This is a genomic window from Tenacibaculum pacificus, from assembly GCF_027941775.1.
Lineage (GTDB): Bacteria > Bacteroidota > Bacteroidia > Flavobacteriales > Flavobacteriaceae > Polaribacter > Polaribacter pacificus_A.
In genome coordinates, this window is the sequence record NZ_CP115917.1 from 2,657,058 (window position 1) to 2,772,400 (window position 115,343).

The window sequence follows — 115,343 nt, forward strand, 5'->3', positions numbered from 1 at the left end:
TATATAAAAAATTCGGATTAGATAAAAATGCCATTTACTTATTAATCGGACTTGCTTTAACTTTTGTTACGTTAACAATTCCAATTCAGTTTGAAGGTAATATTATTACACTTTTCTGGGCTTTGGAAGCTGTTTTATTATTTTGGCTATCTCAAAAATCAAAAATAGATACCTTTAAAATTGGTGCTTTTATAATACAAGTTTTAACACTTATCAGTTTATTTTTAGATTGGGAAAAATACAGCTTTACAAAAGATTTAACTATCATTTTAAATCCGTTATTTATTGCTGGTTTAGTGGTTAGTTGTTCGCTATTTTTAACGTATTGGTTATTAAAAAAAGAGAAAGAATTCGTTATAAAACACTTTTCTATAAATATTAATTCTTATCGAAATATACTTTTGATTATCACTATTTTAATAACCTATTTTACAGGTATTTTAGAAGTAAATTATCAAGCTTATCAATTTTTAAAGAACACTTTTTCTGCGTTATCTTTTCCTCTAACATATCATTTTATATTTATTACGACCATATTATATATCGCATCAATATTAAAAAATAAAAATATTTCAAAAGGAATTTTAGTTGTAGGTATTATTTCAACAGTACTTTATATTGTTGATTTTTACCGATTACCAAAAAGCGAATTAATTGAAAACTTCTTAGAAAACACCAATACAAATTATGCTTTTTACTTTCATTATATCATTTTAAGTTGTTTAATTTATTTTGGATATCAACTATATAAGACATCCGATTTATTATTTAAGATAAAACCAAAACAACGTAAATGGTTGCCTTGGATATTTACTTTTGCCATTGTATATATTTTAAGTAATGAAATAATGATACATGGTTTACATCTTTCAAATTCTGTTGATACAGTAGCTTTATCTGAAAAATTCTCTGAATCAGAAAATGATTTTTACGCTAAGAGTAATTTTGTACACAGCCAAATATCAGCGACAAAAACACAAATTATTAAAATAGGATATCCAATACTTTGGGGAGTTTTTTCTTTTATCTTTTTAATTATTGGGATAAAAAAACAATGGAAAAACTTACGAGTAATTGCACTTTCTTTACTCGGAATTACCATTTTGAAACTTTTTATTTACGATATTAAAAACGTTTCGGAAACAGGAAAAATTATTGCTTTTATATTATTAGGAGTTTTAATTTTGATAATTTCTTTTGTGTATCAAAAATTAAAAAAATTGGTTGTTGATGAAACTACCGAAAATAAAAATACAGATGATGAAATATAGTTTATTAATTACCTTTTTTGTTTCTCTTACTACTTTTGCTCAAAATTATACAGGTAGTATTAATTCGATAAATGAAAGCGGTTTACATAAAATAATGTTACCGATAAAAGTTAGAGCTGTTAGCAACGAAAATTACAATTTTTTAAGAATTAAAGATTCATTAAAAAATGATGTTCCGTATGTTTTAATTTATAATAATGATAAAAAATTCTCAACCTTTCAGGAACTTAAAATAGCATCAAAAAATGTTATTAAAGATTCTGTAACGTCAATTGTAATAGAAAATAAATCCGCAGAAAAAACAGCTAGTATTACACTTAAAATTGCCAATACAAAAATCAGAAAAAGCTATAATGTCTACGGAAGTGATAATGGTTCTGAATGGTTTGGATTAATTTCTAATCGTATTTTATCGCCTAAAAACTCACCTAAAAAAACAGCTTCAGGAAGAATATTTTTAGAACAAACTATTAATTTTCCTTTAAATACGTATCCATTTTTACGCATTAATTTTAATGATAAAAACTCATTGCCCATAAATATTTTGGAAGCTGGAATCTATAAAAGTGAAATTTTTACTCAAAATGCTATCGAAATAAATCAACACAAACAAGAATCTATTTCTACCGAAAAAAAGAAAAAGGTTACACAACTTAAATTTACGGCTGAAAATTCACATAATATCAATAGTATTTCTTTTAAAATTGATTCCGATTTTTTTCTAAGAAACGCTAAAATTCTTGTAAAAAGAGAACGAAAAATTAAAAAACGTGTAGAAACCTACACAGAAACTATCGCTTCTTTTCAGTTAAATTCTAAAAATAAAAACTCATTTACCTTTAATAATTTAAATGAAAAAGAGTTTATTATCGAGATTCAAAATAAAGATAATCCTGCTTTAGCAATAGAAAATATTCAGTTATTTCAGAAGCCAATTTATTTAATTGCTAATTTAAAGAAAGCAAATAATTACAAAATAATAGTTGATTCTACGTTAACAAAACCCTCATACGATTTAGGAAATTTCATTTCATCGACAACAAAAAATATTTCAGAAACAAGTATTACATCATTTTCTAAAAACAAAAGTAAAACCGTATTTCCTAAAAACATACCTTTTTGGCAAACCACTATTTTTATGTGGATTTGTATTGTATTAAGTGGTGGTTTTATTATTTATTTTGCTTTTTCTTTGATAAAAGATATTAGTAATCAAGAAAAAAAACAATCTTAAAAGTTTAATTATCATTTAAAAAAGCGACCATTTTATCAGGAAAATCAGTAAAACCACCATCAATATTAGCTTCAAAAAATAATACTTGCATCATTTCTTCAAAAGAAGAAAATTCGTCTAAACTATCGGCTCTAAAAGTGTATGGATGCACTTTTAAGCCGAGCTGATGCGCCTGTGAAACTAAGTTTGTAAAAGTAAATTTATCGGCTATTTTTTCGGCTAAAATTTGCTTATACCAAGGTCCTATTCCATCAGCATAAGTTGCAAAATGTTTTAGTTGTTTTGTTTCTTCTTCAAATTCTATTAGCTGAACCAAAAACAAATCGGATTTTAATTCTTTTCGAATTCTTTCTAATTCCTTGGCATCAAAACATTGAAAAACACAAGCATCTTTTTTAGTTTTGTAACCATAATCAGAAAGAATATTTAAAGTTATTTTAGCTATATCTTTTCCATTTTTATGATGAAAATCAGGATTTTTTATCTCTGGATAAATTCCAATATTTTTGTTTGTACTATAATTTAAACCTTGAATAAGTTCAATTTCTTGATGTAAAGAATGAAGTTTAAAATTTCCTTTTCCTTTAGGAAATCGCTTTGGATAAAATTGTTTTTGTGTTTTGGTATCAAACCGTTCGGTTACTTGTAATTGCTGTAATTCATCAAAAGTAAAATCGATTACATAATACCGATTATCGGCTCTTTTTTTATCAGTAAAAATAGTAGCAACATTGGTAACATCATCTAAATAAATATCATGAATAACAATTGGAATATTATCTTTACTTAGCACCAAATCTTGTTCAATATAATCAGGATTCATAGCATATGCCATTGCTTTTGATTCCATCGTATGTTCGGGTAAATATCCTGATGCTCCACGATGTGCAATTACTATTTTAGATGATTTCATCTGATAAATATAAAAAAAACAACTGAAAAATGGTTATAAAAATTATCTTTATACCTTAATTAAAAAAAATATGGAAAACTCATTTAACAACAAAATACTCGTTGCTCAAGCATCTAAAACAGATAGAGTAGCTTTTTACAAAAAAACATATGCACACGTTGGTTTAGGTGTATTATTATTCGTTTTTTTTGAATATTTATTATTACAAAATGCAACCATCGTTGAATTTGCGTTATCAATGACGCAAGGTTATAAATGGTTATTATTATTAGGTGGTTTTATGCTGATTACCAATTATGCAGAAAGTACCGCATTAAAAACATCTGATAAAAACTTACAATATTTAGCCTATTCAGGATATGTATTTGCCGAAGCTTTTATTTTTATTCCGCTTATTTATATGGCAATTTCATACACTAATAATTTTGAAATTATTAAGCAAGCAGGAATTGTAACTTTAGGATTATTTGCAGGAATTTCGTCTATTGTATTTATCACAAAAAAAGATTTTTCGTTTATAAAAGCAGGATTAAGTGTTGGCTTTTTTATTGCAATCGCCTTAATTATTGCGGGTACTTTATTCGGATTTAATCTTGGTTTATGGTTTTCTGTGGGAATGTGTGTATTAGCTGCTGGTTCTATTTTATATCAGACTTCTAACTTGGTAAACAAATTTTCTACGGATGATTATATACCTGCTGCATTAGGTTTATTTGCTTCGCTGATGCTTTTATTTTGGTATGTTTTACAAATTTTTATGTCAAGAGATTAAAAGGATTATAAAAATAATTTGAAGCAATTTCCCGCTTTCCGCACTCGCTTTTTTTTGAAAAAAAATCAAAAAAAGAGCTCAAACAAATGCTTCAATCGGGGCTAGAAATTTTTACACGATTTTATATCTAAAAAATATATAATAACAAAAACCTCACAGATTTTTAAATTCTGTGAGGTTTTTTAATATATAAAACTCAATTATCTATAAAGATATTTTTAACTTAACATCATTTTAGCTCTTTTTACTGATGCTACTAAAATGTCGATTTCTTCTTTTGTATTATAAAAAGCAAACGAAGCTCTAACAGTACCAGGAATACAGAAAAAATTCATAATCGGTTGTGCACAATGATGTCCTGTACGAACTGCTACGCCTAATTTATCTAAAATCGAACCAATATCATACGGATGAATTCCTTCAATATTAAAAGAAATTACAGCCGCTTTATTAGTTGTTCCATAAATTTTTAAGCCTTCAATTTTTTCTAATTCTTGTGTTCCGTAGGCTAATAATTCATTTTCTTGATTCGCTATATTATCAAAACCAACAGCATTCATATAATCTATGGCAGCTCCAAAAGCAATTCCTCCACAAATATTTGGCGTTCCTGCTTCAAATTTATGAGGTAAACCTGCATAAGTTGTTTTTTCGAAAGTTACAGTTTCAATCATTTCACCACCTCCTTGATATGGTGGTAATAAATTTAATAATTCCTCTTTTCCATATAATAAACCAACACCTGTTGGTCCACACATTTTATGCGCCGATGCTACATAAAAATCAGCATCTAAAGCTTGAACATCAGGTTTTATATGTGGTGTTGCTTGCGCTCCATCAATTAAAACATACGCTCCAAATTTATGAGCTGCATCGATAATTTCTTTAATCGGATTTATAGTTCCTAAAGCATTTGAAACATGATTACAAAATACCAATTTAGTATTCGAATTTAATAATTCATGATACACATCCATTTTTAACGCACCATTTTCATCCATCGGAATTACCTTTAAAACAGCGCCTGTTTTTTCACAAAGCATCTGCCAAGGAACAATATTTGAATGATGTTCTAATGATGAAACAATTACTTCATCTCCTTCTTTTAAAATAGCCGAAAATCCTGAAGCAACAATATTAATACTGTGCGTTGTACCTGCTGTTAAAATAATTTCATACGAATGTTTTGCATTAAAGTGTTTTTGAACTTTAAGACGAGCTTCTTCGTATTTATCAGTAGCTTCTTGACTTAAAGTGTGTACTCCTCTATGAATGTTTGCATTGTAATTAGAATAATAATCTACAATAGCATCAATAACTACTTGCGGAGTTTGTGAGGTTGCTCCATTATCAAAATATACTAATTTTTTTCCGTGTACCTGTCGGTTAAGAATAGGGAAATCAGCTCTAATTTTATCTACTATAAACATAAAAAAAATATTTATAGCAAAGGTAGGCGTTGCATTTTAAATATAAACATCAAACAATTAAATTCTTACATTTGTTAAAAACTGTTTTTATATGAAAAATTTGAAAAGAGTACTATTAATTGTTATTGCAATACTTATTATTCTTGTTTATTTTAATTATCCGAAGTTAAATATATTAGCTGGTTATTCTGCTAAAAATACAGCTTCATCGGTTTTTTTAGCCGATAGAAGTTTAGCTTTCACTGATGAAAATGACAATAATTTTTCGCCTATAAATTTAACTTCTGATGAAATAAATTCCGAAGAAAAATCGGCTACAGGTTCAGTCTTTGGATTATTAGAAAGGAAAGCTATTTACAGAGAAGGTTTAGGTGCTGTTTTAATTAATGATGATTATGATACTACTAAAAAAACACCCATTCCAAAGCGTAGCAAACCTGATAATACAACTCCTTTTCCGTATGGAAATGCTAATCAAAAAGATACTATTTTTTCAAATGTTGATTACAAAAAACTAAATGAAGTTATTAATACTTTATTTAACCCTAAAAACAAAACTCGTTCGGTTGTTGTTATTTATAATGATAAAATTATTGCCGAAAAATATGCCAACGGATTTGATAAAAACTCAAAACAATTAGGTTGGTCGATGACCAAAAGTATTGCTAGTACTATTGTTGGAATTTTACAATGTAAAGGAAAAATAAACGTAGCTGATACCAATTTATTTGATGAATGGAAAAATGATAAACGTAAAAATATTACGCTTCATAATTTATTACAAATGAATTCTGGTTTAGAATGGGTTGAAGATTACAATACAATATCAGATGTTAGTAAAATGTTGTTTTTAGAAAATGACATGACTAAAACACAGTTAAATAAATCTTTAGTAGCTAAACCGAACCAAACATGGAATTATTCTTCAGGAACAACTAATTTAATATCGGGGCTTATTCGTACTAAATTTAACACGCATCAAGAATATTTAGATTATTGGTACAGTGCTTTAATTGATAAAATTGGCATGAACTCTATGTTAATAGAAACTGATATGAGTGGAAATTTTGTAGGTTCTTCATATGGATGGGCAACAGCAAGAGACTGGGCTAAACTAGGACTTTTATATCTACATAATGGCGAATGGAACGGGCAACATCTTTTTGATAAAGATTGGGTAGATTATGCTACAACACCTACTCCAACTTCTAATAAACAGTATGGCGCACAACTATGGTTAAATGCGGGTAATAAATATCCTGATGTACCAAAAAATATGTATTCTTTTAATGGATATAAAGGTCAGAATGTATTTATTTTGCCAAACCAAAATTTGGTAGTAGTTCGTACTGGTTTAACTAAAAATGCCGATGTGAATATGCTATTAAAAGGAATTATAACTTCAATTAAAAACTAAACAATGAACCCTTATTATTACGTATTATCTGTAAACGGATTTTTATTTTTATTTAGTATTATATTTTATTTTTTTCCACCTAAAAAGATAAATCCTATTTATGGATATCGTACCAATAAAACCATAAAAAACAATACTATTTGGCAATTTGCAAATAGCTTTTTTACAAAACAGTTTTTAATTTATTCAAGTATTTCATTTGTTGCAACATTAGTATTAGCTTCTATCAGTAAAAATTTAAGCTGGCAACCAATGGCGATTATGTTATTATCTTTAGCTGTATCTGTAATTAAAACAGAACAAGAAATCAGCAAAAATTTTGATGATGATGGAAATAAATTAAAATAAAAAACTTTAATCAATTAAACATAAAACGTCCTTCTTAATATATTTAAGAAGGACGTTTTTATATTTTGATAACTAAACGAATTACTTTGTATATTCTTCTTTTAACAAGGTAATATCATCAATAATTTTTTGCATATTTTCTTTTTTAGTTCCATCATAAGAACCTCTTATTTGTCCTTTTTTATCAATTAAAACAAAATTTTCGGTATGAACCCAATCATTTTCTCCGCCATCACCTTCATCTAAAACAGCAAAATAATGCTTACGTGCTAGGTTGTAAATATGTTTTTTATCACCAGTTGTTACATTCCATTTTCCATCGATAACACCTTTTGCATCTGCATATTTTCTTAATTGAGGAACGCTATCCATAACAGGAGTTACCGAATGCGATAAAAACATAATATCATCATCATTTTTATAATGCGCTTGTAATTCGTTCATATTATATGCCATAATCAAACAAATTGTTTGACAACGAGTAAAAAAGAAATCGGCTATATAAATTTTATCTTTATAATTGGCATTCGTAATGGTTTCGCCATTTTGATTTATCAATTTAAAATCACCTATTTTATGATTTCTTGATTTTGAACGTACCGATATATCGACCAATCGAGGATTAATATCCGCAGGATTATAAACAGGTAATTTATCATCTACTTTTACTAAATGATAAAAAACAGGAACACCAACTGCACAAAAAACAAGTAAAAAAATTAAAGTACTTTTTGATTTTTTAAAGAATTTTAAATCCATTTTTATTAAATTTCAGCTAAAATACAGCTAAAAAGAAGTTTTTAATATCTTATCGAAAAAAAAAATGTTAAAACAAATCTTCATATATAAATCAAACTTTTACAGCTGTATTGAAAAACGTACATTTGTTCGATTTTAAATTTAGAAATACACCTTTATGGAAATTTTAATAAAAGCAGTACAATTTATTTTGAGTTTATCGCTCTTAATTGTTTTACATGAATTAGGACATTTTATTCCTGCCAAAATATTTAAAACTAAAGTTGAAAAATTTTACTTATTTTTCGATTATAAGTTTTCTATCTTCAAAAAGAAAATTGGCGATACAGTGTACGGTATTGGGTGGATTCCGTTAGGAGGATATGTAAAAATAGCTGGAATGATTGACGAAAGTATGGATACCGAGCAAATGAGCAAACCTGCACAACCTTGGGAATTTCGTTCTAAACCAGCATGGCAACGTTTAATTATTATGTTAGGTGGAGTTTTTGTAAACTTTGTATTAGGTATTGTTATCTACATTTGTTTGATGTATGCTTATGGCGAAAAATTTGTTCCAAACGATAGTTTAAAAGATGGTGTTTGGGTACAAGACCAATTAGGTAAAGATTTAGGTTTACAAACTGGTGATAAAGTTCTTTCTGTTGATGGACAAGAAATCAGAAAATTCAGAGAACTTACAGGTGCTTTTATCAATGGAAATAACTACGCTATTGAAAGAAACGGAACTGTTATAAACAAAGAAATCCCTACAAATTTTATTGAAAAACTAGTCGATAGAGATAAAAATTCTGGTAGCTTTATTGGTGTTAGAATTCCTTTTGTTATTGCTAAAATAGCCGAAGATTCACCAAATATTAATAGTAATTTAAAGCCGAAAGATATTGTTACTGCTATAAATGGCGTTTCAATAACTTATTTTGATGAAGCTAAAATTGAGCTAGATAAATTAAAAGGACAAGAAGTTAACTTAACTATTAAAAGAGGTATTGAAAATGTAACTGTTCCTGTTAAAATTACTGAAAAAGGTAAATTAGGTGTTGCATTAGGGCAATTATCTTTAAAAGATTTAGAAAAATTAGGGTATTATAAATTAGCTGAAAAAACATATTCAATTGGTGAAGCGATTCCTGCTGGAACAGTAAAAGCGTGGTCGACGGTAACTAATTATGTTAAACAATTAAAAAAGGTTTTCAATCCTAGTACAGGAGCTTACAAAGGTTTAGGAGGTTTTATTTCTATCGGAAGTGTTTTTCCTGCCGAATTTAGCTGGGAAGCTTTTTGGAACATTACAGCATTTTTATCAATCATGTTAGGAGTTATGAATTTATTGCCAATTCCTGCTTTAGATGGAGGTCATGTAGTTTTCACTTTATGGGAAATGATTACAGGTAAAAAACCAGGTGATAAATTTTTAGAATATGCACAAATAGCTGGTTTTGTTTTATTGGTAACGCTATTATTATTTGCCAATGGTAACGATATTTTCAGAACGTTTTTTAAGTAAAAAACTATTCAATAATTTAAAAAAGGGATTCGTTTTAACGAGTCCTTTTTTTTGTTTCAACTATATTTTAAGAAGGTTTTAAGAATGTATAAAAATGATTAGAAGCAATTTCCCGCTTTCCGCACTCGCTCTTTTTTTGAAGAAAAAAAAGGAGCTCAAACAATTGCTTCAATCGGGGCTAGGCATTTGTATTAAATAATTTTTAATAGTACTAAAAAAGGAATAATAGTATCTTTTTAAACAAAAAAAGCATCGTAAAATGTACGATGCTTTTTATTATTTTATAGTAAAGTTAACTATTTATTTAACTTCTCTAAAGCTTTTTTTTCTAATTGTGCTTGATACTCTTCTATAACAGGTTTTAAAGTACTATCAGGTATTTCAGCAACTTTTATGTATAATAAACCATCAACAGCATTATTAAATTTAGGATCTACATTAAAAGCGACTAAACGTCCATTTTGTTTTACATACTTTTTAATAAGTACAGGCATACGCAATGCCCCAGGTTCAATTTCATCGATAATTTTATCGAATTTTTGCATATCTGCTTTGGTAGCATCAAATACAAAATCTTTATCGGCATCTTTTAGTTTTACTTTAAATTCTTGCTTCGGATAAATATATTGCGCCACATAAGGGTCGTAGTAATGAGATTTCATAAACTCAATCATTAACGACTTAGAAAATGCTGAAAATTTATTACTAATACTCACTCCTCCTAATAAATATTTATATTCAGGATAACGTAATGTAACGTGTACAATTCCTTTCCAAAGTAAAAATAAAGGCATTGGTTTTTGTTGATAACTTTTAGCTACAAAAGCCCTACCCAACTCCATAGAGTTTTCCATCATATTATATAACTCTGGCTCTATTCTAAATAAAGTATGAATATAAAAACCATTTATTCCGTACTTTTTAAAAATATCTTTACCTAACCCCATTCTATAAGCACCTACTAATTCTTTAGCAACGCTGTCCCATAAAAAAAGATGGTGATAATACTTATCAAACTTATCTAAATCAATGGCTTTATTTGTTCCTTCACCAATATCTCTAAAAGTAATTTCACGTAATCGACCTATTTCATGTAAAACATTTGGTATTTCTTTTGCGTTTGCAAAAAACACTTCGTAATTTTTACTTTCTAATAATCGGCTTCCTTTATCTCTTAAAGCATCTACTTCTTTAACAAATAAATCAGGAGATCTTTGAGCTGTAATATCTTTAACTTTTTTAGGTATTTTTAAATTTTGAGGTGATAATATTTTAGAAGATTCCTTTTCAAAAGGATTCGCCAACATATATGTTTTCTTTCTAATAAATTTATAAAAAGAAGGAATGTCTTTATATTCTTCTTGGTCTTTTACCGAAATAGGTTTTCCTATTCGTACTTTTATAACCTTATTTTTTTGAGAAATAGCCTCTGATGGTAATTTTGCTGTTCGTAAAGTATCACTAATTTTAGATAATAAATAAAATAAGCGACTATTTCGAGCGTGAAAATAAATAGGTATTACAGGAACTTTTGCTTTTTTAATCAAGCGTATAGCTCCATCTTCCCAAGGTTTATCAACCATTAATTTTCCATCACGATAGGTCGAAACTTCACCTGCGGGAAAAATACCTAATGGTTTCCCTTCACGTAAATGCAATAATGAATTTTTAATTCCTGCAATGCTCGATTTTGCATCCTTTCTATTTTCAAAAGGATTTACAGGCATTATATACGGTTGTAAAGGTTCAATTTTATGCAATAAAAAATTCCCTATAATCTTATAATCGGTTCTTTTTTCAATTAATATTTTCAATAATAAAACACCGTCTATTCCGCCTAAAGGATGATTAGATATTGTTATAAAAGGACCATCTTTTGGTATTCTTTTTAAATCTTCTTCTGGTATTTCATAGGCAACTTTACAATCAGCTAAAACACCATTTAAAAACTCTAAATCACTCTTATCTTTATTTTTATCATAAATTTTGTTTATCGCAGAAATGCGTAAAACCTTCATTAACATCCAACCCGTAAAAGTTCCTACAATTCCTAATTTATCTAATCCGATAACTTTAGCAATTTCTTTTGATGTAACTATTCCCATAAGTTTAAATTTGGCACAAATGCAAATATAAGCGAATTTTTACGGGTTTTACATTTTTTATTGTATAACCAACTGTGCTGTTTCTGTGTTTATTTGACTAATTATAGCTGTTCCTTTTTCACGTATTTTATTGACTGCCTGTTGGTCAAAATGACGAATTGTATAAAGAGTAACTTCTTTGTATGATTTTATCTTAAAATTAACTTTTAACTCATCATAAAAAGTATCAAATAAATCATATTTATCATCAACACACACCGAAAAACTAATCGCTGAATTTTGAATTAAATTTACTTTTAATTTATATTTATCTAATTTTTCAAAAATATCACTAATATTACTTTCAACCATAAAAGAAAAATCTTTTGCTGAAACTGATATTAAAATCTGATTTTTCTTTACAATAAAACAAGGTACTTCAGGATTTATTTTTGATCCTTTTCCCACGCAAGTTCCTTTATTTGATAGATTATCAAAAGAACGTACAAATAACGGAATATTTTTTTGTTCTAATGGCTGAATTGTTTTTGGATGAATTACAGATGCTCCGTAAAAAGCCATTTCTATCGCTTCAGTATATGATATTTCATGTAATAATTGAGTATCTGAAAATACACGAGGGTCAGCATTTAAAACTCCATCAACATCTTTCCAAATTGTAACACTTTCTGCATTTAAGCAATACGCAAAAATACCTGCTGTATAATCAGAACCTTCTCTACCAAGTGTAGTTGTTTCAGTACCTGAACTTCCTAAAAAACCTTGAGTAATGTTTAACGTGTTTTTAACAACATTAGTGTTTATTTGAATTGCTGTTTCTTCCCAATTAATTTGTGCATCTCTATAACTACTATCTGTTTTTATACAGTTTCTAACATCTAACCAATTATTTTCTACACCTGTTTCTGCTAAATAAGCACTTACAATAGTTGTTGATAATAATTCACCAAAACCAACTATTTGATCATAAACATAGTTATAATTATCTGATTTATTTTGAGCCATAAAGCCAGTTAACTCACCTAATAAATGATTAACTTTAGTGTGAATATTCGCATCTGATTTAAATAAATCAGCAATTATATTTTTATGAAAATCTTCAATAAATTTTAAAGATTCTTTTAAACTTTGTTCGTCTTTAAAATAAGCGGCAACTAATGCTTCAAAAGCATTGGTCATTTTTCCCATTGCTGAGATTACTACTAAAACATTTTCTGTACCTTCACGTTGTAATACACTTGCTACATTTCTTACTCCTGCGGCATCTTTTACTGATGCACCACCAAACTTAAATATTCTCATTACAAAACTGTGTTAAGTTGTCTTCGTTCATATGACATACTCTCCATTGATTATAAACAGTTGCTCCTGTTTTTTTATAAAAATCAACGGCATTTTTATTCCAATCTAATACTTCCCAAGCAACTCTTTTAAAGTTGTTTTTTTGCGCATATTTCATCACTGAGCCGTATAGTTTTTTACCTGCACCAATACCTCTTTTGGTTTCAGTAACCATCAAATCTTCTAAATGAATTGTTTTTCCTTTCCAAGTAGAATAACGTTCATAAAAAAGTACCATTCCTATAATTGTTCCATCTAATTCTTCAGCTACAAAGGTTTTAAACTTCGGATTATCAGCAAAACCATCTGTAATTAAAGTTTCAAGTGTAATTTTAACAGCATCTGGTTCTTTTTCAAAAATAGCTAATTCAACAATTAAATTAAATATTGATGATGCATCTTTTTTAATTCCTTCTCTAATTATAAAACTCATTGCTTCAATTTTATACAAAGATATATGTTAATACATCTTGCTAAAAAACAAATAGAAAATTAAAACACATCGTTTCTATTTGTTGAAAATTTTAAAATGTAAAATCTTTGTAAAACCGTAAAAAAGTTGGCATCTTTGTGCGCAACACAAAAATTTGACATGAACAACAAGCATATGACTCTTGGTGAGTTTATTATTGGTTATCAAAAAGACTTTAAATACTCTACAGGTGAGTTATCTCGTTTAATCAACTCTATTCGTTTAGCTGCTAAAGTGGTTAATCATGAAATTAGGAAAGCTGGTTTAGTAGATATTACAGGTGCTTCTGGTGACATCAACGTACAAGGAGAAACTCAACAAAAATTAGATATTTTAGCAAATGATCTTTTTAAACAAACACTTATTAATCGTGAAATAGTTTGCGGTATTGCAAGTGAAGAAGAAGATGATTTTGTAATTGTTGAAGGTAAAAACAAAACAAACGAAAATAAATATGTTTTATTGATGGATCCTTTAGATGGGTCATCAAACATTGATGTAAACGTATCTGTAGGAACTATTTTTTCAATTTACAGACGAATTTCTCCAGTAGGAACTCCTGTAACAAAAGAAGATTTCTTACAAAAAGGAAGTGAACAAGTAGCCGCTGGTTATGTTGCTTACGGAACTTCAACAATGTTAGTATTTACTACTGGTAACGGTGTAAATGGTTTTACATTAAACCCTGCAATTGGTACTTTTTACTTATCGCACCCTAACATGCAATATCCTGAAGTTGGTAAAATTTATTCGGTAAGCGAAGGTTATTTTACCTATTTTCAAGAAGGAATGAAACGCTTTTTAGTACATTGTAAAGACCTTAATAAAGCTGATAACAGACCTTATACAGCTCGTTATGTTGGTTCATTAGTCACTGATTTTCATAGAAATATGATTAAAGGAGGTGTTTATATTTATCCATCAACAACAATTACGCCTAACGGAAAATTACGTTTATTATATGAATGTAACCCAATGGCTTTTATTTGTGAACAAGCAGGTGGTAAAGCATCAGACGGATTTACAAGAATTATGGATATCAACCCATCAGAATTACATCAACGTGTGCCTTTTTTCTGCGGAAGTAAACAAATGGTAACAAAAGCAGAAGAATTTATGACTGAATTTTCTGCGGATGAAAAACCAGTATATTAAAGAATAACAATTATTTATACCTAAATAAATTTAGAATAAGGCAAACAGTTGTTTGCCTTATTTTTTTGGGTTAAATTTACATTAGTAAAAACAAAAAATTAACCTATTTAAAAAACAAATAATTATGGCTTTTCAATTACCAGAATTAGGATATGCTTACGATGCATTAGAACCAAATATCGATGCAAGAACTATGGAGATTCACCATAGTAAACACCATAACGGATATACATCTAAATTAAATGCAGCTATTGCTGGTACTGATTTAGAAGGAAAATCTATCGAAGATATTCTTGCTAATTTAGGCATGAGCAATGGAGCTGTTCGTAATAATGGTGGTGGTTTTTTTAATCACTCTTTATTTTGGACAGTAATGAAACCTGAAGATAGAGGTTATTTATCTGGAGAATTAAAAGATGCTATTGAAGCTAAATTTGGTTCAAAAGAAGCTTTTATTGAAGCTTTTTCTAAGGCTGCTGCAACTCAATTTGGTTCAGGATGGGCTTGGTTATGTGTTAAAAAAGGTGGTGAAATCGAAGTTTGTTCTACTCCAAACCAAGACAACCCATTAATGCCTGGTGTTGCTTGTGAAGGAACTCCAATTTTAGGTTTAGATGTTTGGGAACATGCATATTACTTAAACTACCAAAACCGTCGTCCTGATTATATTGATGCTTTCTTTAAAGTAATCAACTGGAACGAAGTAGAAAGAAGATTTGCTGAAGCTAAATAATCTTTAAGCAACTTTTTTTAAAATATAAAACTCCAAAGTATTTATTTACTTTGGAGTTTTTTTATAATTTAAACCAACTTAACTAAAGCTAAAATAATACCTAAATGAATTCCTTCATGTAAATTATTAAAAGCTATTGCCGATTCTATAGAATCTATTGTAAAACCTGTACTTGTTTCATAAGTTGTATATTCAGTAAAAATACCTGCTTCAAAATCTTCTTGTAACGTATCAGGTAATCCTATAAATAACTCCTTTACCTCTTCTAAATCTTCTTCTGAAAATGCATCCGTAGGAAATGTTCCTTTTCTGTAATTTTCAATTAATTCATCAGAAACTAAACAATTTAATCCTGATAATTTATACTGTAATAACTGTTGAGTTACTACTAAATGAGCAAGATTCCATGCGATATTGTTTTTAAATCCTTCAGGCGTTTTATGTAATTGTTCTATTGATAAACCATCAATTTTACGTAAAACTATTTCTCTTGATCTTTTTAAAATTTCAAATTGTTTATTCATTATTCTACCTATTTTAGCGTTTATCAAAGATAATTATTAAACCATGAAGAAAGTATATTTTTTACAAACTTGTGATACTTGCAAACGTATTTTAAAAGAAGTTAATATTGATGGATTTGAAAAGCAAGAGATAAAAACAAATAACATCACTGTAAGCCAATTAGAAGAAATGAGAGAATTAACTGATAGTTATGAAAGCTTATTTAATAAACGTGCAAGGCTATATAAAGAAAGAGATTTAAAAAATAAAGAAATTACCGAAGCTGAATATCGTGAATATATTTTAGAAGAATATACTTTTTTAAAGCGTCCTGTTTTTATTGTTGATGATAAAATATTTATAGGAAATAGTAAAAAAGTAATTGAAACTTTAAAAGAAGAATTAAATTAATAAAACTAAAAAAAGCTTCAAAATCTTAACGATTATGAAGCTTTTTTGTTGGCCTACAAGGACTCGAACCTTGAATGTCGGTACCAAAAACCGGTGTGTTACCAATTACACCATAGGCCAATTAATAAGTTTTGTAAATATAAAAACAATTTTTATATTTTAGTAATTTTATAAACCTACTTAAACATTTAAAAATACTAAGTTGGCCTACAAGGACTCGAACCTTGAATGTCGGTACCAAAAACCGGTGTGTTACCAATTACACCATAGGCCAATTACTTATTGCGGGTGCAAATATAACACAAAGTTTTATATCTACAAACATTTTTTATTTTTTTTATTTTAACATCTTTTTATGTACATACCTAGTAAGTCAAATTCCTTAAAATTATATTTTTGTTTTTAGTAAAAAATCAACAGTTATTAATACTTTCGTACTTATACTATATAAAACACTATGAACGATTTTAATTATAAAAAATGGAACACCCTTTTAGGCTGGGTTTCATTTGCCGTGGCACTAATTACTTATACATTAACACTAGAGCCAACGGTTAGTTCGTGGGATTGTGGCGAATATATATCTACAGCCGTAAATTTAGAAGTTGGGCATCCACCAGGTGCGCCTTTATTTCAAATGTTAGGTGCTTTTTTCGCAATGTTTAGTAATGATCCTAGTCAATGGGCTAAAATGGTGAATTTCATGTCTGGTTTAGCCAGTGCTTTTACTATTTTATTTATGTTTTGGACAATTACCAATTTGGCTAAAAAAATGGCTATCAAAAATGGAAAGTTTAGTAAAAATGAAGCCATCGCTGTTTTAGGAAGTGGATTAGTTGGTGCATTAGCCTATACCTTTTCTGATAGTTTTTGGTTTAGTGCCGTAGAAGGTGAAGTATATGCAATGTCGTCATTTTTAATGGCGTTATTATTTTGGTTAGGGCTACGCTGGGAAGATGAAATAAATACCCCAAGAGGGCACAAATGGTTAGTAATAATAAGTTTTGTAGTTGGGCTTTCGTTTGGAGTTCATATTTTATCGCTCTTAGTTATTCCTTCAATTGTGATGTTATATTTCTTCAAAACCTATAAAAACATCACCTTAAAAACAACCGCATTTGCTACTTTAATTTCCATACTTGTTTTAGCTTTTGTTTTTAAATTCTTGTTTCCGTTTACGCTTAAATTCTTTAGTATTTCAGAATTATTTTTTATCAACGAAATAGGCTTACCATATAACACAGGAACTATTATTGCTGGTATTGTTTTAATCGGGTTATTTATCTTCGGATTAAGTTATACTCGCAAAAAAAACTTAGTAATGGCAAACACTTTAGTCTTGTCAGTACTATTTATTATGATTGGTTTTTCATCTTGGTTGATGCTTCCTATTCGTGCAAATGCTGATACTGTTATTAACGAAAATAATCCATCAAGTGCTCGTGAATTATTAGCTTATTACAACCGTGAACAATATGGTGATGCTAATGTTTTTTATGACAATTATTATTCAGTTGCACATGATAGAACACAGGATACTGATCAACCTTTTAAGGATGATAAACCGAAATACGAAAAGAAAAACGGAAAATATATTATTGTAAATAAATACAAAAATATAGTTCCTAATTATTCGAGTAAACATAAAGGATTTATTCCTCGTATGGTAAATCCTGCTTCAGAACAACACTATAAACGAATTGCAGGAATTCCTGCTCGAAGTAAAAGAAGACCTACGTTTTTAGAGAACATGAAATTAATGATTGATTATCAATTTGGATACATGTATGGTCGTTATTTTATGTGGAATTTCGTTGGAAGACAAAACGATACTCAAGGACATTTAGATATTGAAAATGGAAACTGGTTAAGTGGTATCGATTTTATTGATGAAATCCGTTTAGGCTCTCAACAACATTTACCTGATGATATCAAAAATAATAAAGGACGTAATAAATACTTTTTCTTGCCTTTAATTTTAGGGTTAATCGGATTAATTTATCAATCTAAAAAAGATAAAAATAATTTATATACCCTTGCCCTATTCTTCGCTTTTACTGGTTTTGCAATTATATTCTATACAAATCCAAAGCCTTTTGAACCTCGTGAACGTGATTATGCCGTAGTAGGTTCGTTTTATGTATTTGCAATTTGGATAGGTTTTGGTGTTTTTGCTTTGTATGATTATTTAAAAAATTATGCCAATAAAAGAACCGTTGCCATTGGAGTTTCGGCAGTTTCATTATTGGCTGTTCCAGTATTAATGGGAGTTCAAAATTGGGATGACCGTGATAGAGGAGATCGTTATATTTCACAATTAAATGCACAAACGTATTTAGAAAGTTGTGATCAGAATGCTATTATTTTTACAATTGGAGATAACGACACTTTTCCGCTTTGGTACATGCAACAAGTTGAAGGCGTTCGTAGAGATATTAAAATTGTAAATACGAGTCTTTTTCAAACTGCTTGGTACATCGATCAAATGAAAAAGAAAACCTACGAAGCTGAACCTATTCCATCAAAATTAACTCACGACCAATATAAATATGGAACGTTAGATATTGCGTATCATATTCCGCATCCAAGATTTAAGGATTCTATTATTTCTATAAATAACTTTATGCGATGGATTGAAAGTGATAATGATGGAACTTATTATATTGATGAAGAAAATGATGTAAGAGAAAAATTTTATCCTACAAACAAAATTCGAATTCCTGTAAATAAAGAAAATGTTTTAAAAACAGGATTAGTTGCACAAAAAGATGCCGATAAAATTTTGGATTATATCGATATTACTGTTGATGAACAAGGTTTGACTAAAAACCGTATTTTAATGCTCGATATTTTAAATAATTTCGAATGGAAACGTCCTATTTATTTTACTGGTGGGGCAAATGCCGATGAAGAATATATTTGGTTAAAAGATTATTTACAATTAGACGGAATGTCATACAAATTTGTTCCTATTAAAACATCAAACAAAGGAAAATCAATGTTTGATATGGGGCGTGTCGATACTAAAAAGATGTACGATAACATTAAAAAATGGGATTGGAAAACCATCAATAATGGAAAAATTTATTTAGATGAACAAAGCAAACGTAACGCTATTTCTATCAGAAATAATTTAATGCGTTTATCCGAAGAATATTTAAAAGAAGGAGATTCTGTAAAAGCCAAAGATGTTTTAGATTTATCGCTATATAAATTACCGATTAAACAATTTGAACATTACAGTATTTCTTTAGGATATCCTGAATTATATTACCGCATGGGCGACATTGAAAAAGCACGTGAAACTGTTGAAACTTTAATAGATGTTTTTCAGCAAAAACTTAAATATTACAGTACTTTTAAAGATAATGATATCGATTTAATTATTGATAATTTAGAAACAAACTTGTATATGTATCAAACCATTATTCAGCAAATTACAAAATATGATGATGATATGGAATACGGTAAAAAAGCATTTAACGATTATATAAATCATGCTAGTTTGTTTAAACATTTAATGGCAGATGAGCCAGCACAACAAAAACCAAACGAAGAGTTAGATACAATTAAGCCTTAGGTTTTATGAATTTCTATCCTATAAAAATGCCAGCGATACTTCGAAAATTATTTTCAAAGTATTACTGGCATTTTATTGTTGATAAAAAAGAAATTTATTTAACTTTTGATGATGGACCAATTCCTAAAGTTACCGAATTTGTATTAGATGAATTAAAAAAATATAATGCCAAAGCTACTTTTTTTTGTATTGGAGATAACATCAAAAAAAATCCTGATATTTTCTGTCGGATAATAAAAGAAGGTCATTCGATAGGGAATCACACAAATAATCACTTAAACGGATGGAAAACTGATACAAAATCCTACGTAGATAATGTACTAGTTTGTGAAAACATCATTTCTGAAATAAGCGAAAAAACAGATGTCATAAAAAACTCAAAATTATTTAGACCACCCTACGGAAAAATAAAAGCATCACAAGGAAAACAGCTTTTAAAAAGAGGCTATAAAATTATTATGTGGAGTATACTTTCTGGTGATTTTGATAAGTCAATCACAAAAGAAAAATGCCTAAGTAACGTTGTTAAAAACACAAAAAGAGGCGATATAATTGTTTTTCATGATAGTATTAAGGCACGCCATAATTTACAATATGCGCTTCCTAAGTTTCTAGAAATATTCACAAAAAAAGGATACAAATTTAAGGCAATAATTTAAATGTATTTTTGAACCAAACCAATTAAAGTATTTGCATCTTGCTCACCTGTTTGACGCCATTGTATTTCTCCATTTTTATAAATTATAAAAGTAGGATTACCTTTAACCCTTAGAGCCGCTGCAAGCGTTTCATTTTTTCTGATATCAATTTTAATTACTTTTGCTTTATCTCCTAAAGCAGCCGCAACATCTCTGAGTATTTCTAAATTAGAATTTAAAACATTTAAATCAGTGTAAAAATTAATTAAAATAGGCTTATTATTACTTATAATCTCTCCAAATTTTGCCATATAGTATAGTTTTTAAACAAAAATTACTCTAAAAATACTATTTCTTAAACAATCTTCAAACACATAAATCAATAAAAAACAGAAAGTTAACCTTTTATTAACTCAATTACTGTTATTTCTGGCCAAATACCTACTCTACCAGGAAAAGCATGATAACCAAAACCTCTGTTTACATTAATATATCGTCCAAATTCTTTATACAAACCTGCCCACTGTTTATATACATATTGTGACGGACTCCATTTAATCCACCCAGGAATTTCAATTCCAAATTGTAAACCGTGAGTATGACCGCTTAATGTCAATTGATAATTAAAAGCATCTTTTTTTATCTTACTTTCCCAATGACTTGGGTCATGACTCATTAATATTTTAAAATCTGTTTGGTTAATTCCTTTGGATGCTTTGTTTAAATCACCTGCTTTATTAAAGCCTCTTCCCCAATTTTCAACACCGACTAATGCTATTTTTTGCCCATCTTTTTCTATATATCGATGTTCATTTAATAACAATTCAAAACCTATTTTAGGATGTAATTCTTTTATCGCTTTAAAATTAGCTTTTTTATCTGCTGGATTTTTCCATTTAGAATAATCTCCATAATCATGATTTCCTAATATTGAATATTTACCAACAGGAGCTTCTAATTTTTTAAATACATCAATCCAATCATCCATTTCATGGGCAAAATTATTGACTAAATCACCTGTAAATAAAATCATATCAGATTTTTGTTCGTTAATTAAATCGACAGCATAGCTTATTTTTTCTTTATTAGTAAAACTTCCCGCATGTATATCGGTAATTTGTGTGATTGTAAAACCGTCAAAAGCTTCGGGTAAATCTTTAAATGATAATTGATATTTTAGTACTTTATAATTATACTTTCCTTTAAAAATTCCATATAATAAACCCGCCAAAGGAATCGATGCCATTGCCAAAGCTACTTTTGCAATAAAAGCTCTTCGCCCTGCTAAAGGTTTTGTTTCTTTTGATGATAAATATGAAATTCCTTTTTGAATCCATCGAAAAACATCTTCGCCAAACAATACTAATAACATAAATAACTTAGGAAGTAAAACGACCAAAAGCATTCCTACTGCCCATTGAAAATCTTTTGTTTGTCCCGAAGTTCTATCCGAAGTAAGTATCACATAAAAAAAATTAACATACGCCAAAACTCCAATAAACAACCATCCATAGCGAATAAACTTATTTTTAGTGATTGTTTTTATCGCTTGAAAAGCATAAACCTCAAACACAATAACAACTAATGATATAATGATAATAGATGCAAAAAAACGAGACATAAAGCTATATTTAAAAGTAACACAAAGATAGGTTGAATATTAAAAATCAATTTTCAACATCTTGTTAAAGTTTTGTAACTTTACCCGCTAATTAACAAAGGTATTTTAATGCCTTATTTTTTTCATATTTATTTACGATTCAAACGTACTTCAACAAGTTTAACACATACTTAATGGCAGATCAAAAACGACTTTTTTTACTAGATGCTTTCGCATTAATTTTTAGAGGATATTACGCTTTTATTAAAAATCCAAGAATTAACTCGAAAGGAATGGATGTTTCCGCTATTTTGGGTTTTACAAACTCGATGTTAGATGTTATAAAACGTGAACGTCCAGACCATTTAGCTGTATGTTTTGATCGTGGTGGTTCTGTTGCTAGAAAAGACGCTTTTCCTGAATATAAAGCAAACAGACAAGAAACTCCTGAAGCAATAAGAATTGCAATTCCATATATAGAAGCAATGTTAGAAGCTATGAATATTCCTGTAATTGTAAAAACAGGATATGAAGCTGATGATATTATTGGAACGCTTGCCAAAAAAGCAGAAAAAGAAGGCTATCAAACTTTTATGGTAACACCTGATAAGGATTTTGCACAATTGGTTTCTGAAAATATTTTTATGTATCGCCCTCGTTTTGGTGGTGGATATGAAACTTGGGGAGTTGCCGAAGTTCAAGAAAAATTTGGCGTAGAACGTCCTGAACAAGTTATCGATTATTTAGGAATGATGGGAGATTCTGTTGATAATATCCCTGGTTTACCTGGTGTTGGAGAAAAAACAGCAAAAAAATTTTTAGCACAATATGGTTCTATGGAAAATCTGTTAGCAAACACAGCAGATTTAAAAGGGAAAATGAAAGAAAAAATAGAAGCAAATGCTGAATTAGGTCTTTTATCAAAAGAACTTGCTACTATTATGTTGGATGTTCCTGTTGATTTTCATGAAGAAGATTTTGAAATGTGTCAGCCTAACATTCAAGCAACTGCCGATATTTTTAATGAATTAGAATTTAAACGTTTATCAGATACTTTTGTTAGAATATTTAAAGCTGCTGTTCCTGTAAAAGCAGGTGAAAAAACATCCGAAGAAAATACCGAAAATAAAGAAGAAACAACAGCTAAAGCAATTTCTGCTACAGATTCAGCTGGACAATTTGATTTGTTTGCAGCTCCAGGAACTGGAACTGTTAGTAAAGAAGCAGTTATTTCAGGGTTTAAAACTATCGAAAATACGCCTCATTTTTATCAACATATAAATTCTCCGATAGCAAGAAAATTATTATTATCAAAATTAATGCAACAAACGGCTGTTTGTTTTGATACAGAAACTACAGGTTTAAAAGCTTTAGAAGTTGAATTAATCGGGATTTCTTTTTCTTGGGAAATAGGAAAAGGATATTATATTTATTTCCCTGAAAATCAAGAAGAAACAACCGCTATTTTAGAAGAATTTAGTCCGTTTTTTGAAGCATCAACAATTGAAAAAATTGGACATAATTTAAAATACGATATCAAAGTTTTATCAAATTATAAAATTACTGTTAAAGGAAAATTATTTGATACCATGATTGCGCATTATTTAATTAATCCTGATATGCGTCATGGAATGGATATTTTAGCCGAAACATATTTAAATTATCAGCCTGTTCCAATTACTGAATTAATCGGAAAAAAAGGGAAAAATCAACTTTCTATGCGAACTGTTGAAATTGCCAAACAAACCGAATATGCCGTTGAAGATGCAGATATTACCTTGCAATTAAAAGAACATTTTACAAAAGAGTTAGAAAGTGGAAATGTAACCAAGTTATTTAATGAAATTGAAACACCTTTAGTTTCGGTTTTAACGGCTATGGAAATTGAAGGTATCAACTTAAATGTGCCATTTTTAAAAGAGCTTTCTGTTGATTTAACTAGCGATATTGAACGTTTAGAAAAAAACATTTATGAGCAAGCTGGCGAAGAATTTAATATCGGTTCACCAAAACAATTAGGAATTGTATTGTTTGAAAATATGAAATTGGTTGAAAAACCGAAAAAGACTAAAACAGGTCAATATTCTACTGCTGAAGATGTGCTTTCGTTTTTAGCAAAAGAACATCAAATTATTAGAGATATTCAAGAATATCGTCAATATAAAAAACTAAAAAGTACCTATGTTGATGCCTTGCCAAATGAAGTAAATACAAAAACAGGACGTATTCATACATCTTATGCACAGGCAGTTGCTGCAACAGGAAGATTGAGTTCGAACAATCCAAACTTACAAAATATTCCGATTCGTACAAAAAGAGGTCAGGAAATTCGAAAATCTTTTATCCCAAGAAATGAAAATTATGTGTTATTGGCTGCGGATTATTCTCAAATTGAATTGAGAATAATTGCTTCATTAAGCCAAGAAGAAACCATGATTGAAGCCTTTAAAAATGGCGAAGATATTCATGCTTCTACGGCTTCAAAAGTATTTAATGTTCCTTTGGAAGAAGTAACTCGTGAGCAACGTAGCAATGCAAAAACGGTCAATTTTGGTATTGTTTATGGAGTTTCTGCCTTCGGATTGAGCAATCAAACGGATTTATCTCGTAAAGAAGCAAAAGCATTGATTGATACCTATTACGAGACGTATCCTAAGTTAAAAAAATATATGGCTGAACAAGTAGACTTTGCCCGTGATAACGGTTATGTTGAAACCGTTTTAAACAGACGTAGGTATTTAAAAGATATTAATTCTAGAAACGGAATTGTTCGTAGTGCAGCTGAAAGAAATGCTGTAAATGCACCGATTCAAGGAAGTGCAGCCGATATTATAAAACTAGCAATGATTAATATTTATAATCGACTTGAGAAAGAAAATTTTAAATCGAAAATGCTATTGCAAGTACATGATGAATTAGTTTTTGACGCTCATAAAGACGAATTAGAAATTATCAAACCAATTATTAAACAAGAAATGGAAAATGCCTTTAAAATGGAAGTTCCATTAGATGTAGAAATAGGAATTGGCGAAAATTGGTTACAAGCACATTAATTAAGAAAAAAATGGAATTAGATTATATAGATAATGTAAATGGTTTTGATGAAAATGTTGTGCGTTTGTACAATTTCAACAAAGAGGAAGCAAGTAAATTTAGTACATTAATTAAAGAAACAATTATTGAGAAAAAACAACGATTAGATTTATCCGAAGTTGATTTTATAGAAGCTAGAAATTGTAATTTAATTTTTGGTTTATTTAAATCGGATGAAGGAATTTTAACAAAAGACAACCAAACTTTTTTTTGTGTACTTACTTTAGATGGTTTTCAAAATATGTTGAAATTAATAGAACCTTATTGCCATAAAGAAACTAGAAGTTATCAGTATTTATATGATATTGATAATCCAACAGAATTATTGTTTTGCCCAACGGCTACTAGGTATGACGAATAAAAATCATAAAAAAAATGATTGCTAACTTAATAAATTAGCAATCATTTTTTTATCTAAAAGAATTTATTTAGATTTATTACTTAATAATAAATACTTCATTCATTTCCCAATTAGCTCTTAATTTAAATTCTTTTTCAAAGTAAATAACTTTTTCAGGTTGCTGTTTTGATAAGAAATTACCTGTATCCCAAATATTATTATTATTTCTATCAATAATAGCTCTAACCGTATATTTTTTAGGTTCTAATAAATCGAAAGTTACTTTTTTTGATGAAGAAACATATTTAGTCTTTACAACTTCGCCTTTATCTAAAAGTTGAATAATTGTAGAATACTTTGTTTGTTTTTTTACATCTAAAATAATACTTCCATAATCTTCAGTTGTAAGAGTTTTAAATTGATAACTTAAAGTATCGTTGGTAGTTTCATATAAATCAATTATTCCCTTAGGTAAAATATCTAATTTATAATTCATTTTAGGTGTTTTTTTGAACAAAACAGCTAACTTATTTATACTTTGTTTTGCTAGTTTAAAAGGAACAGCAACAGTATCTTTATCGACTAAAGAGAATTTAGAAGCATCAATTTTTATAATCGGATTGTGAGTATCTAAAAATAAGGTATCATTTAAATGTAAAACCCTGCTTACTTTCGATGAAATTGCAAAAGAATCTATTTTCTTTTTACGCAAACGAACAGTAACAGTATCTATGATTTTTTTATTACTGATGATAAAGTTTAAAGAATCTTGTTCAATTGGTGTAAACCAATAATTAAGTGTGTCTTTTTCTTTTTCGTATTGCGAAAATGATTTAAAAGAAGCAGGAACTTTTGATAATAATTCAATTTTCATATTTCCTCGTTCTCCTTCATATCCGAATTGAATTTTTCCTTTAACAACTTCTTTTCCTCTTTTAAATTTATAAGGTTGTAGTTCTTTAAAAATACGTATCGGATTAAAAACTAGAGTATCTTTTGGTAATGAAATAGTATCTTTATAAAAACCTAATTCATCTGTTCTGCTATTAAAAGTATAATCGCTTGAAGCTTCTTTTAAAGCTAATAAAAGGTATTTTCCTGCTCGTAAATTCGTAAATTCAAAATTAGTAGAATCTAAGGTACTTGTAACGTAATTTGGTTTTTTCTTATAGATAATTGAATCGGTATAAGAACTATCTAATTGATACAATAAAACGCTTATGTTTTTTAATTTTTCTTTTGAAAAAGCTGGAACTACAAATCCTTTTAATTTTAAAGAATCAATATAATTCCCTGTAGAAAAAACATATTTAAAGCTCTCTAATTTATTATTTTCGTTATTATCTTGAACCGAATTACCAAAATTAAAAGTATAGGTTATATTTGTTTTTAGGGTATCTAAAATTTCAATATTGATGTATTTAGTAGGCCTTCCTTGAGGCGTTATAATTGGTGCAAATTTTAACGGTGGAGAAACAACTAACTGTTTTGTTAAATCTTTTAAAACAATATACTCATCAAATTCAATTTTGATGTTTTTTTTATCAAAATGAATAGTTTTATAAGGTGGTTTTGCAGTCATCATAATTGGTGCATTTTCATCTTTAGGACCACCTTCTGGTCTTCCTTTTCTTGCACAACTTATAATGATTACAGATACTAAAGCGACTAAAAATAATAACTTATTTTTCACAAATTGATTGTTTAAATAGAATTTCAAAAGTAGTAAATTAACACCTAATAAAATTATTCTTTTTTAGCGTAAGACATTGTAGCAATACTAATGGTTATGTTTTTTGTTTTTGATAATTCTTCACAACACGATACTAGAGTTGCACCTGTAGTTATTACGTCATCAATTAATAAAACACGCTTGCTCTCAAAAAGCTCAAGATCAATTAATTTAAAACTATTTTTAATATCTAAAAACCTTTCGAAACGTTGTTTTTTGGTTTGTGTATTAGCACTTTTTAATTTGATTAAAACATCAGGTTTATATTCAATATTTAAAATAACACTTAATCTTTCTCCAAATTTTGTAAGCTGATTATAGCCTCTTTTTTTTAATTTAGATTGATGCAATGGTACTGAAATTATATAATCTACTGTTTTAAAAATAGCTGACTCTTTTAATTTTTCTCCAAACCAATTTGCTAGAAATATTCCTATTTCAGGTTGGTTTTTATATTTTAACTCATAAATTATTTTTTGAGTAATATTTCCTTTTTTATAATAAAGGAAAGAGCGTACATTTTCTATTAAAACCTGACCATAAAAAACAGATAACAACTCATTATTTATATACTCATTACTAGTTATAATAGGCAAATTATTACTACAAGTAATACATAAATATTCTTCATTTTGTAATAAAACTATAGAACAATGAATACATAAATTAGGATAAAATAAATAGAATATATCTTTTAAATAGTGCATCTTTACGAACGATATTTTAGTAGAAATATACAGAAAAAACATATTATTATTTTGAGCAAAAAATTTAATTTCTTTAAAGAAGCTGTAAAAAATTACAAAACATCAGGAACTATAGTACCTAGTTCTAAATATTTAGCAAAAAAAATGCTTAGAAATATTAATTTTTCAAAAGCAGAAGTTATTATTGAGTTAGGTCCTGGAAATGGCGCAATAACACATTGTATCTTAGATAAACTTAAATCAAATACCATTTTAATTTGTTTTGAAATTAATGATGCTTTTTATGAAGAATTAAAAAAGATAAAACATCCACAATTAATTGTTTTAAAAGCTTCTGCCGAAGAAATGGTTACTGAAATTGAAAAATTAGGTTATACCAAAGTAAATCATATTATTTCTAGCTTACCGCTAACTATTATTCCTAAAGAAATATCTCATCGTATTTTACTAGAAAGTTATCAAACTTTAAACAATGATGGGTTATTTATTCAATATCAATATAGCTTAACCTACTATAAAAAGTTAAAAGAAGTTTTTGGTAGTAATATTGAACTAAGCTTTGAATCTCTTAATTTTCCACCTGCATTTATTTATAACTGCATAAAAAATAGTACATTAGACCTAAATAAACCAAAATGATCAGTATAAACTTAAAATGATTAATACAAAATTAAAAAATAACGGTTTTATTACCTTTTTACTTGTATTAATAATTCTAATAGGGGTATTATCCTATCAAAATGCTAATGAATACTCTGAATTAAAGGATACTTTTAATTTAGAAAAAAAGGAATTAGTCTCTGAATTAAATAGTGTATTAAAAAAATATGAGAATACACTTTACGTAAAAGATGATATTTCTTTAAAGTTAAGAGGCAAACTTCACGAAATAATAAAGTTAAAAGACACTATTAATAACTTAAAAACGACTGATTATAATTTATTTCGGTTTTACAGAAAACGAATTTCTGTTTTAATTGAACAAAACAATATTCTTTTTTCATATATTGACTCTTTAAACTCGAAAAACAATCAATTATCAATAAAAAATGATAGTGTAACAGAGGTTTTAGTGTTAAAGGAAAATCAAAATCTAAAATTAAAATACAGAAACCGATCTTTATATGAACAAAAAAAGGTTTTAAAAGAAAAAATTGCGATTGCTAAAGTTATGCAGATTTCATCTGTAAAAGTAAAAGCAATGAAGAAAAAAACAAGTGGTAAATACAGATCTACATCGAAAGCTAAAAAAACAAGTGCTTTTAAAGTAGCATTCAATTTACTAGGAAATAAAATTAGTACTCCAGGTTTAAAAACTATTTATATTCAAATAGTTCATAATAAAAATATAATTATTCCTGTAAAAAAAGTGAAATTAAAAAACAAAGAAGAAATACTTTGTAATGATATATTAACAGCTAATTATAACAAAAAATTATTATCTATTGTTTCACTTATCTATGTAAATAATGATAATATAAATAAAGGTTCTTACCTAATTAATATTTTTATTGATGGTGTTTTTGTAAAAAACACAAGTATTAATCTTAAATAAAAAATAACATAAAACAACACATAATATAAGCACTACTAACCTACTTAACTTACCTACTTAATTATGAATCAACAACAAAAAAAAAGCTCACTGATTGTTCTACTACTAATACTAACGCTATTTTTAACACTATATTCATTTCAAAAATCCAATCAATACAGTAATCTTCAAGAAATTTTTGAACAAGAAAAAACTGATTTAGAAAAAGAATTGGATGAAATGATTAAAGATTACACCGATGTTGTTCTTCGAAAAAAACGTATTTCCAAAAGATTACAAGTTGAACTTAGTAAAATGAATGTTCTTAGAGATTCAATTAAAAATTTAAAAATAGATAATTATAGTTTAATAAGAATATACAGAAAAAAAATTAGCAGTTTAGAACGTCAAAACAAAAAGTTATTTATTAGAGTTGATTCATTAAGTACTGCAAATGAAGTCTTAGCACAAGAGAACGTTATTACAAATAACATTTTACAACAAAAAGAAAACATAAACAGTTCTTTAAATAATAAAAATAAAAAACTAGAAGAAAAACAGAAAACCCTTGAAACTAAAATAGCTATTGGTAGTCTTATAAAAACAAGCAATCTTAATGTAGTTGCTATGAAAGAACGTAGCAGTGGAAAACTAACTTCAACATCAAGATCTAGCAGAACAGATGCTTTTAGAATAAACTTTGACTTATTAAAAAATTTAATTACTGATGCTGGAGAAAAAGCTGTCTATATTCAAATTAGAGATGATAATAATAATGTTATTGCTCCAAAAGGAATTACTAATTTAAAAGATGGGGCTAAAATTCAATATACTGACTCTATTGAAGTCAATTATAATAATGATAAATTAAGTCTTGTATCACTTATTTTAGTTAACAGAGAAGATATCAATAAAGGAAAATATACTATAAGTGCCTTTATTGATGGTATTTATTCAGGAGCAACTACGCTTCAATTAAGATAAAAAACATTTTAAAAATTTATAAATAAAATGAAAAAAAGTAATTCATTTAATTATTCACTTTTTCGTTTTAGAATAGTATTAGTTTAAATCCTTATTTTATTTTTGCAATATGGCAAAACAAGAAGATCACTTTAAAAAAGTAATATCACACGCAAAAGAATATGGTTATGTATTTCAATCTTCTGAAATTTATGACGGTTTAAGTGCGGTTTACGACTATGCTCAAAACGGAGTTGAGTTAAAGAAAAACATTAGAGATTATTGGTGGAAAGCAATGGTGCAAATGCACGAAAATATTGTAGGTATCGATGCTGCAATTTTAATGCATCCAAGTACTTGGAAAGCTTCAGGACATGTAGATGCTTTTACCGATCCTTTAATCGATAATAAAGATTCTAAAAAACGATATAGAGCAGATGTTTTAGTAGAAGATTATTGTGCTAAAATTGAAACTAAAATTGAAAAAGAAGTTAAAAAAGCCGAAAAACGCTTTGGAGAAACTTTTAATAAAGCCGAATTTGTAGCTACAAATGGACGTGTTTTAGGGTATCAAGAAAAAATTAATACCATTTTATCTCGTTTAGGAAAATCTTTAGAAAATGAAGATTTAGCAGATGTAAAATTATTAATTGAAGAATTAGAAATTGCTGATCCTTTAACAGGTTCTAAAAATTGGACGGATGTTAAACAATTTAACTTGATGTTTGGTACTAAATTAGGTGCTTCTGCAGAGTCTGCAATGGATTTATATTTACGTCCTGAAACTGCCCAAGGTATTTTTGTAAACTTTTTAAATGTACAAAAAACAGGGAGAATGAAAATTCCTTTTGGAATTGCTCAAACTGGTAAAGCGTTTCGTAACGAAATTGTTGCTCGTCAATTTATTTTTAGAATGCGTGAATTTGAACAAATGGAATTACAATTTTTTGTAAAACCAGGAACTCAAAAAGAATGGTACAATAAATGGAAAGAAACCCGTTTAAACTGGCATTTATCATTAGGTATGGGCGCTGAAAACTATCGTTTTCACGATCATGAAAAATTAGCTCATTATGCTGATGCTGCCGCTGATATTGAGTTTAAATTTCCTTTCGGATTTAAAGAATTAGAAGGAATTCATTCTCGTACAGATTTCGATTTAAAAGCACACGAAGAGTTTTCAGGAAAGAAATTACAATATTTTGATCATGAAGAAAACAAAAATTATACACCTTGTGTAGTAGAAACATCAATCGGATTAGATAGAATGTTTTTAGCTGTTTTTTCAAATTCTTTACAAGAAGAAGCTTTAGAAAACGGAACTTCAAGAACTGTTTTAAAACTACCTGCTATTTTAGCACCAGTAAAAGCTGCTATTTTACCATTAGTTAAAAAAGATGGTTTACCAGAAGTTGCTCGTAAAATTATGGAAGATTTAAAGTGGGACTTTAACGTAGCTTATGATGAAAAAGATGCTGTAGGTCGTCGTTACCGTCGTCAGGATGCAAATGGTACACCATTTTGTATTACTGTTGATCATGATACTTTAAATGATAATGCTGTTACAATTCGTCATAGAGATACAATGGAACAAAAACGTGTTCCTATTTCTGAATTAAGAGATATTATAAAACAAGAAGTAGATGTAAAAAATTGGTTACAGAAAATGTAATTACTTAACAATATTTAAATAATAAAAATCCTACCAGTATTTACTATGGTAGGATTTTTTACTTTTGTACTATTAAAATAAAAATAATGAAAACTGCATTAAAAATATTATTTATCATCTTTTTACTATGGATGCTTACAGGAGCTTATCTTTTAAATACTGAGCATCCTAATGGAAAAATTGTAATGGGATTTGGTGTTTTATACATGTCTTTTGTATTAATGCCTACATTTATTTATTATCGATATAGAGATAACAAGTATAAAAAATACATTATTAATGATAACAAAATAAAAGAGTGGATTGATAATAGTAAAGAATAAAAAAAAGCTTCATTAGTAAAATGAAGCCTTTTTTTAACATATAAATATTGTGTTGTTATTTTACTAAAGTAGGAGCATAATTTGTAGGATAATCATCTGCTTTAGCTAAACCATTCATAGCTTTTGAAAAGTTAGAACCGTAAGTTTCATCAATCGATTTTAACATTTCATTTGCCATTAAAGCATAACCTCTACTTGTTAAATGAACTCCATCTAAACTAACTAAACCACCTGTTACTAAACTTGTAGTCATATAATAATTATCAAATTGTAAACCAGTAGTAGCAGCTTTTTGTAAAATACCATTAAAATCGACTAAAGCATAGCCATTTGTATCGGCTACTGATTTTAATTTTATATTAAATGCATCTACAGCAGTTTTAATTTCAGTTTGCTCTTGTGGTGTTAACACCCATTTATCTTCTAATGGTATTTGAGTACCATAACCTTTAGGAATTAAAGACGATAATGGTAATACAAATAAATCATCAGCTGTAGCTTGTCTATATTTAGGTAAAGCTGCAAATGCTGGATTAATAGCTCCTAAATCGGTTAAAGATTCATCGATAACTACCATTGCATTTCCTTTACCAACTGTAAAGTTAATTGTTCTTTTTAATACTTCTTCTTCAGTAAATAACCCTGTAGTTTTTAAGGCTGCAAGAGCTGCTTGAATACCTCCGTTATAAGCTGCATAACCTTGATTTAAAGCATCTGCTGTTGCTTCATCTAAAGGAACTGGATTATAAGGTACTGTTGTAAAATGTGGTAAAGAAGTAATATATGGTAAATTAGCTACAACTCCTTTAGCTCCTGTTGCCTTTAATGCTTCTTCTACTTTTCCTAAAGCGAAATCAAATGTTGCAAGTGGCGTAATTGGATCTGTTCCATCTCCACCAGATGTTGCATATCCTAAAACATCATTTCCTCCAAATTCTGATAAAGTAAAAAATGTTGGTTTTTTTGATACTGCCTCTCCTATTAATGTAGATTCAGTTGAACTCATTCTTACAAAATATGGATTTGCTGTCATTGGGTCTGTCATTAAACCAGCAACATTTCCATAATCTGGGGCAATAAAATGAAAACTTTTAGCTCCAGGAATACCAAAATTATTAAAACTAGCACCTGTTGCAGGTACGCCAATTATAGTTGTAGGTATTTCTTGTAAAGGTGTTGGTCCTGAACCATTAAAATAGAATCTTGGATTCAATTTAACAACTCCTCCACTTACCATACCTCCAATATTATCATTCATTAAAGGTTGATTAAAATCACCTCCACCAATCATAGCAAATTTAGAAGCTAAAGTATTAGGAAAAGAATTTACTTGACCTTCTTTAAACAAAGCACCATCAGCATAACCAGCTGTAAATGAAGCTCCAATCGATACATATTTAGAGAAATCTACACTACCAGCTTTTAAAGCTATTGTATTTTGAGTATTTCCATTAATTTCAGGTAATGTATTATCTACATCACAGGCTACAAAACCTAAAAATAGTGCAGATAAAAATGTATATTTTAATGTATTTTTCATTTTTATTTTTTTTTAGTTATTGATTGTCCAAGATAAATAATACTGAGAACCAATGCTTCCAACACCTGGAGCACTTAAATATTCTTTTCCTGATAAATTAGATCCTCCTAATTTAAATACAGATTTAATTGAAGGAACAGCATAATTAACTTGTGCGTCAAAAACAGTTCTTTCTTCAATCATTCCTTCTAAGAAAGTCGATTGCCAAAGATATTCTGTTTGCCAACGAGCACTTACATTAAATCCGAAATTTTTAAACACATTTGGATTACCAAACTGTGCTTTTACTTTATGTTCTGGTGTATTAAAACCTGCTTCAAAATCAGGGTCAGATGCTTGATCAAAATCAAATTTAGACCATGTATAATTTAAACCTACATTATATCCTTTTAAAATTTTAGTACTTAATCCTAAACCAACTCCGTAAGAATCTACATCTGTTGAAGAGTTTGTTTTTACACTAAAAGTTTTTATTAAATCTCTACTTGTTAAATTAGTTACGTTTACTGGAGTAGTCGGGTCAATAAAAACAACAACATCTTTACTTGAGATAAAATTAGTGTACATATTATAATATGTACTAAAATCAACAGTTAATTTATTTTCTCCTAAAGGAAGTGCCGAGCGATATCCAACTTCAAAAGACTTTACTTGTTCTGGTTTTACCAATGCTGTTTTAACTAAAGTCGGATTTCCATTTCTGATTGAACTTGCAGAATATCCTCTTGTAAATACATCATTACCTGTTAAAGTAAATGTTTGTGTTGGTGTTTTTACTTCTTTAGAAAAACGATTCGCATTATCTGAGGCTGTACCTAAAATATACCCTGCACCTGTTTCTAAACCGATGTATTGATCTTGTGTTGTTGGATTACGAAAACCTGTTTGAAAAGAGGCTCTAAAATTATGATTTTTAGTTTCTCCTGCGGCATAAGCTAAAGATAATCTTGGTGTAAAATTACCATCAAAATTATCAGATTTATCATAACGGATAGACCCTGTAAACTTTAAACGATCATCCATCATTTTCTTTTGAAGCTGTGCATAAACACCGTATTCACCATATTTAATTGGTGCGTTAGCATCAGTATAAATTGTTCCGAAAGAATTTAATTTATATTGTCTGTAAGAACCTCCTACTTGTACTTCAGCCCAATCGATATAATCACGTAAGTTTAAATTAGCATCTGAATGATAATAACTTGTATTATCTCTAAATTTAGATCCTTCTAATAAATCAGGATCAGTAGTTACTTCATTAAATAATTTTGTGAATTTAGGTGTTCCTGGTACAGCTCTACCTCTGTCAGCATAAATTCTAGCTGCTGCATGATTTGAAGCTGAAACATTAGGTACTGCACCTAAATAAGCATTTGCATATTGTCCAAACCAATCTGCATTTGATTTCCATTTGCTATTTATATTAATTCCTGCAAAACGAGTATCATAAGAATCCCCAGCATTTTCACTTGCATAATATCCTCTTACAAAGAAATTTTTTCCTCTAACCTCTAGTTTATGTTGTTCCATAAAAAAGTTTGCTAAATTATAACGATTCTGTCCTTGATAAATAGTATTACCAGAACCATATTTAGAATTCCAAATAATTTCAACTCTATCATTACCTAACGGACGGTAATGTATCGCACCATTAAATTTAACACTTTTTGCTTCGTTAGACATTAATTCTTGGTCTGTATAACCTGTTCTACTAACATTTCCTATTGCTCCTCCTAAATTAACAGAAACTTCATCTCCATAAGTATTTACTCCATCATAATTAGGATCATCAGCATGACTCATTCCAGGAATGTAAGTTCCTCCAATACCTGTTGTATTTCGATAATCGGTAGCATGCCATTCTTCTCCTTTTAAGTAAGAAAAACTAACTTTAGCGGCAAATTTATCATCAAAAACATGTGCCATTCTAATGGTTGCATCAGAATAAGAATTGGTTCCTGCAGCATCTTGACTTGTAAAACCACTTTTTAAACCAACACTAATTCCCTGATCTTCAAAAGGACTTTTACTACGCATTAACATAATACCATTAAATGCATTTGCTCCATATAAAGCTGATGCTGCTCCTGGTAAAATTTCAACGCTTTTTACATCTATTTCAGACATCCCTAATAAGTTTCCAATAGCAAAGTTTAAGGCTGGTGATGCATTATCCATTCCGTCAACTAACTGAACAAAACGTTCGTTTCCAAAACTTGCAAAACCACGTGTATTTACTGTTTTAAAAGTTAAACCACCCGAATTAATATCTACTCCTTTTAAGTTTTCTAATCCTTCATAATACGATGCAGAAGCGGTGTTTTTAATCGCTCTTGAATCAAAACGTTCAATTGTTACGGGAGATTCCATAACACGCTCTGGAGTTCGTGATGCTGAAACTACAACTTCATCTAAAGAAGTCGCATTTTCAGTTAAACTAACTTCAATGATTTGATTATTTTTTGTTATTTCAACATTTTTTGAATGATATCCTACAGAAGAAATCTGTATTGTAAAAGGAGGAGTGTCTGTAACTTTCATTATAAATTTTCCGTCAAAGTCAGTCGCTGTACCTACTGCTTTTCTTAAAACCTTAATGTTTGCTCCTGGTATTACACCACCAAGAGATGCATCATTAACGCTACCTGTTATGGTTGTCTGAGCAACCATCGTTGCAGTACCAAATAGTACAAATGCAATAAGTAATAGTTTTTTCATCATAATCTATAAATATTTTATTAACTGTATTGCAAAATACACTTTTTTTTTGTCTGCTGTAAGTTTATTTTTTGTTTTTATTTTAAATAACATCTAATTACAATACTATTGTACCTCGTTTTATTTCATCAAAATAAAGTTTTTTAACAAACATTATTTAACATCTTTTACAAATTGTATTTTTGCTGAAATTTTTTTTATATTGAAAGTTATTAACTCTATTTTTAATTTTAAACCGACTCAACAAACAATAGTTACTATTGGTACTTTTGATGGTGTACACATTGGACATCAGAAAATTATTAAAGAGTTAATTGATCAAGCAAAAACAGCGAATAAAAAATCAGTTTTATTAACTTTTTTTCCACATCCTAGAATGGTGTTGCTAAAAGATGTGTCTATAAAACTGATAAATACAATAGATGAACGTGCTGCATATCTTGAAAAATTAGGTTTAGATTATTTAATAATCCATCCTTTTAGCAAAGAATTTTCAAAATTAACTGCCTTAGATTTTGTACGTACAATTTTAGTAAATCAATTTAATACTTCTAAATTAATTATTGGTTACGATCATCATTTTGGTAAAAATAGAGAAGGAAATATTAAACAATTAACAGAATATTCTCATTTATATGATTTTACTGTTGAAGAAATTCCTGCTCAAGATATTGATGAAGTTTCAGTAAGTTCTACAAAAATTAGAAAAGCGCTTGATATCGGACATTTAAAAACTGCAAATGATTATTTAGGTTATAATTTTTCGTTAACAGGAACTGTTGTTCATGGAAAAAAATTAGGTGGAAAAATTGGCTTTCCTACCGCTAATATTGAAATTAATGAAGATTATAAATTGATTCCTAAAACAGGTGTTTATGTTGTAAAATCGGTTATTGATAACAATACTGTTTTTGGAATGATGAATATTGGTAACAGACCAACTATCAACGGAAAAGAACAAAGTATTGAAACGCATTTCTTTGATTTTAACACCAATTTATACGATAAAAAAATCACCATACAATTACTGTATTTTTTAAGAGATGAACAAAAATTTAATTCAATAGATAAATTAGTTATCCAACTTAAAAAAGATAAAGAAAACACAGTAAATTATCTAGAAAACAACAACTAATCAATAAAATATTGCTGTCTTAATTCTTTTTGATAAAAAATAAATTGTTAAAATCTTATTTAAGAACCTACACATCGTTGTTTAAGTGTACTGCTTCTTATATCTTAGCAGTTCTTAAAAAAATTTAAAAGATGTTACAGGTTCAGTTTATTAGAGACAACAAACAAACTGTTTTAGATGGATTAGCAAAACGTAATTTTGCCAATGCTGAAGCAATTATTGAAGAAGTATTAACTGCTGATGAAACTCGTAGAGCTACGCAAGTTTCTTTAGATAATATATTAGCTGAATCTAACAAAATATCCAAAGAAATTGGAGGTTTTTTTAAATCAGGTGAAATTCAAAAAGCCAACTTATTAAAAGAAAAAACAGGACAATTAAAAGAAGATTCAAAGCAATTTACAGAAGCTTTTAATACTGTTTCTGATAAATTACAAGAATTATTATATCAAATTCCTAATATTCCTCACGCTTCTGTAAAAGCAGGAAAAAGTGAAGAAGATAATGAGAAAATTTTTAGCGAAGGAATTATTCCTGATTTAGGCGAAAACGCTTTACCTCACTGGGAATTAGCTAAAAAATATGATATTATCGATTTTGAATTAGGAACAAAAATTACTGGTGCTGGTTTTCCTGTTTATAAAGGAAAAGGTGCTCGTTTACAACGTGCTTTAATCAATTATTTTTTAGATAAAAACACAGATGCAGGTTACAAAGAGGTTCAAGTTCCTCATTTGGTTAACGAAGCTTCAGGAATTGCAACAGGGCAATTACCAGATAAAGAAGGACAAATGTATCATTCAACAATCGATGATTTATATTTAATTCCAACTGGTGAAGTGCCAATTACAAATATCCACAGAAATGATTTACTAAAAGAAACCGATTTACCAATTAAATATACAGGTTATACGCCTTGTTTCCGTAGAGAAGCTGGTAGTTATGGCGCACACGTTCGTGGATTAAATCGTTTACATCAGTTTGATAAAGTAGAAATTGTTCGTATCGAACATCCTGATAATTCGTACCATGTTTTAAGCGAAATGGTTGAACATATTAAAGATATTTTACGCGATTTAAAATTACCGTATCGTATTTTACGTTTATGCGGTGGCGATACTGGTTTTACATCGGCTTTAACTTTCGATTTCGAATTATATTCAACTGCTCAAGAGCGTTGGTTAGAAATTAGTTCGGCTTCAAATTTTGAAACTTATCAAGCAAATCGTTTGAAATTACGTTTTAAAAATAAAGACGGAAAAAGTCAATTAGTGCATACTTTAAACGGAAGTTCTTTAGCTTTACCTAGAGTTTTAGCTGGTATTTTAGAGAATTATCAAACTGCTGACGGAATTAAAATTCCTGATGCGTTAGTTCCTTATTGTGGTTTTGATATGATTGATTAATCATTAAAAAATATACTTTTATAAAATAATAAACCCCAAGTTTCTTTGTTGAAAACTTGGGGTTTTTAAGTGCTTTTATTTTATAATATTTTTTTGAAGCAATTTCCCGCTTTCCGCACTCGCTTTTTTTATTTTTTCGAAAAGAAAAATAAAAAAGAGCTCAAACAATTGCTTCAATCGGGGCTAGGCATTTGTACTATTTTGAAAGTTTTATACAAAAAAATAGTAAATTTTCAAACACAAATCATAATTACAACAATTTTGTTCTGTATTTTTGATTGATGAAAAAAGCCGTTATTCTATTTAATTTACTGATTTTTAGTTTATTTTGTTACGCTCAACAAAATGAATATATTGTAGCTGAAAATTATTTCAGAAATAATGAATATGAAAAAGCTATCCAATTTTATAAAAAATTACACGATAAAAGTCCTTACAATACTACTTATTTAAAAAGATTAGTAACCTGTTATCAAGAAACTAATCAGTTTTTGGTTGCTGATGCTCTTTTATCAAAAGAAATCAAAAAAAAACCAACTTTAGTATTTTTAAATATCATCAAAGGATATAATTTTGAACGCCAACAAAAAGATATTGAAGCAAATAAACAGTATCAAATTGCGCTGAAATCACTAGATAAAAAAGGAAACTACGGAAGCAATATCGCACGACTTTTTAAAGATTATAATAAATTAGATTTTGCAATTGAAGCCTACGAAAAAACAATGGCTAATAATCCGAAAGCAAATTACGGATTTCAATTAGCACAAATTCATGGTGAAAAAGGTGATTTCTCTAAAATGTTTACGTCTTATGTTAGTTTAGTTGATAAAAATGAAAAACATCTAAACAACGTAAAACGCTACACAAGTAAATATATTACAGATAATCCTGAAAATGAAAACAACATTTTATTCAAAAAAGCATTGTTACGAAAATCAGTAAGCAATCCTAAAAACATTTGGAATGATTTACTTGCTTGGCTATTTGTAAAACAAAAACAGTATCAAAAAGCACTTATTCAAGAAAAAGCATTGTTAGCCAGAAACCCTGATCATTTAAGTAAAATAAATCAATTAGGTAAAATTGCATTAGAAAATAATGACTATGAAACTGCCAAAGAATGTTTCGATTTAATCATTGAAAAAACAAATTACCCTACAGATAAAATTAATGCTATTAATAATAATTTAAAAATAGCTATCAAAACAAAACAACCAGATGTTTCTGAAAAATTTGAAGCTATTTTTGAAGAATATGGCATCAATAAAAACACTTTTGAAATTCAAGTAGCTTATGCAAATTATCTAACTTTTACAGAAAACAATCCTGAAAAAGCAGTTAAAATTTTAGAAAAAGCTATGACTTTTTCTAATTCGAAATTTAAAAAAGCAGAAGTTAAATTACAACTTGGTGAAGTTTTAGTTTATACGGGTAACTTTAATAAAGCTTTAATCTACTTTTCACAAGTACAAAATCAGTTTAAAAATCATTTTTTAGGACAAGAAGCACGTTTTAAAGTAGCGCAAACATCTTATTTTAAAAATGATTTTAAATGGGCAAAAGCACAATTAAAAATTCTAAAAGGTTCAGCAACACAATTAATTGCCAATGATGCGGCAAATTTATTTTTAACAATTTCAGATAATGAACCTAAAGACAGTATTTCTACAGGTTTAAAAGAATATGCAAAAGCCGATTTATTAGCTTTTCAAAATAAAGATAAAGAAGCTATTACGTTTTTGAAAACTGTAATAATAAAATATAAAGGACAACCTATTGAAGATGAAGCTTTGTTTAAACAAGCGAGTCTTTTTATCAAACAGCAAAAATATGAGGATGCTATTTTAAATTACAACAAAATAGTTACTTTGGATAAAAAAGGAATTTATGTGGATGATGTTTATTATCAAATGGCAGAATTATATAACACGAAATTAAATAACCCTGAAAAGGCGAAAGAATACTATCAAAAGATTATTTTTGACCACGCTTCTAGCATCTATTTAATTGATGCTCGTAAGAAGTTTAGACAACTAAGAGGAGACCAATTATAATTAAGAAAAATAGATATGTATATATATAATGTTACAATAAATATTGACGAAAGCGTACACCAAGAATGGCTAGTTTGGATTAAAGATCATATTCCTAATGTTTTGGCTACAGGTAATTTTTTAAGTGCAAAATTAACCGCTGTTTTAGTTGAAGAAGAAATGGGAGGAGCAACTTATTCTGTTCAATATACCGCTAAAACACGTGAAGATTTAGATGCATATTATGACAATCATGCTGATGAACTTCGTGCAGCTAGTTTTAAGAAATTTGGCGATAAAATGTTAGCTTTTCGTACCGAATTAAAAGTTATTAATGAATTTTTTCCTACAGTAATAAATAACTAAAATACTGTAATCTGATTTATGAAATATAAGCTATCTTTTTAAAGCTTATTTCTAACCCTTTTTTATCTTAATTAATAACATGACTGTAAGAGCAAAAAAACATTTAGGACAACATTTTTTAACCGATGAAGATATCGCTAAAAAAATAGCCGATGCATTAATTGGAAAAGGCTACGATAATGTATTAGAAATTGGTCCTGGAATGGGCGTTTTAACTAAATATTTATTAGAAAGAGAAACTAAAACTACCGTAATGGAAATCGATTATGATTCTGTTGCCTATTTAAAAGATACTTTTCCGTTAGAACATATTAAATTAGATACTACTGCCAAAAAATTTGAAATAATCGAAGGTGATTTTTTAAAGAAAAATTTAAAAGATTTTTTTAAAGAAAAACAAGTAGCTATTATTGGTAATTTTCCGTATAATATTTCTACACAAATTGTTTTTAAAGCTATTGAATATAGAGATTTTGTTCCTGAATTTGCAGGAATGTTTCAAAAAGAAGTAGCTAAAAGAATCGCTGAAAAAGAGGGAAGTAAAGTCTATGGAATTATGTCGGTGTTAACACAAGCTTTCTACGATGTAGAATACTTATTTACCGTACCTCCTACTGTTTTTAATCCGCCACCAAAAGTAGATTCTGGTGTTATCAGATTAACCAGAAAAGAAGATTATAGCTTACCTGTTGATGAAAAATTATTTTTTAGAGTAGTAAAAACAGCTTTTAATCAACGAAGAAAAATGTTACGTTCTAGTTTAAAATCATTCAATATTTCTGATGCTTTAAAAGAGGATCCTATATTTACAATGCGTCCCGAACAATTATCAGTACAACGATTTATAGAATTGACCGATAAAATAGCAAAAGATGGCATTTGAAATTACCCAAGACCTTCTTAGTAACGTAGCGCAGTATATTGAAAGTAAAAATAACGCTGCTCTTAATCAACTTTTTAAAGAAATTCACCATGCTGATATTGCTGAAATATTAGACGAATTACCCTTTGAAGAAGCTGTTTATATTATCCGTTTATTAGATAGTGAAACAACATCAGAAGTACTGATGGATGTTGATGATGATGTTCGTGAAAAAATACTAGAACAATTAACCGCTAAAGAAATTGCGGAAGAAATTGATGAACTTGATACCGATGATGCTGCCGATGTAATTTCCGAACTTTCTGATAAAAGGAAAAAAGCGGTAATGCAAGAAATTGAAGACGAAGAACATGCAAAAGAAATTGTAGAGTTATTACGTTATTCTGAAAATTCTGCAGGTGGTTTAATGGCTAAAGAGCTTGTTAAGGTTAATGAAAACTGGACAATTTCTCGCTGTGAAAAAGAAATGCGAGTTCAAGCAGAAGAAGTTACTCGTGTACACTCAATATATGTAATTGATGATAGTGGTAAGTTAAAAGGTCGTTTATCTTTAAAAGACTTATTAATGGCTTCTACAAAGGCTACTATTGCCGAAGTGTACATACCAAAAGTAGATTTTGTAAACGTTACAGATGAAGCAGAAGATGTTGCCAATATCATGCGAAAATATGATTTAGAAGCAATACCTGTTGTTGATGAATTAGGCGTTTTAGTTGGTAGAATTACCATTGATGATATTGTTGATGTAATTAAAGAAGAAGCTGATAAAGATTATCAATTAGCCGCAGGTATTACACAAGATGTAGAAGCTGATGATACTATTTGGGAATTAACACGAGCACGTTTACCTTGGCTTTTCTTAGGATTACTTGGTGGGGTTGGTGCTGCAAGTATTATGGGATTTTTTGAAGATGCAATGGTTGACAATGCCATTTTATTTATGTTTACACCTTTAATAGCGGCAATGGCTGGTAATGTTGGAGTACAATCTTCAGCAATTATAGTGCAAGGTTTAGCGAATGATGATGTAAAAGGAAGTATTGGTAATAGACTATTAAAAGAAATTTCTTTAGCAATGGTAAATGGATTAGCATTGGCTATTTTACTTTTCTTTTTTATCTTTATTACAGAACAAGATATAAAAGTAGCAACGGCTATTTCTATATCTCTTTTTGTGGTGATAATTGTAGCGGGTTTAATAGGAACTTTTATTCCTTTATTTTTAGATAAAAGAGGTATTGATCCTGCAATTGCTACAGGACCATTTATTACCACTAGTAATGATATTTTTGGAATCCTTATTTACTTTGGAATCGCTAAAATGATTATTGGTTTTTAATTGTTTTTTCTGGCGTAATTTTATCTAATAAGTTATCAATTTCATCTTTAGGGATAAAACTTTTTAACATAATTAGCGTTCCGAAAATAATCAATAAAACACCCATTCCTTTTTTTATTCGATAAATAACTAAAGGCGTTAGTTTACTTTTTAATTGTTTTGCTAATAATATTTTACCTAAATCTGTTAGAGCATAGCCAAAAAGTATGGTAGTAAAATACCAGAATATAGCAGTCGGATCCATATTTAATGTGGGTCCTACAACTATAACAACACCTAGCCAAGTCGCCAAAACACCAACATTTATAAAATTTAACGCAAAACCTTTTAACATTAGTTTTCCGTAATTATTAGTTGCTGAAATTTGAACTTCAGTAATTTCTCCTTCTTTTTTATTGCTTTTATCAAAAAAAGTGATAAAACCATATATAATCAAAATAAGCCCACCAACCAGAAATAAACGAGGGTCATCTTTAATTTTTTCTAATAAACTTCTACTTCCAAAATAAGCAATTAGCATAAAAGTAATATCACCTAAAATAACGCCTATATCAAAAGAAATTGCAGCACGAGCACCTTTTAATATACTTGTTTTAATAAGCATAAAAAAAACAGGTCCTATCATAAAAGACATGATAAAACCTATTATAAAAGCATTTTTAAAATTATAAAAATCCATTTTTTATATATCGTTTTCTCTAAACATCATCAAAATCGATAACTACTTTTGGTGTACAAGGATGTGCCACACAGGTTAAAATAAACCCATCTTCTAATTCATCATCAGATAAAATAGAATTTTTAGACATTACAGCTTTTCCTTCAGTAACTTTTGCAATACAACTACTACAAACTCCTCCTTGACAAGAATAAGGAGCATCTAATTTATTACGTAAAGAAGCTGCTAAAATGGTATCTGTTTTTTCCATTGAAAAAGTACTTTCTTCATCATCTAATAAAATAGTGATTTCTGATTTTCCATCAGGATAAGTTACAGGAATTTCGGTTGCTGATGCACTTGCTGTAAATAACTCAAAATGGATTGTTTCTTTATCAAATCCGCTTTCTTGTAAAGTTTCTGACACCAAATTAATCATTTCTTCAGGACCACAAATATAAGTTGCATCAAAAGAAATATCTTTATGAATATCTTTTACAAAATGATTCACATTATTTTTATCTATTCTACCTAATTTACTATCGTTTCTAACTTCTTTACTAAATATATAGTGCAAGTTAAATTGTGATGGATATGCTTCAGATAAAGCATTTAATTCATCATAAAAAATAGTGGTTTCAGCTTTTTTATTACCAAAAACTAACGTAAAAGTTGATGATGCTTCAGTATCTAAAACCGTTTTTATCATTGATAAAACAGGTGTAATTCCACTTCCTGCGGCAAATGCGATATAATTTTTATCCGCTTTTGGCTCAAGAATAAACTTTCCTTCTGGTTCTGAAACTTCTAAAGTTGTATTTTCTTTTAATTTAGTCGTTGCATAGGTTGAAAATATTCCTTTTTCAACAGCTTTAACAGCTACTTTTATTTGGTTACTTTTTGGTGAAGCACATATAGAATAAGCTCTTCGAACTTCTTGACCATTTAAAGTTGCTTTAATAGTAATATATTGTCCTGCGATAAAAGTATATGCTTCTTTTAATTCAGCAGGAACGGTAAATAATATAGAAACAGCATCTGCAGTTTCTTTTATTATCTTTTCAATATTTAATTTATGAAATGTAGACATCTATTCAGTTTAGATCTACAAAAATAAGCAATACTAAGCAAATCATTTGTTAGAGTTTGTATAAAATGATAACCCTAATTTTAAATATCATAAAATCAGGGATTATTTATGTGTTTACATATTATAAATTAAAACAGGTATAACACTATTTAAAAACGATAAAATAACTTAGTATAAAACAGTATAAACATCCGTTTCTTTTTCTTTTATTTTATTTATTGCATCATCGGCATATGATATTGCTGATGCCTGTATTGATAAATTACTATTTATTGAAAAATTAGTGTTGTTTAACTTTAATTGTAAAGCTATAATTTGACGAAGTAACTCTTCGGTTGTAGGAACTTCACAACCAACTGCATTTGCGAAACTTTTAAAAAACAATAACGCATAAAATGATTCTGTTATTCGCCTATCTTTTCCTGAAATAGTTACTTGCTTTCCTTTGTAAATATTTCCTAACATTTCGGTAATACTATTGTTAGGTTTGATACTTATTACACGATTCGATAACCAATCTTTTAAAGATTGAAGATTATCCATTTCTAATCGTTCAGCAACCATTATTTGTTCATTAAAAACCTTTTGAAATAATTGAGAATACGTTTCACTTAAAACGTAAATTTCTTTTGTTATCGCTTTTCCTTTTGAATTAATAAGATCTTGAGAATTATCGCAAATAGCCGCTGCGTTTATTGATAAAATTGGAGAACTTAAAGCTGTTTTAAGCGTATTTCCTCCATCAATAAAAGTAAAATTATCTTCTCTAAATTTAAAGTGCTTATTAAGAAAAGATATTAAATATTTTCGAGTTTCTAAATCATCATAAGCCAAAGGTATTCTCGATTTAAAATCTAATAAATTTACAATAATACCATCGTCTGTAACTTTACTTGTTGCAAAAACAGGCGAATATCCGACCAAACCGACCTTTATATTTTCCTGACCAACTAACCAATTAGCACCTAAATTTCCAGGAATCATTAAAATTGGCGTATTCTTTTTTTGATGATTGATTTTTCAGTTTCACTAAATTGATACATCGTTGAATTTTGAGGAAAACGACAACAATTAAGTATTAAATCAGCTTTTTCTGCAATTTCTTCTAATGATGAAGTAATTTGTATTTTAAGAGGTGTTTTTTTAGGAAAAGAAGTATTATCGGCACTATTAATTATTACTATTTTATCTTTTTTTATAAGCTCTTTATATGCTTCACTTTTTCTATTTTTATGTTTAAAACCGATAACATTTAAACCTGCCTCTTGAAGAATATAAGAGATAGAAGTTCCAATTGTTCCCATTCCTATAATTCCAATAGTCTTTATCTCTGTCATTTTTTAACTAAAGATAAGTATTTCATGTATTTAAATAATAATTACTAATTAAAATTGTTACTCTTTTTTTAAATTACCTTACTAAATACAAGCTTCTTTAATTTTTATTTATTTAGTTTTTTTTAAAAAATATTATTTTTATTGAGTCTAAATAATGCCTATATTTGCACTTAACTTTACAAGTTAGTACCCCACACTATGAAAAATTTATTAATATTAACTTTTTTTTATCGATAAACATATTAGCACAAAAAGTATGTAAATCTCCAAATGAAATTGAAGAAGACTTAAATACTATTAGCATAAGTAAATGTGATATTAAAGAATCTGAAAAAAAGAAAAGTAAAAAATCAAGACAAATTAATGTTGCAGTATCATCAACTAGGAGAAGTTTAAAAAAAAGACAAATATCTAAGAGAACAGGAGCTGGTATTGCTGAAATTAAAACAACCTCTCAAAATACAACTCAAAAATTAGTTCTTGAAAAAGAACCTACTTCAAAAACTAATATCGCAGAAATTAATACTAAATTATCTAAAAAAGAATATAACAATGCTGCTAAATTTAGTAATGTTGATGATATTCCGCTATTCAATTCTTGTAAGAATGTAGAAAAAACAAGACGCTCTTATTGTTTTAATAAAAACATGATAAATTATATTTCTGAACATTTTAAATATCCAAAAAAAACCATTAATTCACCAACAAAAGGAGGTATTTGGGTAAGTTTTGTTATTGATAAAAATGGTGAAGTAAAAAATATTAAAACACTAGTGCATAAATATGGTGATTTATTGAATAAAGAAGCTATTAGAATTGTTTCTAAATTACCTCAATTTATTCCTGCAAAAAAAGATGGAAAACGTATTGCTGTAAAATATGGTTTTCCTATTTCATTAACTTTAGATTAATAATTAAGGTTTAAAAATTCATTTAATTTTCTCAACTAATTGAAACAACGTACGTTAAAAAAAATATTGTTATTTTTTTTTGTAATTTCTAGTATTGCTTTATCTGCACAAATTACTTTAAAAGGAAAAGTTTATGATGAATACTTAGACCCTTTTCCTAATGCAATTATTAATTCACTACAAAGTACTGCAACTACAACTTCAAATATTAATGGTAATTTTACCTTAACTTTAAAGAAAAAACTTCCTTATATCCTCTTAATATCAGCTAAAGGTTACAGAAAAGAAATACTTAAAATTACAGATTTAAAGGAAGAATTAAACATTATTTTAAAAGAAATAAAATAGTTGTTTTAATATTAAAACAACTATTTTTTTCCATCAACAACAATAACAATTTCGCCTTTTGCGGGTTTTGCTGTATAATATGATAACACTTCTTTTACTGTTCCTCTTTTGGTTTCTTCGAATAATTTAGTCAATTCTCTAGAAACTGATATTTGTCTGTCTTCGCCAAAATATTCGCCAAAATGAGCTAATGTTTTTAATAATTTATGAGGACTTTCATAAAAAATCATGGTTCTATTTTCTTCGGATAAAAGTGTTAGACGGGTTTGTCTTCCTTTTTTAACAGGTAAAAATCCTTCGAAAACAAATTTATCATTTGGTAAACCAGAATTTACTAAAGCAGGCACAAAAGCAGTTGCACCAGGCAAACATTCTACATCAATATTTTGTTGGACACAGGCTCTGGTCAATAAAAAACCTGGATCAGAAATTGCTGGAGTTCCAGCATCAGAAATTAAAGCACAAGTTTCACCATTTTTTAATCGATTTAAAACACCATCAACAGATTTGTGTTCGTTATGCATATGATGACTATACATTTGTGTTCCAATTTCAAAATGTTTTAACAATTTTCCACTAGTACGTGTGTCTTCTGCCAAAATAAAATCGACTTCTTTTAAAATTCTAAGTGCTCTTAGCGTAATATCTTCTAAATTCCCGATTGGGGTTGGTACCAAATACAATTTGCTCATACAGCAAAGCTACAACAAAGTTTTTAGTACATTTGCGCTATGCCAAAAAAGCTGTTAAAAAATATTAATTTTCCTTCGGATATAAGGAAATTATCTGCTGATGAATTGCCTTTATTAGCAAAAGAACTACGCGAATTTATTATTGATATTATTGCCACAAAAGAAGGTCATTTAGGCGCAAGTTTAGGCGTTATTGAACTTACTATTGCATTGCATTATTTATTCGATACACCAACCGACCAATTAGTTTGGGATGTTGGACATCAAGCCTACGGACATAAAATTTTAACAGGAAGAAAAGATGTTTTTCATACTAACCGACAATTAGGCGGTATTTCAGGTTTCCCTAAACGAAGCGAAAGTAATTACGATACTTTTGGCGTTGGGCATTCATCAACTTCTATTTCTGCGGCTTTAGGAATGGCAATTGCCTCTAAAATACAAGGAAGTGATAAACATCATATTGCTATTATTGGCGATGCTTCTATTGCTAGCGGAATGGCTTTTGAAGCTTTAAATCATGCAGGCGATACAGATGCTAATTTATTGGTGATTTTAAATGATAATGCCATTGGAATTGACCCTTCGGTGGGAGCTTTAAAAGATTATTTAACACGCATAAAATCGACAAGGTCGGATATTGAGCAACATAATATTTTTGAGGCCTTAAATTTTGAATATTCAGGACCAATTGATGGTCATAATTTTGAAGAAATTTTATCAGAATTAGACCGTTTAAAAGAAATAAAAGGTCCTAAATTTTTACACGTAATTACCACCAAAGGAAAAGGATTACGACAAGCAGAACAAGACCAAGTAAAATATCATGCTCCAGGTAAATTTGATAAAATTTCAGGCGATGTATTGCCTAAAGAAAAAAGTAAGTTCACAAAGTTTCAAGATCTTTTTGGAAAAACTATTATTGAACTTGCACATCAAAATAAAAAAATTGTTGGTATTACGCCCGCTATGCTTTCTGGAAGTTCTTTAAACGATATGTTAGCCGAATTTCCTGAACGTACTTTTGATGTCGGTATTGCCGAACAACATGCCGTTACTTTGGCAGCAGGAATGGCAACTCAAGGAATTATTCCATTTTGTAATATTTATTCTACTTTTTTACAGCGTTCTTACGATCAAATAATTCATGATGTTGCTTTGCAAAATTTACCCGTTATTTTTTGTTTAGACAGAGCTGGTTTGGTTGGACAAGATGGTGCAACACATCACGGGGTTTTTGATTTAGCGTATTTACGCTTAATTCCAAATATGATAATTTTTGCACCTCGCAACGAAATCGAACTTCGAAATATCATGTTTACGGCACAATTAGGTTTAAAAAATCCTATTGCAATTCGTTATCCAAGAGGTACAGGTAAGTTAGAAAAATGGCAACTTCCTTTTGAAGAAATTCAAATAGGAAAAGGTGTTTGTTTAAAGGAAGGAAATAAAGTAGCAATATTATCCGTAGGAACAATAGCAAATAATGTTTTTGAAGCCATAAATCAACTAGAAAATAGCAACAGTGTAGCTCATTATGATATGCGATTTGTAAAACCTTTAGATAAAAAATTATTAGATACTATTTTTAATTCTTTTGATATTCTAATCACCATAGAAGACGGAACTGTAAGGGGTGGATTTGGTTCTGCTATTTTAGAATATGCATCTGAAAAAAATTATAAAGGAACTATTGATATTTTAGGTATTCCTGATAAATTTATAGACCACGGAACAGTTGAAGAATTACAAATTTTATTAAATATTGATATAAAAAGTATTCAAGAAAAAATTGAAAAATTACTCTTATAAAAACTAAAAAAGCAAATCCGTCAATCTGAATTTATTTCAGATTCGCATCCTGATTTCCCACAGTTCTCTTATTCATGCGATGCTGAAATAAATTTAGCATGACAGTAGTTTCTAAAAACTAAAAAAGCGAATCCAAATGGATTCGCTTTTTTTATATAAATTTAGTTGATAACAACTATAATTTTTTAGTTATTTAATGCTTCTGCACCACCAACAATCTCTAAAATTTCGTTAGTAATAGCTGCCTGACGTGCTTTGTTATACGTTAATAATAACTCATCACGTAATTCAGTAGCATTATCAGTAGCCTTGTGCATTGCAGTCATACGAGCTCCGTGTTCTGATGCAAATGAATCACGAATTGCTTTGTATAATTGTGTTTTTAATGACTTAGGAATCAATTCTAAAACAATCTCTTCTTTAGAAGGTTCAAAAACATAATCTAATGTTACAGTTTCATCACTTTCTATTGGCTCAATTGGTAAAAATTGCTCTAATTGAGGAATTTGAGTTGCTGCATTTTTAAATTGATTATAAACAAGCTGTATCTTTTGATAAGAACCAGCTACATATAAATCCATTATTTTTTGTGCAACTTCTGCAACGTTATCGTACGTTAAATCATCAAAAATATCATTTCTATTTTCAATAATATTGTGTTGTTTTGATAAAATATCGTCTCCTTTTTTACCTATCGTTAACAAATCAACAGCAACATCACTGTAATTTTCATCAATAGCTTTTATTGTTCTTTTAACAATAGAAGAGTTAAAACCACCACACAAACCTCTGTTTGAAGTAATTACAACTAGTAATACATTTTTCACTTCTTTTTGAGTTGAATATACGCCACTAGCATCACTATCTAAAGTAGCGCTTAAGCTTTGTAATAATTCAGTAAGCTTAGATGAATACGGGCGCATTGCCGTAATTGCATCTTGAGCTTTTTTTAACTTTGCAGCCGATACCATTTTTAATGGCAGAGGTAATCTGCATTGTTGATTTAATAGAAGTAATTCTGTTACGTATTTCTTTTAAGTTCGCCATACGAATAGTGCTGTTGAGTGTTAAATATAAAGTATTGAGACGCGAATCTCAATACTTTATATTAAAGTCTTTTATTAAGCTGAAAATTTAGCTGAAATTTCTTTTGCAGCTGCTGTTAAAGTATCAATTACTTCATCAGTTAATTTACCTGCTTTTAAAGTATTTAAAGTATCTCTATGCTTTGCATTTAAATACTGAATATAATCTCTTTCAAATTCCTTTACTTTATTTACCGGTACATCTTTTAACAAGTTTTTAGAACCTGCATAAATGATTGAAATTTGGTCTTCTACAGTATAAGGATCGTTTTGTGCTTGCTTTAAGATTTCAACATTACGTTGTCCTTTAGAAATCACATTTAAAGTTGCTGCATCTAAATCAGAACCAAACTTAGCGAATGCTTCTAATTCACGATATTGTGCTTGATCTAATTTTAAAGTACCAGATACTTTTTTCATCGCTTTAATCTGAGCGTTACCACCAACACGAGATACAGAAATACCTACGTTAATTGCTGGACGAACACCAGAGTTAAATAAATCTCCATCTAAGAAAATTTGTCCATCAGTAATCGAAATTACGTTTGTTGGAATATATGCTGATACATCTCCTGCTTGTGTTTCAATAATCGGTAATGCAGTTAAAGAACCTCCACCTTTTACAACTCCTCTTAAAGAATCTGGTAAATCGTTCATTTCACTAGCAATTTTATCATCATTGATAACCTTTGCAGCACGTTCTAATAATCTTGAGTGTAAGTAAAATACATCCCCTGGATATGCCTCACGTCCCGGAGGTCTTCTTAATAATAAAGAAATCTCACGGTATGCAACTGCTTGTTTAGATAAATCATCATAAACAATTAAAGCTGGTCTACCAGTATCTCTAAAGTATTCTCCAATTGCAGCTCCTGCAAATGGTGCATATACTTGCATTGCTGCAGGATCAGATGCATTTGCTGCTACAATTGTAGTATAAGCTAAAGCTCCTTTTTCTTCTAAAACATTGGCAATAGCAGCTACAGTAGATGCTTTTTGACCAATAGCAACATATATACAATATACTGGGTTACCAGCATCGTAAAATTCTTTTTGATTTAAAATTGTATCAATAGCAACTGTAGATTTACCAGTTTGACGGTCTCCAATAATTAACTCACGTTGACCACGTCCTACAGGAATCATAGCATCAATAGATTTGATACCAGTTTGCATTGGTTCAGTTACAGGCTCACGATAAATAACCCCAGGAGCTCTACGCTCTAAAGGCATTTCGTAAGTTTTACCTTCAATAGGTCCTTTACCATCAATTGGCTGACCTAATGTATTTACAACACGTCCTACAATACCTTCTCCAGCTCTTAAAGAAGCAATTCTTTCTGTACGTTTAACAACAGAACCTTCTCTTACTGATGTAGAAGCACCTAATAATACAACACCTGCATTATCTTCTTCTAAGTTTAATACGATACCTTCTAATCCGTTATCGAATTCTACTAATTCACCATATTGTACATTAGACAAACCATAAACACGAGCAATACCATCACCTACTTGTAATACGGTACCAACTTCATTTAATGAAGCTTTAGACTCGAAGTTTGTTAATTGTTCCTTTAAAATTGCTGAAACTTCAGCTGGTTTAATTCCTGCCATCTTATTTCTTTGGATGTATAATTAAATTTGTGGAATGTTATGACTATTGTCAAATTCTCTTCTTAACTCTTTGAATTGATTAGAAATACTTGCATCATACTGCACATCTCCAACACGTAAAATAAATCCTCCTAAAATATTCGGATTTACTATATTTTCTATACTTGCGCTATTTCCTGTTAAAGAAACAATTTTCGCTTGTATTTTATCTTCTAACTCTTTTGTTAAAACTACTGCTGTGGTAACTTTAGCAACCTGTACACCTTTATAGGCATCGTAAATAATAGAATATTGCTTTGCAATAGCTTCTAACATTATCATACGTTTATTCTCTTCTAATAAGTTGAATAAATTTGTTATGATAGCATCTACTTTATCTCCAAAAAGTGCAACTAAAACCGTTTTTTTATCATTGGCTTTAACTACAGGGCTTTTAAGCATTCTGTTTAAATCGCTACTTTCGGCAATAGTACTTGCGATTAACTTCATGTTATCGTTAACTAAAGAATCTTTATTAGTTTCTTTAGCAAGATTTAATATTGCTTTTGCGTAACGTAATGCTGGTCTAGATCCTTTCATCGATTGATTAGTTTAAAGTAATCTCTTCTAACATTCCTTCAACTAGCTTTAAATGATCTGCTGGTGAAGTTAACTCTTTTTTCACTAACTGCTGAGCAATATCTAAAGATAAATCAGTTACTGTTTTCTTTAATTCAGAAATAGCAGCTTGTTGTTCTTGCTTTATTGTTGCTTTAGCATTTTCTATCATGCTAGAAGTTTGTGCTTGTGCTTCTTCTTTTGCTTCTGCTACAATATTTTCTTTAATATCACGAGCTTCTTGCATCATTGCATCTCTTTCGGCACGTGCTTCTTTAAATAACCTATCGTTATCAGCTTGTAAATTTTGCATTTCTTTACGAGCATTTTCAGCTTGATCTAATGCATTTTGGATACCTTCTTCTCTGTCATTTAATGCAGATAAGATTGGCTTCCAAGCAAACTTTACCATTAAAAAGATTAATATTAATAAGATAAAAGCCTGCATGACAAATAATCCTATTGAAAAATCATTAAAAATTCCCATACTAATTTATTTTGTATTTTTTTATTGTTTAATAAAACACATCTGCAACCAACCGTTGCAGATAGTGTTTCTTTTTAATTTCTGGAAGATTATCCTAAAAGTAAAGCACCGAATGCTAAACCTTCTAATAATGCTCCAATAATAATCATTGCTGTTTGGATTTTTCCAGCAGCTTCAGGTTGACGTGCGATAGCTTCCATTGCGCTACTACCGATTTTCCCTAATCCTAATCCTGCTCCGATTACGATTAAACCTGCTCCTATTAAAGTAAGACCTGTCATAATAATTGATTTATATTAAATTAAACAAAAAATTTCATTTTACTAATGGTGATCGTGTTCTTCTACAGCCATACCAATAAACAATGAAGATAACATTGTAAAAATATAGGCTTGTAAGAAGGCTACTAACACTTCGATTAACGTTAAAAACAACGTTAAAAATACAGATACACCTGTTGCACCTGCTGTTCCAAACTTCGCTTTTAATATAATCATTAAAGCGGCAATACCCATTACTACTGAGTGACCTGCAGTAATATTGGCAAATAAACGCACAAATAAAGAAAAAGGCTTCGTTAAAATCCCTAAAAATTCGATAGGTGCTAAAATAAATTTCATAGCTACAGGTACTCCTGGCATCCAAAAAATATGTTTCCAATAATCTTTATTTGCTGAAAACTGTACTATAAAAAAGGTAAAAAGAGCTAAACAAACTGTTACAGCTAATTGTCCTGTAATGTTAAATCCTAATGGAGTTAAACCTAATAAGTTTGAAACCCATATAAAAAAGAAAACAGTTAATAAGAACCCCATAAATTTACGGTAATGCTTTTCACCAATATTTGGTCTTGCTATTTCATCTCTAACATATAATACTAAAGGCTCTAAAACTCTTGCAAAACCTGTTGGTATTGCTCCTTTTTTGTATCCTTTAGCTAAAGATCTAAATCCGAAAATCATTAATAAACCTACTAAAAGCATCCCTACAACACTTTTTGTTATAGAAAAATCTAATGCTTTATGAGCATTTGTAGCACGGTGAGCTTCATCAAAAGAAACAGCAGTTTCTCCTTCGTTTAACTCATATATTTTACTGTGTATTTTAGTTAACTGTACTCCATCTGCTGGAACAACTACGTGACCATCATCATTATGATGAAAAGCTGAAGACATAAAAGTTCTTAATCCTTTACTTGTCCAAACAATTATAGGTAAAGGAACACCTACGTGTTTTCTTTCGTTTTTATCATTTGTGTATGAAAACAAAGTAAAATCATGTGAATCTGCTAAGTGATGTTTCTTATAAGCTTCAATTTCTGCCTTTGTGTTTACACGGCCACCATCATCTTGTAAAGTAGTATCTCCATTTTCAGCTGAAACTGAAAATGATGTAAAAACTAATGCAAGTATTGTTAAAAACTTGATAGATTTTTTTGCTATCATCATATCTTAAATTTGAATAAAGGTTTAAGGTCTGTAAATTTCCGTGCAAAGGTACATATTTAATTAAAACTACAAACCGTTTTTAAACTTAGTTTTGTTACAAATTTAACCTAGTGTTAAAACTACGTTTAAAAAAGCAAACTACTTAGTGTTTAATAACTTAAAAACACCTGCTGCTTCTGTTATCAAAAATATAAATAACGGAATAACTAACGAAACCTTTTCTGGCTTAGTAAGCTGTACATCTGTAAACACATCTGCTTGAAAGATTAATACAAAAAAACCTATTTTTAAAAGCATAGAAGCTAAGTACCCATATCCTGCTTCATTTGGCATTTGACTTACTAGAAGTTCTAATAAAACGTAAACAATACATGTACTTATTACATGAAATAAATATACTGATAGTAATGAGTATGATATACTATCTCCTAGCATATTTAAAATATAATTATGAGAAATATAACTCACTGCAAATAATACAAGAACAGTGATAATAAAATATAAAATACGTTTAATCATTTTTACTTAGATAATTTTGAAACTTGTAATATTACAGAAAACATAGCCCCAAAAACAGCGACCAATGTGCAAATTTTAGTATATAATTGATTTTCATTTACATACTGAGTATCTAGCCATTCACCGAGTTTGTTACCCAAATAAATAGTTAATCCCATTTGAAAAGCAATACTTGTAAACCGAATATATTTACTAAGCGGTTTTTTCTTTTTGTTTTTGTCCATTATTTAATTCTTTTACCGCACCTTTCATTGCACAAGTTGCATTAAATGATGCTCCTGGCTCTACCGAAAGCTTACCCGTAATAACATCTCCATTAATATTAGCAGCTGCTTTTACAGTTAATGTATTTGAAACAACTAAATCTCCTGAAAACTTACCTTCAATATCTGCATTTGCACATTCTACTTTTCCTTTAATAAAACCTGCCGCACCAATAATAACTCTTCCATTGGTTTTTATAGTTCCTTCTAAAGTTCCATCAATTCTAAAGTCTCCTTCTGAAATAATATCACCCTTTATTTGAGTGTTTGTACCTATAACATTTCTTTCTGAAACTTTAGCTTCGCTTGTTTTTTTACTTTCTTTACTAAACATACTAACAATATTTTTTTTATTTTATTCTATCTAATATTTCTTTTGCTTTAACACCTTCAGCTTTATTCGCATAACGAATGGCCACAAATTCTAATGCTTTCCTATAAGTTTCTTTATCTTTATACTTTCCTAAAGACAATGCTTTTAAAAGTACAAGTTTAGGTGTTAATTCAGATTCTTTAATTGTTGATAGAAAAACATCAATATCTTTTACAACAGCTTCGTATTTTTGTTCTTTATATAGATAGTATATTTCTTTGTACTTATCTAAAACAGCATCTTCTTTTTTATTTTCTGTTAATTTTCTAGTCGGATTTCTTATGATTTCCGCAAATGTTGTTTCAGAATACTTAGTTAAAATTACACTTTTGTATTCATTCGCTTTAGCCATATCGTTTATTTCACTATATATTTGATATAAATGATAACTTATCGGTAGTTCTAATGTATTATTTTGTTGTTCTTTTTGTAATCGTTCTAAATTTTTAATAGCAAGATTACTATTTTTAAACTGCTCTTTATAAATTAACCCTAACTGATATAAAGCATCATTACGATCTTCTTTTAATGTTGTAATTATTTTTTCATCCGTAGGGATTTCGTCTAAATAAGTCGATAATTCGTAACGTAAATTAACTACAGGTTCGGTTGAGTCTTCATCAACCTCTTCAATTATTGTTGTTGATTTATCTGATAATCGCCAATTATCTTCTAACGGACGCATACCCCATGTATTCTGAAAAGCTTCTTTTCCAAAACCTAAAGCTTGCGAATTATAAAAATACCATTTCCCTTTATTACTACCATTATTAATAGCTTTTCCAGTTCCAAAAGAGCTACCAAAATTTTGTGCATTTAATAATAGTTGTTTTTTCTCTTCATCTTCTTTTTTAATTTTTTCGATATAAGTTTCAAAAAAAGAAGTTCTCTCAGTCGCTGTCATAGCAACTAACTTAAGAATACTGTCATTATTTTTAACAAGACTTTCGTATTTTCTTAAAGTTGTTAATCCTTTATTTTTTCTTCGGATTCTTCTAATTCTTTTTCTTGAGTAAATTCTTTAGAAGTAACAGTTAAAACACTATCGTAATAAGAACCAGCTAGCACATATTTTTCTTTATCAAAAGCAATATTTCCTAAACGTTCATAGGCATATGTTTTTTGATAATCATTGTTATGCTTAGCGTTTAATGATTTTTTAAAATACTCAATCGCATTATCTGTTTTGTTTCGTCCTATTTCTAAAACTCCTGCCTGATAATAAAGTGCATTCAAAAACTTACGATTATCAGAATTTCTGATTAGTTTTTTCAACTTTGCTAAAACAACAATCGATGCAGAATCATTTTCTGTATTTTTTGCCATTTCGACACTTGCACGAATACGATATTTATAAGGTGCTTTTTTAGTATTTGCTAACTTATTGAATACAACACGAGCAGAATCTCTGTAATTTAATTCGCTATAAATTTGCCCTAAAACAAACATATTACGTCCAGATTGCTCTTTATTTTTAAATATTTTTGATGCTGCTGTTAAATGCTGAATTACTTTTTGAATGGTATCTGTTTTTTGATACGCCATTGCCATAGCAGTATGTGCTTGTTCTCTTACTCCATCAGGAAGTTCGGCTTCATTTTCTTCAACTTCTAATAAAAATTTTAGCGATTCTATGGCTAATTTTTCATTATCTAAACGAATATTTGTTTTAGCACGCCAAACTTTTGTTTCATTTATCAAACTAGCGTTTGGATAATTTGCGATAATATAATTAAAAGCTTCAATTGCAGGAATAAAACGTTGAGTATAGTATCTTGATTTCCCTAATAATAAATAAGCGTCATCAATTTGACGATTTTTTTCATATCCGTTTATATTCATTGAATGCTTCTGAATCGCTTTTACGGCTTTTTCTTCGGCTCTATCAAACATTGTTAAAACTTCAACCTCTTCTTCTTCGTTTTCATCAAAACCAGAACCTAGTTGTAAAACAGGTGCTGAAATTTGATTTTCATCAAAAGTAATAGGTTCTATTTCTAAACGTTTCCAAAAATTATCTTTATGCTTACTTTCAACATCTTCTAATCCTTTCAAATAAGCTTGTTCACCGTTAAAAAGTATGTTATATTTTGTAGTAAGTGCGTGAAAGTTTCGATTTAAAAACGCATCTTTTTTCACACTACAAGAGTATATTGTAGCTAAAATCAGATTAAAAACTAAAAATTTCGATAGTTTATTCATATAGTTACGCTTTTACTGTACAACAAGTATATTCATAATTTTATTGTACGTAAAAGCGTAAAAATAGCAATAAAAAGATAACTTTCAGTTACCTTATTAAATTTATACACCATCAAATAATTATTTCACGTTAAAAGCTCATATAATTATAAGTATAATTTTTTATCAGAAAAAACATAAGAAAAATAATTTGAAGCAATTTCCCGCTTTCCGCACTCGCTTCTGGCTAAAAAAAGCCAAAGAGCTCAAACAAATGCTTCAATCGGGGCTAGGCATTTTTACTCTAATTTTAACTATTAGATATAGTTGTTTATCTATTTTTAAAATCAAAAAAAGCATCAATTTAAAATTGATGCTTTTTGAATATTATTATTTAAACTATAATTATTTTATTTTCATTGATTTTGCGATTGCTTCTAATTCAAACAAAAAATCACGTTTATTTACAGAAGGTGCATAAGTGAATCCTTCAAAAATAACCAAACGATTATTTTTCTTATCAATTATAGTATAATTAACAAATGGTCCTGCCATAAAATCATTTTTAACTTCCCATTTCCCACGAGTTTCATATGCTTTTTTACCATCAATTATAGCATCAAAAGTAAAAGGTGTGTATGCTTGTTCGGTAATCATATACATACCTTCTTTACTTCCTGGTATGTGTTTTTTACCAATAGTATCACGTACTGCTGTAATATTATCAGCAACTGTATTTTCATCAACTAAAGGAATCGTATAAATTAAAACATTATTCGTACCATCTCCTCGAGCAATACCGCTTCTTAAATGCTGACGAAACCAGATAAAATCTCCAGAATCTTCTACCAATCTGAATCGCTTAGGAATATCAATAGTTAATCCAATATTTTTAATTGTTTTAAATCCTGTTTCATCGATACGTTCTTTTTTAAAGATTCGCTGTGTAAACCTAACATCCTCATCTTTAAATAATTGAATAATCTCTTTACCTCTTTTATCTAACATATTTAAAATACCAGCTTCGTTCTTAGCCGTAGCATGTACTATAATTTGAGGTTGTGCATATCTATCTTTTTCAACAGTAATACTTTCTTTAGCTCCTTTTTTGATAATTAAAACAGCTTTTCCATGTCGCATAAAACTACTAAAACCACTAGGATCTATTTGGCTAACCGACAATAATGTTTCTGGCTGTGGCAATCCTACTTGATGCTCACCAAACACGGTACGTATTTGATTACCTATTTTACCTTGCCAATCTTCTCCTTTTACAACCACCATTATTTTATTGGTGTTACCGTTAGATGTTGGTAAAATGTAGCCTTCATTACCTGTTTTGCATGATATCATTAAAAACATCAAAAAAAGCAAGCCTATTATTTTTTTCATAATTTGTAGTTTTTATAACTTTTAAAAATATGTTATATAGTAAGTTTTAGAATGATTTTTTTTTTAAAATACTAGCCTTTAAAAATTTTAAGTTTCATTCCTAATTTTAGTTTTTTTACACTCCAAATATTGTTCCACTTTTTAATTTGGTCAATAGAAACAGATGGGAATTTTTTTGATATTGTCCATAATGAATCTCCACTTTTAACAACATATATCTTATGTGGTCCTTTTGGAAGTTTATGTTTTTTTCTTGATACTTTTTTTTGAGCAACTAATTTCTTCGGATAAATAACTAAAGATTGTCCTATTTTCAAACGATGATTTCGTATTCCGTTCCAACGCTTAATTTGGCTTACTTTTACCCCAAATTTATTTGCTATTTTCCCTAAATAATCACCATTTTGTACTTTGTAGCGTGTACGTTTATCTGTCTCAAAATACTTGGTTAATGGCTTTTCTCTTTTTCCATCTTCTTCATTTGCTAGCACATAAATATCTTCTTCTTTATCTAAAAAGTCAATCATGTTTTTTCGAGGCAAACGAACTGCATAATTTTTATCTTTTACATAAGGAATCACATCTAATTTATACGATGGATTTAAAAACGATAATAAATCTGTATCAATATTTGTTTTTGCTGAAATCTGATCAAAAGTAACCGTTCTTTTTACTTGAATTGTATCTGTTTCAAAATGATAAATATTTGGTGGTTCAGGATAAATATTATGTGCATCAGCATATTCAAAAATATACATGGTTGCATAAAATGCAGGAACATAACTTGCTGTTTCACGAGGCAAATACGGACGAATATTCCAATAATTTCGATAACCTCCAGAACGTTTTATTGCTTTTGAAACATTTCCAGGTCCTGAATTATAAGCTGCCAAGGCTAAATCCCAATCGCCAAAAATTTTATGTAAATGACTTAAATATTTACACGCTGCAATTGTTGCTTTTACTGGGTTTTGACGTTCATCAACATATGAATTTACTTTTAAATCAAACTCAACTCCTGTTCCATACATAAATTGCCATAAACCTGTTGCGCCTACTCTAGAACGAGCCGCAGGGCGTAAAGCAGATTCTACAATCGCTAAATATTTCATTTCTAACGGAACATCAAACTGATCTAAATACTGTTCAAACATCGGAAAATAATATTGTGCCTTTGCCATTAAAGCAGGATAATATTTTGTTCGATATTTTAAATAACTATTAATTACTTTTTCTAAAGATGGATTGTAAGCTAAATGAAATGGTGTTTTTAAATTCAAATCATTCAAGCGTGTTTTTAATAAATCCGTAGAAAGCATTAATGTTGTATTACCAATAATATCTTTATCATCAATTACATATTGAATACTATCAAATGATGATGCATTGAATTTTTTCTGAATCAATAAACTATCTACTTTTCTCAAATCTGCATCTGAAAAACAAGCATAAATCTTTTTTATTTTGATAGTATCTTTTACTATAGAATCTGTTGCTATAAAACTAGAATCAATCGCAATTGCTGTATTTTCTACAGGAACAAAAACACTATCAACAGGTTCTTGTGCAAAGATTGATACCGTAAAAAAAAGTAGTATTAGTAAATTTTTCATGTTTGATTTATAAGTTTAATTCAACAACAATCGGGCAATGGTCAGAATGTTTTGCTTCTGGTAAAATGTAAGCTCTTGATATTTTATCTTTCAAAGGTTCAGCAACCATTGCATAATCTAAACGCCAACCTTTATTGTTTGCTCTCGAATTTGCTCGATAACTCCACCAAGAATATTCTTGTTTTTCAGGATTTAAAAATCGAAAACTATCTGTAAATCCCGTTTTTATAAACTCACTAAACCAAGTTCTTTCTTCAGGTAAAAACCCAGAAACACCTTTCATTTTCGGATTATGAATATCGATAGCTTCACGACAAATATTATAATCGCCACAAATAACTAAATTTGGAATTTCTTGTTTTAAATTATTGATGTATTCTTGAAATTCATCCATATAATTTAATTTAAAATTCAAGCGTTCAGAATTTGTTCCTGACGGAAGATATAAACTCATTACAGAAACTTCATCAAAATCTACACGCAAATTTCTTCCTTCAAAATCCATGCTTTCAATTCCTGTTCCATATTCAATATGATTTGGTTTTTCTTTACAAAAAATTGCGACAGATGAATAGCCTTTTTTTTGTGCTGAAAACCAATAATGATACGGATATCCTGCATTTTCAAAATCCGTTACATCTAACTGTTCTTTATGAGCTTTGGTTTCTTGAATACAAATTACATCAGGATTTTCAGCTTGTAACCAGTCGATAAATCCTTTTTTTAAAGCGGCTCTAATTCCGTTTACGTTGTATGATATTATTTTCATTAATCTAAAAATATAGGGTTTTTAAGAAAAATCCATGTTAATTGTTTTCTGTCTCCCGTTGGTGTTTGAATTATTTTTTTTCTTGGTGATAAAACATAAGCTAAAGCAATTGCGACACCTATTCTTATCCAAGATTCTTGAACAAGAAATACTTTATCTAGCATAAAAATAAAAAACACTATTAATAATGGATAAATAGCTAAATAAAACTTTTTAAAATACTTCATATTAAATATCCATTTCAGGAATTTCTCCTTCTACTATTAAAGTTGCTTCGGTGGCATTTTTTATTTCATCAACAGAAACACCAGGAGCTCTTTCTAATAAATAAAATGCGTTATTTTTCACTTCTAATACCGCTAAATTTGTAACTACTTTTGTTACACAACCAACGCCAGTTAAAGGCAAAGAACATTTTTTTAATATTTTAGAAGCACCACGTTTATTAGTGTGCATCATTGCTACAATAATATTTTCTGCCGATGCTACTAAATCCATTGCTCCGCCCATTCCTTTTACCATTTTTCCAGGAATTTTCCAATTGGCAATATCTCCATTTTGAGCAACTTCCATTGCTCCTAAAACAGTTAATTGCACGTGTTTTCCACGGATCATAGCAAAACTTGTAGCTGAATCAAAAATAGATCCACCATCTAAAACTGTAACAGTTTGTTTTCCTGCGTTTATTAAATCAGCATCTTCAGTTCCTTCGATAGGAAATCCGCCCATTCCTAGTAATCCGTTTTCCGATTGAAATTCAACTTCAATTCCTTTAGGAATATAATTAGCTACTAACGTAGGAATTCCTATTCCTAAATTAACATACCATTTATCTTGTAATTCTTTTGCTATTCGCTGTGCTATTTGTTCTTTTGATAAAGCCATTTTTTACAGTTTAGGAGTTACAGTTCGTTGTTCAATTCTTTTTTCATATTTTTCTCCTTGAAAAATACGCTGTACAAAAATACCTGGAATATGTATTTGATTTGGGTCAAGTGTTCCTGCAGGAACTAACTCTTCAACCTCAGCAATAGTTATGGTTGCTGCACCACACATATTCGGATTAAAATTACGAGCAGTTCCTTTAAAAATTAAATTACCTGCTGTATCTCCTTTCCATGCTTTTACAAAGGCAAAATCTGCTTTAAAAGCAGATTCTAACACGTACATTTTGCCATCAAATTCACGAGTTTCTTTTCCTTCTGCAACTTCCGTTCCATAACCTGCAGGAGTATAAAATGCAGGAAAACCTGCTTGTGCTGCTCTACATTTTTCGGCTAAAGTTCCTTGAGGCGTTAATTCTACTTCTAACTCACCAGAAAGCATTTGACGTTCAAATTCATCATTTTCTCCTACATACGAAGAAATCATTTTTTTAATTTGTTTATTTTGAAGTAATAAACCTAAGCCAAAATTATCTACACCTGCATTATTAGAAATACATGTTACCTCTCTAACATTTAATTTCACTAATTGGGCAATAGCATTTTCTGGTATTCCACACAAACCGAAACCTCCTAACATAAAAGTCATTCCGCTTTTTACACCAACAAGTGCATCTTCTACGCTATTTACTTTTTTATTTATCATATTAGTTATTTGTTATCTGTTAAAAAAACTCTTAGTTTATTCTCTAAAAAATATTTTAATTAAAAATCAGTATCTCCGTCTTCTTTTTTATCATCATCACCATCATCGCTATTTTTTACTTCATTACAATTAATAGTAATTGTTAATTCCTCTGATGGTTTTTCAAAATCTTGTTTACTTATATTTAATGTTTTATCAGCATAACATTTTTGCATAAATAATCCCCAAGTAGGTAATGACATTGTTGCTCCTTGACCTAAAGCTATTCCTTTAAAATGGGTTGCTCTATCTTCACCACCTGTCCAAACACCTGTTGCTAAATTAGGAACAACTCCCATAAACCAACCATCAGATTGATTTTGAGTAGTTCCTGTTTTTCCTGCTATTGGATTCGTAAATTTATAAGGAAAACCTGTTGTAGCATCTTTTCTTCTAGTCCAGCCAGAGCGTAATCGTGCACCTGAACCCGATTGTGTAACTCCTTTTAATAAATCTAATACCACATAAGCTGATTCTTCACTTAAAACTTCTTTTGTTTTAGGTACAAAATCTTCTAAAACAGTTCCATTTTTATCTTCAATCCTAGTAATCATCATTGGACTAACACGTAATCCTTTATTTGCAAAAGTTGAATATGCACTTACCATTTCTATTAATGATAAATCAACTGCGCCTAAAGCAATAGATGGATTTGGGTCAATTTCTGATTTTATTCCTGCTGATTCAGCTAAACGTGCCACGTTTACAGGTGATACTTTATCTATCAATCGAGCTGTTATTACGTTTACAGAACGTGCTAAAGCCTCTTTTAATGTTAATTCACCACCATATTTATTGCTCGCATTTTCAGGTGTCCAATCTTTTGGCATTCCATATTTTTCCTTTGGAATCGTGTATAAAATATTAGGTAATTTATCACAAGGCGACATTTTTAATTGATTAATCGCTGTTGCATATACAAAAGGTTTAAAGGTAGAACCTACTTGACGTTTTTGTTGTTCTACTGCGTCATATTTAAAATATTTATGACTGATACCTCCTACCCAAGCTTTAATATGTCCCGTTTGAGGTTCAATAGAAACCAAACCAGAACGTAAAAAATGCTTATAATAACGAATAGAATCATAAGGAGTCATAACTGTATCACGATCGCCTTTCCATGAAAACACACGCATATCTGTATCAGTATTAAAAGATTTTTCAATTTCTTTTTCACTTTTTCCTGCTGCTTTCATTCGTTTATAACGTGTTGAGCTTCGTTTTCCTCTTTTTAAAATATTTAAAACTTGAGATTTTTCTAAATCATAAAAAGGCGCATTTTTATTTTTCTTTTGTTCTTTAAAGAAAAATGATTGCAAATTAGCCACGTGTTCACTACTTGCTTCCTCTGCATATCTTTGCATACGAGAATCAATAGTAACATGTATTTTTAAGCCATCTTTATAAATATTATAAAACTCTCCGTTTTCTTTTGGATTTTCTTTTGCCCATTTTTTTAAACGTTGTTTTAAATTTTCTCTAAAATAAGTTGCCAATCCATCACTATGACTTTCTGGTGTAAAATTTATTTTTAAAGGTAATTTTTGTAACGAATCTTTTTCTTTCTCTGTAATAATATCATTTTTTGCCATTTGAGCAAAAACAACATTCCTACGCTGTAAAGATTTCTTTTTAGAACGCTCTCTATGCGGATTATACTGTCTAGGGTTTTTTAACATTGCAACTAAAATAGCAGCTTCTTGTATATCTAATTCCTTTGGTTCTTTACCAAAATAAATACGTGTTGCCGAACGAATACCTGTAGCGTTAAAAAGAAATCCTTGCGTATTTAAATACATCGTTGCAATTTCTGCTTTGGTATATTGACGCTCAAGTTTTATAGCAACTACCCATTCTTTCAATTTTTGAGAAAGACGCTTAAATATATTACTAGATCCACCTTTATTAAAAAGGTTTTTAGCTAATTGCTGAGTAATTGTACTTGCACCTCCTTTTCTACCTAAATTTGAAACAGCTCTTGCTGTACCATAAAAATCAATACCTGAATGTTCGTAAAAACGTTCATCTTCAGTAGCTACTAAAGCTTTTATTAAAACCTCAGGTAAATCTTTATATTCAATAGGTGTTCTATTTGCTTTCACATAATATTTCCCTAATGTTTTTCCATCTGAAGAAATAACTTCTGTAGCTAAATCACTTTTAGGATTTTCTAATTCTTCAAAAGAAGGTAATTCACCAAAAGTACCTAAAGAAGCTAATAAAAATAATAGTCCTACAAAAAGGAATCCACTTAATAATATACCCCAAAAACATTTGATATATCCACTAAAATTAGTTGTTTTATGCTCTGTCATTATTATCTTTTTTCAATTCTAAATCCAACTTGAGATATTCCTTCAAGTTCTTTAATTCCTTCAATTTTACCATTTTTTCTCATAGCTTGTGTAACCTTAAAAGTGTATGTTCCTGTGTTTGGAAATAATATATTTTCTTTATAAAAAAGTTTATTTTCTTTGATGCCCGAAATTCCTTTACCTAAAAACTTACCTGTTACATCTGCCATATCATACTCTAAAGTATCAATAACTATCTGCCCATCAGGAAACCGTAATTGTGTTATCAAAAATAAATTACTATATGCATAGTCTTCATTATTTCTAAGATTTATAAAAAGATTTTTCTTGTTTATCGAATCATTCACATCAAAAATAAATGTAACTGCGTTATTTTTATTCCACGAACCTTCTGGTAACGTAATATACGCATCATAAACACTCTTTGAATCACAAGATATGATTGCAAAGACAGCTAAAAAAAATATAACTATATTATTCCTTTTCATTTTTTGTATCGTTATTTTTAGTAGGCTCTTTTGATGTTTCAGGACTTTTTATTTTAGAGGATACTTTTGACATAGGTTTTCTAGTATCCACAGTTTTTTCATCAATATTATTTTTTACAGCTCTTTTTTCGGGAGTTCTTTGAGGTCTTCGTTTTGGTTGACCTTCTACTGACTGATTTCCCTCTTTTTTATTAGCAGGTGCTCTTTGAGGTCTTCTTTTAGGTTGACCTTCTACTGGCTGATTTCCTTCTCTTTTATTAACAGGTGCTCTTTGAGGTCTTCTTTTAGGTTGACCTTCTATTGGCTGATTTCCTTCTCTTTTATTAGCAGGTGCTCTTTGAGGTCTTTTATTTGGCTGTGTTTTAACAATTGAATTACCTTCTCTTTTATTAGTAGGTGCTCTTTGAGGTCTTTTATTTGGCTGTGTTTTAACAATTGAATTACCTTCTCTTTTATTATCAGGTGCTCTTTGAGGTCTTTTATTTGGCTGTGTTTTAACAATTGAATTACCTTCTCTTTTATTATCAGGTGCTCTTTGAGGTCTTTTATTTGGCTGTGTTTTAACAATTGAATTACCTTCTCTTTTATTAGCAGATGCTCTTTGAGGTCTTTTGTTTGGTTGTATTTTTACTGGTAAATTACCTCCTTTTTTTGCTACTGATTTTCTTGATTTTGACCTCGAATTATTACGAGATTTCTTAGGTGTATCAAAACGGGTTAAACTATCTTGACCTACTACATTTTCAAAATCAACAATTGGCTGTACAGTTATCTCTAACTCATACTCATCTAAAGGTAAAGCAAGTTCATTATTTTGATTCAAAATAATAATTTCTTGTACTTGTTCTAACGATAATCTAAACCACTTAAAACTTTCTTCTTTATAAGTATACCAAACTATTTTTTTAAAAATATCCATCTTTACAAAAACAGCATCTCCTTTTTCAGTTTTAAGTATTTTATCTTGCTTCGGGAAACTTTTTAAAGCATCTAAATACGTATCTAATTCAAAATTTAAACAACATTTTAATTTACCACATTGTCCTGCTAATTTTAGCGGATTTAACGATAATTGTTGATATCTTGCTGCTGCAGTATTTACTTTTCTAAAGTCTGTTAACCAAGTAGAGCAACATAATTCTCTACCACAAGAACCAACACCTCCTAAACGAGCTGCTTCTTGACGCATACCAACTTGTTTCATTTCTACACGTATAGAAAAAGTTCCTGCTAAATCTCTAATTAACTGACGAAAATCTACACGTTCATCGGCTGTATAATAAAAAGTAGCTTTTGTACCATCTCCTTGATATTCTACATCAGAAAGTTTCATTTTCAGCTCTAAACGACTAATTATTTCTCGTCCTTTTCGCTGTGTTTCTTGCTCTCTATCTCTGGCTGTATGCCAAATATCAATATCTTTTTGCGATGCTTTTCTGTATATTTTTTTTACATCTTCACTATCTGCAGTAATTTTACGTTTTTTCATTTGAACTTTTACAAGTTCTCCTGCTAATGCTACAATACCGATATCATGTCCAGATGATCCTTCAACTGCCACAACATCTCCCATCGAAATGGTTAATTTTTCGGTATTTTTAAAAAAATGTTTACGTCCGTTTTTAAATCGAACTTCATAAATATTAAATGATGCTTCGCCTGTTGGCAAAGTCATATTCGATAACCAATCAAAAACAGCCAATTTATTTCCGCTTCCACAAGTACCACTGGCACAATTTCCATTACTCTTACATCCTCCAGGAACTCCGTCTTTACTAGTTGAACAACTGTTACAACTCATATAATTATATATTTTAGAAGCATTTTTTAAATCTGATTTAACCCAGTATCAAAAAACGCTTTTTTATGATTAATCTTCAGTTAGATAAAATTTATTATCATAACTTTCCTTAATCAGTAAAGATACGTATTCTCACGAAAATGGAAAATTGATTTTTTGCATAAAAAATATAATAAATAATTATGAACAACTAATTATTTTAATATTCCATTTAAAAAAAGTATTCAAGTAATTTATTCAAAGATTTCTAAAATAAAAAAACCTCAGTCTTCGAATGAAAACTGAGGTTTTATTTTTTAAATAAATGATTATAAAAAGTAATTATATACAATACGCCTATTTATTTGCATTTGCCCAATTATCTCTTAATCCAACTGTTTTATTGAATACTAAATTCTCTGAAGTTGAATCATCATCAACATTAAAATATCCTAAACGTTGAAACTGAAATTGCTCTCCAATTTTAGCAGTTTGTAAACTTGGTTCTACAAAAGCAGTAATTTTTTCTAATGAGTTAGGATTTACAAATTCCATAAAATCTTTGTCTTTATGAGAATCTGGAGCTTCATCAGAAAATAATCTATCGTAAACTCTAACCTCAGCTTTTACCGCATGTTTTACAGAAACCCAGTGTAAAGTACCTTTTACTTTACGCTTACTTTCTTCAGTATTACTACCCGATTTTGTTAACGGATCATACATACAGTGAATTACTGTAATTTCTCCATTTTCATCTTTCTCACAACTTGTTGCTGTTATAAAATAAGCATTTTTTAAACGAACTTCTTTTCCTAATTTTAATCGGAAGAATTTTTTATTAGCTTCTTCTCTAAAATCTTCTCTTTCGATATAAATTTCTCTTGAAAAAGGAACAATTCTTGTACCAGAATTTTCATCCTCAGGATTATTTTCTGCAATAAGAATTTCTTCTCTATCTTCAGGATAATTATCAATAATTACTTTTACAGGATCTAAAACTCCCATAACTCTATTGGCTTTTTTGTTTAAATCCTCACGAATTTTAAACTCTAATAAAGAAACATCAATTACATTTTCTCTTTTAGAAACTCCAACAGTTTCAATAAAATTACGGATTGAAGCAGGTGTATATCCACGTCTTCTTAATCCAGAAATTGTTGGCATTCTAGGGTCATCCCATCCGTTTACAATTCCATTTTCTACCAATGTTAATAACTTACGCTTACTCATAATAGTGTAGCTTAAGTTTAAACGAGAAAACTCACGTTGTTTTGGTGCATTTGGAAATTCTGATTTACTATATTCGTAAACATTGTCACGAAACCAGTTATATAATTCTCTGTGAGGTTTAAATTCTAAAGAACATAATGAGTGTGATATTTGCTCTAAATAATCACTTTCTCCATGTGTCCAATCGTACATTGGATAAATAACCCAATCATTACCTGTACGGTGATGTGCTTTCTTTAAAATACGATACATTAATGGGTCACGCAATAACATATTTGGCGATTCCATATCAATTTTTGCACGTAAAACATGTGTTCCTTCTTCAAACTCACCAGCTTTCATTCTACTGAATAAATCTAAATTTTCATCAACAGTTCTATTTCTAAAAGGACTGTTAGTTCCTACTTGCGTTGGCGTTCCTTTTTGAACACGCATTTCTTCAGAAGATTGACTATCAATATACGCTTTTCCGTCTTTTATTAATAAAACAGCCCAATCGTATAATTGCTGAAAATAATCAGATGAGTATAATTCATTTTCCCATTGATACCCTAACCAAGTAACATCTTTTTTAATAGCATCTACATATTCTTGCTCTTCTTTAGCAGGATTTGTATCATCAAAACGCAAGTTTACAGGAGCATTATATTTCTGTCCTAAACCGAAACTAATTCCGATAGCTTTTGTATGTCCGATATGTAAATACCCATTAGGTTCTGGAGGAAAACGAAAACGTAAGCTTTCTTTTGGCATTCCGTTTGCTAAATCCTCTTCAATAATTTGTTCTAAAAAATTCAATGATTTTTTTTCTTCTGACATCTTCTGTTGAAATTGAATTACAAAATTACGGAAAATTGTTGAAGAATATTTTATCCAAAAAAGAAACCCTTTCATTTAATTTGAAAGAGTTTCTGAAAAAAACTAATTAGATGCTAAATGTATTACTGCAATCCCTTTGTAAATTCCATTTGTATCTTTTTTAAAGTCAATTATTCGACAACTATCAATATCTTCATCTGCTGTTGTCGGATCACCTTTAAAATAGATTTGAGTAACTAATGTTTTATATCCATTTGCTGTTATTTTATAATGAAAATGACGAGGACGTCCTGGATACACCCCTGGACGAATACTTTCAAATATATAATCGCCTTCTGCATTTGTATTTACAAACCCACGAAGTGTAATTTTATCGGCTTTATAATCGGATACATTCCCATCTCCTACAGGATGATATATTCCATCACTATCGGCATGCCAAACTTCAATCATGGCATTAGCAATAGGCTTACTTTTATCTTCACCTCCGTATAATTTTCCTGAAACAATAATTTTATCACCAGAGAAGTTTTGAGTATTCAAATTGGTAATTTGTGAACTTCCACTTACATAATAAGGACCTAACATATCTGATTTAGTAACCCCACAAGCTGCAGTAGTTGATTTTATTATATCATCTTTTGATGAGCAACTAATTGATGTTATTATTGGAGTAGCGACAAGCCCAAAACCTAAGTTTTTTAAGAATTTTTTTCTATCCATTTTAATTCATTTTATAGTTTTAGCATTTTATACGTTCCTATTTCAGCCTCTGTCATCCAATGTATGCTATTTGCTGCAGCGGCATTTATTGTAAAATAATAAAATGCTTTAGCGGCAGTATCCGTAAATCCAATAGATTTGTAGTATTCAATATATGGCAAATGATTGGCGTACCCTACAGGAAAATCTGTAGCTGTTGAGTCATCTCCAGCCCATGAGTGTACGCCTATTCTAGTTTCAGTTCCACGAGTTCGTTTTTTTCCAGCCAAGAAAAAATCTACGCCACCAGATGCTATTTCAGCATTGTCTAATAAATGAATTTCAATATTTAAATCATACACTTTTTTAGACAACTTTAAATTTACTTCGTCATCTGATGATCCATCACAATTTTTAATATTTATTTTCGTGATTGTTGGATATACTGCATACAGTTTATTGAAATTAATTAATGAAGAACTTCCTATAGTTCCGTTCATCTCTACTATTTTTTTATCACTAGCTATTTTAAAAATTCCAAAATCAGATTCAGTATTAGCAATATCATCATTAGTAGTACAATTAGTAAATAAAAGAAGAAATGATGCTGTAATTAATACAATTAATTTCTGTATTTTCACGGTAAATTATTTTAGGTTTAATTAAAAAGTACCTACTTATTACAATAATCTTTTCAATAGAATATCAAAGTAGGTGATTTTTATGTTTTTTTATCTTAAAAACAGCTAACTGCTACCTTTTATAAGTTCCATCAGGTAAAACCGTTGGGAATTTATATATTGAATTTGTTAACAATGCGTAGATAGCAGTATCTGTCGCTTGTACTTTTGCTTTAGTATTTAATTTCCACTCATCATTAATTTCACTTAGTCTATTTTCTTGAGCCCCTAAAATACTAGTCATTGCCCAATACATATATTCCGTTGCCTGACAATCATAAGTACAAGTTTTATCATCATAAGTATACCATGCTTTAACAGGATATGAACTTGGAATGCTTGTAAATTTACCAGCACGAGCAATATCCATCGCGTTAGATAATGATGTTCCTTCTTCCTCTCCAAAAATAGTAGGATACGCATTTGCATAACCAACATGAGTAATTAAATGTAAAACTTCTTCTAAACCTGCATCAAAAGTTCCTGTTTTTCCATCAGAAACAAAAAGAGGATGTGTTTCATCATTTCCTAAATCTTGCCCCATTCTTCCTGATGGTTCACTTGAAAGCATATCTGCTTCTGTTTTCCACATAAATAAAAAAGCCTTATTTTTTATCATTTGATCAACTACTAATTGATTATCTACAACCCCGTCTTCATTGTTATCTAAATATTGCGCCATAATATTAGCGGCATATAATAATTTATTATCTTCTACTGCTGAAGCAGCGTAAATATCAATTCCAAAAACAATTACTTTTCTATTATATTTTTCAAGCCCGACATCTGTATTAGCTACAATTTTAAAATTAGGGTCATTTCCTTCGTTTATATTTCCTTTTGTAATATTATCACTATTATCTGAACACGAAATACAACCAAGAGTAATTATCGCAATTACCAAAACACTTAAACTCATTAATTTTTTCATAAATTTTAAATTTTAAATTCGACTTATTTTACTATAAATAGTTCACAGCAAATAAACGACCAAGCTTATAAAATATTCAATTAAACAAGTCCGTTTGCGGTTACTCGGACTTGTTTAATTGATTTTGGTATTGTTTCGGTGTCATATTTTCAATCTTTTTAAAAGCAGCGTAAAAAGTTGATTTTGAAGCAAACCCAGCCTCTGTAGCCATTCCTAAAATAGATAATTGTTTTGCTTTTGGAGATTTTAATAATTTTTTAAATTCTACAATACGAAAGTGATTAATAAAATAGTAAAAGTTATTATTAGTGTGTTTATTTATCAATACTGATAGTTCTTTTTCTTTTAACCCCAATTGATTAGCGAGTATTCTTAAATTTATATTCGTATTTGAAAAAAGTTTTTCTGTTTCTATTTTTAAAATAATTTCATTAAAAATACCTGCCGTTTCAGATAAGTCATTTATAACAATAAGTTCTTTTTCTTCATTTAAGAATAAAGAATATTTAAATATTTCCGATTGAGAAAATCCATTATACCCTATCCAATAAATCATAAAAAAAGTCAGCACATTTGAAATGTTTACAAAATACTCAATAAGTTCTTGGTTTTGTGAACCAACCATATCTTCAATAATCCAAAATAGATGAAAAAATAAATATATGTACAAAATTGTTTGAATCCATAAAAGTGTTTTATTTTCTAAATCAGAGTAAAAATCTGTTAATTTATTTTGATAATTTTTTACTATTATCAAAGCATATATCAAAATAAAAATATTAAAAATATACTCTAAATATTTTATAATTGTAATATTAACAGTAGTACTCAAAAAGAAAAATCCGGGGATAAATAATAAGAAATAAAACCAAAAAATTTTTCTATTGAAAGTTTGATTGATATATAAAAATAAAAAAGGAATCGTAAATAAACTTGATTTAGGAAAATTGAATAAGAAGACTTCATCTAATGGAATGAAAGCATCAAAAACTTCTATTGATAAAGACCATAAAAAAAGACCTAAAAAAATATTTGCTTTTTTATTCTTAGACCTTATCGTTATAAAAAGTAATGCTAATATAAAAGAAGTTGCTATGGATAATAACTCTATTATTGTTAATAAATTAAGTTCAATAATTATTTGATTCATTTTTTTAAATTATTAAAAAGTGTTTACTTATAATAGTTTAACGACTTATTGTTATACCTATTTTATAACAATACAACTCTTAAAAAAATTAATAAAACAATAAAAAAGGTTGAGAAAATTCCCCAACCTTTTTCTAAAACTATTAAAACATTTTTTAGTTTTTAGTAAAACTATCATTATTTAAATTAACATCAGCCATTAATTTCGAAGGATTAATTTGAACTGATTTTACAATTTTTGAAGTTGTAAAACAATAAGTTGGATGTGCAAATGTCCAATCTTCAATAATGGTTGCTTTTGTTGGTTTTTCGCCACGCATCATTCGTAAAGGAATATTAAAAGATTCTTTAGATCCATCAGTATAAACTACCTCAACATCAATAGGCATTGGCATTTTTCCGATTCTTTCTAAAGTAATTTCTTTGCCGTTTACCGATTTTACACCGTAATCTATAGTGTGTGTGGTTTGTGTCCATTCATTTAAAAACCAATCTAATTGAATTCCTGAAACTTTTTCAGCAGTTCTTTTGATATCATTTGGCGTTGGATGCTTAAAAGAGAAATCATTAAAGTATTTTTTTAATGTTTTTGCAGTATTTTCTTCACCAATAATATATTCTAAATGTGTTAAAAAAATATTTCCTTTCGAGTAACTTCCCATTCCGTACGCCATATTTGTATGATAACGGTCAGCATGTGTTGAAAGAGATTCTTCTAAATTATTTTCTACTACATAATTATAATATCTGTAAGAACCAGCATGCGGGTTTTCATCATTTTTACCAGAAATAACATTTTCTGCTTTGTTTGAAATGTACGTTGTAAATCCTTCATCCATCCAAGAATGTTTAGTTTCGTTACTTGCTAATAAAAACTGAAACCAAGTATGTGCTAATTCATGAGCTGTAACTCCAAATAAGCTTCCCCATTTACGTTTTGCTGTAATTAAAGTACTCATTGCATACTCCATTCCTCCGTCACCTCCTTGAATAACTGAATATTGTTTGTAAGGATATTGTCCGATATGCTTACTAAAATACGTCATTAATTCAGCAGTTTTAGGCTGTAATTTTTCCCAATTTTTTCTAAATTCACTAGGTAAATCTTTTTTGTATAAAAAGTGTAAATCGATACCATTATCCATAGTATAAACATCATGTTTATAATTCGGATCAGCAGCCCATGTAAAATCGTGTACATTTGGTGCAGTAAATTTCCAAGTCAATTTTTCTGTTGAAGGAATATTTAAAGCTTCTTTTTTATTCTCATATCCATGTCCTACTTCCTGCGGATTTTGAACATATCCAGTACCACCAACCGTATAATTTTTATCAATATGAAGCGTTACATTAAAATCTCCCCAAACACCGTGAAATTCACGTCCTAAATACGGAGGTGTATGCCATCCTTCAAAATCATATTCAGCCATTTTAGGATACCATTGTGCCATAGACAAAGCTACTCCTTCTTTATTATTTCTTCCAGAACGACGAATTTGTTTTGGTACTTGCGCATCAAAAAGCATATCAAAAGTTACGCTTTCACCTGGCTGAATTGCTTTATTTAAAGTAACTTCTAAAATAGTTCCAACAGTTTGATGTTTTACTATTGTTCCGTTTTGTTTTAAAGAGTTTACTTTGATGTAGCCTATTTCTGATGATGATAATTTACTAATTCTATCACCTACTCTTTTGTCAGGGTCTTTTATATTTCTAGAACGCACATCCATTTGAGAATTTGGTTGAAATGCATTGAAATATAAATGATAAAATACCTTTTCTAATTTATCAGGAGAATTATTGGTATATACTAATTTTTGAATTCCTTTATATTGATAAGTTTTTACATCCATATCAATATCCATGTTATAATTAACATGTTGTTGCCAATAATTTTGACTTACTGGTGTATTGTTTACATTTTGAATTCTTGATTTTTGAATCGAATTTTTTACATTATTATTATTTACTGTACTTGTAGAAGCACAAGATACAATCGATAATAATGAAAGCCCTAAAACTATTTTTTTCATATTATATTGATTTAATTCCTATAGATGTTAAGGTATTTTTAAGGTTAGTTAGTTCCTTTTCATTTTTCAATATTGAAAAACTTCTTTTTTTACCGTTTTTTAATTTTAAAGAAACACGCTCTCTACCAAAACTATTTTTAATTTCTATTCCTTGAATTTCAGAAAGTTTATATGTTTTTTTCCAAGATTTTTTAAATAGATAAAAAAACACCGCAATAAGTGAAGCTATTGCAAGTAACGTCATAAAAACAAAAAGTATTTCATTTTTAGAAAAACTTATGTAAAATAATTGAACACTCATATTAATTACATTTACTAACATTAAAAAAATAACTAACCGTTAATTTGTAGGTACATCATCTTTAATATTTAGCTGTTTTTTTTGGGCATCAAACGTTAACTCCATAGGTTATTTTTAAAACAAAAAAAGAGCATCAAAATAATGCTCTTTTTTTGAATTATATATTGTTTATTATTTTTTTCCGTTTACCATTCTGTCAGCCATTTTAACTGCATTGTAAGCATTTACAACACGACCAGAAACTGATAAATCTGCAAAAGGAACTAAATCTCCAGTAGGGTTTTCTCTAGTTTGAGAACCTGGTTTTGTAACCATTAAATCAATTTTAGTACCAGAATTCATTAAAATATGTTTTACCTGACTTGCCGATAATTCAGGGTAATAAGAACGTACTAATGCAGCAACACCTGCAGCTGCAGGCGCTGCCATTGAAGTCCCACTCATTTTGCTATACGTATTATCTGGCATTGTTGAATGTACTTTTACTCCTGGAGCAAAAACATCAACATTCTTTTTACCATAGTTAGAAAAACTTGCTGGTAAGTTTTCGTTATAATTTGCACTCATTGCCCCTAATGTTAATACATTATCAGAAATTTCGTTTATTAAATCTGGTGCATCATTAGGGAATGTTTTTTCAATATCAATATTTTCACCTGAATTTCCTGCTGCATTTACAATTAATACATCTTTTTTAGCGGCATACTTTAAAGCATCGTAAACCCATTCTTTATTTGGAGAAAAATCTTTACCAAAACTAGTATTTATAACTTTTGCACCATTATCAACAGCATAACGAATACCTAAAGCAACATCTTTATCATATTCATCTCCATCAGAAACAGAACGTACTGCCATCATTTTTACATTATCAGCAACACCATTCATTCCAATCTCATTGTTACGACTTGCTCCAATAATACCCGAAACATGTGTACCATGTGCTTCTTTTTTTGTAGAATGACCTGTATTATTATCTCCGTAAATTGTTTTATCCTTAATATCGTAAGGATTATCACCAACAACTTTACGGTAATCTGTTTTTAAATTATCTTCAGCAATTATTTTTTCTACTCTTTTTATTCCTTTTTCAAAGTATTCTTTTGTTTCAGATAAATCTTTAAAATAACCTAACATACCTGCAGCAAACTCTTTCGATTTATTTAGAGTTTCATCAGTTGTATTAATTGCTGCAATTTCTTCTTTAGTATAAGTAGTTTTTCCAAAATATTTAGTAAAAGCTTTTTCTGATTCAACAGACATTTTTACTAATCCTGTATAACGAGTTTTTGTTTTTTTAGCTCCTTCAATTTTATTTGCATGATATTTTTTTACCTCAGCTAAAGTTTCAGCATCAACCAAAGAAGGATTCATTAAAATACGTTCGTATTCTAAATGTTCTTTATACGATTTTCCTAAAAAGTTCCAACCGTTAATATCATCAATATATCCATTTTTATCATCATCAATTCCGTTTCCAGCAATTTCGTTGATATTTACCCAAGCTACATCACCTAAATCTTCATGTTTTAAATCTGTACCAGAATCAACAACACCAACAATAACAGTAACATTTTTCTTTCCTTTTAAAAAGTCGTATGCTTTATTTACACTCATTCCAGGAATAGTGTCTGTAGCTAAATCTAAATGTTGCCAATTATCTTTTTCGTAAGTTGTTAACTCCGCTTTTTTAGCTGAAATATTAACTACAGTATTACTTCCTGTAGGCACTGCTGTTTTGCTTACTGATGAACAACTTGCTAATATTGAAATTGCTACTGCCGAATAAAACATTGGTCTTAAAACTCTCATAATCTCTATCTTAATTAAATATATCTGTAAATTTATAACTCTCCTTTAAACGAACTCCTTTTTCGGTATGCTTAACTGTAATTAGCTCGTTATAAGCATCATGTTCTAAAAACAGATAAAAATCATTATCTGCTGCTTCGTTTAAAAATATTCTTTTTTCTTCTATGGTAAGTAAAGGTCTTGTATCATATCCCATTACATAAGGCAAAGGTATGTGTCCTACTGTTGGTAATAAATCGGCCATAAAAACAACTGTTTTTCCTTGATATTGAATTTTAGGAAGCATTTGTTTTTCGGTGTGTCCATCCATAAAAAGCACATCAAAACCTAGTTGATTTTGGCTATTTTTATTGATGAAGTTTAATTGTCCGTTTTCTTGTATTGGTTGTATATTTTCTTTTAAAAAAGAAGCTTTTTCACGAGCATTAGGTACTGTAGCCCATTGCCAATGCTCTTTATTACTCCAAACTTTTGCATTTTTAAAAGCAGGCATATATCCTGTTTTATCTTTATTCCATTTAATTACGCCTCCACAATGATCAAAATGTAAATGTGTTAAAAACACATCAGTAATATCATCTCTATGAAAACCATATTTTGCTAGTGAAGTATCTAATGAAAAATCGCCAAACATGTAATAATATCCAAAAAATTTATCGGACTGCTTATTTCCAACACCAGTATCAATTAAAGTAAGCCTATCGCCATCTTTAATAAGCATGCAGCGCATACTCATTGATATTAAGTTTTTATCGTCGGCTGGATTTGTTTTTTGCCAAATAGTTTTAGGAACTACGCCGAACATAGCACCACCATCTAACTTAAAATTACCGGTTTCTATTGAAAAAATTTGCATAACTACAAAGATGCAGAAATTTAACGAAACTTTTTGTTAATGAAAACAAAAAAAAGGACATACTAAATTAGCATATCCTTTATTTTATCTAAAAAAATGTTATTTATCGTTAAGTGATAGTAAAAAACCTATTGAAAAGTTAGCATCCCAATCAAAAACAAACCTTTTACAAGCTGTTTCATCTACAATTGCTTTAAGTATATTAAGTCCGCTTTCTACTTTTTTACCTTTCTTTTTTACAACATCTTTGTAAGAAACTATATCAGTTGCTAACATTGTGAATCTGTTCTTATTTTTTCTGATAGATTTAGCCATATTATAAGGTACACCTCCAATAATAAAACATAATGATTTTTTTCCTTTAGGAATATGAGAAGCTATTGTTTTTACATCTTTATAAACAACATCATTTGCTATATTTTTTTGAAAATATTTTGAACCATATGAATTTTCGGCAATAATATTTTCATCTTTATAATAAGAAATTTTTGTATTTCCAGAACCTATATCAACTACATAAGCAATACTTTTAAACCTATTTGGTAAAACAGATTTTAATGCATAAATACCTTCTTCTTTTGCTGTAACTTGATTAACAACATAACCAATAGTTTTAAGTTGTTTTATAATAATTTTAGAAACATCAGACATTTTTGCTCCTGAACTTACTACAAAATGAATATCATTAGCTTTAACTCCATATTCAATAAAAGTTTGAATATAATTTTTTAATTTTTTGGTAATTTCATTAACATTTGTCATTCCTTCTAAAATAAGGCTATTACCAAACTCTTTACTTTTTACCTCGTAATTATTATCTTTATCAATATCAACTATAAAAGAATTAAAACCAGAAGCACCTAATTCAATAACACCTTTTAATACTCCATTAACAGGTCTATTTGGTGTATAATTAAACGAACTTTCTGTGTTTTTTACTGTTTGAAGTTCTGTGTTTTCTGATTTAGATATTTTTACATCTGAATCTTTTTTACTATCTCCACAAGCACCTAGTAAGAACACCACTATAAAAAGTGGTATTAACATTAAATTTTTCATAAGTTTTTTTTTGCTAAAATACTCCTTTAAAAGGACTTAAAAAACTTATAAAAATTTCTTAAACATAAAAAAACCTTATAAATCAAAAGACTTATAAGGTTTTCTGGAGGTGTCTAGCGGATTCGAACCGCTGTACACGGTTTTGCAAACCATTGCCTAGCCACTCGGCCAAGACACCTTTTTAATATTTAAGACTGCAAATTTACACTTTTTATTTAAAACTTTCCTTTTTTTACAGGATTTTTTATGAAAATGTTATTAACATTCTGTCAACATCGTTTGTTAATTAGTACGTACATCTTTTAAAACAATAACAACTTCGGCTACATTTCCTCCAATTGGTGGATTAATTTTAGCAACGCTAACCTCAGCTTCATCAACAAGTTGTATCTCTTTAAAAACTCTATTTAAAATACGTTGTGCAACGTGTTCTAATAATTCCGAACGAATTGCCATTTCTTCTTTTACAATATGATTTAAATGTACATAATCAACAGTATCAACTAGTGCATCTGTTTTTGCTGATTTTTGCAAATTTGCTTTCACTTCGATATCAACTCTATATTCTGAGCCAATTTTTGCTTCTTCCTCTAAACATCCGTGATTTGTAAATAATCGAATGTCGTTTACACGTATAATTCCCAAAATATATTTTATTGAATTTATAACTGCAAAAATACGTTTTTTACTTTACTTAAAATATTAGTGTTTTCAATAGTTAATAAAGGTATAATCATTTTATTTAAAAGGTATTTTTCACTCAAAAAAAACAGTAAATTTGTTTTAACCGAACAAGTATGTATTTATGATTATTTTTATTCTTTCTGTGAACGACAAAATATATTCTACTCAAAGAATATATAATGAGGCTAATAGTCGTGGACATAATGTCCGTGTTATTAATCATCTAAAATGTAGTATAAAACTTACAAATGGTAAATCGGAAATAATATATAATGGCGAAAATATTATTGATATTCCTGATGTAATTATTCCTAGAATTGGAGCTTCGGCTACACGTCACGGAGCTGCAGTTGTTAAACAATTTGAATTAAATGGTACCTATACAACAGTAAGTTGTTTAGGTATTTTACAAGCTCAAAATAAGGTTCGTACTTTACAAATTATGAATCAAAATAATATTCCGATTCCTGATACTATATTTTCTGTAAATCCTGATAATATTAATGAACAAATTAATTTATTAGGTGGCGCACCTATCATTATAAAATTACAAGAAGGTACACATGGCTCGGGAGTTATTTTAGCGGAAAGTAATAAATCAGCAAAATCAATTATTGATACCATGTATAGCTCCAACGCTAATATTTTATTACAAGAGTTTATAAAAGAAAGTAATAGCGAAGATATTCGTGCTTTTGTAATTGGTAATAATGTTGTTGCAGCAATGAAACGAAAAGGTTTAGAAGATGATTTTCGTTCAAATATTCATCAAGGTGGAAGCGGATTTAAAGTTAATTTATCCGAAGAAGAAAAAGAAATTGCCATAAAAGCAACACAATATTTAAACTTACCTATTGCTGGAGTTGATTTAATTCGCTCAAAAAGAGGCTCTTTATTAATTGAAGTAAATACAGCTCCTGGTTTACAAGGAATTGAAAACTACACAAAACATAATACAGCCAAAGCAATTATTAAATTTTTAGAAGATAATGTTTACACAAAACTTTAAAAATGAAGTTGTAGAAATTCGAGAACATAAAATTGGGCTTGGAAAATCTAAACTTATTAAAATTCCTGTAGATAGATTACCAACTGGTACAATAATCGAAATTCCTGTATATGTTTTTAATGGAACACAAAAAGGTCCTACCGTTTTATTGCAAGGCGGTTTACATGGTGATGAAGTTAATAGTATTGAATTAGTTCGTAGAATGCTAATTGATAAAAACTATAAAATTCATAAAGGTTGCGTTATTGTAGTGCCTTTATTAAATGTATTTGGATTTTTAAATTTATCAAGAGATATCCACGGTAAAGATGTAAACAGAAGTTTTCCAGGGAATAAAAAAGGTTCTTTAGCTGGTAGAATGGCGTATTATTTAATGAAAGAAATCACTAAAAATGTTGATTTTGCTATTGATTTTCATACTGGTGGAGCTCAAAGAAGTAATTTTCCACAAATAAGATATACTTCTGAAGATAAAAATGCTTTTCAATTAGCTAAAATATTTAATGCACCTTTATTATTTGCATCAAAATTAATTCCTAAATCATTTAGAAATCAATGTTATAAAAATAATATTCCTGTAATTGTGTATGAAGGAGGCGAATCTTTACGTTTAGATGAAAATGCAATTCAACAAGGAATAAACGGAACACTTCGAGTTTTAAAACATTTTGAAATGATTGATAAAAACATTGAAATTCCTAAAAACACTAGCGTTATAATCAGTAAAAAACGAATGTGGATTCGTGCTAAAGTTGCAGGTTTATTTAATCCGACAGTTAAAAATGGAGCATTTGTTTTAAAAGGTCAAGTTTTAGGACATATTATGGATACCTACGGAGAAACAAATTTTGCTGTAAAAGCTCCTGCCGATGGATACATTATTTCCAAAAATAATTTCCCGATTGTAAATATGGGCGATGCTTTATTTCACTTCGGAAATGCCTAATAATTCATCAAAAACAACAAAAAATAGCACTAAATTTATTAAAAATACACCTATAAATAAATAGCAGTATCTTTGCAGCTTCATAGAGATGCTTATTTTAGAGTATTTCTAAAAAAACATATATGACATTTAAATCTTTAGGATTATCCGATGCTTTATTAAAAGCCATCGAAGAAAAAGGATACGATACTCCATCACCAATTCAAGCAAAAGCAATACCACCTATTTTAGAAGGGAAAGATGTATTAGCTTCAGCACAAACAGGAACAGGAAAAACTGCAGGTTTTACACTACCTGTTTTACAACGTTTAGCAGACTCTAAACATCCTAAATACAGACCCGTAAGAGCATTAGTACTTACACCAACAAGAGAACTTGCTGCTCAGGTTCATGACAATGTAAGAGAATACAGTAAGTATTTAGATATCAGATCAGCAGTAGTTTTTGGAGGAGTAAAAGCTGCTAGCCAAATAAGAACATTAAGACAAGGAGTAGATATTTTAGTTGCCACTCCTGGTAGATTATTAGATTTACACGATCAAAAAGCAGTTTCATTTAATAGAATCGATGTTCTTATTTTAGATGAAGCTGATAGAATGTTAGACATGGGTTTTGTTAGAGATATTAACAAAATCATTAGTTTTATGCCTGCAAAACGTCAAAACTTGATGTTTTCAGCAACATTTTCAACAGAAATTAAAAGATTAGCTTCAGGGATTTTAAGAAATCCTGTTTCAGTAGAAGCTGAACCTGAAAATTCAACTGCCGAAAAAGTAGCTCAAAAAGTATATGCGGTAGATAAAGGTAAAAAAACAGAAGTAGTTATCAACTTAATTAAAGATGGTAACTGGAGTCAGGTTTTAATCTTTACAAGAACTAAACATGGTGCTAATAAATTAACTGAAAAGTTAATAAAATCAGGAATTTCTGCTGCGGCAATTCATGGAAATAAAAGTCAAGGTGCTCGTACAAAAGCATTGGCAAATTTCAAAAATAATACCAACCGAGTATTAGTAGCTACTGATATTGCGGCTCGTGGAATTGATATTCCTTTATTGCCACACGTTATAAACTTCGAATTACCAAATGTACCAGAAGATTACGTACACAGAATTGGTAGAACAGGTAGAGCGGGTGCAAAAGGTGAAGCGCTTTCATTAGTTTGTAGTGAAGAAACTGAGTATCAAAAGGAAATTGAAAAAATATTAAAGCAAAAATTAAAAACCGAAATTATCGCAGGATACGAACCTAGAGATACTGCTGGTCCTAAAAGAGCTTCAACACAAAAGAAAGGTTCTACTCCTAAGAAAAAAGGCGTAGGTGCAAGTCATAGAGGTGGTAGTACTGCTGCAAAACCAAAAAGACAGCGTCCTAGTAATAACTCAAGAAGCAATTCTGGGAGTTCTTCTAGAGGTCGTTCTTCAAGTAGTAACGAAAGTTCTTCAAAAAGAAATACAAGAAGATAATTTTTTAAACTTCTTATAAAATACCAAAACCTCCAAAGTTTGATTTTTCAAATTTTGGAGGTTTTTTATTTTAACATCTTTTTTTACTGTGATTCAAACACTTTTCATTAAAATTATTAGAAGCAATTTCCTGCTTTCCGCACTCGCTTTTTTTATTTTTTCAAAAGAAAAATAAAAAAGAGCTCAAACAATTGCTTCAATCAGGGCTAGGCTTTTTTACTGATTTTTAAATTTTTACACAAAAAAATTCATCTAAAATAACAAAACAACAAAAAACACCTCATAAAAACACAAAATAATATTATATAATAAACTAGCAAAGCTATCTTTTAGCTACTTTTGAAGAAGAATTTTAATTATTAGCATTATGAAATACGCCCCAATAAACAGTAATTTATTTATCAAAAATCGTAAAAACTTTATGGCACGAATGAAGCCAAATAGTTTAGCTATTTTTAATTCAAATGACATATATCCTGTAAGTGCTGACAGTGCACTTCCTTTTGAACAACATCGTGATATCTTTTTTTTAAGCGGTGTAGATCAAGAAGAAAGTATTTTAATTTTATTTCCTAATTGCCCAAAAGAACATTTACGTGAAGTATTATTTGTCCGTGAAACAAACGAACATATTGCCGTTTGGGAAGGTGCTAAATTAACCAAAGAAAAAGCTACAGAAACTAGTGGAGTAAAAACAGTATTCTGGTTACAAGATTTAGAAAAAGTACTTGCCGAAATGATGGCTCTTGCCGAAAATGTGTATATAAACACCAATGAACATTATCGTGCTTCCATAGAAACAGAAACTCGTGAAGCTCGTTTTACAAAATGGTTATTAGCAAAATATCCAGCACATTCTGTGGCGAAAAGTAATCCTATTTTACAGCATTTACGTTCTTTAAAAGACCAGATTGAATTAGATTTAATTCAAAAAGCTTGTGATATTACCGAAAAAGGATTCAGACGTATCTTAAATTTTGTAAAGCCTGATGTTTGGGAATATGAAATTGAAGCAGAATTTATTCATGAATTTATTAGAAATCGTTCTAAAAAATTCGCTTATACGCCAATTATTGCTTCAGGAAATAATGCCAACGTATTACATTATATTGAAAATAATCAACAATGTAAAGCTGGCGATTTAATTTTAATGGATGTTGGTGCGCAATATGCAAATTATGCTTCGGATATGACTCGTGTAGTACCTGTTTCTGGTCGTTTTTCTGAGCGTCAAAAAGCAGTGTATAATGCAGTAAATTATGTAAAAGATGAAGCGACAAAATTATTAGTTCCTGGAACTATTTGGGCTGATTATCATACAGAAGTTGGTAAAATAATGACTTCAGAATTGTTGAAATTAAAATTAATTGACAAAACTGATGTTCAAAATGAAGACCCTAACTGGCCTGCTTATAAAAAATATTTTATGCACGGAACTTCGCATCATATGGGCTTAGATACGCATGATTACGGATTATTACATCAACCAATGGAAGTGAATATGGTTTTTACTGTTGAGCCTGGTATTTATCTTCCAAAAGAAGGTTTTGGTATTCGTTTAGAAGATGATGTGGTTATTCAACAAAAGGGAGAACCTTTTAATTTAATGCGCAATATTCCTATTAATGCTGATGAAATTGAAGACATTATGAATTCGTAATATTTTTTTGTGGATAAAGTTCTGAAATATCATTATATAAAAACCTTAGCAAACCGCTAAGGTTTTTTTGTTACTTTTAAATGCTATAAATTAGTTAAACTCAAACTTTTTAAAAAATGATGAAAAAGATATTTACAATACTATTTATATTTCTTTTTATAAATTTTGGATTTTCTCAAAATGGAAAAATACTATCAAAAAAAATAATTGACATTTCAAAAACACCTATTTGGAATAGCGTTTCTCAAAACAATGAATTACGTTCTAATTTTAAATATTTAAACAAATTAAATTTTTATCTTATTACCTATAAAAGTGATAATCTAAAAGTTAGTGGAGTCGTTATTGAACCAAAAAAAGAAGGTAAATATCCAGTCGTTATTTTTAATGGAGGATATAATAGAGTTCCGATGAAATCAACTATTAGAAAAACAATAATGTCAGTTTCAAAGTTAGCATCAGCAGGTTATGTTGTTATAGGAAGTAGTTATCGAGAAAAAGATGAATTTGGCGGTGCTAAAATTAATGACCTTCTGAACTTAATAACGACTGTAAAAAATATTGAAAAAGCCGATTCGAATTGTATTGGAATGTTTGGATGGTCAAGAGGTGGAATGACAACATATTTAGCACTTCAAAAATCAAAAAAAATAAAAACTGCTATTATAGGAAATACTGCCGTTGACTTATTTGAAACAATAAAATTTAGACCAGAAATGGAAACTGAAGTATTTACTGAATGTATTCCTAATTACTGGAAAAATAAAGAAACTGAATTAAAGAAACGTTCGGCTATTTATTGGGCTGATGAATTAGATAAAAACAGTAGTGTTTTAATAATCTGTGGAACAAATGATAAAAAAGTAAATCCTCAACAATCTGAAAGAATCGCTGAAAAATTAAAGAAAATAAATTATAATTTTGAATTCAAAAAATTTGAAACGAATCATTTTTTTCATCAAAAAACAACTGAATTAAATGAATTGGTTATAAAATGGTTTGATAAAAACTTGAAATAGAATAATTAATACGAAAACAAAAAATCCGCCAAAAAGCGGATTTTTCTATCTTATATTTTAAAACTTACTTAACCGTTAAAGTATATTGAGGTGTAGGATTTAAAGGACAAAAATACACATACTCTCCTTTTTTTAAAGTTACTTTTTTAGAAGTAGATTTAGAATTATTTTTAACCAAAGAAGTTACATATGCGTTTTTAATATGATGCTCTGCTTCTACTTTTCCTTTTGGTGCTAATACAAAACCTACATCTTTTCCGACATTAGAGTTTGAAATTTCAAAAATATAAGTTCCTTCAGAAAGTGTTATTGCTTTTTGAGTAAATGCTTCTTTGGTTTGTTCTAAAGAAACCGTTTTAACATCTTGTGCGTTTATATTAAATGTAAATCCTAATACTATTACGATTACTGCTATTAATTTTTTCAATGATTTTAAGTTTTAAACTTTATTTATTATGCTTTTGCACTAAATTTCCCTGTGATAGTTTTAATGTTTAATGTTGTAATTCTTGTTCTCATTTTTTATATTCTTTATTCGTTTGTTCACATTTACATAATTCTCTATCAGACAATTGCTCATTGTACTCTTGATATCCCCAACAATTAGGGCATTGATACTCTTCTAGTGTTTTCATCTTTTTACTTTTTATTTCAACCAAAAAAATTGTTGATGATTAATACTGGTACAAAGATTCGACGAGAATAGACTTTTAAAAATGGACAAAGGTTCCTTAAACTTGGACTAAATAATATTTTAAAAATATTTTGTTAACCTTAGCTTGCATTTTCAGTCGAAAAAACAATATATATTTGTAGTGTTATTATAGGTTACATATCCCCCGTGTGTGAGTCCCCCCAGAAATAATAGCCAAACTCGTAGCCTTGTGTATTACGAGTTTTTTTTGTGTCTTTTTTTTAATAATGAATAACATAAATATCCTAATTTGTTAACATATACTCACATTTTAAGGCTAAGAAACAATATATATTTGCAGCGTTGTTGTTATTTAGAACATGCGAATAGTATGTTTGCTCTCTAACTCGTAAACTTGTGTGTTACGAGTTTTTTTATGCCTTTTTTTTAATAATAATGAATAACATAAATACCCTAATTTGTTAACATATACTCACATTTTAAGACTAATAAACAATCTATATTTACAGTATCTTATATTCTTAATAATACATCCCCAAAAGATTGAATACCTAACTCGTAAACTATGTATTACGAGTTTTTTTATGCCTTTTTTTTAATAAATTTTAAATTTTACTCATACCTATTTCATATAAAATAAATAATAGCTCTAAAATTATTAAAGATTAAAAAAAGAGCTCTAATAATTGAATTATCTAACATTTAAAGTAATACATTATTAATTACATCAATATTACAATTAGCAAAAAGCTTGATTTTAAGCAATCTACAAACTCTTTTATCTTTTAAAAAAAATGACAATTAAGAATAATAAAACATCATTATAACACATCGCTATTTTTTAAAATTAAAGAACCTTTTTAAGGTTTTAATGATTAACAGAAACAATATGATTTGTTAACATATACTCACATTTTAATCTTAAAAAAACAAATACATTTGTAGTGTTGTTATTCTGTAGTAGCCCCCAGATACTAATTCCCCCGGAAATGATAATACCCAACTCGTATACTTGTGTCTTACGAGTTTTTTTATGCCTTTTTTTAAATTATGATGATTCTTTTTGTGCTTTTTGAAACTGTTTTGGAGATTGTCCTGTAGCTTTAGTAAAAAATCGAGAAAAATATGCAGGATCATTAAATCCTAAATCAAAAGCAATATATTTTATAGCATCAGTAGAATATAATAATTGACGCTTCGCCTCTATTACAATTCTATTTTTAATAAAATCGCTAGGTGTTTTTGAATTTATTTTTTGAAAATGCTTCGTTAATGATTTTGGCGAAATACCCAAACGATTCGCATAATCAGAAACACTATGTAGTTTTTTAAAATTTTGAGAAACTAACAAACTAAAATCTTTAAATAACTTTGTTTCTTCGTCTTCTTTAATTAAATTATATTCTTTTTTTATACGAACAGAATGAATAATAAATTGTTTTAAATACGCTTGTAACATATCATATTTTGCAGTTTCAGTATTTTCAAATTCATCAACTAAACTATCAATAATAAAATCTAATTTTTGACTATCTTTTTCACTTGGTTTTACAAAAGGAGTTTCGTACACATTATTAAACAATACGCCGTTACAGGAAATTTCAGAATCATGAGCTTGAACACAATAAAAATCTTGATCAAAACTTAATTGATACGCTTCTTTTATTTTTTCTGATGTTACTGAAAACATTTGTCCTGGAAATAAAAAAAATAATACACCATCATTAAAAGAATAGCGTTCAAAATCAATATGATATATTCCAGATCCTTCTTTTATCCAAAAAATTTTGTAAGTATTAATTTGAGTTGGTTTATTAACTATACAAGCTTTTTCAAATTGTACAGTTTGTAGTGAAAATATCTCTTGATATTTATAAGTTTTTATATTTTGAATAGCCATTTTTATTTTTGGTCGAAAAAATATGAATAGCTAACAAAAATAAATTAATATTACTCCTTCTATTTATTTTGATAAAATCATTTATTAAAATAAATAGAAAGAGTTAACTAATTTACTAAACTGTATTTGATTTTTAATAATTTCGTTATATAAGCTATTATATTTAACGAGTTTAAATAATTATTTGACAACAAAAAATATGACACGTTTTATTAAAAAAAACAAAAAAGAAATTGGTCTTTCTCCAGATGATTTAATTTTTAGAGGAGAAAAAAACAGATCAAGTTTTACTTAGAATCATTGACTTTGACGACAAAAGTCTGACTGAAAAAACCTCAAAAACTGTTAAGGAAATTAGCCAGTTGCAACATAAAGATACCGTGTCTTGGATAAATTTAGATGGTCTTCATAATACATCTATAATGCAAGAAATAACAACAACTTTTAACCTTGATACTTTAGTTGTTCCTGAAGTTTTAAATACTGATGCCAGACCAAGAGTTATTGAGTATGATAATTGTACACTGATAACAATTAAAATGCTAATGCTTAACGAAAGTGATGGTACAACAGTTATTGAAAATTTAAGTTTAATTCTTACAAAAACAGTATTAATTTCTTTTCAAGAACAAAAAGGTGATGTATTTGAACCTGTAAGAGAAAGAATTAGAAAGCAAAAAAAGAGAATTAGAACTGGTGGAACTGACTATTTAACTTTTGCCTTGTTAGATATTGTAGTTGATAATTATTTATATGTAATTAGTGTACTTGGTGATAAAATTGAAACACTAGAAGAAAACCTATTACTAAACCCTAATGAAAATACAATTACAGAAATTAATAACTATAAACGAGAACTAAATTTTTTACGAAAAAATATAAAACCTGCTAAAGAAATGATTTTTTCATTAGCAAAAACCGACTCTGATTTTATTACCGAAAACACCTATATACATTTTAAAGAACTGGAAGATAACATTAGTCAAGCAAATGATGCTACTGATAGTTACCGAGAAATACTATCCGATCAGCTTAATATATATCACACAACTATTACAAGTAAGCTAAATGATATTATGAAATTTCTAACCGTTTTTTCTGTAATATTTATTCCTTTAACTTTTATCGCAGGTATTTATGGTACTAATTTCCAATATATACCAGAACTTTCTTATAAATACAGTTATTTTATAATGTGGTTTATAATGATAATTGTAGCAATAGGAATGTTACTATTTTTTAAAAAGAAAAAATGGTTTTAATACCTAAAAAATTGTAATTTTATTTTAATCAGTACTTTCAAATTAACAAGTTTTATGAATATAGATTTCCAAAAAATTTTTAGTGATTATTTCGAGAAAATAAGCACTCTTATTCCAAATATTATTACAGGAATAATCATTGTAATAATAGCTATTATTGCAGGTAAAGTTGTTTATAAAATAATCAATAAAACAACAGAAAAAAGATGGCAAGACAATATTATGTCTAATTTTTTAGCACAAGTTATAAAATGGTCTTTTTATTTATTCGGAATTATAATGGCATTAACTGTAATTGGTTTTACAGAAATTGCTAGTACTATTTTTGCAGGTGCAGGTGTCAGCGCCATCGTGTTTGGTTTTGCTTTTAAAGATATTGGAGAAAATTTTTTAGCAGGAATTATTTTAGCATTAAAACGCCCTTTTGAAATAGGTGATATTATTGAAATTAATAGTACTAAAGGAACTGTAAAAGACCTAGATTTACGATTAACACACTTAAGAAATTCAGAAGGTAAAGATATTTATATTCCAAATTCTACAATCTTAAAAAACACCTTAATTAACTATACAAAAGATGGTTACTTAAGAGTTAATTTTACTATTGGTATTGCACCAGAGTGCGATATTGAAACAACTCGAAAATTAATATTAGACTATCTTCTTACAAATGAAACTATTTTAAAAACTCCTGACCCACGTGTTTTAGTACAAGAATTAGGTGAATTTACTACGGATATTCAAATATTATTTTGGGTAGATGTTTTAACTAATAAAAAATTACCAGAAAATTATTTAGGACATAATACAAGAAGTAAAATAATTACAGATGTAAAAATGATTTTAGATAAAAATAACATTGAAATGCCATCACAAGTTATTGAACATAAAATGTATCAAAAACATAAAATTAGTATTGATAAATACTAAAAAAATAACAGTTTAAATTGCTAAAAAAAACTATTTTATTTAAACCCATTCTAAATATTAAATAAAAAAATTCGTAAAGTTTGTGCAAGTAGCTTGTAGCCCTTAAATTTGTTCTATATTCTTTAATAAACAAACAACATAATGGGATTATTAAAATCTTCTATTGGAAGAAAATTTGCCATGGCACTTTCTGCCTTTTTCTTGATGTTCTTCTTATTACAACATTTTGTAATAAACATCACCTCAATTTTTCCTGACAACGGAGCAACATTTAACGCGTTATCCCACTTTATGGGAACAAACCCGTTAATTCAATATGTTATGCAACCTGTCTTAATTTTTGGTGTAGTTTTTCACTTTGTAATGGGATTCGTCTTAGAATTAAAAAACAAGAAAGCAACTAATGTAAGTTATGCAAAAGATAACGGAGCAGCAAATTCTACTTGGATGAGTAGAAACATGATTTGGTCTGGTGCAGCTATTTTAGCATTCGTAGTATTACACTTTATTGATTTTTGGTTTCCAGAAATTAACCACAAGTATATTGCAATGTTACCAGAAGACCCAACTCGTTATTTCCACGAATTACAAGAGAAATTTGTAAACCCACTAAGAGTTGGTGCTTACGCAATAGCTTTTGTGTTTTTAGCATTACATTTATTACACGGATTTACTTCAGCATTCCAATCGGTTGGAGCAAATAACAAATACACTAAAGGATTGAAAACATTTTGTAAAGTATATGCAATTGGTATTCCTGTAGGATTTATCATTATTGCGTTATTTCATTATTTCAATCATTAATACGAAACTAGTATGGCTTTAGATTCAAAAATTCCAAAGGGTCCATTAAAAGATAAATGGACAGATTATAAAAATCATATCGATTTAGTAAATCCAGCAAACAAACGTAATATTGATGTTATTGTTGTAGGTACTGGATTAGCGGGTGGTTCTGCTTCAGCAACTTTAGCTGAATTAGGGTACAACGTAAAAGCATTTGCTTATCAAGATTCTCCTCGTAGAGCACACTCTATTGCAGCACAAGGAGGTATTAATGCAGCAAAAAATTATCAAGGTGATGGAGATTCTTTTTACAGATTATTTTATGATACTGTAAAGGGTGGAGATTACCGTTCTCGTGAAGCTAACGTATATCGTTTAGCTGAGGTTTCTGCAAATATTATTGACCAGTGTGTGGCACAAGGTGTTCCTTTTGCTCGTGATTATGGTGGTTTGTTAGATAACCGTTCGTTTGGTGGTGTATTAGTATCTCGTACTTTTTATGCTAAAGGACAAACAGGACAACAATTATTATTAGGTGCTTATTCTGCAATGAACCGTCAAATTGCTCGTGGTAAGATTGAAATGTTCAATCGTCATGAAATGTTAGACGTTGTTAAAGTTGATGGAAAAGCCCGTGGAATTATAGCTCGTAACTTAGTTACTGGTGAAATTGAGCGTCATTCAGCACATGCTGTTGTAATTGCTACTGGTGGATACGGAAATGTATATTTCTTATCAACAAATGCAATGGGTTCTAATGCTACTGCAGCTTGGAAAATTCATAAAAAAGGAGCATTTTTTGCAAATCCTTGTTATACACAAATTCACCCTACTTGTATTCCTCGTTCAGGTGATTATCAATCAAAGTTAACGTTAATGTCAGAATCATTACGTAACGATGGTCGTATTTGGGTACCAAAGAATTTAGATGATGTTAAGGCAATTAAAGAAGGTCGTAAAAAACCTACTGATTTATCTGAGAACGAAAGAGATTATTACTTAGAAAGAAGATATCCTGCCTTTGGTAACTTAGTGCCTCGTGATGTTGCATCTCGTGCAGCTAAAGAACGTTGTGATGCTGGTTATGGTGTAAATGCTACTGGTGAAGCTGTTTATTTAGATTTTGCTTCGGCAATTACTCGTTACGGTACAGAAAAAGCTAAAATTCAGAATATTTCTAATCCATCGGAAGCTAAGATTTACGAATTAGGACAAGCAATTGTTGAAGCTAAGTATGGAAACTTATTCCAGATGTACAATAAAATTGTAGATGAAGATCCTTATAAAACACCTATGATGATTTATCCTGCAGTTCACTACACAATGGGTGGTGTTTGGGTTGATTATAACTTAATGACAACTGTTGAAGGATTATATTGTTTAGGAGAAGCTAATTTCTCTGATCATGGAGCTAACCGTTTAGGTGCATCTGCTTTAATGCAAGGTTTATCTGATGGATATTTTGTATTACCATATACTATTGGTGATTATTTATCTAATGATATTAGAACAGGAAAAATTCCTACAGATACTAAAGAATTTGAACAAGCAGAGAAAGAAGTTACAGCACGTATTGATTTCTTTGTAAATAATAAAGGACAACATTCTGTAGATTATTACCACAAGAAATTAGGAAAAATTATGTGGGAAAAATGTGGAATGTCTCGTAACGAAAAAGGTTTAATTGAAGCTATGGCTGAAATTAAAGCATTACGTGAAGATTTCTGGAAAAATGTAACAGTTCCTGGTATTTCGAATGAAATGAATCCTGAATTAGAAAAAGCAGGTCGTGTAGCAGATTTCTTAGAATTAGGAGAATTGTTTGCCAAAGATGCTTTAGATAGAAATGAATCTTGTGGTGGTCACTTTAGAGAAGAATCTATTGAATTAGATGGATTACAAAAAGGTGAAGCTAAACGTAACGATAAAGATTTTGCTTACGTAGCTGCTTGGGAATACAAAGGTGAACCTGCTAATGCAGTTTTACACAAAGAAGAATTAGAGTTTAACGATATTGAATTAAAACAACGTTCATACAAATAAGAAGATATTATGAATTTAACACTTAAAGTTTGGCGTCAGAAAAACGCAAGTGATAAGGGAAAGATGGTCGATTACCAAGTAACCGAGATTTCTGAGCATATGTCTTTCTTAGAAATGATGGATGTACTTAACGAGCAAATAATTAATAAAGGTGACGAGCCTGTTGCATTTGACCATGATTGTCGTGAAGGAATTTGCGGTATGTGTTCTATGTATATTAATGGTGAAGCTCATGGACCTGATAGAGGTGTAACTACGTGTCAATTACACATGCGTATGTTTAAAGATGGTGATACAATTACTATCGAACCATTTAGAGCTGCTGCTTTTCCTGTAATAAAAGATTTAGTTGTTGATAGAAGTTCTTTTGAACGTATTCAACAATCTGGTGGATATATTTCTGTAAACACATCTGGTAATACTCAAGATGCAAATGCAATTCCTGTTTCTAAAGAAGCTGCTGATAAAGCAATGGATGCTGCAACTTGTATTGGTTGTGGTGCTTGTGTTGCTACTTGTAAAAACTCTTCTGCAATGTTATTTGTAGGTGCTAAAGTATCTCAATATGCTTTATTACCTCAAGGACAAGTTGAAGCTACTGATCGTGTTTTAAACATGGTAGCTCAAATGGATGCTGAAGGTTTTGGTAACTGTACAAATACTGGTGCTTGTGAAGTGGAATGTCCTAAAGGAATTTCATTAGAAAACATTGCTCGTATGAATACTGAGTTTATGAAAGCTAGTTTAAAAGGATAAATCCTTTTTTATATATAAATTAAAAATCCCGAGTGAAAACTCGGGATTTTTTTTGTTTAATTTTGCATTCAATTTATTTAATCAATTATGAAAAAATTACAATTTTTAATTATAACTATTTCAACAATCTTTTTAATTTCTTGTAAATCAGAAATACAAAAAACGACTCCTAGTACACCGATTTCAAAATATAATTTTACAACCGATTTAATATTAAATGATATTAAAACTTTATCTTCTGATGAATTCGAAGGTAGAAAAACAGCTACTCAAGGAGGAATAAAAGCAAAAAATTATATAAAAGAGCGTTTTAAAAAACTAAATGTAACACCACTTATTGAAAACTTCGAACAACCTTTTACTTTCAATAAAGGAAAAGATACATATAATGCTATTAATGTTTTAGGACTTATTAAAGGTACAAAATATACTGATAAATACGTTGTATTATCTGCTCATTACGACCATTTAGGTACTATAAATGGGAAGATTTTTAATGGTGCTGATGATAATGCTTCAGGTGTTGCTACCTTATTAGCTTTTGCTGAATATTTTAAAAAATATCCTCCAAAACATAATGTGATATTAGCTTCTTTTGATGCTGAAGAAATAGGTTTAAAAGGTGCTTATTATTATGCAGATAATTCTATAATTGATTTAAATAAAATAGTCTTAAACTTAAATTTTGATATGATTTCAAGAAGTGATAGTAAAAAACTATTCGCTGTAGGAACTCGTTATACACCAATATTAAAAGAAACAATAACTTCATTAGATAAAGTTGGAGAAGTTGAATTACTTATAGGACATGAAGGTTTAGATAGCTCGGAAAACTGGACAAACTCTAGTGATCATTCAGCCTTTCATAAAAAAGATATTCCATTTATATATTTTGGTGTGCCAGATCATGAAGATTATCACAAAGCCACCGATATTTATGAAAACATCGATCAAAAATTTACCGTTGATGCTATTCAAACAGTTTTAAATGTGTTCACTAAATTAGATGCTAAAGAATTATAAAACTACTATTATTTAACATTTTATATAAAAAATCCCGAGTGAAAACTCAGGATTTTTTGTTTAAAATTTACTTAGAAGCTAGTGTATTTTTAGCACTTACATGCCCTTTAATTTTTATTCGTTTACTTTTTGCATTAGAAACAATAGTAAACATTTTAGAAAAACCTCCTATTCTATTGGTATCATAAGAAACTGCTATTTTACCTTTTTCACCAGGCATAATTGGGTTTTCTGGTTTCTTTGGAACGGCACATCCACAAGTAGATACCACTTGTTTAATAATTAAAGGAGCATCACCAATATTTGTAAACTCAAATACACGATTTTTTTCTGATCCTTGTGTAATTTTTCCGTAATCAATAGACTCTGTTACAAACTTAAATTCTTGTGCATTTACAGATAATGCCATTAAAAAAACAGCCGATAATGTTAAAATTGTTTTCATATTATTGAAGTTTTAGTATTAATTTACGTCGAAAGTAATTTTTTTTATCCTTGATAAAAAAACAAAGTATATACATCAAAAAAAGAAGTATAAACTGCAATTAAAAAGCTAAAACAGTATTATGTACTTAACAAATAGCCTTTAGTACTTATTATTTTGTTGAATCAGCAAATTTTAGTTACTTACAAAAACTATGATTAAACTAAATAAAAAAGATAGTGCTCAGGCATTAATTCACGTACTTTTTTGGCTACTTTTTACTTTTGTATCATTATTTGTATTTACACGCTATTATTGGACTGAAAACCCATTTTTATATTATTTTTTTATCCTTGTAGTTATCGTTTATGCAAACAATCAAATACTGTTACCTTTTTTTGTAAAGAAGAAATGGTATGTATTATACAGCGTTATTTTTATGCTGATTTCATTTTTAGCAACACAATTGTATTGCTATGTTTTTGCACGTTGCGGATGTTCAGTTATGAAATGTTTAAGTGATTATTTATGGCAAACTTTAACACCTTTATTGTTTTTTTCATTTATATGGATGTTATTTCGATATATAAATCAATCCGAAGAAGTAGCAAGAATTCAACAAGAAAAAACAGCTATGGAATTGAAATTTTTAAAATCGCAAATCAACCCACACGTGCTATTCAATAATTTAAATACTATTTATGCATACGCTATTGAAAAACCCGAAAAAGCACCCGATTTAATTTTAAAATTATCAGACAATTTAAAGCATGTTTTATATGAAAGTAATTCCGAAAAAGTAAGCTTAGCTAAAGAAATTCAGTTTTTAGATAATTATATAGTTTTCCATAAAATCAGAACAGAAGGACTCAAAGAAATAGAATATCAGACTTCAACAGATTCTGAAAATTATAAAATAGCACCACTATTGTTAATTACTATTATTGAAAATGCTTTTAAACATAGTACTATTAATAGTGTTATATCAATAATAATTAAAGCAGATAAAAATAAATTAACCTGTATTTGTACGAATAATTATGATATCAAAAAGATAAAAAACACAAATACTATCGGGCTAGAAAATTTAAAAAAGCGATTGAACTTATTGTATAAAAACAACTATGAATTATCTATTGATGCTACAGATATTTTTACAGTATCATTAACGTTAAATTTAATCTAAAAAAGCATGGATTGTATTATTATTGAAGATGAACTTCCTGCACAAAATATCATAAAAAATTACATTCGTAAAATTCCAGATTTAGAAGTAATTGCTACTTTTCAAACTGCTATGAAGGCTAATGAATTTTTTAAAAATAATACTGTTGATATCGTTTTTTTAGATATTAATTTACCCGATATTTCTGGATTAGATTTTATAAAAACAATTAAAAACCCACCAAAGATAATTATTACAACTGCTTATCCTGATTATGCTGTTTCAAGTTTTGAACTAGATACTATTGTCGATTATTTAGTAAAACCTTTTTCTTTTGATAGATTTTTAAAAGCTGTTTCTAAAGTTGAAAAACAATTAAATTTATCCGAAGAAAAAAAGAAAGAAGCGCTCTTTTTAAATGTAGATAAAACAATTTATAAAATTTATATTGATGATATTTTGTACTTAGAATCGGACAGAAATTATGTAACTTTTTTTACTTCGGATAAAAAATTAACCATAATTGATTCTTTAAAAAATTGGAAAGACACTTTAAATGATACTCAATTTATACAGATTCATAAATCGTATATTATAAATATCAAAAAAATGGTAAAATTCACAGGAACCAATCTTTTTATCGACTCTAAAAATTTACCGATTGGAAGAACCTATAAAAAAACACTATTGGCGCATTTAAAAACGAACCAATAGTATTTATCGATAATATTAAACGGTTATTTTATCGTGTATTTTTGTTGGAGTATGATTATTCCAAATCGTTAATATATCAGTAGCTACACTTGCTCCACTACCAGCTGCTATTGCAAACTGACTACGCCAACCAGCTAAAGTTCCGCAAACATATAAACCTTCTTTTATTAAGTGATTAAAGTTACGAAGCTGTATTCTATCTTTCATCACATTTGCTCGCATATGTGGCTCTATATATTGTTCTAAACCTGCTATTTCAAACGGTTTTGCATAATTTAAAGCAACTACAACCAACTTACTGTAATGTTCACCTTTATTGGTGATAACTTTATAGCCATTTTCATCATCTAAAACAGCAATTACTTTTTCATTTTCAAATTGTAATACTGATGGATATTTCTTTTTTAACTGTGCTTTTCCTTCTTTTAAAATATCACTTCCTAATGTTGCTTCAGGTAAACCTAAAACATTATTAAATAAAGCATCTTGTAAATGAGAAGCTCTTTGATGCATTAAAATACCTATTTTTTTATCTTTGGCATACTCTTTTTACATGTGCCGATCCTAAAACCAAAGCACATTGCATCCCCGAAACTCCTCCTCCTATAATTAATACGTCAAAAATCATTAAGAAAATAATATTTTAATATTGGCAGCAAACAATTTAACCGCTATTGCTAATAAAATAACTCCAAATATTTTTTGAATAATTTTAATACCATTGGCACCAATAAATTTCTCAATTTTTACTGAAGTTTTTAAAACGATATATATCAATATTACGTTTAAAAAGATAGCTATTAATATATTTTCAAAATCATATTCTGTTTTGATAGATAATAAAGTTGTTAAACTTCCTGGACCAGCAATTAATGGAAAAGCAATAGGAAATACTGATGCATTTAATGCCTCATCTTCATCATCTTTATAAAGTGTAATTCCTAAAATCATTTCTAAAGCGATAAAAAATAAAATAAAAGAACCAGCAACAGCAAACTCTTCTACTGCAACACCTAAAAACTTCAATAAATTTTCACCTAAAAATAAAAATACAACCATAATAACACCAGCTATTATTGATGCTTTTTCAGACTGAATATGTCCTGCTTTTTTACGCAAATTAATAATGATTGGAATGTTACCAATAATATCAATAACAGCAAACAATACCATAAATGCCGTTATTATTTGTTTTAAATCAAAGTTCATTTATATTATTTTTTAAGTGACAAATTTATATATGTTAAATAACAAAAACCTATTTTTGCAGCCTAAATATACATTAAGTTTTTGTAAACGTAATGTTTTTAACTTTAGTATTTATGTTCCAATTAGGAAAAACACTTGTGTCAGAAGATCTTTTTGATAAAGATTTTGTTTGTAATATAGCTGCCTGTAAAGGCGCTTGTTGTATTGATGGAGATGCTGGTGCGCCATTAGAAAAAGAAGAAACTAAAATTTTAGAAGATATCTACCCTAAAATTAAACCATTTCTTCGCAAAGAAGGTATTGATGCTATTGAAAAACAAGGTACATGGGTTACTGGTGATTTTGGCGAGTTAGAAACTCCTTTAATTAACGGTGCTGACTGTGCGTATGTTATTTTTGATGATAAAAACACCGCTTTATGTGCCATTGAAGAAGCATATAATCAAGGAGTTGTTGATTGGAAAAAACCTGTTTCTTGTCATTTATATCCTGTTCGAGTAAAAGAATATAGTGAGTTTTCGGCAGTAAATTATGATAAATGGGATATTTGTGATGATGCTTGTTCTTTAGGAAAAGAGTTACAAGTACCTGTTTACAAATTCGTAAAACAAGCTTTGGTCAGAAAATTTGGTCAAAACTGGTATGACGAATTAGAAGAAATAGCCGAAAAAAGAAAAAAAGAGTAATTATTTTTCAATAAAAAATGACGCTGTTAAGCGTCGTTTTTGTTTTTTATAAATATAGTTTTGATATCTTTTTTAAACTGTATAAATGTTATCAAAAATAAAAAAGAGAAGCCTTTCGACTTCTCTTTAATATAATTTTTGACTTTTAATTTATTGGTTTTAAGAACCACACATTAAGCAATCATCATCAGGAGCTCCATTTTTAGAAGCATCTATCATTGCTTTATATTCTTCAGCACTCATTGGTTTATCTTCTTCAACAACGTCTACTTTCTTTTCAATATTTAAGGTAAACTGCTTGGCATTTACTGCCGATTTAGTACGTAAATAATACATTCCTGTTTTTAAACCAACTTTATGGGCATAAAAATGCATCGAAGTTAATTTAGCATAATCAGGATCTTTCATAAATAAATTTAACGATTGAGATTGATCGATAAAATATCCTCTATCACGAGCCATATCAATAATATCTTTCATACTCATTTCCCAAACCGTTCGATATAAATCTTTTAAATCTTGTGGAATAGTCGCAATATGTTGGATAGATCCGTTTGCACGCATAATATCTTCCTTCATTGAATTATCCCATAAATTAAGCGCTACTAAGTCTTCTAATAAATGTTTGTTAACAACAATAAACTCACCAGATAATACTCTACGAGTATAAATATTAGAAGTATATGGTTCAAAAGCTTCGTTATTTCCTAAAATTTGAGAAGTAGATGCAGTAGGCATTGGTGCTACTAATAAAGAGTTACGAACACCATGTTCTACAACTTCTTTACGTAAACTTTCCCAATCCCAACGACCGCTTAAATCGGCTTCTGTTACGCCCCACATATCTTGTTGAAACTCTCCTTTAGACATTGGCGAACCTTTAAAAGTAGAATATGGTTCTTTAGCTTTTGCAATTTCCATTGATGAAGTTACCGATGCAAAATACAAAGTTTCAAAGATTTCTTTATTTAACTTTTTAGCTTCATCCGAAGTAAAAGGCATGCGTAACATAATGAAAGCATCAGCAAGTCCTTGAATACCTAATCCTACCGGACGATGACGCACATTAGAATTTTCTGCTTCAATAACAGGATAATAATTTCTATCAATAACCGTATCTAAGTTTCTAATTACTTTTTTAGTTACTTTATATAATTCATCATGGTCAAAAAACTTTGTTCCGTTTTTATCTTCAGCAATAAACATTGGCATTGCTATAGATGCTAAATTACATACTGCTACCTCATCTTCGGCAGTATATTCCATAATTTCGGTACATAAGTTTGAAGAACGAATAGTTCCTAAATTCTTTTGATTCGATTTACGGTTTGCAGCATCTTTGTATAACATGTACGGCGTACCTGTTTCAATTTGCGACTCTAAAATTTTCTCCCATAATTCACGTGCTTTTATGGTTTTTCTACCTTTTCCAGCAGCTTCATACCCTGTATACAAACGGTTGAATTCTTCACCATAAGTATCAAATAAATTTGGGCATTCTTGCGGACACATTAATGTCCAATCAGCATCTTGCTGTACACGTTCCATAAATAAATCAGAAATCCACATAGCGTAAAATAAATCACGTGCTCTCATTTCTTCTTTACCATGATTTTTCTTTAAATCTAAAAAATCAAAAATATCAGCATGCCAAGGTTCTAAATACATGGCGAAAGAACCTTTACGTTTTCCTCCTCCTTGATCTACATAACGTGCCGTGTCGTTAAACACTTTTAACATCGGTACAATACCGTTCGATGTTCCGTTAGTTCCAGCAATATAACTTCCTGTAGCACGGATATTATGTAAAGACAAACCAATACCACCAGCTGATTGCGAAATTTTTGCAGTTTGCTTTAAAGTATCGTAAATTCCTTCGATACTATCATCTTGCATTTGTAATAAAAAACAAGAAGACATTTGTGGTTTAGGCGTTCCTGCATTAAATAATGTAGGCGTTGCATGGGTAAAATATTTTTTACTCATTAACTCATAAGTTGCTATTGCTTCATCAATATCATCTTTATGAATACCAATAGAAACACGCATTAACATGTGTTGCGGGCGCTCTGCAATAGTTCCATTTAATTTTAATAAATAAGAACGTTCTAAGGTTTTAAAACCAAAGTAATCATAATTAAAATCACGACTATAAATAATTGTAGAGTCTAATTTATCAGCATTTTTTTGGATGATATCATATACATCATCAGCTAATAAAGGTGCTTTTTTATCTGTACGAGGATTTACATATTGATATAAATCAGTCATCGTTTCAGAAAACGATTTTTTGGTACTTTTATGTAAGTTAGATACTGCTATTCTTGCCGCTAATTTTGCATAATCAGGATGAGCAGTAGTCATTGTAGCAGCAACTTCTGCCGCTAAATTATCTAATTCCGAAGAAGATACGCCATCATATAATCCTTCAATTACACGCATTGCTACTTTTACAGGATCTACAATTTCATTTAACCTATAACATTCTCTTCGAACCCTTTCGGTAATTTTATCAAACATCACTGGCTCTTTACGACCATTTCTCTTTGTTACATACATATTATTATTCGGTTTAATTTTATTGATAATATCACTAAAAAATAAAATTTAAAGTGAATTATCTATTTTTAAAAAAATTGAGAATTTAAAAAATTATAATAATAATAATTTTTTTATTTAAAATTCAGCATCAAAGCTGATATCACCTGTACCTCCACCAGAAACACCTGCTTTTTGATATTCTGAAACTCTTTTTTCAAAGAAATTTGTTTTCCCTTCTAAAGAAATCATTTCCATAAAATCAAATGGATTTGTAGAGTTATATTCTTTGTCACAACCAAACTCTAATAATAATCTGTCAGTTACGTACTCTAAATACTGTGTCATTAATTTAGCATTCATACCAATTAAACTTACAGGTAACGATTCTGTGATAAATTCTCTTTCAATAGTAAGTGCATCTAAAATAATTTCACGAATACGTGATTTAGGCACTTTATTTACAATATGATGATTGTGTAAATGCACAGCAAAATCACAATGCATTCCTTCATCTCTTGAAATTAATTCATTCGAAAAAGCCAATCCAGGTAATAAACCTCTTTTCTTTAACCAGAAAATTGAACAAAATGATCCTGAGAAGAAAATACCTTCAACAGCTGCAAAAGCAATTAAACGTTCTGCAAACGAATCTGATTCAATCCATTTTAATGCCCAATCTGCTTTCTTTTTAATTGCTGGAAAAATTTCAATTGCTTTGAATAATTGATCTTTTTCAGCTTCATTTTTTACATAACTATCTATTAATAATGAATATGTTTCTGAATGTACATTTTCCATCATTATTTGAAAACCATAGAAAAATTTTGCTTCAGAATATTGTACTTCATTTACAAAATTTTCGGCTAAATTTTCATTTACAATTCCATCAGAAGCTGCAAAAAAAGCTAAAACATGTTTGATGAAATAACGTTCATCTTCGCTTAATTTAGTTTCCCAATCTATAATATCTACAGATAAATCTATTTCTTCGGCAGTCCAAAAACAAGCTTGTTGTTTTTTATACCAGTCCCATAAATCATCATGTTGAATTGGAAAAATTACAAATCTATCTTTATTTTCTTGTAAAATCGGTTCGATTGCAGCCATTATTTTGTGTGCTAAATTATGTTTGTTATTTTGCGTTATTGGGGGGCAACAAATATCCATAAATTTACTAAAATTAGAAAGCTTTACTTATTCACAAATCCCTTGAAGTTTTCAACAAACTGAAAAAAAGTATAAAACAAATTTATTTCTATAAAATATTAAAACACTCAAAAACAAGTGTTTAAAAATAAAAAACAAGCTTGAGTAGTGATTATCACAGAGTTCCATGTTTTGATTTTATTCAAAAAAAAAGTGATGTAAAAACATCACTTTTTAAACACATTTTAAAGCTTATTTCTCTACTTTTAAAACATCTTTTATAATTTCTTCTAACTGTTTTTTAGGTAATGCACCATTAGCCCTTTGAGGCGCTTCTCCCATAGGACAAAATAACATTGAAGGAATGCTTCTAATGTCAAAAGCTGCAGCTAATTCTTGTTCTGCCTCTGTATCTATTTTATAGATATCTATTTTACCTTCATATTCATTACTTAATTCTTCTAAAATTGGTGCTAATGCTTTACAAGGACCACACCAATCTGCATAAAAATCAATTAATACAGGTTTATCTCCCTCAAACTTCCACTCTTTATTTTCTTCAAAATTAAACACTTTTTTTAAAAAAGTTTCTTTCGTTAAATTTTCTGTCATCCTGTTTGTCTTAAATTACTACTTATTTTACTTGAAAATTTTCAAGTATAAAGATAGTCGTTTTTATTTTTGAAAAGTTACAAGAGCTATACTTTAGTGTTAAAGTCATATTAAAAAAGTGTTTTACCTATTTTTTTCGGCTAACTTTGAAACAATTAACTAACTTTTATATCATTGAAAAAACTTCTATTTTCAGTTCTTTGCGCAAGTACAATGATAATATCTTGTAAAAAAGAAAATCAACTTAAAAAAAATACGATTGTGAACTATCCAAAAACGACTAAAAAACCTATTGTAGATGATTATTTCGGAACAAAAATAACCGATAATTATCGTTGGTTAGAAGATGACAAAAGTTCAGAAACTGAAAATTGGGTAAAAGCCGAAAATGAAGTTACTTTTAATTATTTAAGTAAAATTCCGTATCGTGAGCAATTAAAAGATAGGTTGTCAGAATTATGGAATTACGAAAAATTAGGAACGCCTTTTAAAGAAGGTGACTATACCTATTTTTATAAAAATGACGGATTACAAAATCAAGCTGTTTTATATAGAAAAAACTCCGAAGGAAAAGAAGAAATTTTCTTAAATCCAAATACTTTTTCTGAAGATGGAACAACCTCATTAGGTTCGGTAAGTTTTACTAAAGATGGAAGTATTGTTGCCTATTCAATTTCTGAAGGAGGAAGTGATTGGCGAAAAATTATTGTTTTAAATACCAAAACTAAAGAAATTATTGGTGATACTTTAATCGATGTAAAATTCTCTGGAATCGCTTGGAAAGGCAACGAAGGTTTTTACTATTCTAGCTACGATAAGCCTGAAGGAAGCGAATTATCAGCAAAAACAGACCAGCATAAATTATATTATCATGCTTTAAATACACCACAAAAAACTGATAAAGTTATTTTTGGAGCAACATCTGAAGAAAAAAACAGGTATGTAGGCGGTTATTTAACTGAAGATAACAAATATTTAATTATTTCTGCGGCTACTTCAACATCAGGAAATAAATTATTTTTAAAAGATTTAACAACTACAAACAGTAAGTTAGTTACAATTACAGATAATTACGATAACGATACGTATGTAATTGACAGCCGTGGCGATAAATTATATTTAGTAACAAACTTAAATGCACCAAATAAAAAAATAGTAACGGTGGATGCTAAAAATCCGACACCAGAAAATTGGACAGATTTTATTGCAGAAACTGAAAACGTATTATCACCATCAACAGGAGCTGGATATTTTTTTACAGAATATATGGTTGATGCTGTTTCTAAAGTTTTACAATATGATTTTGATGGAAAATTAATCCGTGAAGTAACACTTCCAGGTGTTGGTTCTGCTGGTAGTTTTGGCGGAAAAACGAAAGCTAAAGAAATCTATTTTTCATTTACAAACTACAATACACCAAGTTCATCTTATAAATTTAATCCTGAAGATGGAACGTATGTTTTATCTTGGAAACCTGAAATTTCTTTCAATGCTGATGCTTACGAAAGTAAACAAGTATTTTATACATCAAAAGATGGAACAAAAGTTCCGATGATAATTACCTATAAAAAAGGATTAGAATTAAACGGAAAAAACCCAACTATTTTATATGGTTATGGCGGATTTAATGTCAGTTTAACACCTGCTTTTAGCATTGCAAACGCCGTTTGGATGGAACAAGGCGGAGTATATGCCGTTCCTAATTTACGTGGTGGTGGTGAATATGGTAAAAAATGGCACGATGCAGGAACGCAATTAAAAAAACAAAATGTGTTTGACGATTTTATCGCTGCTGCCGAATATTTAATCAATCAAAAATATACTTCTTCTGATTATTTGGCAATTCGTGGAGGTTCAAACGGTGGATTATTAGTTGGTGCAACAATGACACAGCGCCCCGATTTAATGAAAGTCGCTTTGCCTGCCGTTGGAGTTTTAGATATGTTACGTTATCACACGTTTACTGCGGGTGCAGGTTGGGCTTATGATTACGGAACATCTGCCGATAACAAAGAAATGTTCGATTATTTAAACGGATATTCTCCTGTGCACAACGTTCAAAAAGTGGCGTATCCTGCAACTATGGTAACCACTGGCGATCATGATGATCGTGTAGTTCCTGCGCATAGTTTTAAGTTTGCGGCTGAGTTACAAGACAAGCAACAAGGCGAAAACCCTGTATTAATTCGTATTGAAACAAATGCTGGTCATGGTGCTGGAACTCCCGTTGCCAAAACTATCGAACAATATGCCGATATTTTCGGATTCACATTATATAACATGGGATTTGAAAAATTACCTTATCAAGATAAAAAGTAAAACATCAATAAAAATCATAAAAAACCGATGCGAAAGTATCGGTTTTTTTATGTTTATAATTTGGGCGTTACCACAAGGGTCGCGCTTTCCGCACTCGCTTTTTTTATTTTTTCAAAAGAAAAATAAAAAAGAGCTCAAACAATTGCTTCAATCGCTAACGCAAGAAGTATTTAACTTTTAAAAATAATTTCGATAACTTTATTAAAATTAGAAACTTTATTTTTGCATCTATGCTACAAGTTAACAATATTACCTTCGGATATTCTAAAGAAAAAATAATACTAAAAAACATTAATTTCTCTCTTAAAAAAGGAGAACATTTATGTCTTTTGGGTGAAAGTGGTTGCGGAAAATCAACTTTATTAAAAGCTATTTACGGGTTATTAAATCTAAACGAAGGAACTTTATTTTGGAACGATTTTCAAATTTTAGGACCTTCACATCATTTAGTACCAGGTGTTGATTTTTTTAAATACGTTGCTCAAGATTTCGATTTAATGCCATTTATTTCTGTTAGCGAAAATATTAAAAAGTTCTTATCTCGTTTTTATCCTGAGGAATCTCAAAAAAGAACCGACGAATTATTAAACGTCATAGAAATGACCGAATTTGCAAACGTAAAAGTCAAAAATTTAAGTGGCGGACAACAACAACGAGTTGCAATTGCAAGGGCTTTAGCAAAAGAACCTGAATTATTATTACTAGATGAACCTTTCGGACAGATAGATAATTTCAAAAAAAACTCATTACGTAGAAACTTATTTTCTTATCTGAAAGAAAAAAATATTGCTTGTATTATAGCAACTCACGAAGGTAGTGATGCCCTTTCTTTTGCTGATAAAATGATTGTAATTAAAAACAGTCAAATAATTGCAAATGATACGCCCAAAAAAATATACGAAAATCCGAAGTTAAAGTATGTAGCAACTTTATTTGATGATGTAAACGAAATTAAAATTGATAATAATGTTGTTTTATTATATCCACATCAAATATCAATTGTTACAAATTCTTATGAGAAAGCTATTGTTTTAAAAACTTATTTTAAAGGTTCATATTGGTTAATTGAAGCGAATTATAATAGTCAGAATATCTTTTTTAAGCATTCTTTAAACATCGAAATAAACGAAATAATATCATTAAAATTTAATGATATTATTTAAATAAAAGATACACTTTTTTACCTGTATAATTATCAATATTAATAAAGTGTATCTTAAATTTAGTTATTAAAAAACTGACATTACTTTTTGTTCCATATTATTAAAAACAAAAGTATCACCTGCTTTTTTACCTAATAATAAACTTCCTATTGGCGATGAAACAGAAACTGCAAAATAAGTTTCATCATCAACAATAATTTTTCCTGAACTAATACTTAAAAAAAAGAGGCTTTCGTTGTTTTAATAACGCTTCCTAAATGGGCAATTTCAGAGGTATTTTCAATATTTATTTTAGAAAGTATTTCTTTCATTTTTACAATTCCATGAAGTTGTTGCCCTGCTTTTTCCATTTCTAATTGTAGCATTGCTCTGCCTGTTTCGTGCTTATCACCTGCCGAACTTTTAGTTTCAGATTCTAATCCTTTTTGATTAGATATCATAATTTCTTCCACTGTTTTTAAACGATTTGCTACATAAATAACGCATTGTTCATACAGTTTTTCTTTAATCTTCATATAAATATTTTGTATTGATAAGGTTTAAAAATTTTCAAGATATTATAAACCTTATCTTTTATAACTTGGTATATTAGTTGTAATGTATAAAATTAAACCTTAAAAAGTACTACTATGAAATTATTTGGAATATTAATTTTTGTATGCATATTTACACAATGTGCTAGTGTTAAATTAAATGATGATTTACCTTTTAGTATAAAAAAAGCATCTTATACTATTGTTAATAACACTGTTTATAACAGTAATTTAATAATTGAATTTACATCCGATGAAATTGTTGATTTTAAAAAGGTGTATTTTCAAGATAAAATAATGAATCCTATTATTGAACATAAAATGGATAAAAAATATATTATTGCACATCATAATTCATCAATAAATCAAGATAAAAAAGATTTCGTTTTAAATGCTGATTCTCAAAAAGAATACGGAAATACAGCTCCTAAAATCAATAAAAAATCCCCTTTTAATTTGAATGATAATGAAGCTATTATCAGCTATAAAATTGCTGATAAAATTTATACTTATAAAATTAAAAACATCAGTAAAAAAACTAATTAAGTTCTATAAAAATCAAGTATTTAACTCTCAATTTTATTTTGGCATGTAATTTGATTTATTAAATATATCCATAAAATCAATGCTTATGAAATCATTAAAACTACTCTTATTATTTATTACCGCAAGTATAACATTTTCTTCTTGTGTGATTCAAGATAATATGATTAATAATTTTGAAGATGTTGATAACATTCCTTTTTCGTTAAGCGAATACATATCGAGCTATGATTTATGGTATGTTGATTATCATAGAACTGATGGTTCTGGCGATGTTCCTTTTTTATCAAGAGCCTTTACAATTTCGTTTATAAATGGAAATATGTATGCAAATAATAATATTGTTGATATCGGAAAAACAGGAAATGGACTTGGTATTTTAGTCGGGAATTATGGAACAAATGGTACTATTTTAGAAACTAAACATGATATTGATGGTTATCATACTTTTGAAGTATTTCAATTAACTGAAAATGAAATTAGAATTGATGATTTAAATGAAAATGTAAGTTATTTTTTAATTGGATATCAAAAAAACACTTTTGATTATGATAAATTGTTTTACGATAACATCGAATATTTTTTACAAGAATATGTTGCTTGGGAAAGAATAGATGAAGAAGGTGGATATGAAAATCCTTTTGATAATGAACACTTTTTGCAGTTTACCCCTGAAGATGATGTAACATTTTATTCTTCTCATGACTCTTTTGGTACGAACATTGATTACATTAAATGGGATTTTGTTGGAGGTTATAATATCGCTGATATTTCAGGTAATAATGATTTAAAAATTTTAACACTTAATTATGATAGTGGAGATACCGAAAAATTTAAACTAAGCGTTATAAATGATCAAACAATTTCATTGTTTCATTTAAGTTCAGAAACTACCTATACTTTTTATGGTAAAGGATTTCTAGAACTTTTAAAAAGTAAAAATAAAAACACAATAAAATCAGCTGTAAGAAATAATAACAGAAAGCGTACTAAAATAAAACGTAAAATGGTTGATCTATAATATTTAAGAAAGTTTGGTTAGTTGATTTTGGTTGGGGTAGTAGCCGACTAAAACAAACCGCTCTAGCAATAGAGCGGTTTTTGTTTTTTATAATTTTTCGATATACTTAAAATATTTTACCTTTATAAAAAACAAAAACATGCAACAAACCGCCTTAATTACAGGTGCCACCTCTGGTATTGGTAAAGCTACCGCAAAACTATTTGCTAAAAATAATATCAACCTTATTATTTGCGGAAGACGTCCTGAAAAACTAAAAGAACTTCAGCAAGAGCTTGCTACTTTAACAAAAGTACATACCCTACAATTTGATGTTCGTTATAAAGAACAAGTGCAAAATGCCATTAATAGTTTGCCTGATGACTTTAAACATATTGATATTCTGATTAATAATGCAGGAAATGCTCATGGATTAAGTAGTATTCAAGACGGAAGTATTGATGATTGGGATGCAATGATTGATGGAAATGTAAAAGGATTATTGTATGTTTCAAAAGCAATAATTCCTCAAATGGTAGATAGAAATAATGGTTTTATTTTAAATATCGGTTCTATTGCTGGGAAGGAAGTGTATCCAAATGGAAATGTTTATTGTGCGTCTAAATTTGCTGTAAATGCTTTAAATAAAGGAATGCGTATTGATTTAAATAAACATAATATTAGAGTTTCAGCAATTCATCCAGGTCTTGTAGAAACTGAATTTTCAGAGGTGCGTTTTAAAGGTGATACTGATAAAGCTAAAACTGTATATGAAGGCTACAAAGCTTTACAACCTGAAGATATTGCCGATATTATTTATTTTGTTATCAGCAGACCTTATCATGTAAATATTGAAGATTTAGTTGTGTATCCTACGGCACAAGCTAGTCCTACTATTCTTAATAAAAATGTATAAATTGTATCTTTTTTAGTTTGATAAAATAATAGCAGAAAAATAGAAGTTCTATTTTTCTGTTATTATTACATCATTTTAGTATCCTTATCCTAAATACTTATTACTCTTTTATATTTTTTTCTGATAACTGATTAATATATTTTCCAACAACAATAGCCGTTATTACAACTAAATAAATTTGTCCCATCAAACCGATTAATATGGCTGTTTTATGAGCTAATTTACTTACAGGATAAATATCTCCATAACCTATTGTTAAAAGTGTAATGTAACTAAAGTACATTAGGTTTTCGAATAAAAATTCAGCTTTATCAACAATATTTGTTTGTACAAAATGAAATGATCCTGGAGTTGATATTTCAATACTTATACAAATAAAAAAACCAATTAAACCAAGCGAAATATAACCACTTATAAGTCCTAATATTACATTTTTATTAATTTCTACAGCCCTCCATACTTGCTTTATTATTTCATAAGTTACAACGATATAAAATAAAAAATAACTAATTAATTTTATATAATTCGATAATACTTGATTAGAATTACTTAATAAATCAGAACCAAAAAGAATCGCTGAAATTATCAATAGTAATACCGAAAACCACATCAATATTTTCCTTTTTGATATCAATAAAATACCTGCGGATAAATTAATTAGAAATAAAATAGGCGATAATATTTCATCAAAAAAAACTTGAGGAACAATTAACGACCCAAATAAAATTGCTAATTGACTGAAAAAGAAAAATTCAAAACGATGATTATATAATTTATCTAACATTACTTAATATGTTTTATATAAAAAAAAGAATTAACTTTTAACTTTACTAATTCCTGCTATTTATCTGATTAATTTTTACACAAATTTACAGCAATAAAAGAAGTTTTACTTTTGATATTAAGTAGTATTTTTTACAAGTAATAATTTAAAAAAATCAAACTAATTTCTTCCTCTTATAATCTTTTTGTTAAGACTTCTTTTTATCAAAAAACAAGCGGTCTTTTTAAGTATCTTTAAACAAAAAAACTTGTCTCTTGATTAACAAACGCCTTTTAATTAAAAACTTACTTTCCCATAACGATGAAAACAGTTTTTATGATAAAAAGCAAAAACTATCGTTACACTCGAAAGAAGGAAAAGCTAAATTTATAAAACATGTATGTGCTTTATCAAATTCAAATCCGGGAAACAATTCTTACATTGTAATTGGGGTTGAAGATGAAGATAATAAAATTATGGGAGTAGATTTTTATGATGATAGTAAAATTCAAAACCTAGTGAATGCTTACTTAAATAATTCGCCAAAAATAGAATACGAAAATGTTCCTTTTCCTCGATTACCACGCTATAAAGTTATAGGATTAATCACTATTTACCCTAACGATAAAATTAGTTCTCTTGTTAAAACTATTTGGAAATACAATAAAGGAACTGTTTTTTTTCGCAGAGGAAGTAACTCTTTACCCGTTGAAAACAATTTTATATCAAATGATTTAAATAGTAATATTGTTGCCGCTATTGAAAAAAATTCGAGTAACAACATACAACTAACCCTTGATGGTGTTTTTGATTTTATCAATAATCACAAGTCTAAATACAATCCAAAATACAAGGTATTTAACGAGCAATTTGTGCTTTGTTGGGCAGGGAAAAAAAAGTAATTAACAATAAAGAATTTTATACACGTGTTGATATTGAGTTGATAAATGAACAAGTACGTTTATTTTTTTCTGCCTTAGATGCTGTTAAAATTAACTATAATGAGCAATCATTTATTGTTACCGAATATATTGTATTAGGTATTGATAAAAGTGAAAAACAGTATCCTCTAGAAAAAACTAGCATACATTTTAAAGATAATGGAAGGTATGATATTAGTACCGAGTTTTTATTTAAGCCTCCACTTTACAACCATACTATCCTTAAACATATATATAATAATAATAAAATGCTCATTTCAAAAATTGAACAACAGCAACCATTATCTATAACCGAACATAAAAACATTTTAAAACTGCCAACCTCTTCTTTAATTTGCTATTTAAATGGTTTTTTAGATGCACCTGAGCAATTAAAGAAAGTAAAAAATTACATTAAAAATTTAAGAGATAAAACTACTTATATCAAATATAAAGAAGCAATGCGAGTAATACGAAAAGTTAGATATAATTAATGAGTTTTTATAATATGAAACTACTTTAGTCGAAGGTGAAATACTATGTATAAAAAAAATAAACAAATATTATTTAGAAAGAACATTTATACGTAAAAACAAGTCATAAAATTAACCTTATAAAAGATTTTTAAGTATTTAAATTTATATAAAAAAAGGCTTTACTAATAAAGTAAAGCCTTTTTTTATATAACTAATTATTTAATTATTTTCCACCATCTAATTCATCTTGCCACTTCAATAATGCTTCCCATTTCCCTTCATAAGCTAATTTAGCTTGTTTTGGCCACGTTGTTGGTTTATGTATTCTGTAACGATCTCCACCGCTATTTAATACTTCTTGACATTTTTCTATAGAAGCTTCAGATAATTGTTTCCATGTCTTAATATCAAAATCATGAAATAATCCTTCAATTTTAGGTCCTATACCTTCTACAATTTTCAAATCATTTTCTTTAATTTTTTTACCAAAAACACTTTTTGCTAATTCATTATTAAATGGTATTAACGTTACAGTTGTTGTTTTTAAGGTAGTTAAAGAAGCTGCTAAACTTAAGTTTTTTGATTCTACCTCTTTTAAACTTAATGCTATACCTGATTTATTCTTCTCACAATGTTTTAGATCTTTTTTAGTAGTATCTAAGGCTGTTTTTAATTTTGACTTTTCATCACTACAAGATTTTAAAGATACTTCAAGCTTACTTATCTTACTGTTTAAAATAGTAATATCTTCATTATTGTTGCCTTTTCTAAAAAGTCTACCCAATAAATATCCCAATAAAGCACATATAATTCCAACTAATAATGGAATTAACCAACATGCTATGTGTATTATTAATAAATTCATAATTTATTTATTTTTAGTTAATTGTTACAATTGATCTTCTATTTTTTGCTCTCCCTTCTTTAGTAGCATTAGTTGCTATAGGAGTTGTTTCACCTTTAGAAACGGTATTAATTCTTGTTTTTATTATTCCACTTCTTGTAAAATATTCTTTAATAAATTCAGCTCTTTGTTTACCTATAACTAAATTTCTACTAGCACTTCCTGTATTATCTGTATGTCCAGTAATTAAACAAAATGAATTATCTACCTTATCTAA

At 29.0% G+C, this 115,343-nt stretch carries 104 protein-coding genes, 3 tRNA genes and 4 pseudogenes (2 of these 111 cut by a window edge); 47 read left to right on the forward strand and 64 right to left on the reverse strand.

Features of this window, described 5'->3' with window-relative positions; genetic code table 11:
- Both PG913_RS12185 and PG913_RS12190 read left to right on the forward strand, forming a co-directional pair.
- A protein-coding gene (locus tag PG913_RS12185; protein WP_271230947.1) for a DUF2339 domain-containing protein crosses the window boundary here: on the forward strand, positions 1–1,271 show its 3' portion. It extends 1,189 nt beyond the left edge of the window; only the last 1,271 of its 2,460 coding nucleotides appear in the window; its start codon lies off the left edge, out of view; its stop codon occupies positions 1,269–1,271.
- Complete coding sequence (locus PG913_RS12190) at positions 1,258–2,505, forward strand: hypothetical protein (protein WP_271230948.1); 1,248 nt, start codon at positions 1,258–1,260, stop codon at positions 2,503–2,505. The genes PG913_RS12185 and PG913_RS12190 overlap by 14 nt, the downstream gene beginning before the upstream one ends.
- A 4-nt stretch (positions 2,506–2,509) precedes the next feature.
- Here PG913_RS12190 and glpQ read toward each other — a convergent pair whose 3' ends face one another.
- Positions 2,510–3,418, reverse strand: coding sequence for a glycerophosphodiester phosphodiesterase (gene glpQ, locus PG913_RS12195; RefSeq protein WP_271230949.1), 909 nt, complete (start codon positions 3,416–3,418; stop codon positions 2,510–2,512).
- Positions 3,419–3,488: 70 nt separating this feature from the next.
- Between glpQ and PG913_RS12200 the strand changes: the two genes are divergently transcribed.
- The gene (locus tag PG913_RS12200) at positions 3,489–4,190 is read left to right on the forward strand and encodes a Bax inhibitor-1/YccA family protein (protein WP_271230950.1); all 702 of its coding nucleotides are present in this window, start codon (positions 3,489–3,491) and stop codon (positions 4,188–4,190) included.
- A 218-nt stretch (positions 4,191–4,408) separates the two neighbouring features.
- Here PG913_RS12200 and PG913_RS12205 read toward each other — a convergent pair whose 3' ends face one another.
- Complete coding sequence (locus PG913_RS12205) at positions 4,409–5,620, reverse strand: aminotransferase class V-fold PLP-dependent enzyme (RefSeq protein WP_271230951.1); 1,212 nt, start codon at positions 5,618–5,620, stop codon at positions 4,409–4,411.
- Between the two features lie 91 nt (positions 5,621–5,711).
- On the opposite strand from PG913_RS12205, the gene PG913_RS12210 reads away from it, so the two are divergent.
- Complete coding sequence (locus PG913_RS12210) at positions 5,712–7,037, forward strand: serine hydrolase domain-containing protein (RefSeq protein WP_271230952.1); 1,326 nt, start codon at positions 5,712–5,714, stop codon at positions 7,035–7,037.
- A gap of 3 nt (positions 7,038–7,040) precedes the next feature.
- The gene (locus PG913_RS12215) at positions 7,041–7,385 is read left to right on the forward strand and encodes an SdpI family protein (protein ID WP_271230953.1); all 345 of its coding nucleotides are present in this window, start codon (positions 7,041–7,043) and stop codon (positions 7,383–7,385) included.
- Positions 7,386–7,466: 81 nt separating this feature from the next.
- Here the strand turns inward: PG913_RS12215 and PG913_RS12220 are convergent, their stop codons facing one another.
- Entirely contained in the window at positions 7,467–8,144 is a 678-nt protein-coding gene (locus PG913_RS12220; RefSeq protein WP_271230954.1) for an SCO family protein, read from the reverse strand.
- Between the two features lie 157 nt (positions 8,145–8,301).
- Here PG913_RS12220 and rseP point away from each other — a divergent pair, with 157 nt between their 5' ends.
- The gene (rseP, locus tag PG913_RS12225) at positions 8,302–9,651 is read left to right on the forward strand and encodes an RIP metalloprotease RseP (protein ID WP_271230955.1); all 1,350 of its coding nucleotides are present in this window, start codon (positions 8,302–8,304) and stop codon (positions 9,649–9,651) included.
- Positions 9,652–9,947: 296 nt separating this feature from the next.
- On the opposite strand, the gene PG913_RS12230 is transcribed toward rseP, so the two are convergent.
- The 3 genes from PG913_RS12230 to PG913_RS12240 are packed head-to-tail and all read right to left on the reverse strand — an operon-like array spanning position 9,948 to position 13,530.
- A complete protein-coding gene (locus PG913_RS12230) occupies positions 9,948–11,756 on the reverse strand; it encodes a lysophospholipid acyltransferase family protein (RefSeq protein WP_271230956.1) in 1,809 nt (602 codons plus the stop codon).
- 57 nt (positions 11,757–11,813) lie between these two features.
- A complete protein-coding gene (locus PG913_RS12235) occupies positions 11,814–13,058 on the reverse strand; it encodes an aspartate kinase (protein WP_271230957.1) in 1,245 nt (414 codons plus the stop codon).
- A complete protein-coding gene (locus PG913_RS12240; RefSeq protein ID WP_271230958.1) occupies positions 13,045–13,530 on the reverse strand; it encodes a GNAT family N-acetyltransferase in 486 nt (161 codons plus the stop codon). Before PG913_RS12240 ends, PG913_RS12235 begins: the two co-directional genes overlap by 14 nt.
- 159 nt (positions 13,531–13,689) lie before the next feature.
- Between PG913_RS12240 and fbp the strand changes: the two genes are divergently transcribed.
- Together fbp and PG913_RS12250 are read left to right on the forward strand one after the other, a co-directional pair.
- On the forward strand, positions 13,690–14,724 hold the full coding sequence (fbp, locus tag PG913_RS12245; protein ID WP_271230959.1) for a class 1 fructose-bisphosphatase: 1,035 nt from the start codon (positions 13,690–13,692) through the stop codon (positions 14,722–14,724).
- A 124-nt stretch (positions 14,725–14,848) separates the two neighbouring features.
- Complete coding sequence (locus PG913_RS12250; RefSeq protein ID WP_271230960.1) at positions 14,849–15,457, forward strand: superoxide dismutase; 609 nt, start codon at positions 14,849–14,851, stop codon at positions 15,455–15,457.
- Between the two features lie 68 nt (positions 15,458–15,525).
- Here the strand turns inward: PG913_RS12250 and PG913_RS12255 are convergent, their stop codons facing one another.
- A complete protein-coding gene (locus PG913_RS12255; protein WP_271230961.1) occupies positions 15,526–15,981 on the reverse strand; it encodes a DinB family protein in 456 nt (151 codons plus the stop codon).
- 43 nt (positions 15,982–16,024) lie between these two features.
- Here PG913_RS12255 and PG913_RS12260 point away from each other — a divergent pair, with 43 nt between their 5' ends.
- Positions 16,025–16,372: an arsenate reductase family protein gene (locus tag PG913_RS12260; RefSeq protein WP_271230962.1), complete on the forward strand. Its 348-nt coding sequence runs from the start codon at positions 16,025–16,027 to the stop codon at positions 16,370–16,372.
- Between the two features lie 48 nt (positions 16,373–16,420).
- Here PG913_RS12260 and PG913_RS12265 read toward each other — a convergent pair.
- Positions 16,421–16,492 (reverse strand) — tRNA-Gln (locus tag PG913_RS12265).
- Positions 16,493–16,574: 82 nt separating this feature from the next.
- Positions 16,575–16,646 (reverse strand) — tRNA-Gln (locus PG913_RS12270).
- Positions 16,647–16,829: 183 nt separating this feature from the next.
- Here PG913_RS12270 and PG913_RS12275 point away from each other — a divergent pair.
- Positions 16,830–19,952, forward strand: coding sequence for a DUF2723 domain-containing protein (locus tag PG913_RS12275; protein ID WP_271230963.1), 3,123 nt, complete (start codon positions 16,830–16,832; stop codon positions 19,950–19,952).
- 26 nt (positions 19,953–19,978) lie between these two features.
- Positions 19,979–20,611 (forward strand): polysaccharide deacetylase family protein, encoded by a 633-nt coding sequence (locus tag PG913_RS12280; protein WP_333780763.1) that lies wholly within the window; start codon positions 19,979–19,981, stop codon positions 20,609–20,611.
- Here the strand turns inward: PG913_RS12280 and PG913_RS12285 are convergent.
- Both PG913_RS12285 and PG913_RS12290 read right to left on the reverse strand, forming a co-directional pair.
- Entirely contained in the window at positions 20,608–20,901 is a 294-nt protein-coding gene (locus PG913_RS12285; RefSeq protein ID WP_271230965.1) for a thioredoxin family protein, read from the reverse strand. The genes PG913_RS12280 and PG913_RS12285 overlap by 4 nt on opposite strands.
- An 86-nt stretch (positions 20,902–20,987) precedes the next feature.
- A complete protein-coding gene (locus PG913_RS12290; RefSeq protein WP_271230966.1) occupies positions 20,988–22,211 on the reverse strand; it encodes a metallophosphoesterase in 1,224 nt (407 codons plus the stop codon).
- Between the two features lie 173 nt (positions 22,212–22,384).
- On the opposite strand from PG913_RS12290, the gene polA reads away from it, so the two are divergent.
- Both polA and PG913_RS12300 read left to right on the forward strand, forming a co-directional pair.
- On the forward strand, positions 22,385–25,243 hold the full coding sequence (polA, locus tag PG913_RS12295) for a DNA polymerase I (protein WP_271230967.1): 2,859 nt from the start codon (positions 22,385–22,387) through the stop codon (positions 25,241–25,243).
- Between the two features lie 11 nt (positions 25,244–25,254).
- Positions 25,255–25,644: a hypothetical protein gene (locus PG913_RS12300; protein WP_271230968.1), complete on the forward strand. Its 390-nt coding sequence runs from the start codon at positions 25,255–25,257 to the stop codon at positions 25,642–25,644.
- 76 nt (positions 25,645–25,720) lie between these two features.
- Here PG913_RS12300 and PG913_RS12305 read toward each other — a convergent pair whose 3' ends face one another.
- Together PG913_RS12305 and PG913_RS12310 are read right to left on the reverse strand one after the other, a co-directional pair.
- Entirely contained in the window at positions 25,721–27,316 is a 1,596-nt protein-coding gene (locus tag PG913_RS12305; protein ID WP_271230969.1) for an Ig-like domain-containing protein, read from the reverse strand.
- A 53-nt stretch (positions 27,317–27,369) separates the two neighbouring features.
- Positions 27,370–28,062: a ComF family protein gene (locus PG913_RS12310; RefSeq protein ID WP_271230970.1), complete on the reverse strand. Its 693-nt coding sequence runs from the start codon at positions 28,060–28,062 to the stop codon at positions 27,370–27,372.
- A 51-nt stretch (positions 28,063–28,113) separates the two neighbouring features.
- Here PG913_RS12310 and PG913_RS12315 point away from each other — a divergent pair, with 51 nt between their 5' ends.
- The 5 genes from PG913_RS12315 (at position 28,114) to PG913_RS12335 (ending at position 32,554) form a co-directional block, all read left to right on the forward strand.
- Complete coding sequence (locus PG913_RS12315; RefSeq protein WP_271230971.1) at positions 28,114–28,701, forward strand: class I SAM-dependent methyltransferase; 588 nt, start codon at positions 28,114–28,116, stop codon at positions 28,699–28,701.
- A 16-nt stretch (positions 28,702–28,717) separates the two neighbouring features.
- Positions 28,718–29,617 carry a hypothetical protein gene (locus tag PG913_RS12320; protein WP_271230972.1) on the forward strand — a complete coding sequence of 300 codons (900 nt, stop codon included), beginning with the start codon at positions 28,718–28,720 and terminating at the stop codon, positions 29,615–29,617.
- Positions 29,618–29,680: 63 nt separating this feature from the next.
- Positions 29,681–30,580, forward strand: a complete 900-nt coding sequence (locus PG913_RS12325) for a hypothetical protein (protein WP_271230973.1) — start codon at positions 29,681–29,683, stop codon at positions 30,578–30,580.
- A 109-nt stretch (positions 30,581–30,689) separates the two neighbouring features.
- A complete protein-coding gene (locus PG913_RS12330) occupies positions 30,690–32,231 on the forward strand; it encodes a glycine--tRNA ligase (protein WP_271230974.1) in 1,542 nt (513 codons plus the stop codon).
- An 86-nt stretch (positions 32,232–32,317) separates the two neighbouring features.
- A complete protein-coding gene (locus tag PG913_RS12335; RefSeq protein WP_271230975.1) occupies positions 32,318–32,554 on the forward strand; it encodes a hypothetical protein in 237 nt (78 codons plus the stop codon).
- Positions 32,555–32,609: 55 nt separating this feature from the next.
- On the opposite strand, the gene PG913_RS12340 is transcribed toward PG913_RS12335, so the two are convergent.
- Both PG913_RS12340 and PG913_RS12345 read right to left on the reverse strand, forming a co-directional pair.
- Positions 32,610–34,094 (reverse strand): SGNH/GDSL hydrolase family protein, encoded by a 1,485-nt coding sequence (locus PG913_RS12340; RefSeq protein WP_271230976.1) that lies wholly within the window; start codon positions 34,092–34,094, stop codon positions 32,610–32,612.
- Positions 34,095–34,106: 12 nt separating this feature from the next.
- Positions 34,107–36,815, reverse strand: coding sequence for a TonB-dependent receptor (locus PG913_RS12345; RefSeq protein WP_271230977.1), 2,709 nt, complete (start codon positions 36,813–36,815; stop codon positions 34,107–34,109).
- A gap of 199 nt (positions 36,816–37,014) precedes the next feature.
- On the opposite strand from PG913_RS12345, the gene PG913_RS12350 reads away from it, so the two are divergent.
- The 6 genes from PG913_RS12350 (at position 37,015) to mgtE (ending at position 43,977) form a co-directional block, all read left to right on the forward strand.
- Entirely contained in the window at positions 37,015–37,947 is a 933-nt protein-coding gene (locus PG913_RS12350; protein WP_271230978.1) for a bifunctional riboflavin kinase/FAD synthetase, read from the forward strand.
- A 131-nt stretch (positions 37,948–38,078) separates the two neighbouring features.
- Positions 38,079–39,353: a serine--tRNA ligase gene (gene serS, locus PG913_RS12355; RefSeq protein ID WP_271230979.1), complete on the forward strand. Its 1,275-nt coding sequence runs from the start codon at positions 38,079–38,081 to the stop codon at positions 39,351–39,353.
- Positions 39,354–39,634: 281 nt separating this feature from the next.
- Entirely contained in the window at positions 39,635–41,410 is a 1,776-nt protein-coding gene (locus PG913_RS12360; protein ID WP_271230980.1) for a tetratricopeptide repeat protein, read from the forward strand.
- Between the two features lie 15 nt (positions 41,411–41,425).
- Positions 41,426–41,755, forward strand: coding sequence for a DUF4286 family protein (locus PG913_RS12365; protein WP_271230981.1), 330 nt, complete (start codon positions 41,426–41,428; stop codon positions 41,753–41,755).
- Positions 41,756–41,834: 79 nt separating this feature from the next.
- A complete protein-coding gene (rsmA, locus tag PG913_RS12370; protein ID WP_271230982.1) occupies positions 41,835–42,638 on the forward strand; it encodes a 16S rRNA (adenine(1518)-N(6)/adenine(1519)-N(6))-dimethyltransferase RsmA in 804 nt (267 codons plus the stop codon).
- Complete coding sequence (gene mgtE, locus PG913_RS12375; RefSeq protein ID WP_271230983.1) at positions 42,628–43,977, forward strand: magnesium transporter; 1,350 nt, start codon at positions 42,628–42,630, stop codon at positions 43,975–43,977. The genes rsmA and mgtE overlap by 11 nt, the downstream gene beginning before the upstream one ends.
- On the opposite strand, the gene PG913_RS12380 is transcribed toward mgtE, so the two are convergent.
- The 4 genes from PG913_RS12380 to PG913_RS12395 form a co-directional block, all read right to left on the reverse strand.
- Positions 43,964–44,656, reverse strand: coding sequence for a LysE family translocator (locus PG913_RS12380; RefSeq protein ID WP_271230984.1), 693 nt, complete (start codon positions 44,654–44,656; stop codon positions 43,964–43,966). The genes mgtE and PG913_RS12380 overlap by 14 nt on opposite strands.
- A 19-nt stretch (positions 44,657–44,675) precedes the next feature.
- The gene (locus PG913_RS12385) at positions 44,676–45,725 is read right to left on the reverse strand and encodes a ferredoxin--NADP reductase (protein WP_271230985.1); all 1,050 of its coding nucleotides are present in this window, start codon (positions 45,723–45,725) and stop codon (positions 44,676–44,678) included.
- A gap of 168 nt (positions 45,726–45,893) precedes the next feature.
- On the reverse strand, positions 45,894–46,709 hold the full coding sequence (locus PG913_RS12390; protein WP_271230986.1) for a hypothetical protein: 816 nt from the start codon (positions 46,707–46,709) through the stop codon (positions 45,894–45,896).
- Complete coding sequence (locus tag PG913_RS12395) at positions 46,709–47,062, reverse strand: NAD(P)-dependent oxidoreductase (RefSeq protein ID WP_271230987.1); 354 nt, start codon at positions 47,060–47,062, stop codon at positions 46,709–46,711. Before PG913_RS12395 ends, PG913_RS12390 begins: the two co-directional genes overlap by 1 nt.
- Positions 47,063–47,226: 164 nt before the next feature.
- Between PG913_RS12395 and PG913_RS12400 the strand changes: the two genes are divergently transcribed.
- Positions 47,227–47,973: an energy transducer TonB gene (locus tag PG913_RS12400; RefSeq protein WP_271230988.1), complete on the forward strand. Its 747-nt coding sequence runs from the start codon at positions 47,227–47,229 to the stop codon at positions 47,971–47,973.
- A 66-nt stretch (positions 47,974–48,039) separates the two neighbouring features.
- Positions 48,040–48,321, forward strand: coding sequence for a carboxypeptidase-like regulatory domain-containing protein (locus PG913_RS12405; protein ID WP_271230989.1), 282 nt, complete (start codon positions 48,040–48,042; stop codon positions 48,319–48,321).
- Positions 48,322–48,341: 20 nt separating this feature from the next.
- On the opposite strand, the gene rsmI is transcribed toward PG913_RS12405, so the two are convergent.
- Positions 48,342–49,013 carry a 16S rRNA (cytidine(1402)-2'-O)-methyltransferase gene (gene rsmI, locus PG913_RS12410; protein ID WP_271230990.1) on the reverse strand — a complete coding sequence of 224 codons (672 nt, stop codon included), beginning with the start codon at positions 49,011–49,013 and terminating at the stop codon, positions 48,342–48,344.
- A 39-nt stretch (positions 49,014–49,052) separates the two neighbouring features.
- On the opposite strand from rsmI, the gene dxs reads away from it, so the two are divergent.
- The gene (gene dxs / locus PG913_RS12415) at positions 49,053–50,825 is read left to right on the forward strand and encodes a 1-deoxy-D-xylulose-5-phosphate synthase (protein WP_271230991.1); all 1,773 of its coding nucleotides are present in this window, start codon (positions 49,053–49,055) and stop codon (positions 50,823–50,825) included.
- Between the two features lie 185 nt (positions 50,826–51,010).
- Here the strand turns inward: dxs and atpG are convergent.
- The 32 genes and pseudogenes from atpG to folB all read right to left on the reverse strand — a co-directional run bounded on the left by atpG (position 51,011) and on the right by folB (position 81,598).
- Positions 51,011–51,872 (reverse strand): annotated as a pseudogene (gene atpG / locus PG913_RS12420) (ATP synthase F1 subunit gamma).
- A 74-nt stretch (positions 51,873–51,946) separates the two neighbouring features.
- Positions 51,947–53,527 carry a F0F1 ATP synthase subunit alpha gene (gene atpA / locus PG913_RS12425; RefSeq protein WP_271230992.1) on the reverse strand — a complete coding sequence of 527 codons (1,581 nt, stop codon included), beginning with the start codon at positions 53,525–53,527 and terminating at the stop codon, positions 51,947–51,949.
- A 21-nt stretch (positions 53,528–53,548) separates the two neighbouring features.
- A complete protein-coding gene (gene atpH, locus PG913_RS12430; RefSeq protein WP_271230993.1) occupies positions 53,549–54,106 on the reverse strand; it encodes an ATP synthase F1 subunit delta in 558 nt (185 codons plus the stop codon).
- A gap of 7 nt (positions 54,107–54,113) precedes the next feature.
- Positions 54,114–54,611: a F0F1 ATP synthase subunit B gene (locus tag PG913_RS12435; RefSeq protein WP_271230994.1), complete on the reverse strand. Its 498-nt coding sequence runs from the start codon at positions 54,609–54,611 to the stop codon at positions 54,114–54,116.
- Between the two features lie 89 nt (positions 54,612–54,700).
- A complete protein-coding gene (atpE, locus tag PG913_RS12440) occupies positions 54,701–54,892 on the reverse strand; it encodes an ATP synthase F0 subunit C (RefSeq protein WP_058886136.1) in 192 nt (63 codons plus the stop codon).
- 42 nt (positions 54,893–54,934) lie between these two features.
- A complete protein-coding gene (gene atpB, locus PG913_RS12445) occupies positions 54,935–56,059 on the reverse strand; it encodes a F0F1 ATP synthase subunit A (RefSeq protein WP_271230995.1) in 1,125 nt (374 codons plus the stop codon).
- A gap of 138 nt (positions 56,060–56,197) precedes the next feature.
- Positions 56,198–56,578: a DUF6168 family protein gene (locus tag PG913_RS12450; RefSeq protein ID WP_271230996.1), complete on the reverse strand. Its 381-nt coding sequence runs from the start codon at positions 56,576–56,578 to the stop codon at positions 56,198–56,200.
- A 2-nt stretch (positions 56,579–56,580) separates the two neighbouring features.
- Positions 56,581–56,802, reverse strand: coding sequence for an AtpZ/AtpI family protein (locus PG913_RS12455; protein WP_271230997.1), 222 nt, complete (start codon positions 56,800–56,802; stop codon positions 56,581–56,583).
- Positions 56,771–57,175: a bactofilin family protein gene (locus tag PG913_RS12460; RefSeq protein ID WP_271230998.1), complete on the reverse strand. Its 405-nt coding sequence runs from the start codon at positions 57,173–57,175 to the stop codon at positions 56,771–56,773. The genes PG913_RS12455 and PG913_RS12460 overlap by 32 nt, the downstream gene beginning before the upstream one ends.
- A gap of 16 nt (positions 57,176–57,191) precedes the next feature.
- On the reverse strand, positions 57,192–58,118 hold the full coding sequence (porW, locus tag PG913_RS12465; protein ID WP_271230999.1) for a type IX secretion system periplasmic lipoprotein PorW/SprE: 927 nt from the start codon (positions 58,116–58,118) through the stop codon (positions 57,192–57,194).
- A gap of 62 nt (positions 58,119–58,180) precedes the next feature.
- Entirely contained in the window at positions 58,181–59,416 is a 1,236-nt protein-coding gene (gene porW / locus PG913_RS13050; RefSeq protein WP_271231000.1) for a type IX secretion system periplasmic lipoprotein PorW/SprE, read from the reverse strand.
- A 384-nt stretch (positions 59,417–59,800) separates the two neighbouring features.
- Positions 59,801–60,787: a DUF4837 family protein gene (locus PG913_RS12475; RefSeq protein ID WP_271231001.1), complete on the reverse strand. Its 987-nt coding sequence runs from the start codon at positions 60,785–60,787 to the stop codon at positions 59,801–59,803.
- 71 nt (positions 60,788–60,858) lie between these two features.
- A complete protein-coding gene (locus PG913_RS12480) occupies positions 60,859–62,400 on the reverse strand; it encodes a lytic transglycosylase domain-containing protein (protein ID WP_271231002.1) in 1,542 nt (513 codons plus the stop codon).
- A 7-nt stretch (positions 62,401–62,407) separates the two neighbouring features.
- Positions 62,408–63,169 carry an exodeoxyribonuclease III gene (locus tag PG913_RS12485; RefSeq protein ID WP_271231003.1) on the reverse strand — a complete coding sequence of 254 codons (762 nt, stop codon included), beginning with the start codon at positions 63,167–63,169 and terminating at the stop codon, positions 62,408–62,410.
- Positions 63,169–63,396, reverse strand: a complete 228-nt coding sequence (locus PG913_RS12490) for a hypothetical protein (protein ID WP_271231004.1) — start codon at positions 63,394–63,396, stop codon at positions 63,169–63,171. The genes PG913_RS12485 and PG913_RS12490 overlap by 1 nt, the downstream gene beginning before the upstream one ends.
- Position 63,397: 1 nt before the next feature.
- On the reverse strand, positions 63,398–64,054 hold the full coding sequence (locus PG913_RS12495; RefSeq protein ID WP_232120524.1) for a 3-oxoacid CoA-transferase subunit B: 657 nt from the start codon (positions 64,052–64,054) through the stop codon (positions 63,398–63,400).
- Positions 64,055–64,057: 3 nt separating this feature from the next.
- Positions 64,058–64,759 carry a CoA transferase subunit A gene (locus tag PG913_RS12500; RefSeq protein ID WP_271231005.1) on the reverse strand — a complete coding sequence of 234 codons (702 nt, stop codon included), beginning with the start codon at positions 64,757–64,759 and terminating at the stop codon, positions 64,058–64,060.
- A gap of 59 nt (positions 64,760–64,818) precedes the next feature.
- A complete protein-coding gene (locus PG913_RS12505) occupies positions 64,819–67,113 on the reverse strand; it encodes a transglycosylase domain-containing protein (protein WP_271231006.1) in 2,295 nt (764 codons plus the stop codon).
- A 2-nt stretch (positions 67,114–67,115) separates the two neighbouring features.
- The gene (locus PG913_RS12510; protein ID WP_271231007.1) at positions 67,116–67,601 is read right to left on the reverse strand and encodes a gliding motility lipoprotein GldH; all 486 of its coding nucleotides are present in this window, start codon (positions 67,599–67,601) and stop codon (positions 67,116–67,118) included.
- 690 nt (positions 67,602–68,291) lie between these two features.
- Positions 68,292–69,402: pseudogene (locus PG913_RS12515) on the reverse strand (PSP1 domain-containing protein); the annotation flags it as partial.
- A gap of 336 nt (positions 69,403–69,738) precedes the next feature.
- Positions 69,739–71,430: a glutamine--tRNA ligase/YqeY domain fusion protein gene (locus PG913_RS12520; protein WP_271231008.1), complete on the reverse strand. Its 1,692-nt coding sequence runs from the start codon at positions 71,428–71,430 to the stop codon at positions 69,739–69,741.
- A gap of 102 nt (positions 71,431–71,532) precedes the next feature.
- Entirely contained in the window at positions 71,533–72,153 is a 621-nt protein-coding gene (locus PG913_RS12525; RefSeq protein WP_271231009.1) for a dioxygenase family protein, read from the reverse strand.
- An 11-nt stretch (positions 72,154–72,164) separates the two neighbouring features.
- The gene (locus PG913_RS12530; RefSeq protein WP_271231010.1) at positions 72,165–72,773 is read right to left on the reverse strand and encodes a hypothetical protein; all 609 of its coding nucleotides are present in this window, start codon (positions 72,771–72,773) and stop codon (positions 72,165–72,167) included.
- A gap of 112 nt (positions 72,774–72,885) precedes the next feature.
- Positions 72,886–73,743, reverse strand: coding sequence for a hypothetical protein (locus tag PG913_RS12535; RefSeq protein ID WP_271231011.1), 858 nt, complete (start codon positions 73,741–73,743; stop codon positions 72,886–72,888).
- Positions 73,744–73,843: 100 nt separating this feature from the next.
- Positions 73,844–74,893 (reverse strand): helix-turn-helix domain-containing protein, encoded by a 1,050-nt coding sequence (locus PG913_RS12540; RefSeq protein WP_271231012.1) that lies wholly within the window; start codon positions 74,891–74,893, stop codon positions 73,844–73,846.
- Positions 74,894–75,047: 154 nt separating this feature from the next.
- Positions 75,048–76,925 carry a M1 family metallopeptidase gene (locus PG913_RS12545; RefSeq protein ID WP_271231013.1) on the reverse strand — a complete coding sequence of 626 codons (1,878 nt, stop codon included), beginning with the start codon at positions 76,923–76,925 and terminating at the stop codon, positions 75,048–75,050.
- A gap of 1 nt (position 76,926) precedes the next feature.
- The gene (locus PG913_RS12550) at positions 76,927–77,226 is read right to left on the reverse strand and encodes a hypothetical protein (RefSeq protein ID WP_271231014.1); all 300 of its coding nucleotides are present in this window, start codon (positions 77,224–77,226) and stop codon (positions 76,927–76,929) included.
- Positions 77,227–77,397: 171 nt separating this feature from the next.
- Complete coding sequence (locus PG913_RS12555) at positions 77,398–79,038, reverse strand: S8 family serine peptidase (protein ID WP_271231015.1); 1,641 nt, start codon at positions 79,036–79,038, stop codon at positions 77,398–77,400.
- A 10-nt stretch (positions 79,039–79,048) separates the two neighbouring features.
- Positions 79,049–79,894 carry an MBL fold metallo-hydrolase gene (locus PG913_RS12560; RefSeq protein ID WP_271231016.1) on the reverse strand — a complete coding sequence of 282 codons (846 nt, stop codon included), beginning with the start codon at positions 79,892–79,894 and terminating at the stop codon, positions 79,049–79,051.
- Positions 79,895–79,993: 99 nt separating this feature from the next.
- A complete protein-coding gene (locus tag PG913_RS12565; RefSeq protein ID WP_271231017.1) occupies positions 79,994–80,953 on the reverse strand; it encodes a hypothetical protein in 960 nt (319 codons plus the stop codon).
- 104 nt (positions 80,954–81,057) lie between these two features.
- Positions 81,058–81,131: transfer RNA gene (locus PG913_RS12570), tRNA-Cys, on the reverse strand.
- A 104-nt stretch (positions 81,132–81,235) separates the two neighbouring features.
- Complete coding sequence (folB, locus tag PG913_RS12575) at positions 81,236–81,598, reverse strand: dihydroneopterin aldolase (RefSeq protein WP_214983153.1); 363 nt, start codon at positions 81,596–81,598, stop codon at positions 81,236–81,238.
- Positions 81,599–81,758: 160 nt separating this feature from the next.
- Between folB and PG913_RS12580 the strand changes: the two genes are divergently transcribed.
- The 5 genes from PG913_RS12580 (at position 81,759) to PG913_RS12600 (ending at position 87,737) form a co-directional block, all read left to right on the forward strand.
- Positions 81,759–82,646, forward strand: coding sequence for a RimK family alpha-L-glutamate ligase (locus tag PG913_RS12580; RefSeq protein ID WP_271231018.1), 888 nt, complete (start codon positions 81,759–81,761; stop codon positions 82,644–82,646).
- Complete coding sequence (locus tag PG913_RS12585; protein ID WP_271231019.1) at positions 82,627–83,592, forward strand: succinylglutamate desuccinylase/aspartoacylase family protein; 966 nt, start codon at positions 82,627–82,629, stop codon at positions 83,590–83,592. The genes PG913_RS12580 and PG913_RS12585 overlap by 20 nt, the downstream gene beginning before the upstream one ends.
- Positions 83,593–83,714: 122 nt before the next feature.
- Positions 83,715–85,058: a DEAD/DEAH box helicase gene (locus PG913_RS12590; protein WP_271231020.1), complete on the forward strand. Its 1,344-nt coding sequence runs from the start codon at positions 83,715–83,717 to the stop codon at positions 85,056–85,058.
- A 367-nt stretch (positions 85,059–85,425) separates the two neighbouring features.
- On the forward strand, positions 85,426–86,718 hold the full coding sequence (locus tag PG913_RS12595) for an aminopeptidase P family protein (protein ID WP_271231021.1): 1,293 nt from the start codon (positions 85,426–85,428) through the stop codon (positions 86,716–86,718).
- A gap of 116 nt (positions 86,719–86,834) precedes the next feature.
- Entirely contained in the window at positions 86,835–87,737 is a 903-nt protein-coding gene (locus PG913_RS12600; protein WP_271231022.1) for an alpha/beta hydrolase family protein, read from the forward strand.
- A gap of 64 nt (positions 87,738–87,801) precedes the next feature.
- Here PG913_RS12600 and PG913_RS12605 read toward each other — a convergent pair whose 3' ends face one another.
- Together PG913_RS12605 and PG913_RS12610 are read right to left on the reverse strand one after the other, a co-directional pair.
- Positions 87,802–88,164, reverse strand: coding sequence for a cupredoxin domain-containing protein (locus tag PG913_RS12605; RefSeq protein WP_271231023.1), 363 nt, complete (start codon positions 88,162–88,164; stop codon positions 87,802–87,804).
- Positions 88,165–89,440: 1,276 nt separating this feature from the next.
- Positions 89,441–90,292 (reverse strand): helix-turn-helix domain-containing protein, encoded by an 852-nt coding sequence (locus PG913_RS12610; protein ID WP_271231024.1) that lies wholly within the window; start codon positions 90,290–90,292, stop codon positions 89,441–89,443.
- A 353-nt stretch (positions 90,293–90,645) separates the two neighbouring features.
- Between PG913_RS12610 and corA the strand changes: the two genes are divergently transcribed.
- The 6 genes from corA to PG913_RS12640 all read left to right on the forward strand — a co-directional run bounded on the left by corA (position 90,646) and on the right by PG913_RS12640 (position 97,092).
- Entirely contained in the window at positions 90,646–91,554 is a 909-nt protein-coding gene (gene corA, locus PG913_RS12615; RefSeq protein ID WP_271232178.1) for a magnesium/cobalt transporter CorA, read from the forward strand.
- Between the two features lie 54 nt (positions 91,555–91,608).
- Positions 91,609–92,484: a mechanosensitive ion channel family protein gene (locus PG913_RS12620; RefSeq protein ID WP_271231025.1), complete on the forward strand. Its 876-nt coding sequence runs from the start codon at positions 91,609–91,611 to the stop codon at positions 92,482–92,484.
- 138 nt (positions 92,485–92,622) lie between these two features.
- A complete protein-coding gene (locus tag PG913_RS12625) occupies positions 92,623–93,288 on the forward strand; it encodes a succinate dehydrogenase cytochrome b subunit (protein WP_271232179.1) in 666 nt (221 codons plus the stop codon).
- 12 nt (positions 93,289–93,300) lie between these two features.
- Positions 93,301–95,313 carry a fumarate reductase/succinate dehydrogenase flavoprotein subunit gene (locus PG913_RS12630; RefSeq protein ID WP_271231026.1) on the forward strand — a complete coding sequence of 671 codons (2,013 nt, stop codon included), beginning with the start codon at positions 93,301–93,303 and terminating at the stop codon, positions 95,311–95,313.
- Positions 95,314–95,322: 9 nt separating this feature from the next.
- Entirely contained in the window at positions 95,323–96,069 is a 747-nt protein-coding gene (locus PG913_RS12635) for a succinate dehydrogenase/fumarate reductase iron-sulfur subunit (RefSeq protein WP_271231027.1), read from the forward strand.
- An 87-nt stretch (positions 96,070–96,156) separates the two neighbouring features.
- Entirely contained in the window at positions 96,157–97,092 is a 936-nt protein-coding gene (locus tag PG913_RS12640) for a M28 family peptidase (protein ID WP_271231028.1), read from the forward strand.
- Between the two features lie 67 nt (positions 97,093–97,159).
- Here the strand turns inward: PG913_RS12640 and PG913_RS12645 are convergent, their stop codons facing one another.
- Positions 97,160–97,537, reverse strand: coding sequence for a DUF1573 domain-containing protein (locus PG913_RS12645; protein WP_271231029.1), 378 nt, complete (start codon positions 97,535–97,537; stop codon positions 97,160–97,162).
- 193 nt (positions 97,538–97,730) lie between these two features.
- Here PG913_RS12645 and PG913_RS12650 point away from each other — a divergent pair, with 193 nt between their 5' ends.
- Complete coding sequence (locus tag PG913_RS12650; protein WP_271231030.1) at positions 97,731–98,702, forward strand: sensor histidine kinase; 972 nt, start codon at positions 97,731–97,733, stop codon at positions 98,700–98,702.
- Between the two features lie 6 nt (positions 98,703–98,708).
- The gene (locus PG913_RS12655; protein ID WP_271231031.1) at positions 98,709–99,395 is read left to right on the forward strand and encodes a LytR/AlgR family response regulator transcription factor; all 687 of its coding nucleotides are present in this window, start codon (positions 98,709–98,711) and stop codon (positions 99,393–99,395) included.
- 15 nt (positions 99,396–99,410) lie between these two features.
- Here PG913_RS12655 and PG913_RS12660 read toward each other — a convergent pair.
- Positions 99,411–100,023 (reverse strand): annotated as a pseudogene (locus PG913_RS12660) (NAD(P)/FAD-dependent oxidoreductase).
- Positions 100,023–100,604 carry a MarC family protein gene (locus PG913_RS12665; RefSeq protein ID WP_271231032.1) on the reverse strand — a complete coding sequence of 194 codons (582 nt, stop codon included), beginning with the start codon at positions 100,602–100,604 and terminating at the stop codon, positions 100,023–100,025. Before PG913_RS12665 ends, PG913_RS12660 begins: the two are co-directional and overlap by 1 nt.
- Before the next feature lie 113 nt (positions 100,605–100,717).
- Here PG913_RS12665 and PG913_RS12670 point away from each other — a divergent pair, with 113 nt between their 5' ends.
- Positions 100,718–101,290, forward strand: coding sequence for a DUF3109 family protein (locus PG913_RS12670; protein ID WP_271231033.1), 573 nt, complete (start codon positions 100,718–100,720; stop codon positions 101,288–101,290).
- A 159-nt stretch (positions 101,291–101,449) separates the two neighbouring features.
- On the opposite strand, the gene PG913_RS12675 is transcribed toward PG913_RS12670, so the two are convergent.
- The 3 genes from PG913_RS12675 to trxA all read right to left on the reverse strand — a co-directional run bounded on the left by PG913_RS12675 (position 101,450) and on the right by trxA (position 105,589).
- A complete protein-coding gene (locus PG913_RS12675) occupies positions 101,450–103,849 on the reverse strand; it encodes a ribonucleoside-diphosphate reductase subunit alpha (protein WP_271231034.1) in 2,400 nt (799 codons plus the stop codon).
- Between the two features lie 117 nt (positions 103,850–103,966).
- Positions 103,967–104,938 (reverse strand): ribonucleotide-diphosphate reductase subunit beta, encoded by a 972-nt coding sequence (locus PG913_RS12680; protein ID WP_271231035.1) that lies wholly within the window; start codon positions 104,936–104,938, stop codon positions 103,967–103,969.
- Positions 104,939–105,229: 291 nt separating this feature from the next.
- The gene (gene trxA, locus PG913_RS12685; RefSeq protein ID WP_271231036.1) at positions 105,230–105,589 is read right to left on the reverse strand and encodes a thioredoxin; all 360 of its coding nucleotides are present in this window, start codon (positions 105,587–105,589) and stop codon (positions 105,230–105,232) included.
- A 213-nt stretch (positions 105,590–105,802) separates the two neighbouring features.
- Here trxA and PG913_RS12690 point away from each other — a divergent pair, with 213 nt between their 5' ends.
- Both PG913_RS12690 and PG913_RS12695 read left to right on the forward strand, forming a co-directional pair.
- Positions 105,803–107,908 (forward strand): prolyl oligopeptidase family serine peptidase, encoded by a 2,106-nt coding sequence (locus tag PG913_RS12690; RefSeq protein WP_271231037.1) that lies wholly within the window; start codon positions 105,803–105,805, stop codon positions 107,906–107,908.
- Positions 107,909–108,138: 230 nt separating this feature from the next.
- On the forward strand, positions 108,139–109,071 hold the full coding sequence (locus PG913_RS12695; protein WP_271231038.1) for an ABC transporter ATP-binding protein: 933 nt from the start codon (positions 108,139–108,141) through the stop codon (positions 109,069–109,071).
- A 215-nt stretch (positions 109,072–109,286) separates the two neighbouring features.
- Here PG913_RS12695 and PG913_RS12700 read toward each other — a convergent pair whose 3' ends face one another.
- A complete protein-coding gene (locus PG913_RS12700; RefSeq protein ID WP_333780764.1) occupies positions 109,287–109,586 on the reverse strand; it encodes a hypothetical protein in 300 nt (99 codons plus the stop codon).
- 114 nt (positions 109,587–109,700) lie between these two features.
- On the opposite strand from PG913_RS12700, the gene PG913_RS12705 reads away from it, so the two are divergent.
- The 3 genes from PG913_RS12705 to PG913_RS12715 all read left to right on the forward strand — a co-directional run bounded on the left by PG913_RS12705 (position 109,701) and on the right by PG913_RS12715 (position 112,063).
- Positions 109,701–110,150 (forward strand): hypothetical protein, encoded by a 450-nt coding sequence (locus tag PG913_RS12705; protein WP_271231039.1) that lies wholly within the window; start codon positions 109,701–109,703, stop codon positions 110,148–110,150.
- Positions 110,151–110,235: 85 nt separating this feature from the next.
- The gene (locus tag PG913_RS12710) at positions 110,236–111,168 is read left to right on the forward strand and encodes a hypothetical protein (protein WP_271231040.1); all 933 of its coding nucleotides are present in this window, start codon (positions 110,236–110,238) and stop codon (positions 111,166–111,168) included.
- 139 nt (positions 111,169–111,307) lie between these two features.
- Positions 111,308–112,063, forward strand: coding sequence for an SDR family NAD(P)-dependent oxidoreductase (locus PG913_RS12715; RefSeq protein WP_271231041.1), 756 nt, complete (start codon positions 111,308–111,310; stop codon positions 112,061–112,063).
- A gap of 100 nt (positions 112,064–112,163) precedes the next feature.
- Here the strand turns inward: PG913_RS12715 and PG913_RS12720 are convergent, their stop codons facing one another.
- The gene (locus PG913_RS12720) at positions 112,164–112,847 is read right to left on the reverse strand and encodes an ion channel (protein WP_271231042.1); all 684 of its coding nucleotides are present in this window, start codon (positions 112,845–112,847) and stop codon (positions 112,164–112,166) included.
- A gap of 254 nt (positions 112,848–113,101) precedes the next feature.
- Here PG913_RS12720 and PG913_RS12725 point away from each other — a divergent pair.
- Positions 113,102–114,240 (forward strand): annotated as a pseudogene (locus PG913_RS12725) (DUF5929 domain-containing protein).
- A gap of 205 nt (positions 114,241–114,445) precedes the next feature.
- Here the strand turns inward: PG913_RS12725 and PG913_RS12730 are convergent.
- Complete coding sequence (locus PG913_RS12730) at positions 114,446–115,087, reverse strand: hypothetical protein (RefSeq protein WP_271231043.1); 642 nt, start codon at positions 115,085–115,087, stop codon at positions 114,446–114,448.
- Between the two features lie 13 nt (positions 115,088–115,100).
- Positions 115,101–115,343, reverse strand: the 3' end of a protein-coding gene (locus tag PG913_RS12735; protein ID WP_271231044.1) for an OmpA family protein. The gene runs 669 nt beyond the window's last position; 243 of the gene's 912 nt are visible here — the last part of the coding sequence; its start codon lies beyond the right edge, outside the window; it ends in the stop codon at positions 115,101–115,103.

Bases quoted from the DNA above. Each gene is read 5' to 3' on its own strand.
- PG913_RS12230 (WP_271230956.1), bottom strand. From the start codon at position 11,756: ATGGGAATAGTTACATCAAAAGAAATTGCTAAAGTTATCGGATTAGAT.
- PG913_RS12335 (WP_271230975.1), top strand. From the start codon at position 32,318: ATGAAAACTGCATTAAAAATATTATTTATCATCTTTTTACTATGGATG.
- PG913_RS12535 (WP_271231011.1), bottom strand. From the start codon at position 73,743: ATGAAAAAATTAATGAGTTTAAGTGTTTTGGTAATTGCGATAATTACT.
- PG913_RS12550 (WP_271231014.1), bottom strand. From the start codon at position 77,226: ATGAGTGTTCAATTATTTTACATAAGTTTTTCTAAAAATGAAATACTT.
- PG913_RS12700 (WP_333780764.1), bottom strand. From the start codon at position 109,586: ATGAAGATTAAAGAAAAACTGTATGAACAATGCGTTATTTATGTAGCA.
- PG913_RS12730 (WP_271231043.1), bottom strand. From the start codon at position 115,087: ATGAATTTATTAATAATACACATAGCATGTTGGTTAATTCCATTATTA.
- PG913_RS12655 (WP_271231031.1), top strand. From the start codon at position 98,709: ATGGATTGTATTATTATTGAAGATGAACTTCCTGCACAAAATATCATA.
- PG913_RS12280 (WP_333780763.1), top strand. From the start codon at position 19,979: ATGCCAGCGATACTTCGAAAATTATTTTCAAAGTATTACTGGCATTTT.
- PG913_RS12345 (WP_271230977.1), bottom strand. From the start codon at position 36,815: ATGATGAAAAAACTATTACTTATTGCATTTGTACTATTTGGTACTGCA.
- PG913_RS12565 (WP_271231017.1), bottom strand. From the start codon at position 80,953: ATGAAAAATTTAATGTTAATACCACTTTTTATAGTGGTGTTCTTACTA.
- glpQ (WP_271230949.1), bottom strand. From the start codon at position 3,418: ATGAAATCATCTAAAATAGTAATTGCACATCGTGGAGCATCAGGATAT.
- PG913_RS12300 (WP_271230968.1), top strand. From the start codon at position 25,255: ATGGAATTAGATTATATAGATAATGTAAATGGTTTTGATGAAAATGTT.
- porW (WP_271230999.1), bottom strand. From the start codon at position 58,118: ATGACAGCGACTGAGAGAACTTCTTTTTTTGAAACTTATATCGAAAAA.
- PG913_RS12340 (WP_271230976.1), bottom strand. From the start codon at position 34,094: ATGAAAAATACATTAAAATATACATTTTTATCTGCACTATTTTTAGGT.
- PG913_RS12645 (WP_271231029.1), bottom strand. From the start codon at position 97,537: ATGAAAACAATTTTAACATTATCGGCTGTTTTTTTAATGGCATTATCT.
- PG913_RS12690 (WP_271231037.1), top strand. From the start codon at position 105,803: ATGATAATATCTTGTAAAAAAGAAAATCAACTTAAAAAAAATACGATT.
- PG913_RS12200 (WP_271230950.1), top strand. From the start codon at position 3,489: ATGGAAAACTCATTTAACAACAAAATACTCGTTGCTCAAGCATCTAAA.
- PG913_RS12250 (WP_271230960.1), top strand. From the start codon at position 14,849: ATGGCTTTTCAATTACCAGAATTAGGATATGCTTACGATGCATTAGAA.
- PG913_RS12540 (WP_271231012.1), bottom strand. From the start codon at position 74,893: ATGAATCAAATAATTATTGAACTTAATTTATTAACAATAATAGAGTTA.
- PG913_RS12525 (WP_271231009.1), bottom strand. From the start codon at position 72,153: ATGGATAGAAAAAAATTCTTAAAAAACTTAGGTTTTGGGCTTGTCGCT.
- PG913_RS12210 (WP_271230952.1), top strand. From the start codon at position 5,712: ATGAAAAATTTGAAAAGAGTACTATTAATTGTTATTGCAATACTTATT.
- PG913_RS12545 (WP_271231013.1), bottom strand. From the start codon at position 76,925: ATGAAAAAAATAGTTTTAGGGCTTTCATTATTATCGATTGTATCTTGT.
- PG913_RS12450 (WP_271230996.1), bottom strand. From the start codon at position 56,578: ATGATTAAACGTATTTTATATTTTATTATCACTGTTCTTGTATTATTT.
- polA (WP_271230967.1), top strand. From the start codon at position 22,385: ATGGCAGATCAAAAACGACTTTTTTTACTAGATGCTTTCGCATTAATT.
- PG913_RS12240 (WP_271230958.1), bottom strand. From the start codon at position 13,530: ATGAGTTTTATAATTAGAGAAGGAATTAAAAAAGATGCATCATCAATA.
- PG913_RS12325 (WP_271230973.1), top strand. From the start codon at position 29,681: ATGAATCAACAACAAAAAAAAAGCTCACTGATTGTTCTACTACTAATA.
- PG913_RS12620 (WP_271231025.1), top strand. From the start codon at position 91,609: ATGAATATAGATTTCCAAAAAATTTTTAGTGATTATTTCGAGAAAATA.
- PG913_RS12455 (WP_271230997.1), bottom strand. From the start codon at position 56,802: ATGGACAAAAACAAAAAGAAAAAACCGCTTAGTAAATATATTCGGTTT.
- fbp (WP_271230959.1), top strand. From the start codon at position 13,690: ATGAACAACAAGCATATGACTCTTGGTGAGTTTATTATTGGTTATCAA.
- mgtE (WP_271230983.1), top strand. From the start codon at position 42,628: ATGGCATTTGAAATTACCCAAGACCTTCTTAGTAACGTAGCGCAGTAT.
- PG913_RS12510 (WP_271231007.1), bottom strand. From the start codon at position 67,601: ATGAAAAGGAATAATATAGTTATATTTTTTTTAGCTGTCTTTGCAATC.
- PG913_RS12635 (WP_271231027.1), top strand. From the start codon at position 95,323: ATGAATTTAACACTTAAAGTTTGGCGTCAGAAAAACGCAAGTGATAAG.
- trxA (WP_271231036.1), bottom strand. From the start codon at position 105,589: ATGACAGAAAATTTAACGAAAGAAACTTTTTTAAAAAAAGTGTTTAAT.
- PG913_RS12215 (WP_271230953.1), top strand. From the start codon at position 7,041: ATGAACCCTTATTATTACGTATTATCTGTAAACGGATTTTTATTTTTA.
- PG913_RS12600 (WP_271231022.1), top strand. From the start codon at position 86,835: ATGATGAAAAAGATATTTACAATACTATTTATATTTCTTTTTATAAAT.
- PG913_RS12365 (WP_271230981.1), top strand. From the start codon at position 41,426: ATGTATATATATAATGTTACAATAAATATTGACGAAAGCGTACACCAA.
- PG913_RS12720 (WP_271231042.1), bottom strand. From the start codon at position 112,847: ATGTTAGATAAATTATATAATCATCGTTTTGAATTTTTCTTTTTCAGT.
- dxs (WP_271230991.1), top strand. From the start codon at position 49,053: ATGCCAAAAAAGCTGTTAAAAAATATTAATTTTCCTTCGGATATAAGG.
- rsmI (WP_271230990.1), bottom strand. From the start codon at position 49,013: ATGAGCAAATTGTATTTGGTACCAACCCCAATCGGGAATTTAGAAGAT.
- PG913_RS12190 (WP_271230948.1), top strand. From the start codon at position 1,258: ATGATGAAATATAGTTTATTAATTACCTTTTTTGTTTCTCTTACTACT.
- PG913_RS12380 (WP_271230984.1), bottom strand. From the start codon at position 44,656: ATGGATTTTTATAATTTTAAAAATGCTTTTATAATAGGTTTTATCATG.
- PG913_RS12650 (WP_271231030.1), top strand. From the start codon at position 97,731: ATGATTAAACTAAATAAAAAAGATAGTGCTCAGGCATTAATTCACGTA.
- PG913_RS12520 (WP_271231008.1), bottom strand. From the start codon at position 71,430: ATGTCAGAAGAAAAAAAATCATTGAATTTTTTAGAACAAATTATTGAA.
- PG913_RS12595 (WP_271231021.1), top strand. From the start codon at position 85,426: ATGAAATACGCCCCAATAAACAGTAATTTATTTATCAAAAATCGTAAA.
- PG913_RS12255 (WP_271230961.1), bottom strand. From the start codon at position 15,981: ATGAATAAACAATTTGAAATTTTAAAAAGATCAAGAGAAATAGTTTTA.
- PG913_RS12505 (WP_271231006.1), bottom strand. From the start codon at position 67,113: ATGACAGAGCATAAAACAACTAATTTTAGTGGATATATCAAATGTTTT.
- PG913_RS12500 (WP_271231005.1), bottom strand. From the start codon at position 64,759: ATGATAAATAAAAAAGTAAATAGCGTAGAAGATGCACTTGTTGGTGTA.
- PG913_RS12680 (WP_271231035.1), bottom strand. From the start codon at position 104,938: ATGGCTGCAATCGAACCGATTTTACAAGAAAATAAAGATAGATTTGTA.
- PG913_RS12480 (WP_271231002.1), bottom strand. From the start codon at position 62,400: ATGAAAAATTTACTAATACTACTTTTTTTTACGGTATCAATCTTTGCA.
- rseP (WP_271230955.1), top strand. From the start codon at position 8,302: ATGGAAATTTTAATAAAAGCAGTACAATTTATTTTGAGTTTATCGCTC.
- PG913_RS12580 (WP_271231018.1), top strand. From the start codon at position 81,759: ATGATTATTTTTATTCTTTCTGTGAACGACAAAATATATTCTACTCAA.
- PG913_RS12665 (WP_271231032.1), bottom strand. From the start codon at position 100,604: ATGAACTTTGATTTAAAACAAATAATAACGGCATTTATGGTATTGTTT.
- atpE (WP_058886136.1), bottom strand. From the start codon at position 54,892: ATGACAGGTCTTACTTTAATAGGAGCAGGTTTAATCGTAATCGGAGCA.
- PG913_RS12310 (WP_271230970.1), bottom strand. From the start codon at position 28,062: ATGCACTATTTAAAAGATATATTCTATTTATTTTATCCTAATTTATGT.
- PG913_RS12715 (WP_271231041.1), top strand. From the start codon at position 111,308: ATGCAACAAACCGCCTTAATTACAGGTGCCACCTCTGGTATTGGTAAA.
- PG913_RS12490 (WP_271231004.1), bottom strand. From the start codon at position 63,396: ATGAAGTATTTTAAAAAGTTTTATTTAGCTATTTATCCATTATTAATA.
- PG913_RS12260 (WP_271230962.1), top strand. From the start codon at position 16,025: ATGAAGAAAGTATATTTTTTACAAACTTGTGATACTTGCAAACGTATT.
- PG913_RS12555 (WP_271231015.1), bottom strand. From the start codon at position 79,038: ATGAGAGTTTTAAGACCAATGTTTTATTCGGCAGTAGCAATTTCAATA.
- PG913_RS12435 (WP_271230994.1), bottom strand. From the start codon at position 54,611: ATGGGAATTTTTAATGATTTTTCAATAGGATTATTTGTCATGCAGGCT.
- PG913_RS12585 (WP_271231019.1), top strand. From the start codon at position 82,627: ATGTTTACACAAAACTTTAAAAATGAAGTTGTAGAAATTCGAGAACAT.
- rsmA (WP_271230982.1), top strand. From the start codon at position 41,835: ATGACTGTAAGAGCAAAAAAACATTTAGGACAACATTTTTTAACCGAT.
- PG913_RS12395 (WP_271230987.1), bottom strand. From the start codon at position 47,062: ATGACAGAGATAAAGACTATTGGAATTATAGGAATGGGAACAATTGGA.
- PG913_RS12590 (WP_271231020.1), top strand. From the start codon at position 83,715: ATGACATTTAAATCTTTAGGATTATCCGATGCTTTATTAAAAGCCATC.
- PG913_RS12495 (WP_232120524.1), bottom strand. From the start codon at position 64,054: ATGGCTTTATCAAAAGAACAAATAGCACAGCGAATAGCAAAAGAATTA.
- PG913_RS12640 (WP_271231028.1), top strand. From the start codon at position 96,157: ATGAAAAAATTACAATTTTTAATTATAACTATTTCAACAATCTTTTTA.
- PG913_RS12710 (WP_271231040.1), top strand. From the start codon at position 110,236: ATGAAATCATTAAAACTACTCTTATTATTTATTACCGCAAGTATAACA.
- atpB (WP_271230995.1), bottom strand. From the start codon at position 56,059: ATGATGATAGCAAAAAAATCTATCAAGTTTTTAACAATACTTGCATTA.
- PG913_RS12385 (WP_271230985.1), bottom strand. From the start codon at position 45,725: ATGTCTACATTTCATAAATTAAATATTGAAAAGATAATAAAAGAAACT.
- PG913_RS12670 (WP_271231033.1), top strand. From the start codon at position 100,718: ATGTTCCAATTAGGAAAAACACTTGTGTCAGAAGATCTTTTTGATAAA.
- PG913_RS12285 (WP_271230965.1), bottom strand. From the start codon at position 20,901: ATGGCAAAATTTGGAGAGATTATAAGTAATAATAAGCCTATTTTAATT.
- PG913_RS12235 (WP_271230957.1), bottom strand. From the start codon at position 13,058: ATGAGAATATTTAAGTTTGGTGGTGCATCAGTAAAAGATGCCGCAGGA.
- PG913_RS12475 (WP_271231001.1), bottom strand. From the start codon at position 60,787: ATGAAAAAAATAATAGGCTTGCTTTTTTTGATGTTTTTAATGATATCA.
- PG913_RS12705 (WP_271231039.1), top strand. From the start codon at position 109,701: ATGAAATTATTTGGAATATTAATTTTTGTATGCATATTTACACAATGT.
- PG913_RS12390 (WP_271230986.1), bottom strand. From the start codon at position 46,709: ATGATTCCTGGAAATTTAGGTGCTAATTGGTTAGTTGGTCAGGAAAAT.
- PG913_RS12275 (WP_271230963.1), top strand. From the start codon at position 16,830: ATGAACGATTTTAATTATAAAAAATGGAACACCCTTTTAGGCTGGGTT.
- PG913_RS12460 (WP_271230998.1), bottom strand. From the start codon at position 57,175: ATGTTTAGTAAAGAAAGTAAAAAAACAAGCGAAGCTAAAGTTTCAGAA.
- PG913_RS12205 (WP_271230951.1), bottom strand. From the start codon at position 5,620: ATGTTTATAGTAGATAAAATTAGAGCTGATTTCCCTATTCTTAACCGA.
- PG913_RS12675 (WP_271231034.1), bottom strand. From the start codon at position 103,849: ATGTATGTAACAAAGAGAAATGGTCGTAAAGAGCCAGTGATGTTTGAT.
- PG913_RS12220 (WP_271230954.1), bottom strand. From the start codon at position 8,144: ATGGATTTAAAATTCTTTAAAAAATCAAAAAGTACTTTAATTTTTTTA.
- PG913_RS12485 (WP_271231003.1), bottom strand. From the start codon at position 63,169: ATGAAAATAATATCATACAACGTAAACGGAATTAGAGCCGCTTTAAAA.
- serS (WP_271230979.1), top strand. From the start codon at position 38,079: ATGTTACAGGTTCAGTTTATTAGAGACAACAAACAAACTGTTTTAGAT.
- PG913_RS12290 (WP_271230966.1), bottom strand. From the start codon at position 22,211: ATGTCTCGTTTTTTTGCATCTATTATCATTATATCATTAGTTGTTATT.
- PG913_RS12630 (WP_271231026.1), top strand. From the start codon at position 93,301: ATGGCTTTAGATTCAAAAATTCCAAAGGGTCCATTAAAAGATAAATGG.
- PG913_RS12360 (WP_271230980.1), top strand. From the start codon at position 39,635: ATGAAAAAAGCCGTTATTCTATTTAATTTACTGATTTTTAGTTTATTT.
- PG913_RS12560 (WP_271231016.1), bottom strand. From the start codon at position 79,894: ATGCAAATTTTTTCAATAGAAACCGGTAATTTTAAGTTAGATGGTGGT.
- PG913_RS12695 (WP_271231038.1), top strand. From the start codon at position 108,139: ATGCTACAAGTTAACAATATTACCTTCGGATATTCTAAAGAAAAAATA.
- PG913_RS12610 (WP_271231024.1), bottom strand. From the start codon at position 90,292: ATGGCTATTCAAAATATAAAAACTTATAAATATCAAGAGATATTTTCA.
- atpH (WP_271230993.1), bottom strand. From the start codon at position 54,106: ATGAAAGGATCTAGACCAGCATTACGTTACGCAAAAGCAATATTAAAT.
- atpA (WP_271230992.1), bottom strand. From the start codon at position 53,527: ATGGCAGGAATTAAACCAGCTGAAGTTTCAGCAATTTTAAAGGAACAA.
- PG913_RS12320 (WP_271230972.1), top strand. From the start codon at position 28,718: ATGATTAATACAAAATTAAAAAATAACGGTTTTATTACCTTTTTACTT.
- porW (WP_271231000.1), bottom strand. From the start codon at position 59,416: ATGAATAAACTATCGAAATTTTTAGTTTTTAATCTGATTTTAGCTACA.
- PG913_RS12330 (WP_271230974.1), top strand. From the start codon at position 30,690: ATGGCAAAACAAGAAGATCACTTTAAAAAAGTAATATCACACGCAAAA.